The organism is Vibrio ruber DSM 16370 (genome assembly GCF_900163965.1).
GTDB classification, from domain to species: domain Bacteria; phylum Pseudomonadota; class Gammaproteobacteria; order Enterobacterales; family Vibrionaceae; genus Vibrio; species Vibrio ruber.
In genome coordinates this window covers 1-115,343 of record NZ_FULE01000009.1, presented here as the reverse complement: position 1 = coordinate 115,343, position 115,343 = coordinate 1, and the positions used below count along the sequence as shown (strand labels likewise).

The 115,343-nt window shown below is 45.5% G+C and carries 105 protein-coding genes and 2 tRNA genes (1 of these 107 running past the window's edge); 76 read left to right on the top strand and 31 right to left on the bottom strand.

Annotated features, from left to right (window positions below; translation table 11 throughout):
• Positions 1–392 carry the 3' end of an ammonium transporter AmtB gene (locus tag VR7878_RS03010; RefSeq protein ID WP_077333308.1) on the top strand. It extends 838 nt beyond the left edge of the window, so only the last 392 of its 1,230 coding nucleotides appear in the window; the start codon falls outside the window, past its left edge; it ends in the stop codon at positions 390–392.
• A gap of 103 nt (positions 393–495) precedes the next feature.
• Here the strand turns inward: VR7878_RS03010 and rsmC are convergent, their stop codons facing one another.
• The 3 genes from rsmC to hemL form a co-directional block, all read right to left on the bottom strand.
• The gene (rsmC, locus tag VR7878_RS03005; protein WP_077333306.1) at positions 496–1,536 is read right to left on the bottom strand and encodes a 16S rRNA (guanine(1207)-N(2))-methyltransferase RsmC; all 1,041 of its coding nucleotides are present in this window, start codon (positions 1,534–1,536) and stop codon (positions 496–498) included.
• 72 nt (positions 1,537–1,608) lie between these two features.
• Positions 1,609–2,682 (bottom strand): AI-2E family transporter, encoded by a 1,074-nt coding sequence (locus tag VR7878_RS03000; protein ID WP_077333304.1) that lies wholly within the window; start codon positions 2,680–2,682, stop codon positions 1,609–1,611.
• Between the two features lie 212 nt (positions 2,683–2,894).
• Positions 2,895–4,184: a glutamate-1-semialdehyde 2,1-aminomutase gene (gene hemL, locus VR7878_RS02995; protein ID WP_077333302.1), complete on the bottom strand. Its 1,290-nt coding sequence runs from the start codon at positions 4,182–4,184 to the stop codon at positions 2,895–2,897.
• Positions 4,185–4,596: 412 nt separating this feature from the next.
• Between hemL and erpA the strand changes: the two genes are divergently transcribed.
• Positions 4,597–4,938 (top strand): iron-sulfur cluster insertion protein ErpA, encoded by a 342-nt coding sequence (gene erpA, locus VR7878_RS02990; RefSeq protein WP_077333355.1) that lies wholly within the window; start codon positions 4,597–4,599, stop codon positions 4,936–4,938.
• A 122-nt stretch (positions 4,939–5,060) separates the two neighbouring features.
• Here erpA and shyC read toward each other — a convergent pair whose 3' ends face one another.
• A complete protein-coding gene (shyC, locus tag VR7878_RS02985; RefSeq protein ID WP_077333300.1) occupies positions 5,061–6,353 on the bottom strand; it encodes a peptidoglycan DD-endopeptidase ShyC in 1,293 nt (430 codons plus the stop codon).
• Positions 6,354–6,482: 129 nt separating this feature from the next.
• Here shyC and tyrS point away from each other — a divergent pair, with 129 nt between their 5' ends.
• A complete protein-coding gene (gene tyrS / locus VR7878_RS02980) occupies positions 6,483–7,670 on the top strand; it encodes a tyrosine--tRNA ligase (protein WP_077333298.1) in 1,188 nt (395 codons plus the stop codon).
• Positions 7,671–7,706: 36 nt separating this feature from the next.
• Here the strand turns inward: tyrS and dacB are convergent, their stop codons facing one another.
• Complete coding sequence (gene dacB, locus VR7878_RS02975) at positions 7,707–9,149, bottom strand: serine-type D-Ala-D-Ala carboxypeptidase (protein WP_077333296.1); 1,443 nt, start codon at positions 9,147–9,149, stop codon at positions 7,707–7,709.
• A gap of 99 nt (positions 9,150–9,248) precedes the next feature.
• Positions 9,249–10,253, bottom strand: coding sequence for a porin (locus VR7878_RS02970; RefSeq protein WP_077333294.1), 1,005 nt, complete (start codon positions 10,251–10,253; stop codon positions 9,249–9,251).
• Positions 10,254–10,823: 570 nt separating this feature from the next.
• Here VR7878_RS02970 and greA point away from each other — a divergent pair.
• Positions 10,824–11,297 (top strand): transcription elongation factor GreA, encoded by a 474-nt coding sequence (gene greA / locus VR7878_RS02965; RefSeq protein ID WP_077333292.1) that lies wholly within the window; start codon positions 10,824–10,826, stop codon positions 11,295–11,297.
• A gap of 69 nt (positions 11,298–11,366) precedes the next feature.
• Here the strand turns inward: greA and yhbY are convergent, their stop codons facing one another.
• Positions 11,367–11,663: a ribosome assembly RNA-binding protein YhbY gene (gene yhbY, locus VR7878_RS02960; RefSeq protein ID WP_021020609.1), complete on the bottom strand. Its 297-nt coding sequence runs from the start codon at positions 11,661–11,663 to the stop codon at positions 11,367–11,369.
• Between the two features lie 122 nt (positions 11,664–11,785).
• On the opposite strand from yhbY, the gene rlmE reads away from it, so the two are divergent.
• The 16 genes from rlmE (at position 11,786) to VR7878_RS02880 (ending at position 29,246) form a co-directional block, all read left to right on the top strand.
• Complete coding sequence (gene rlmE / locus VR7878_RS02955; protein ID WP_077333353.1) at positions 11,786–12,415, top strand: 23S rRNA (uridine(2552)-2'-O)-methyltransferase RlmE; 630 nt, start codon at positions 11,786–11,788, stop codon at positions 12,413–12,415.
• Between the two features lie 98 nt (positions 12,416–12,513).
• Positions 12,514–14,475, top strand: coding sequence for an ATP-dependent zinc metalloprotease FtsH (ftsH, locus tag VR7878_RS02950; protein ID WP_077333290.1), 1,962 nt, complete (start codon positions 12,514–12,516; stop codon positions 14,473–14,475).
• A gap of 61 nt (positions 14,476–14,536) precedes the next feature.
• The gene (folP, locus tag VR7878_RS02945; RefSeq protein ID WP_077333288.1) at positions 14,537–15,373 is read left to right on the top strand and encodes a dihydropteroate synthase; all 837 of its coding nucleotides are present in this window, start codon (positions 14,537–14,539) and stop codon (positions 15,371–15,373) included.
• Between the two features lie 17 nt (positions 15,374–15,390).
• Positions 15,391–16,731 carry a phosphoglucosamine mutase gene (gene glmM / locus VR7878_RS02940; RefSeq protein WP_077333286.1) on the top strand — a complete coding sequence of 447 codons (1,341 nt, stop codon included), beginning with the start codon at positions 15,391–15,393 and terminating at the stop codon, positions 16,729–16,731.
• 256 nt (positions 16,732–16,987) lie between these two features.
• Entirely contained in the window at positions 16,988–17,329 is a 342-nt protein-coding gene (gene secG, locus VR7878_RS02935) for a preprotein translocase subunit SecG (protein WP_077333284.1), read from the top strand.
• Positions 17,330–17,339: 10 nt separating this feature from the next.
• Positions 17,340–17,423, top strand: a tRNA-Leu gene (locus tag VR7878_RS02930).
• Between the two features lie 58 nt (positions 17,424–17,481).
• Positions 17,482–17,558 (top strand) — tRNA-Met (locus tag VR7878_RS02925).
• Between the two features lie 232 nt (positions 17,559–17,790).
• Complete coding sequence (gene rimP, locus VR7878_RS02920; protein WP_077333282.1) at positions 17,791–18,246, top strand: ribosome maturation factor RimP; 456 nt, start codon at positions 17,791–17,793, stop codon at positions 18,244–18,246.
• 21 nt (positions 18,247–18,267) lie between these two features.
• Positions 18,268–19,755 (top strand): transcription termination factor NusA, encoded by a 1,488-nt coding sequence (nusA, locus tag VR7878_RS02915; protein WP_077333280.1) that lies wholly within the window; start codon positions 18,268–18,270, stop codon positions 19,753–19,755.
• Positions 19,756–19,779: 24 nt separating this feature from the next.
• Positions 19,780–22,482, top strand: coding sequence for a translation initiation factor IF-2 (gene infB, locus VR7878_RS02910; protein WP_077333278.1), 2,703 nt, complete (start codon positions 19,780–19,782; stop codon positions 22,480–22,482).
• A gap of 120 nt (positions 22,483–22,602) precedes the next feature.
• Entirely contained in the window at positions 22,603–22,998 is a 396-nt protein-coding gene (gene rbfA / locus VR7878_RS02905) for a 30S ribosome-binding factor RbfA (RefSeq protein ID WP_077333276.1), read from the top strand.
• Entirely contained in the window at positions 22,998–23,936 is a 939-nt protein-coding gene (gene truB, locus VR7878_RS02900) for a tRNA pseudouridine(55) synthase TruB (protein WP_077333274.1), read from the top strand. The genes rbfA and truB overlap by 1 nt, the downstream gene beginning before the upstream one ends.
• A 132-nt stretch (positions 23,937–24,068) precedes the next feature.
• Positions 24,069–24,338: a 30S ribosomal protein S15 gene (gene rpsO, locus VR7878_RS02895; RefSeq protein WP_038178125.1), complete on the top strand. Its 270-nt coding sequence runs from the start codon at positions 24,069–24,071 to the stop codon at positions 24,336–24,338.
• Positions 24,339–24,613: 275 nt separating this feature from the next.
• Positions 24,614–26,749, top strand: coding sequence for a polyribonucleotide nucleotidyltransferase (gene pnp / locus VR7878_RS02890; protein ID WP_077333272.1), 2,136 nt, complete (start codon positions 24,614–24,616; stop codon positions 26,747–26,749).
• Positions 26,750–26,863: 114 nt separating this feature from the next.
• Positions 26,864–27,772, top strand: coding sequence for a lipoprotein NlpI (nlpI, locus tag VR7878_RS02885; RefSeq protein WP_235862837.1), 909 nt, complete (start codon positions 26,864–26,866; stop codon positions 27,770–27,772).
• Between the two features lie 115 nt (positions 27,773–27,887).
• The gene (locus VR7878_RS02880; protein ID WP_077333268.1) at positions 27,888–29,246 is read left to right on the top strand and encodes an MATE family efflux transporter; all 1,359 of its coding nucleotides are present in this window, start codon (positions 27,888–27,890) and stop codon (positions 29,244–29,246) included.
• A gap of 17 nt (positions 29,247–29,263) precedes the next feature.
• Here the strand turns inward: VR7878_RS02880 and VR7878_RS02875 are convergent, their stop codons facing one another.
• The 3 genes from VR7878_RS02875 to VR7878_RS02865 form a co-directional block, all read right to left on the bottom strand.
• Complete coding sequence (locus VR7878_RS02875) at positions 29,264–30,151, bottom strand: U32 family peptidase (RefSeq protein WP_077333266.1); 888 nt, start codon at positions 30,149–30,151, stop codon at positions 29,264–29,266.
• Between the two features lie 14 nt (positions 30,152–30,165).
• The gene (ubiU, locus tag VR7878_RS02870; RefSeq protein WP_077333264.1) at positions 30,166–31,179 is read right to left on the bottom strand and encodes a ubiquinone anaerobic biosynthesis protein UbiU; all 1,014 of its coding nucleotides are present in this window, start codon (positions 31,177–31,179) and stop codon (positions 30,166–30,168) included.
• Positions 31,180–31,282: 103 nt separating this feature from the next.
• Positions 31,283–33,322: a sensor domain-containing protein gene (locus VR7878_RS02865; RefSeq protein ID WP_077333262.1), complete on the bottom strand. Its 2,040-nt coding sequence runs from the start codon at positions 33,320–33,322 to the stop codon at positions 31,283–31,285.
• Positions 33,323–33,515: 193 nt separating this feature from the next.
• Between VR7878_RS02865 and ubiT the strand changes: the two genes are divergently transcribed.
• The 29 genes from ubiT to prfC all read left to right on the top strand — a co-directional run bounded on the left by ubiT (position 33,516) and on the right by prfC (position 61,189).
• Positions 33,516–34,046 (top strand): ubiquinone anaerobic biosynthesis accessory factor UbiT, encoded by a 531-nt coding sequence (gene ubiT / locus VR7878_RS02860; RefSeq protein WP_077333260.1) that lies wholly within the window; start codon positions 33,516–33,518, stop codon positions 34,044–34,046.
• The gene (locus VR7878_RS02855; protein WP_077333258.1) at positions 34,030–34,530 is read left to right on the top strand and encodes a GNAT family N-acetyltransferase; all 501 of its coding nucleotides are present in this window, start codon (positions 34,030–34,032) and stop codon (positions 34,528–34,530) included. Before ubiT ends, VR7878_RS02855 begins: the two co-directional genes overlap by 17 nt.
• Before the next feature lie 80 nt (positions 34,531–34,610).
• A complete protein-coding gene (locus tag VR7878_RS02850; protein WP_077333256.1) occupies positions 34,611–35,015 on the top strand; it encodes a DNA polymerase III subunit psi in 405 nt (134 codons plus the stop codon).
• Complete coding sequence (gene rimI, locus VR7878_RS02845) at positions 35,012–35,455, top strand: ribosomal protein S18-alanine N-acetyltransferase (protein WP_077333254.1); 444 nt, start codon at positions 35,012–35,014, stop codon at positions 35,453–35,455. The genes VR7878_RS02850 and rimI overlap by 4 nt, the downstream gene beginning before the upstream one ends.
• A 660-nt stretch (positions 35,456–36,115) precedes the next feature.
• Complete coding sequence (locus tag VR7878_RS02840; RefSeq protein WP_077333252.1) at positions 36,116–37,519, top strand: undecaprenyl-phosphate glucose phosphotransferase; 1,404 nt, start codon at positions 36,116–36,118, stop codon at positions 37,517–37,519.
• A 42-nt stretch (positions 37,520–37,561) separates the two neighbouring features.
• A complete protein-coding gene (locus VR7878_RS02835) occupies positions 37,562–38,125 on the top strand; it encodes a polysaccharide biosynthesis/export family protein (RefSeq protein ID WP_077333250.1) in 564 nt (187 codons plus the stop codon).
• A gap of 36 nt (positions 38,126–38,161) precedes the next feature.
• Entirely contained in the window at positions 38,162–40,354 is a 2,193-nt protein-coding gene (locus VR7878_RS02830; RefSeq protein WP_077333248.1) for a GumC family protein, read from the top strand.
• 31 nt (positions 40,355–40,385) lie between these two features.
• Complete coding sequence (locus tag VR7878_RS02825; RefSeq protein ID WP_139343991.1) at positions 40,386–41,096, top strand: hypothetical protein; 711 nt, start codon at positions 40,386–40,388, stop codon at positions 41,094–41,096.
• The gene (locus VR7878_RS02820; RefSeq protein ID WP_077333244.1) at positions 41,097–41,492 is read left to right on the top strand and encodes a VanZ family protein; all 396 of its coding nucleotides are present in this window, start codon (positions 41,097–41,099) and stop codon (positions 41,490–41,492) included.
• A 240-nt stretch (positions 41,493–41,732) separates the two neighbouring features.
• A complete protein-coding gene (locus tag VR7878_RS02815; protein ID WP_159440423.1) occupies positions 41,733–42,782 on the top strand; it encodes an O-antigen ligase family protein in 1,050 nt (349 codons plus the stop codon).
• Positions 42,779–44,110, top strand: coding sequence for a flippase (locus VR7878_RS02810; RefSeq protein ID WP_077333240.1), 1,332 nt, complete (start codon positions 42,779–42,781; stop codon positions 44,108–44,110). Before VR7878_RS02815 ends, VR7878_RS02810 begins: the two co-directional genes overlap by 4 nt.
• Positions 44,100–45,080 (top strand): glycosyltransferase family 2 protein, encoded by a 981-nt coding sequence (locus VR7878_RS02805; protein WP_159440422.1) that lies wholly within the window; start codon positions 44,100–44,102, stop codon positions 45,078–45,080. The genes VR7878_RS02810 and VR7878_RS02805 overlap by 11 nt, the downstream gene beginning before the upstream one ends.
• A complete protein-coding gene (locus VR7878_RS02800) occupies positions 45,077–46,246 on the top strand; it encodes a glycosyltransferase (protein ID WP_077333236.1) in 1,170 nt (389 codons plus the stop codon). Before VR7878_RS02805 ends, VR7878_RS02800 begins: the two co-directional genes overlap by 4 nt.
• A gap of 110 nt (positions 46,247–46,356) precedes the next feature.
• The gene (locus tag VR7878_RS02795) at positions 46,357–46,896 is read left to right on the top strand and encodes a serine O-acetyltransferase (RefSeq protein WP_077333234.1); all 540 of its coding nucleotides are present in this window, start codon (positions 46,357–46,359) and stop codon (positions 46,894–46,896) included.
• 2 nt (positions 46,897–46,898) lie between these two features.
• Positions 46,899–47,924, top strand: coding sequence for a glycosyltransferase family 4 protein (locus tag VR7878_RS02790; protein WP_077333232.1), 1,026 nt, complete (start codon positions 46,899–46,901; stop codon positions 47,922–47,924).
• Positions 47,925–47,939: 15 nt separating this feature from the next.
• Entirely contained in the window at positions 47,940–48,686 is a 747-nt protein-coding gene (locus tag VR7878_RS02785; RefSeq protein ID WP_159440421.1) for a heparin lyase I family protein, read from the top strand.
• Positions 48,676–49,125 (top strand): glycosyltransferase family protein, encoded by a 450-nt coding sequence (locus tag VR7878_RS02780; RefSeq protein WP_077333228.1) that lies wholly within the window; start codon positions 48,676–48,678, stop codon positions 49,123–49,125. Before VR7878_RS02785 ends, VR7878_RS02780 begins: the two co-directional genes overlap by 11 nt.
• Positions 49,122–49,595 (top strand): glycosyltransferase, encoded by a 474-nt coding sequence (locus VR7878_RS02775; protein ID WP_077333226.1) that lies wholly within the window; start codon positions 49,122–49,124, stop codon positions 49,593–49,595. Before VR7878_RS02780 ends, VR7878_RS02775 begins: the two co-directional genes overlap by 4 nt.
• A 28-nt stretch (positions 49,596–49,623) precedes the next feature.
• Positions 49,624–50,070 carry an acyltransferase gene (locus tag VR7878_RS21535; RefSeq protein WP_139343990.1) on the top strand — a complete coding sequence of 149 codons (447 nt, stop codon included), beginning with the start codon at positions 49,624–49,626 and terminating at the stop codon, positions 50,068–50,070.
• 14 nt (positions 50,071–50,084) lie between these two features.
• Positions 50,085–50,909 (top strand): polysaccharide deacetylase family protein, encoded by an 825-nt coding sequence (locus tag VR7878_RS02765; RefSeq protein WP_077333224.1) that lies wholly within the window; start codon positions 50,085–50,087, stop codon positions 50,907–50,909.
• Between the two features lie 310 nt (positions 50,910–51,219).
• Complete coding sequence (locus VR7878_RS02760; protein WP_077333222.1) at positions 51,220–51,699, top strand: hypothetical protein; 480 nt, start codon at positions 51,220–51,222, stop codon at positions 51,697–51,699.
• A 71-nt stretch (positions 51,700–51,770) separates the two neighbouring features.
• On the top strand, positions 51,771–53,171 hold the full coding sequence (locus VR7878_RS02755) for an O-antigen ligase family protein (RefSeq protein ID WP_077333220.1): 1,401 nt from the start codon (positions 51,771–51,773) through the stop codon (positions 53,169–53,171).
• Between the two features lie 266 nt (positions 53,172–53,437).
• Complete coding sequence (locus VR7878_RS02750; RefSeq protein ID WP_077333218.1) at positions 53,438–54,400, top strand: porin; 963 nt, start codon at positions 53,438–53,440, stop codon at positions 54,398–54,400.
• Positions 54,401–54,535: 135 nt separating this feature from the next.
• Positions 54,536–55,204 (top strand): YccT family protein, encoded by a 669-nt coding sequence (locus VR7878_RS02745; protein WP_077333216.1) that lies wholly within the window; start codon positions 54,536–54,538, stop codon positions 55,202–55,204.
• Positions 55,205–55,223: 19 nt separating this feature from the next.
• The gene (locus VR7878_RS02740) at positions 55,224–55,670 is read left to right on the top strand and encodes a low molecular weight protein-tyrosine-phosphatase (RefSeq protein ID WP_077333214.1); all 447 of its coding nucleotides are present in this window, start codon (positions 55,224–55,226) and stop codon (positions 55,668–55,670) included.
• Positions 55,671–56,012: 342 nt separating this feature from the next.
• Complete coding sequence (locus VR7878_RS02735; protein ID WP_077333212.1) at positions 56,013–57,581, top strand: polysaccharide deacetylase family protein; 1,569 nt, start codon at positions 56,013–56,015, stop codon at positions 57,579–57,581.
• Between the two features lie 235 nt (positions 57,582–57,816).
• A complete protein-coding gene (locus VR7878_RS02730) occupies positions 57,817–58,572 on the top strand; it encodes a response regulator (RefSeq protein ID WP_077333210.1) in 756 nt (251 codons plus the stop codon).
• 219 nt (positions 58,573–58,791) lie between these two features.
• On the top strand, positions 58,792–59,334 hold the full coding sequence (locus VR7878_RS02725) for a porin family protein (RefSeq protein ID WP_077333208.1): 543 nt from the start codon (positions 58,792–58,794) through the stop codon (positions 59,332–59,334).
• A 265-nt stretch (positions 59,335–59,599) separates the two neighbouring features.
• Entirely contained in the window at positions 59,600–61,189 is a 1,590-nt protein-coding gene (gene prfC, locus VR7878_RS02720; protein ID WP_077333206.1) for a peptide chain release factor 3, read from the top strand.
• 66 nt (positions 61,190–61,255) lie between these two features.
• On the opposite strand, the gene srmB is transcribed toward prfC, so the two are convergent.
• A complete protein-coding gene (srmB, locus tag VR7878_RS02715; RefSeq protein WP_077333349.1) occupies positions 61,256–62,500 on the bottom strand; it encodes an ATP-dependent RNA helicase SrmB in 1,245 nt (414 codons plus the stop codon).
• A 152-nt stretch (positions 62,501–62,652) separates the two neighbouring features.
• Positions 62,653–63,375 carry a tRNA1(Val) (adenine(37)-N6)-methyltransferase gene (locus tag VR7878_RS02710; protein WP_077333204.1) on the bottom strand — a complete coding sequence of 241 codons (723 nt, stop codon included), beginning with the start codon at positions 63,373–63,375 and terminating at the stop codon, positions 62,653–62,655.
• Positions 63,376–63,727: 352 nt separating this feature from the next.
• Between VR7878_RS02710 and brnQ the strand changes: the two genes are divergently transcribed.
• The 5 genes from brnQ to VR7878_RS02685 all read left to right on the top strand — a co-directional run bounded on the left by brnQ (position 63,728) and on the right by VR7878_RS02685 (position 70,432).
• A complete protein-coding gene (gene brnQ, locus VR7878_RS02705; protein WP_077333202.1) occupies positions 63,728–65,044 on the top strand; it encodes a branched-chain amino acid transport system II carrier protein in 1,317 nt (438 codons plus the stop codon).
• A 215-nt stretch (positions 65,045–65,259) separates the two neighbouring features.
• A protein-coding gene (gene prfB, locus VR7878_RS02700; RefSeq protein WP_139343989.1) for a peptide chain release factor 2 occupies positions 65,260–66,358 on the top strand; the annotation gives its coding sequence in 2 pieces (ribosomal slippage) (positions 65,260–65,334 and positions 65,336–66,358; 1,098 coding nt in all).
• Positions 66,359–66,388: 30 nt separating this feature from the next.
• Positions 66,389–67,921, top strand: a complete 1,533-nt coding sequence (lysS, locus tag VR7878_RS02695; protein WP_077333200.1) for a lysine--tRNA ligase — start codon at positions 66,389–66,391, stop codon at positions 67,919–67,921.
• A 356-nt stretch (positions 67,922–68,277) separates the two neighbouring features.
• The gene (gene vpsR, locus VR7878_RS02690) at positions 68,278–69,609 is read left to right on the top strand and encodes a cyclic-di-GMP-binding transcriptional regulator VpsR (protein WP_077333198.1); all 1,332 of its coding nucleotides are present in this window, start codon (positions 68,278–68,280) and stop codon (positions 69,607–69,609) included.
• A 571-nt stretch (positions 69,610–70,180) separates the two neighbouring features.
• A complete protein-coding gene (locus VR7878_RS02685; RefSeq protein WP_077333196.1) occupies positions 70,181–70,432 on the top strand; it encodes a DUF1127 domain-containing protein in 252 nt (83 codons plus the stop codon).
• Between the two features lie 94 nt (positions 70,433–70,526).
• Here the strand turns inward: VR7878_RS02685 and VR7878_RS02680 are convergent, their stop codons facing one another.
• On the bottom strand, positions 70,527–71,576 hold the full coding sequence (locus VR7878_RS02680; protein ID WP_077333347.1) for an NADP(H)-dependent aldo-keto reductase: 1,050 nt from the start codon (positions 71,574–71,576) through the stop codon (positions 70,527–70,529).
• Positions 71,577–71,839: 263 nt separating this feature from the next.
• On the bottom strand, positions 71,840–72,505 hold the full coding sequence (gene mutH, locus VR7878_RS02675; protein ID WP_077333345.1) for a DNA mismatch repair endonuclease MutH: 666 nt from the start codon (positions 72,503–72,505) through the stop codon (positions 71,840–71,842).
• Between the two features lie 626 nt (positions 72,506–73,131).
• Between mutH and rppH the strand changes: the two genes are divergently transcribed.
• From rppH to lgt, 4 genes are read left to right on the top strand one after another with little or no spacing between them, the layout of a single operon-like run.
• Positions 73,132–73,650, top strand: coding sequence for an RNA pyrophosphohydrolase (gene rppH, locus VR7878_RS02670; RefSeq protein ID WP_077333194.1), 519 nt, complete (start codon positions 73,132–73,134; stop codon positions 73,648–73,650).
• A gap of 2 nt (positions 73,651–73,652) precedes the next feature.
• A complete protein-coding gene (ptsP, locus tag VR7878_RS02665; RefSeq protein ID WP_077333192.1) occupies positions 73,653–75,899 on the top strand; it encodes a phosphoenolpyruvate--protein phosphotransferase in 2,247 nt (748 codons plus the stop codon).
• Between the two features lie 19 nt (positions 75,900–75,918).
• Entirely contained in the window at positions 75,919–76,713 is a 795-nt protein-coding gene (locus tag VR7878_RS02660) for a sulfite exporter TauE/SafE family protein (protein WP_077333344.1), read from the top strand.
• Positions 76,714–76,761: 48 nt separating this feature from the next.
• On the top strand, positions 76,762–77,565 hold the full coding sequence (gene lgt / locus VR7878_RS02655) for a prolipoprotein diacylglyceryl transferase (RefSeq protein ID WP_077333190.1): 804 nt from the start codon (positions 76,762–76,764) through the stop codon (positions 77,563–77,565).
• A 90-nt stretch (positions 77,566–77,655) separates the two neighbouring features.
• Here the strand turns inward: lgt and VR7878_RS02650 are convergent, their stop codons facing one another.
• A complete protein-coding gene (locus VR7878_RS02650) occupies positions 77,656–78,489 on the bottom strand; it encodes a thymidylate synthase (protein ID WP_077333188.1) in 834 nt (277 codons plus the stop codon).
• A gap of 188 nt (positions 78,490–78,677) precedes the next feature.
• On the opposite strand from VR7878_RS02650, the gene nhaR reads away from it, so the two are divergent.
• On the top strand, positions 78,678–79,574 hold the full coding sequence (gene nhaR, locus VR7878_RS02645) for a transcriptional activator NhaR (RefSeq protein WP_077333186.1): 897 nt from the start codon (positions 78,678–78,680) through the stop codon (positions 79,572–79,574).
• 196 nt (positions 79,575–79,770) lie between these two features.
• On the top strand, positions 79,771–80,064 hold the full coding sequence (locus tag VR7878_RS02640) for an ArsR/SmtB family transcription factor (protein ID WP_077333184.1): 294 nt from the start codon (positions 79,771–79,773) through the stop codon (positions 80,062–80,064).
• Positions 80,065–80,146: 82 nt separating this feature from the next.
• Here VR7878_RS02640 and rpsT read toward each other — a convergent pair whose 3' ends face one another.
• A complete protein-coding gene (rpsT, locus tag VR7878_RS02635) occupies positions 80,147–80,407 on the bottom strand; it encodes a 30S ribosomal protein S20 (RefSeq protein WP_077333182.1) in 261 nt (86 codons plus the stop codon).
• A gap of 494 nt (positions 80,408–80,901) precedes the next feature.
• On the opposite strand from rpsT, the gene murJ reads away from it, so the two are divergent.
• The 6 genes from murJ (at position 80,902) to ispH (ending at position 88,521) form a co-directional block, all read left to right on the top strand.
• Positions 80,902–82,419, top strand: a complete 1,518-nt coding sequence (murJ, locus tag VR7878_RS02630) for a murein biosynthesis integral membrane protein MurJ (RefSeq protein WP_370737066.1) — start codon at positions 80,902–80,904, stop codon at positions 82,417–82,419.
• Positions 82,420–82,598: 179 nt separating this feature from the next.
• On the top strand, positions 82,599–83,534 hold the full coding sequence (ribF, locus tag VR7878_RS02625; RefSeq protein ID WP_077333178.1) for a bifunctional riboflavin kinase/FAD synthetase: 936 nt from the start codon (positions 82,599–82,601) through the stop codon (positions 83,532–83,534).
• Between the two features lie 61 nt (positions 83,535–83,595).
• Positions 83,596–86,457, top strand: coding sequence for an isoleucine--tRNA ligase (gene ileS, locus VR7878_RS02620; RefSeq protein ID WP_077333176.1), 2,862 nt, complete (start codon positions 83,596–83,598; stop codon positions 86,455–86,457).
• Positions 86,458–86,479: 22 nt separating this feature from the next.
• Complete coding sequence (gene lspA / locus VR7878_RS02615; RefSeq protein WP_077333174.1) at positions 86,480–86,980, top strand: signal peptidase II; 501 nt, start codon at positions 86,480–86,482, stop codon at positions 86,978–86,980.
• Between the two features lie 90 nt (positions 86,981–87,070).
• A complete protein-coding gene (fkpB, locus tag VR7878_RS02610; RefSeq protein WP_077333172.1) occupies positions 87,071–87,529 on the top strand; it encodes an FKBP-type peptidyl-prolyl cis-trans isomerase in 459 nt (152 codons plus the stop codon).
• 29 nt (positions 87,530–87,558) lie between these two features.
• Positions 87,559–88,521, top strand: a complete 963-nt coding sequence (gene ispH / locus VR7878_RS02605; protein ID WP_077333170.1) for a 4-hydroxy-3-methylbut-2-enyl diphosphate reductase — start codon at positions 87,559–87,561, stop codon at positions 88,519–88,521.
• 84 nt (positions 88,522–88,605) lie between these two features.
• Here ispH and VR7878_RS02600 read toward each other — a convergent pair whose 3' ends face one another.
• Entirely contained in the window at positions 88,606–90,093 is a 1,488-nt protein-coding gene (locus VR7878_RS02600) for a carbon starvation CstA family protein (protein ID WP_077333167.1), read from the bottom strand.
• 374 nt (positions 90,094–90,467) lie between these two features.
• On the opposite strand from VR7878_RS02600, the gene VR7878_RS02595 reads away from it, so the two are divergent.
• Complete coding sequence (locus VR7878_RS02595; RefSeq protein WP_077333165.1) at positions 90,468–90,794, top strand: DUF2799 domain-containing protein; 327 nt, start codon at positions 90,468–90,470, stop codon at positions 90,792–90,794.
• Between the two features lie 108 nt (positions 90,795–90,902).
• Here the strand turns inward: VR7878_RS02595 and murQ are convergent, their stop codons facing one another.
• Both murQ and VR7878_RS02585 read right to left on the bottom strand, forming a co-directional pair.
• Positions 90,903–91,823 carry an N-acetylmuramic acid 6-phosphate etherase gene (gene murQ / locus VR7878_RS02590; RefSeq protein WP_077333163.1) on the bottom strand — a complete coding sequence of 307 codons (921 nt, stop codon included), beginning with the start codon at positions 91,821–91,823 and terminating at the stop codon, positions 90,903–90,905.
• A 20-nt stretch (positions 91,824–91,843) separates the two neighbouring features.
• Complete coding sequence (locus VR7878_RS02585) at positions 91,844–92,962, bottom strand: anhydro-N-acetylmuramic acid kinase (RefSeq protein WP_077333161.1); 1,119 nt, start codon at positions 92,960–92,962, stop codon at positions 91,844–91,846.
• Between the two features lie 217 nt (positions 92,963–93,179).
• Between VR7878_RS02585 and nagZ the strand changes: the two genes are divergently transcribed.
• The gene (gene nagZ / locus VR7878_RS02580) at positions 93,180–94,166 is read left to right on the top strand and encodes a beta-N-acetylhexosaminidase (protein WP_077333159.1); all 987 of its coding nucleotides are present in this window, start codon (positions 93,180–93,182) and stop codon (positions 94,164–94,166) included.
• Positions 94,167–94,179: 13 nt separating this feature from the next.
• Here nagZ and btsR read toward each other — a convergent pair whose 3' ends face one another.
• A complete protein-coding gene (gene btsR / locus VR7878_RS02575; RefSeq protein ID WP_077333157.1) occupies positions 94,180–94,890 on the bottom strand; it encodes a two-component system response regulator BtsR in 711 nt (236 codons plus the stop codon).
• Positions 94,891–94,913: 23 nt separating this feature from the next.
• Complete coding sequence (locus tag VR7878_RS02570; protein ID WP_077333155.1) at positions 94,914–96,584, bottom strand: sensor histidine kinase; 1,671 nt, start codon at positions 96,582–96,584, stop codon at positions 94,914–94,916.
• A 245-nt stretch (positions 96,585–96,829) separates the two neighbouring features.
• Between VR7878_RS02570 and VR7878_RS02565 the strand changes: the two genes are divergently transcribed.
• Together VR7878_RS02565 and tyrA are read left to right on the top strand one after the other, a co-directional pair.
• Positions 96,830–97,897, top strand: a complete 1,068-nt coding sequence (locus VR7878_RS02565) for a 3-deoxy-7-phosphoheptulonate synthase (protein WP_077333153.1) — start codon at positions 96,830–96,832, stop codon at positions 97,895–97,897.
• An 11-nt stretch (positions 97,898–97,908) separates the two neighbouring features.
• Complete coding sequence (gene tyrA / locus VR7878_RS02560) at positions 97,909–99,036, top strand: bifunctional chorismate mutase/prephenate dehydrogenase (RefSeq protein ID WP_077333151.1); 1,128 nt, start codon at positions 97,909–97,911, stop codon at positions 99,034–99,036.
• A gap of 120 nt (positions 99,037–99,156) precedes the next feature.
• Here tyrA and VR7878_RS02555 read toward each other — a convergent pair whose 3' ends face one another.
• Both VR7878_RS02555 and ettA read right to left on the bottom strand, forming a co-directional pair.
• The gene (locus VR7878_RS02555; protein WP_077333149.1) at positions 99,157–99,546 is read right to left on the bottom strand and encodes a PilZ domain-containing protein; all 390 of its coding nucleotides are present in this window, start codon (positions 99,544–99,546) and stop codon (positions 99,157–99,159) included.
• 114 nt (positions 99,547–99,660) lie between these two features.
• Entirely contained in the window at positions 99,661–101,328 is a 1,668-nt protein-coding gene (gene ettA / locus VR7878_RS02550; RefSeq protein WP_077333147.1) for an energy-dependent translational throttle protein EttA, read from the bottom strand.
• 194 nt (positions 101,329–101,522) lie between these two features.
• Here ettA and VR7878_RS02545 point away from each other — a divergent pair, with 194 nt between their 5' ends.
• The 3 genes from VR7878_RS02545 to VR7878_RS21035 are packed head-to-tail and all read left to right on the top strand — an operon-like array spanning position 101,523 to position 104,011.
• Positions 101,523–103,523 (top strand): transglycosylase SLT domain-containing protein, encoded by a 2,001-nt coding sequence (locus VR7878_RS02545; RefSeq protein ID WP_139343986.1) that lies wholly within the window; start codon positions 101,523–101,525, stop codon positions 103,521–103,523.
• Between the two features lie 58 nt (positions 103,524–103,581).
• Positions 103,582–103,881, top strand: coding sequence for a trp operon repressor (gene trpR / locus VR7878_RS02540; RefSeq protein WP_077333143.1), 300 nt, complete (start codon positions 103,582–103,584; stop codon positions 103,879–103,881).
• A complete protein-coding gene (locus VR7878_RS21035) occupies positions 103,868–104,011 on the top strand; it encodes a hypothetical protein (protein ID WP_159440420.1) in 144 nt (47 codons plus the stop codon). Before trpR ends, VR7878_RS21035 begins: the two co-directional genes overlap by 14 nt.
• Here VR7878_RS21035 and VR7878_RS02535 read toward each other — a convergent pair.
• The 8 genes from VR7878_RS02535 to bamD form a co-directional block, all read right to left on the bottom strand.
• Complete coding sequence (locus VR7878_RS02535; RefSeq protein ID WP_077333141.1) at positions 103,970–105,352, bottom strand: class II fumarate hydratase; 1,383 nt, start codon at positions 105,350–105,352, stop codon at positions 103,970–103,972. The genes VR7878_RS21035 and VR7878_RS02535 overlap by 42 nt on opposite strands.
• Before the next feature lie 20 nt (positions 105,353–105,372).
• Positions 105,373–105,753, bottom strand: a complete 381-nt coding sequence (locus tag VR7878_RS02530; RefSeq protein ID WP_077333139.1) for a hypothetical protein — start codon at positions 105,751–105,753, stop codon at positions 105,373–105,375.
• A 69-nt stretch (positions 105,754–105,822) separates the two neighbouring features.
• Complete coding sequence (yjjX, locus tag VR7878_RS02525) at positions 105,823–106,365, bottom strand: inosine/xanthosine triphosphatase (protein WP_077333137.1); 543 nt, start codon at positions 106,363–106,365, stop codon at positions 105,823–105,825.
• A complete protein-coding gene (locus VR7878_RS02520; RefSeq protein WP_077333135.1) occupies positions 106,365–108,689 on the bottom strand; it encodes a putative bifunctional diguanylate cyclase/phosphodiesterase in 2,325 nt (774 codons plus the stop codon). Before VR7878_RS02520 ends, yjjX begins: the two co-directional genes overlap by 1 nt.
• Positions 108,673–109,719 (bottom strand): polyamine ABC transporter substrate-binding protein, encoded by a 1,047-nt coding sequence (locus tag VR7878_RS02515; RefSeq protein WP_077333342.1) that lies wholly within the window; start codon positions 109,717–109,719, stop codon positions 108,673–108,675. Before VR7878_RS02515 ends, VR7878_RS02520 begins: the two co-directional genes overlap by 17 nt.
• A 192-nt stretch (positions 109,720–109,911) precedes the next feature.
• Entirely contained in the window at positions 109,912–111,087 is a 1,176-nt protein-coding gene (pheA, locus tag VR7878_RS02510; protein ID WP_077333133.1) for a prephenate dehydratase, read from the bottom strand.
• A 224-nt stretch (positions 111,088–111,311) separates the two neighbouring features.
• Positions 111,312–111,641 (bottom strand): ribosome hibernation-promoting factor, HPF/YfiA family, encoded by a 330-nt coding sequence (gene hpf / locus VR7878_RS02505; protein ID WP_077333131.1) that lies wholly within the window; start codon positions 111,639–111,641, stop codon positions 111,312–111,314.
• A gap of 366 nt (positions 111,642–112,007) precedes the next feature.
• Entirely contained in the window at positions 112,008–112,736 is a 729-nt protein-coding gene (gene bamD, locus VR7878_RS02500) for an outer membrane protein assembly factor BamD (protein ID WP_077333129.1), read from the bottom strand.
• 151 nt (positions 112,737–112,887) lie between these two features.
• Between bamD and rluD the strand changes: the two genes are divergently transcribed.
• The 3 genes from rluD to VR7878_RS02485 all read left to right on the top strand — a co-directional run.
• Complete coding sequence (rluD, locus tag VR7878_RS02495) at positions 112,888–113,868, top strand: 23S rRNA pseudouridine(1911/1915/1917) synthase RluD (protein ID WP_077333127.1); 981 nt, start codon at positions 112,888–112,890, stop codon at positions 113,866–113,868.
• Positions 113,865–114,584, top strand: coding sequence for a peptidoglycan editing factor PgeF (gene pgeF / locus VR7878_RS02490; protein WP_077333125.1), 720 nt, complete (start codon positions 113,865–113,867; stop codon positions 114,582–114,584). The genes rluD and pgeF overlap by 4 nt, the downstream gene beginning before the upstream one ends.
• A 108-nt stretch (positions 114,585–114,692) precedes the next feature.
• Positions 114,693–115,343, top strand: a 651-nt coding sequence (locus tag VR7878_RS02485) for a Clp protease N-terminal domain-containing protein (protein WP_306345792.1), incomplete at its 3' end; no start/stop codon positions are given.

Genomic DNA, 115,343 nt, shown 5'->3' with positions numbered 1-115,343 from the left:
CTGGCTTGGTTGCAATTACGGCGGATCCGCTTTCTCCGTCACCGATGTACTCGGTTGCGATCGGTGCGGTTGCCGGGGTGATTGTGGTCTTCGCGATTGTAGCGTTGGATAAAGTGAAAATCGATGATCCAGTCGGGGCTATCTCTGTGCACGGTGTGTGTGGTCTGTTTGGTGTGATGGTTGTGCCAATCAGCAATGCGGATGCATCATTTGGTTCTCAGTTGTTAGGCGCTGTGGTTATCTTTGGTTGGGTATTTGGAGCCAGCCTGATTGTCTGGGGTATCCTCAAAGCGACGATGGGAATTCGTGTCACGGAAGAAGAAGAGATGGAAGGGATGGATATGCACGATTGTGGTGTCGGTGCTTATCCTGAATTCGTAACTGCGAAATAAACGATTCACATATCAAGATAGTGAAAACCTGCCCGATTCGGGCAGGTTTTTTGTATTATTTATCAGAATTGACTGAATGACGGGGGATTAGCGCATTTATCAATTAATGTGCGGCTTGATAAATGGCAAACTTGTTGGTTTTTGCCAGTGTGTCACAGCGCCCCAGTGCTTGTTCAATCAGCGGCGGATATTTGAGGAAACTATTGGCAACAATGGTGAGCCGTCCCCGTGGTTTTAAATAGTGTGGGGACTGAGTCAGGAACGTCTCACTGACATGATAACTTGTCCCCAGCCCTGAATGAAACGGTGGGTTACTAATGAGATGATCGTAGCTGGCTGTCACATCTGAATAGATATCTGACGGGAAAACATGGCCATCCAGACCATTTGCCGCCAGCGTCGCTTTACTGGACTCAATCGCGAAGGCACTGACATCACACATCGAGATGGTGACTGCCGGATACTTCGCAGCAATAACGGTACCGATGACACCTGCGCCACAGCCGAAATCCAGGACGTCTCCCCGCACATCAGATAGGTTATCTAACAATAACTGACTGCCGAGATCGAATTCCCCGTGACTAAATACACCGGGCAGACTTTTGACGATGATTTCCTTTTGCTGGTAATTGACAGTGTAAGTTTTAAACCAGTCCTGCATATTGAACTGTTCCGGAGGATGGCTGCATTCTCCCCAGTAGAAAGAACAGCGTCGGGCAGCATCATACTTACGGATAATGCCGTAGGGTTCAAATAACTTTTCAATGCTTTTGATACCGGAGCGATTTTCACCGATAACAACAATTTCAGTCCCCGGACCGAGTTTGGTCATGAGCATGGCAAGCAGGTATTCAGCTTCCTGTTTTGCTTTTGGCCAGTAAAGCAAAACCATATCCGCATGGCAGGTATCGCTTAATGTTGCGCCAAAATAGGCTGTAATGTCGGGAGTGTTCGCGATCTGCCGATAGTAGCCATAGTGTGTAGTAAAGATGGAGACAGACTGACACGTCTGTCGCAGTTGCAGGGGAAACTGGTCTTCGATTTCACCGGCGACCAGCAAGTGTTTTCCCTGAAAATAGGCTAATTGGCGTTCAGCGATTTGGCTTGGCGCTGAATTCTGGACTGAGAAATATTCACTCGACATGATGGTGCTCTACATTCGGTATCACAAAAAGAAGCGCGATTTTCTCATAATCTGTAGATTGCTTGAAGTTATTTAACTTTTATCTTGTCGGTTGAGAAATGACTGAAACTCTTCTTCATAAATATTGAACAGCACAATCGTGATAGCAAAAATCAGCGGGCCATATATCAATCCCATCAGGCCAAACAGATGGATACCGCCCAATAATGAGAAAAAGATCATCAGTGTATTCATGCCTGAACTGCCCTGCATCAGGAAAGGGCGCAGTAAATTATCAATTGAGCCGACAACCACGACACTCCAGACGATAAGAAAAATCCCCCAGGATATATCGTTGGTCAGCAACAGATATGTACTGGCCGGTATCCATATCAATGCTGTGCCGACAATCGGAATAAAGGAAGCAAAGCCGATCATCGTTCCCCAGAACAGGCCGGGGAACCCCGCAAGCCACATGCCTATACCTCCGGCAACGCCCTGTGCCAGTGCTGTCAAAAAAGAGCCCATCACTGCTGATTTAGATACTTTTTCGATCTCTTCCAGCAACCGATCCTCCTGACTGCGAGACAGGGGAATCACATGGCGTAAAGTAGTGATGATTTTTTCGTAATCGCGCAGCAGGAAAAACAGTACGAACAGCATCAGGAAAAAGTCCATGATAAATGCTGTGGCATCACCGACGAGTTTGGCACTGAAACCGACGAGTTGTGTCCCGGCTTGGCTGGAGATTTTAGCGACTCTTTCAGCAATCTCGGACGGTTCGATAGTGCTAAAAGGCAGGTAGGTATTGGCAAAGTCCATTGCTTTGACAACCCAAGGATGATTGAAAATTTCCTGAACACCACCATGAGTCACCCACTGATAGAGCGTCTGAGAGAATCGGGCACCTTGTTGGGCGATCGCGCCAAACACCAATAATAATGGCAGCACAATAATAAAAGTGAGAATGACACAGGATAGAAATGAAGCAAAATTTCTGTAGGAACCGAGTTTCTGTTCCAGACGCTGGTGGAGCGGATAAACCAGTAAGGAAATAATAAAAGCCAGTATGATTGAATTGATGTAAGGCTCGATGAGCAAGTAACATGCGATGGCTGCAACGAGTAATGCAGTGACAATCACTCGGTGGCTGGAGATGGTATTCACGTTGTTTCTACCTTCGGTGACTCATATTCAGATATAGACTCGTATCATGACGGCTATTCAGATCGTGATCAATCATCACAATGTTATAAATGGTAAACCTCTGCCAGAAATTGTGTTTGTTCGGGGTTTTTACTCATCTCTGATACAAAGAAGGTGATACAGAAAAGGCGCTCTGGTGAGAGCGCCTTGAACTTTTGCCATCGTGCAATAACTTAGTCGTTGGCCATCATGGCGAAGCTGCGATCCACTGCTTCTAATGTTGCTTCAATTTCCTGAGAAGAGTGTGCCAGTGAGGTAAATCCGGCTTCAAAAGCGGATGGCGCCATGTAGACACCGTGATCAAGCATCAGGTGGAAGAAGCGTTTAAATTTCTCAACATCACAACGGGCAACATCTTCATAGCAGGTCACTTGTTGTTGATCAGTAAAGAAAAAGCCGAACATCCCGCCGACCTGATGCACCAGTAGCGGAATACCATGTTTGTCTGCGAAAAATTTAAAGCCATCGGCCAGCTGTTTAGTTTTTGAGGCGAGGCGTTTTTCGTTGCCTTCTTCTTTTAACAGACTGAGACAAGCATAACCTGCAGCCATCGCCACCGGATTGCCAGAGAGTGTCCCTGCCTGATAAACAGGCCCGGTCGGGGCAATATATTGCATCACTTCTTTGCGGCCGCCAAAAGCACCGACGGGCATTCCGCCCCCAATGACTTTACCAAGCGTGGTTAAGTCAGGTTTAATGTTGTAGTGTGCCTGAGCGCCACCCAAAGCGACCCTGAAACCCGTCATGACTTCATCAAAAATCAACAAGGCGCCGGCGTCATCACAAAGGGTTCTGAGCCCTTCCAAGAAGCCTTCGACCGGTGGAATACAGTTCATATTACCGGCAACCGGTTCGACAATAATGCAGGCGATTTCGTCTGGATTGGCATCGAACAGTGCTTTCACTGAATCAAGATCATTAAAGCGAGCCGTCAATGTATATTTGGCAAAGTCAGCCGGTACGCCGGGAGAGCTCGGTTGACCCAATGTGAGTGCTCCCGATCCGGCTTTGACCAGAAGACTATCCGCATGACCGTGGTAACAGCCTTCAAACTTGATGATTTTGTCGCGGCCGGTATATCCGCGTGCCAGACGGATAGCACTCATGGTTGCTTCTGTGCCGGAGTTGACCATCCGTAACTGTTCCATCGATGGCACAAGTTCTGAAACCAGTTCAGCAATCGCTATTTCTTGTTCAGTCGGTGCACCGAAACTCAATCCTTTTTGTACTGCTCCAATGACTGATTCTCGAATCACGGCATGATTATGGCCTAAAATCATCGGGCCCCATGAACCGACGTAGTCGATATAAGCTCTGCCATCAACATCAAAAACGAATGGACCGTCTGCTCTGTCGATAAAAATCGGCGTGCCACCGACACCGTTAAAGGCGCGCACCGGTGAATTGACACCACCGGGAATCGTAGTCTGTGCCTGTTGATATAGATCAGATGATTTGGTCATGGGAATTATCCTCTTTTGAGTGTTTGGACCAACTTGGCAAGCATTGTACTATTGATAATCTCAAGAGAAATATTTTTTTCGATTTTTTCCTGAAATGCCAACGGATGGACAGGTTTTGTGACAGAATTTGTGCCGGTTCAGCTGATTGGGCGCCTTACACTGAATGATGTCAAGATTTTGAGTAATATATGAGAGTATATCGATGGCTATATATGGAGCTGTTGAGGGAATGATTATTGCTATTTGAGACAGAAAGTTCGTCTGATGTATGCGGTGAATACTTGAACGGCTCAGTCAGGTATTAGATAATCAGGGTAAGATAATAAAGTATATCTGATGCAACAATGTTGACTGTGATGCCGTTGACTGAAACTATGTTAGCAAGATATATCGAAGCATGAGAGAGGTTGTTGTGAGTGATGTAAATATACCGCTGACATTTTCTGATGCGGCAGCAAAGCGAGTGAAAGCGCTGATTGCCGAAGAAGAAAATCAGTCATTAAAACTACGGGTTTATATTACCGGTGGCGGTTGTAGCGGTTTTCAGTACGGATTTACATTTGATGAAAATGTTAACGATGGGGATATGACCATCGAAAATTGTGGGGTCACATTGGTGGTCGATCCAATGAGTCTGCAATATCTGATTGGCGGAGAGGTTGATTATACCGAAGGGCTGGAAGGATCGCGCTTTTTCGTGAATAACCCCAATGCAACAACCACTTGTGGTTGTGGTGCCTCATTTAGTGTCTGATATCCTATCCTGAACAACCATGTCGGATCGCCGTATTCGAGCCGACATGGATGGGATTTATTCAAGTCCTGAACATCCCGTTTACTACAGTGTCATCGCACAGGCTCAGCACTTGTTGTGTCTTAACGTTTGGCGTACATCAGATGACTGAAGCGTTCGAGTTGTTGCAGTCTGATTTTTGCGTTGGCAATAAATGTTTGCTTCGCTTGTCCTCTGAGTGATTCCGACTGAGGGAGTGACACTGTTCTTGGATTTTTATGGACACCGTGGACTAAAAACTCGTAGTGCAAGTGTGGCCCCGTTACTCGTCCTGTGCCCCCCAAGGCTCCGATTTTTTGCCCTTGTTTCACCCGTTGCCCGGTTTTCACATAGCGGCGTTTCAGGTGGAGGTATTTGGTCATATAGGTATTACTATGTTTGATAAAGACATAATTACCATTGAAGCGGTTATAGCTTGATTTGACGACAACCCCATCTCCGGCAGCCCAAATCGGTGTTCCGACCGGTGCGACATAATCCGTACCCCGATGAGGCCTGACTCTTCCGGTCACCGGATGAAGCCTGCGTGGGTTGAAGTTTGATGAGACACGACGAAAATCGAGTGGCGAACGCAAGAATGCTTTTTTCATGGCTCGTCCGGTTTCATCATAATAGTCGCCATTATCATCGTTAATAATGGCTTTAAATGTTGTGCCCTGATTGGTAAACGTTGCAGCAATGATATTACCTTTGCCGACAATTTCGCCTTCGACCACGGCTTCCTGATAGAGCAGGCTGAATGTATCTCCTTTGCGAATATCTAATGCAAAGTCGATATCCCAACCAAAAATACCGGCCAGCGCCATAATTTGATTCGGGGTTAAACCGGCATTGATCGCAGCATTCCAGAAGTTAGATGTTATTTGAGCTTCAGCATAATTATATTGGTAGTGCACTTCCTTTTTATCTAACTTCGCGGTAAAGCCGTGCTCTGATTTGGTAATCATAAACGCTTCGTAGGTCGAGAGACTTCGCCGTAATTGCACCAGTTGATCATTTTCGTCAAAGCCGAAACTGAGTTCATCACCGGGACGGAGGCGGGTGAGTTGTTGTTTGATCTCTGGGTCACTGGCGGTTAATTCATACAAAAGACGTGATGACAGACCGATCCGCTGAAACAAAACGGCGGCACTTTCACCGGACTTAACCTGGTACTGTTCCCATCGGAGTGTAGCCGTCGGCGGAATCGCGACACCGGGAGAAAGGGCTTCTGCATTGATTGAGAGTGGATAATGTCGACCGATCTCGAGCTGTTTTTCTTTTCCCTGAAGCTCTTTGGGATTGGGCAGAAAAAAAATAGCGATCACGATTAAAGCAGAAAAACACCCAATTAGTGTTTGATGTAATCGCGGCAGACAAGCAAAAATAGACAACATATAGACAGCGTTTTACCGATGGTTCATAAAATCCTTAGAACAATAGTTTAACTGGTTTCAAAATGCATCGCTATTCAAGTAATATATCTAACTAATAAATTTCTGCCAAATTTGTGGGAGCGAACGAGAATGGCAACAATTGAAACCGCATTAGCTGAGATAAAGCGCGGTGTTGAAGAGTTGATTCCTGAAGAGGAACTGATAGCAAAACTGAAAGAAGGCCGTCCGTTAAGAATTAAGTTGGGTGCTGATCCAACCGCACCGGATATTCATTTAGGTCATACTGTGATTTTGAATAAACTGCGTGCTTTTCAGGAGCTGGGGCATGAAGTGACTTTCCTCATCGGTGATTTCACCGGTATGGTCGGCGATCCGACAGGAAAAAACACCACACGTCCGCCGTTGACCCGGGAAGATGTGATTCGTAATGCTGAGACTTACAAAGAGCAGGTTTTTAAAATTCTCGATCCTGAAAAAACAAAAATTCAGTTTAACTCCGAGTGGCTTTCTGAATTAGGTGCCGAGGGAATGCTTCGTTTGGCAGCCAATCAGACCGTTGCCCGTATGCTGGAACGGGATGATTTTAAAAAGCGTTATCATAGTGGTCAGCCGATTGCGATTCATGAATTTATGTATCCGCTACTGCAAGGTTATGATTCCGTAGCAATGGAAACCGATGTTGAGCTTGGTGGGACAGACCAAAAATTTAATCTGTTGATGGGGCGTGAATTACAAAAAGCACACGGTCAAAAGCAGCAGGTCGTGCTGATGATGCCATTGCTCGTTGGTCTGGATGGCGAGAAGAAAATGTCGAAGTCAGCGCATAACTATATCGGCATCAATGAAGCTCCCGAAGACATGTTTGGCAAAATTATGTCGATTTCTGACGAGTTGATGTGGAGCTATTATGACTTGCTATCGTTCCGGCCTCTGACCGAAATCCAGCAGTTTAAGGACGAGGTTGCTGCCGGTAAGAACCCTCGGGATATTAAGATTTTGCTGGCGAAAGAAATCATTGCGCGTTTCCACGATGAAGCTGCCGCTGATGGTGCTGAGCAAGAATTCATTGCGCGTTTCCAGAAAGGGGCGATCCCTGATGAAATGCCTGAATTCACGTTTTCATCCGGTATCGCTATCGGTAATATCTTAAAGGATGCCGGTCTGGTTGGATCGACATCGGATGCGATGCGGATGATTCGTCAGGGGGCTGCGAAAGCGGCAGGGGAGAAAATCCAGGACACCAAATGGATTCCTGACAATGGCACCTATGTGCTTCAGGTCGGTAAGCGGAAATTTGCCCGCGTGACGATTCAGTAAGATACCTATATAAAGCCTGATGTGATGATTCAGGCTTTATTTTATACTGGATAGATAAGATTGTTTTTGTTGGCTCATCTGGATGATATCCCGATACAGTTTTTCTTCAAACTGCTCAAGTTGTGATGGGGTCTGAACGGTTTGTTCCTGATCATCCGGGAAGTAGTCCGTAACAAACTGAACAAACAGAACCTGAGGCTGACCTGTTTTATCCAGCCCATATCCCGCCATGTTATAACTACCGTACAAAGAACCGCTTTTGGCAGTTAAATGACCTTTCACAACCGAAGAACGCATACTTTTGCGGTATTTCAGTGTGCCGCTTTGACCCGCCATAGGTAACAACGCGATTAAATTCAATGATGTATCATTCTGCCAGATATACCGTAATACGGCTGCCATCTGATTCGCTGTCATTCGATTATTCCGTGATAATCCGGAACCATCAACCAGTTGGGCGCTTTTGAGATCAATACCAGCTTTGGCATATAAGATCTGTTTGATTGCTTCTGTCCCATTGGCAAAACTCCCTGCTTGTACAAAAAACTGATGACCCAGCGTTTTGGTCACATTATTGGCGATCAGGTTATCAGACTCTTTCAGCATGGTATCAAGCAATTCAACCAGCGGTTTAGATTCATGATAAGCCAATACTTGTTGCAATGGTTTGGGAGGGTGTCCGACAATGACATCTCCCGAGAGTTTGATTCCCAGTTGATTGAGAATTCTGTAAACAATACGTGTCGCGTAAAGGCTGGGATTCTGGAGCGCAAATTTTAAGGGGAGCGGTGAACTGCGCTGAACCAGACACCCGGACAAACGGTAGCTGTTTTCATGATTGCTGCGTAGCTCAAGATCGCACAGTTGCTGCTTTTGTTGTTGTAATGAAACTGTTTTTGCCTGAGTTGAAACATAAATCGGGTATTGTTCAGGGATATAAACGCGAGTGTTACCATCCTTTTGCGTGTAAATTGATCCGGGAACACAGTTTTCATCTAATACAATGACACTCGACGGGGCGCTGTAGCAAACTCCCAGAATATCCCAAGGCCATCCTACGGCTCTTTCGTAGCCGCTGAACAGTGTATTATCGAGCCACAAATTCCCGTCAATTTGCTTAATACCCTGTTGCTTCAGCGCTACAAACATCTGTTTCAAATCATCCGTCGTGAGCTGAGGATCTCCGCTAAAGTGGAGAATCAAATCATGATCTGCACGACCTAATAAGGTTTTGAAGCGGAATTGATCGCCCAGTTCCAGTTTAGCCGCCAGTGCGGTAAGTAGCTTCATGGTGCTGGCAGGAGGATAGAATGACTGACTGCCGGTATCGATTTCTCGTTGGTGCGAGTCCAGTTGTTCAACGATCAGTGCTGTCCGGCTGGTCGGTGGCAGCAGACGGGTATAAGGCGTTGCCTGAGCTGCGCATAATTCAGCAGTCAGAACAAAACAGGCAATAGTCAACAGAAGCGTCCGAAGCACAAAGTAACCTAATATATAATGATGTCATGCGACTAGTATAACCAGATAAAAAAACGCCCGCTAGCGCGGGCGTTTTAAGGATCTTAAATCTGGTTCAGATTAGAAGTCGTAGCGTAGACCTACAACCATATCATCTTCAGTAGCATTATCACCAATTGGGCTACCGGCAAGGTCTACATCATCTTTATCAAGCATATTGATGTTGTAAGACACATAGCTGCGGAAGTTTGGCTGGAAGTAATAAGCAACTTCTAGAGCAAGATAATTAGCGACATCTTTATCTGTTTCACCATAGTTATATGTGGCAATCAGTTTAGTTTTATCGATGGTATAAGAAGCTGCAAGTTCATAACCGTCGTAGTCATCAGCACCGGCTGCATCGAAGTCGATGTGGCTGTACAATGCTGACAGGTATAGGTCATTCAGGGTATAAGCAACTGTGGCAACGATTTGATTGTCATCATTTTGTGCACCGTAACCTAGACCTAGATCAACGCCGATATCTGCCAATGCATAAGTTGCGGACAGGCCGTAACCATCTTGATCATTATTATCAATAGTGTTAGCTGTGTTGTCCTCAACACGGTCAGCAAAACGGTATTCAGCAAAAACATTCAGATTGTCAAATGAACCGGCATATTTTAATTGGTTATCTGCACGATCAAGTACAGTCAGTTTTTTAACTGCGTTGTCACCGTGATATGACATGATATCAGTAAAATCAGACAGCGGAGTCAATACACCGTCTTGCTTACCGTAAGTCACCAAACCGTAGGTACCACCCAGACCGGCGTATGTATAACGATTTTGAACTTCACTGTCTTTATCGTTTTTTACGTTGCCTGCACTATCACCATCATCAGATGTAAATTGGCCTTCGAAATAGCCTAGACCATACAGGTTATCGTTGATTTCTTGTTTGCCTAAGAAACCCAGACGAGTACGAGATTCGTCTGATGCATCACCGTCTTTCAGAGAAAGAATAGCTTCGACACGTCCTTTCATCGTTAGGGATGTGCCGTCTTGATTGTATAGTTCACCAGCGTTCACGCCAGTTGCCACTGCAGCACCTGCCACTGCAAGAGCGATCAGAGTTTTTTTCATCTTGTTAATCCTAAAATTTACTGTCCATAAACGTTGAAGAACATAATCGGTCTGACCTGTTAAGCGAGGCATCGCGACTATCGTCCATCATCTGTAATGCGATACACCCAATGCAACATAAAAACATACGAAACATTGAACTTTTCGCCTTCTTCGTAATCTAGTTGTACATGCAAGACTGAGACAAAGTTAGTAAAATGATATAAATCAACGTGCTGAATGATATTTTATTGAATATAAATAAATATCAAGTATTTGTTTTTAAATGATTTTTATATGGTTCGGCAAAGTTCCATTACTTGAAAAATTTAATCTATATTTATTTTTTTTTACGACTTTTGCTTCATATTTAGAATAATGTTCTGTGGCATGGATCAATTTTTCACAGAGGCGAGTCGGTGCTCTAAATTGGTCGTGTCAAAGATTTCTAAATTGGTGCCTTGAATTTAGATGATTTCACCACCAACTTTGTTTACACTGGCACCATCAATTTGAATGAAAAACTACCTAATCCTTGGGGATTGGGTAGTTTTGTTTTGTCCAAAGATAACTTTGGTTTCGAGGTATAAAATGGAAAAAGTTCCAATGACGGTTCGTGGCGAGCAACTCCTTCGTGAAGAGCTTGACCGACTCCTGAAATTACGGCCAAAGATTTCACAGGCGATTGCTGAAGCTCGTGAACTGGGAGATCTGAAGGAAAATGCAGAGTATCATGCTGCCCGGGAAGAACAGGGAATCTGTGAAGCCCAAATTCGCGATATCGAGTATAAACTGTCCATTGCTCAAGTCATTGATGTCACTAAGCTTGATAATTCCGGCAAAATTATTTTCGGTTCGACGGTGACAGTGATTGATGTGGAAACCGACGAGGAAAAAAGCTACCAGATTGTCGGTGATGATGAAGCTGATATTAAAACTGGACGTATTTCAGTCAGTTCTCCGATTGCGCGGGGGCTGATTGGTAAGATCGAAGGTGATGAAGTCACCATCGTCACCCCGGGCGGTGAAAAAACTTTCGATATCGATAAAGTCGAGTATAAATAAAAAATGGCAAAGGCTATTTATCGATGTTGTTGATAGTCGTAATAAAAAAAGCCGCTAACGCGGCTTTTTTTATTTTCTGGGAATTTCTATTCTTCGTTGTTCTGAAGGACGGTATAACACCAGCACCTTGCCGATGGTTTGGATTTTTTCAGCTCCGGTTTCGCGAATAATTGCGTCAATAATCAGCTGCTTGGTTTCCCGATCTTCTGACACAACTTTGACTTTGATTAATTCGTGATGATCGAGTGCAATTTCGATCTCTGCAAGCACGGCTTCTGTCAGGCCATTTGCGCCCATGAGTACGACGGGTTTCAAATGGTGGGCTAAGCCCTTTAAATGCTGTTTCTGTTTTGTGCTTAGGTTCATGATGCAGCCAATTTAATTTACTATATTAGGGTTGAAAACAACTATTTTAGCGCCATCTATGGAAGATGACCACATCTTCCGCCTTTTGTTTATCTGGTGAAGTGATTTGTATTGGAACAGAAATGAGTAAAAATAAGCATTCTGCGAGCTCAGGCCGATGGCTGAAAGAGCATTTTGATGATAAATATGTAAATGACGCGAAGAAGAAAGGTTATCGTTCTCGTGCTATCTTCAAATTAGAAGAAATCCAAGGGAAAGATAAACTGCTTAAGCCGGGAATGACTGTGGTTGATTTGGGGGCTGCCCCCGGAGGGTGGTCTCAGTATGCTGCAAATATTGTTGGTGATACCGGTCAGGTGATTGCCTGTGACATTTTGCCAATGGATTCGATTGCAGGGGTTGCCTTTCTTCAGGGGGACTTCCGGGAAGAAGGCATTTTAAATGCGTTACTCGATAGAATTTCTCCGAACCTTGTTGATGTTGTGATGTCTGATATGGCACCGAATATGGCCGGAAACTTATCGGTTGATCAACCCAGAGCAATGTATCTGGTCGAATTGGCCCTAGACATGTGTCGACAAGTGCTCGCTGAGAATGGTAGCTTTATTGTCAAAGTTTTTCAGGGAGAAGGCTTTGATCAATACGTGAAAGATGTCCGGTCACTGTTTAAAGTGGTTAAAATAAGAAAACCAGACTCATCGAGAGCACGCTCCCGGGAAGTCTATATTGTAGCAACTGGTTACAAAGGGTAACCATTTACGGGGCTCCGTCGCTGCTGATACGGTAGCGACATACTATAATCTGTAGTACCCTACCTTTAATTACAACTAGTTATCGCGAGGCTTACACCTTGAGTGACATGGCAAAAAATTTAATATTATGGCTGGTTATCGCCGTTGTCTTAATGTCAGTATTTCAGAGCTTTGGCCCTGGAGATAATAGTGGCAGGGCGGTTGACTATACCACTTTCGTGAAAGAAGTGGGGCAGGGTCAGATTCAGGAAGCACAATTCAAAGATAGTGAGATCACTTTTACCCGTCGGGGCAGCAGTACTCGTTATGTAACGTACATGCCAGTGTATGATCAGAAATTGCTCGATGATCTGATTAATCAGAATGTCAAAGTTCAGGGAACGCCTCCTGAAGAACAAAGCCTACTGGGTACGATTTTTATCTCTTGGTTCCCGATGATTCTTCTGATCGGTGTCTGGATCTTCTTTATGCGACAGATGCAGGGCGGTGGTGGTAAAGGTGCCATGTCGTTCGGTAAGAGCAAAGCCCGCATGATGACTGAAGAGCAGATTAAAACCACATTCGGAGATGTTGCCGGCTGTGATGAAGCCAAGGAAGACGTTAAAGAGCTTGTCGACTATCTGCGCGATCCGAGCCGTTTCCAGAAACTCGGCGGAAAAATTCCAACGGGTGTTTTAATGGTTGGTCCTCCGGGGACCGGGAAAACGTTGTTAGCGAAGGCCATTGCCGGAGAAGCAAAGGTCCCGTTTTTCACCATTTCAGGTTCTGATTTTGTGGAAATGTTCGTCGGGGTCGGTGCTTCCCGGGTCAGAGACATGTTTGAGCAGGCCAAAAAGGCTTCCCCTTGTATTATATTCATCGATGAAATCGATGCTGTCGGGCGTCAGCGCGGTGCCGGTGTCGGTGGTGGGCACGATGAACGTGAACAGACATTGAACCAAATGTTGGTTGAAATGGATGGTTTTGAAGGGCATGAAGGTATCATTGTTATTGCTGCGACTAACCGTCCGGATGTTTTAGACCCAGCGTTGTTACGTCCCGGTCGTTTTGACCGTCAGGTTGTGGTTGGATTACCGGATATTCGTGGCCGTGAACAGATCCTGAAAGTTCATATGCGCAAAGTTCCGACTTCCAACGATGTCAATGCCTCGTTGATTGCTCGTGGTACGCCGGGTTTCTCTGGTGCAGATTTGGCGAACTTGGTCAATGAAGCGGCACTGTTCGCAGCCCGGGGAAATAAACGTAATGTGTCGATGGTTGAATTTGAACTGGCAAAAGACAAAATCATGATGGGGGCTGAGCGGCGTTCCATGGTCATGTCAGAAGAAACCAAAGCATCAACGGCCTATCATGAAGCCGGACACGCGATTGTCGGACGCTTAGTACCTGAGCATGACCCGGTTTATAAAGTATCGATCATCCCGCGTGGTCGTGCTTTAGGTGTCACTATGTACTTGCCGGAGCAGGATCGCATCAGTATGTCTCGGCAACATCTGGAGTCGATGATTTCTAGCTTGTATGGTGGACGTCTTGCTGAAGAGTTGATTTATGGTGCAGATAAAGTATCAACCGGGGCGTCAAACGATATTGAGCGTGCGACTGATATTGCACGTAAGATGGTGACCCAATGGGGATTCTCCGAAAAATTGGGGCCATTGCTGTATACCGAAGAAGAGGGTGAAGTTTTTCTGGGACGTAGTGTGACGAAAACGAAGCATATGTCTGACGATACAGCAAAGTTGATCGATGACGAAATTCGGAAGATTATTGACCGAAACTATGAACGAGCGAAAAAAATTCTGCTGGAAAATATGGATATCATGCACTCGATGAAAGATGCATTGATGAAGTATGAAACCATTGATGCCGGTCAGATCGATGATTTGATGGATCGAAAAGCCGAAGTCAGGGAGCCTGCCGGATGGGTTGAACAGGAATTGAGGGCTCAAGAGAAAATGAAGCCAACGGAACAGACAACTGATTCGACACCTGATCAAACTCAAAGTGAAGAGCCGCAGGATAAATCAGATAATGATGATCAAAATGGACGAACAGAGTAACTCGTTTTGTCTGTGAAAAAAGCCCCGGTATAGTCGGGGCTTTTGCTATTATGGGAGTGTTATGGAAATTCGGTCATCCAATAAAACCTTAAATTTGAGTAGCCCTCAGGTGATGGGGATTTTGAATACGACGCCTGACTCTTTTTCTGATGGTGGGCAGTTCACTTCTCCGGAAAAAGCATTAGCCCATGCCGATTCAATGATTGAAGCTGGTGCGACGATTATTGATGTCGGGGGAGAATCTACTCGCCCGGGGGCTGCCGAAGTTACTGTAGCCGAAGAATTGGAACGGGTCGTTCCTGTGGTCGGCGCTATTCGGCAAAAATATCCGGATATATGGATTTCTGTCGATACAAGCAAAGCTGAAGTGATGCAACAGAGCATTGATGCCGGTGCAGATATGATTAATGACATTCGTTCACTTCAGGAGCCTGATGCATTAGCCGTCGTTGCGAAGGCGAATATTCCTGTCTGTTTAATGCACATGCAAGGACAACCCGGAACCATGCAAGAGCGTCCTGAATATCGTGACGTTGTTCAAGATGTTTACACTTTTTTAAATGACAGAATTACCATCTGTGAAGAAGCAGGGATCAGACGAGAAAATATTATTCTTGATCCCGGTTTTGGGTTTGGCAAAACCCTTGAGCATAATTACCATTTATTAGCCAATCTAAATACTTTTCATCAGTTTGGTTTGCCATTGTTGATTGGTCTGTCAAGAAAGACAATGCTGCATAAATTTCTTGGTAAACAGCCCGCTGACTGCATGGTTGCGAGTGTTGTCTGCGCTGCGGTGGCAGCCATGCAAGGCGCACAGATTTTCAGGGTTCATGATGTCGATGAAACCGTTGAAGCGATGAAAATAATCAGTATGATTCAAGCGAATCAATCATAATAAAAGTAGGAATATCGATGTCGAATCACAGACGCTATTTTGGTACCGACGGGGTTCGGGGAAAGGTTGGAGAATTTCCGATTACCCCTGATTTCGTGATGAAACTCGGTTGGGCTGCCGGTCGGGTTTTATCGAAGCAGGGAACCCGTAAGGTGATTATCGGTAAGGATACTCGCATTTCCGGTTATATGTTGGAATCCGCACTGGAAGCCGGGTTGGCAGCCGCCGGTCTCGAAGCCACATTGACTGGCCCTATGCCGACACCGGCAGTGGCTTATCTGACGCAAACCTTTCGTGCTGAAGCCGGGATCGTGATTTCAGCATCCCACAATCCGTATGATGATAACGGTATCAAGTTTTTTTCTTCTGAAGGGACAAAATTGCCTGATGAGGTGGAGCTCGAAATTGAGCAAGAACTGGATAAAGTGATTGAGTGTGTTCCCTCCGCCGAACTAGGCAAAGCCTCTCGCTTAACCGATGCTGCCGGCCGTTATATCGAGTTTTGCAAAAGCACTTTCCCATCCAGATTAAGTTTGTCTGGGTTAAGAATTGTCGTGGATTGCGCACATGGGGCAACATACCATATCGCACCAAGTGTTTTCAGAGAGCTGGGCGCTGATGTGATTGCTATTGGTGTGAATCCAAACGGTTTAAACATTAACGAACAGGTCGGTGCGACTGATATCAGAGCAATCCAGCAGAAAGTGCTGGAAGAAAAGGCAGATATAGGTTTGGCGTTTGATGGTGACGGAGATCGTATCATCATGGTAGACGCACTGGGTCGCAAAGTCGATGGTGATCAAATTGCTTATATTATTGCTCGATATTTGCTGCGCAAAGGGGAGTTGAAAGGCGGTGTTGTCGGTACATTGATGACCAACCTTGGTATGGAAGTTGCGCTGAAGCAGCTGGGAATCCCGTTTGCCCGGGCAGCAGTCGGTGACCGGTATGTTATGGAAAAATTGCTGGAAAAAAACTGGAAAATCGGTGCAGAGAATTCAGGGCATGTGATTTTGCTGGATAAAATGACAACCGGAGATGCCATTGTTGCTGCGCTACAGGTTTTGACTGCCGTTGTTGATAGCGAAATGTCACTGAGTGAATTATCCAGTGGCATGAAGCTCTTCCCACAGGTTCTGGAGAATGTTCGTTTCAGCGGTGACTCTAATCCACTCGATGCAGAAGCCGTAAAACAGTGTGTGGCTGCTGTTGAAGCTGAATTAGGAGATAAAGGACGTGTTCTGCTGAGAAAATCGGGCACCGAACCCTTATTGCGAGTCATGGTCGAAGGTGAAGATGAAGCGCTAGTCCGGGAATCGGCATTAAAAATTGCTGATGTTGTGAAGGCAAACTGTTAAATAATGAAAAAGGAACCCTTGTCTGACGGTTCCTTTTTTTGGGCATTTACATTGGATGAGTGCAGAAAGTACGGACACTGTCCCTTTTTTAACCGCTTAACCATGAATTTGAAAAAAAAGTAATTTATCCTCTTGCCAGTTTTAAATCCTTTCGTTAGTATTGCCCCCACTTCCGATACGGAGGGCGCTAGCCTAGTTCGAGTCGATTGATAAGAACGGCGCTGGCTCAACAATTTGGAACATAGGTGGATATGTTATGTTTACAGTTCTACTTGTGATTTACCTGTTGGCAGCGGTTGCTATCATCGGATTGGTGTTGATTCAACAAGGTAAAGGCGCAGATATGGGAGCCTCATTCGGGGCCGGTGCTTCAAATACAGTATTTGGTGCCGGTGGCTCTGGAAATTTTTTGACCCGAATGACTGCAATTTTTGCAACTGTATTCCTAATTGTTAGTCTGGTATTAGGGAATTTATCAACACATAAAGCGAAGTCGCAATGGGTTGATCCCGCTCAGAACCAAGCGGTTCAAGAGCAAACTCAGGCTGATGATGGTGTTCCTGCTGACGACTCAAACGGCAGTGAAATACCACAGTAAGAAGAATTTGGCCGAGATGGTGAAATTGGTAGACACACTAGCATGAGGTGCTAGCGCCTATGGTGTGAGGGTTCGAGTCCCTCTCTCGGCACCATTATTCTTTACAAACTTGTAAATGAAGATTGAGAGCGTATAATGCTCAGCAAGTCGGACGCGGGGTGGAGCAGTTTGGTAGCTCGTCGGGCTCATAACCCGAAGGTCGTCGGTTCAAATCCGGCCCCCGCAACCAATTATCGATTGGTTGCAAGTTTGGTAGTGAGAGATATATGTTCTCACTATATGTTAAGACATCGTCTTAACATTCAGGGTCCAGCATAGATAAAAACCCCGACTATCGGGGTTTTTTGTTATCTGATTCTTGTGTATGAGTAGTCATGACTATTCATACATCAGAGATTGGTCTGTTTGCTTGGAATTGAAATTGGGCTCATAGCCCTTTTTTTGTTTCTGGAGTCGTTTAAATGACAGGGTTAGAAAAACAACTTTCTGAATTACTTGAGGCACCTGTTGTTGCTGCAGGTTATGAATTAGTCGGATTAGAGTTTGTTCGTGCCGGAGCACACTCGACGCTACGAATTTATATTGATCACGACAATGGTATTACTGTAGATGACTGTGCTGAGGTGAGTCGTCAGGTCAGTGCTGTGCTTGATGTAGAAGATCCTATTTCTGTGGCATATAACCTTGAAGTTTCTTCTCCGGGCGTAGACAGACCTTTGTTTAAATCTGAACACTACGAGCAATTTATTGGTCACGAGGTCAATATTGTTTTGAAAATGGCTGTTGGAAACCGCCGCAAATGGAAAGGTACCATCCAATCGGTTGATGGTGAAACCATTGTGGTTACAGTTGATGGGCAAGAAGAACAATTCGCGCTTAGCAACATTTCAAAAGCTAATCTGATCCCTAAATTTTAAGTCTTAAAGAGGCTGGAAATAATGAGTAAAGAAATTTTAGCGGTAGTTGAGGCGGTTTCAAACGAGAAGGCTGTTCCTCGTGAACGTATTTTTGAAGCGCTTGAAACTGCGTTAGCAACTTCAACTAAGAAGAAATACGACATCGATATTGATGTCCGTGTTGCAATTGATAGAAAAACTGGCGAGTTTGAAACATTCCGCCGCTGGTTGGTGGTAGAAGAAGTTCAAAATCCGACTAAAGAGATTTCAGTTGAAGCTGCTCAATTTGACGATGACTCGATCGAGTTGGGTGACTTTATTGAAGATCAAATCGAATCAGTTAAGTTTGACCGGATCACCACACAGACTGCTAAACAAGTGATTGTCCAGAAAGTTCGGGAAGCGGAACGGGCACAAATTGTTGAGCAATTTATTGATAATGAAGGTGAATTGGTCACCGGTGCGGTGAAGAAAGTTAACCGGGATAGTATTATTCTTGATCTCGGAAATAACGCTGAAGCTGTGATTTTACGTGAAGACCAACTTCCTCGGGAGAATTTCCGTCCGGGCGATCGCGTTCGTGGTTTACTTTATGCAGTCAGACCTGAAGCGCGTGGTTTCCAGCTCTTCATTACTCGCTCTAAGCCTGAAATGCTGGCTGAATTATTCCGTGTTGAAGTTCCTGAAGTTGGTGAAGAGTTAATTGAGCTCAAAGGTGCATCCCGCGATCCGGGCTCCCGAGCTAAAATTGCGGTGAAAACCAATGATAAGCGCATTGACCCTGTCGGGGCATGTGTCGGGATGCGTGGTGCACGGGTTCAGGCCGTTTCCGGCGAATTGGGTGGCGAGCGTATTGATATTGTGCTGTGGGACGATAACCCGGCTCAATTTGTTATTAATGCGATGGCTCCTGCTGATGTCGCTTCTATCATCGTTGATGAAGATGCTCATTCGATGGATATCGCTGTTGAAGCCGACAATTTGGCTCAGGCAATTGGCCGTAGTGGGCAAAATGTTCGTTTGGCTTCTCAGTTAACCGGCTGGGAACTTAATGTGATGACGATTGAAGATCTTCAGAAGAAACATCAGGAAGAATCAACTGAATCAATTGAGTTGTTCATGAAGCATCTGGATATTGAGCAAGATTTTGCTGAATTGTTGGTTGAAGAAGGCTTCTCCACATTGGAAGAAGTTGCCTATGTACCAGTGAATGAGTTGCTTGAGGTTGACGGGTTGGATGAAGACCTTGTTGAGGAATTGCGGACTCGTGCAAAAGATGCACTGACAACTCTTGCTTTGGCTAGAGAAGAATCACTGGATGGAGGTGAGCCAGCTGAAGACTTGCTTAATCTATCCGGTCTTGAGCGTGATATGGCTTATAAACTGGCAGCCAAAGGAGTTACGACTCTCGAAGATTTGGCTGACCAGGGAATTGATGATCTTGAAGGTATCGAAGGACTGACAGAAGAACGCGCTGGAGAATTAATTATGGCTGCGCGTAATATTTGTTGGTTTGGCGAAGACGCGTAATTTTCAGCAAGGGGAGAAAGCGGCATGACAGAACTTACAGTTAAAGCACTGAGTGAAGAGATTGGTACACCAGTTGACCGCTTATTAGAGCAACTTGCTGATGCTGGAATGGCAAAAACGGGAGCGGATAGTGTTTCTGAAGATGAAAAACAGAGACTGTTAACTTTCCTGCGTAAAGAGCACGGTGGCAGCTCTTCAAAGGATGAACCGACTCGTTTAACATTACAGCGAAAAACTCGCAGCACACTGAGTGTGAATGCGGGAGGTGGTAAAAGTAAGAATGTTCAGGTTGAAGTGCGCAAAAAACGTACGTATGTTAAGCGTAGTACAATCGAAGATGAAGCTAAACGTGAGGCAGAAGAAGCCGCTCAACGTGAAGCTGAAGAGAAAGCAAAGTTAGAAGCTGAAAAAGCAAGATTGGAAGCTCAGGCGAAGCGTGAAGCTGAGGAAAAAGCGAAACGGGAAGCTGAAGAGCAGATGAAGCGTGAAGCTGAAGAAAAAGCGAAGCGTGACGAGAAAAACAGTCAGAAAGTTGAACTTTCTGATGAAGAGAAATCCAAGCAAGAGGCAGCGCGACAAGAAGCCGAAGCACTGAAGCGTCGTCAGGAAGAAGAATTGAGACGTAAAGCTGAAGAGGAAAGTCAGCGTCAGCTCGAAAAAGCGCGTGAATTGGCTGAAAAGAATCAAGAGCGTTGGTCTGCTGCAGAAGAGAAAAAAGGTGATATGGAAGACGAATACACAGATTACCATCTAACTACTTCCCGTTATGCCCAAGAGGCAGAAGACGAAGCAGACCGTCGAGATGAAGGTAGTCGTCGCGCAAAAGCGAAGAAAAGAGCTTCTGCTCGCGATGAACAACGCCAAGAACGTGATATGCGTCCTCGCGGTGGAAAAGGTGGACGTAACTCGAACCGAGGCCGAGGAAAGCCTTCATCAATGCAGCAAGGTTTTGATAAAAACGCGACTGTTGCAAAATCCGATGTGGTTATTGGTGAAACAATCATTGTTTCTGAACTGGCTCAGAAAATGTCAGTGAAAGGCACTGAAGTCATCAAAATCATGATGAAAATGGGTGCGATGGCGACAATCAACCAAGTGATTGATCAAGAAACTGCACAGCTTGTTGCCGAAGAAATGGGACATAAAGTGATTCTCCGCAAAGAGAATGAACTGGAAGAAGCGGTTCTTTCTGATCGGGACAGTACCTCTGAAGCCGTTCCTCGTGCACCGGTTGTTACCATTATGGGACACGTTGACCACGGGAAAACTTCAACACTGGATTACATTCGTCGTACACACGTTGCATCCGGGGAAGCGGGTGGTATTACCCAGCATATTGGTGCTTATCATGTTGAAACTGACAATGGCATGATTACTTTCCTCGATACTCCCGGACACGCGGCATTTACGGCAATGCGTGCTCGTGGTGCTCAGGCAACGGATATCGTTGTATTGGTTGTTGCGGCTGATGATGGTGTTATGCCTCAAACAATCGAAGCGATTCAGCACTCAAAGGCAGCGAAAGTACCGCTTATTGTTGCTGTGAACAAGATCGATAAAGAAGATGCCAACCCGGACAACGTCAAGAATGAGCTGGCTCAGTATGACATCATTCCTGAAGAGTGGGGTGGTGAGAATATGTTCGTTCATATCTCTGCCAAACAGGGAACCAACGTGGATGCCTTGTTAGAAGCGATTCTTCTTCAAGCTGAAGTGCTGGAACTGAATGCCGTTGCTGACGGCATGGGATCTGGTGTTGTGGTTGAGTCTCGTCTGGATAAAGGTCGTGGCCCTGTCGCAACAATTTTGGTTCAGTCCGGTACGCTGCGTAAAGGTGATATCCTGCTTTGTGGTCAGGAGTACGGCCGCGTCAGAGCAATGCGTAATGAAGTCGGTGATGAAGTGCAGGAAGCCGGCCCATCTATCCCGGTCGAAGTGCTCGGACTTTCTGGTGTTCCGGCTGCTGGTGATGAAGCGACTGTTGTACGTGATGAACGTAAAGCGCGTGAAGTTGCCAATTATCGTCAGGGTAAATTCCGTGAAGTGAAACTGGCTCGTCAGCAGAAAGCGAAACTAGAGAATATGTTCTCTAATATGACTGCCGGTGAAGTTGCTGAATTGAACATTGTCCTGAAAGCTGATGTTCAAGGTTCGGTTGAAGCGATTAGCGATGCATTGATTAAACTTTCAACTGATGAAGTGAAAGTGAATATTGTTGGCTCCGGTGTCGGTGGTATTACCGAAACTGATGCGACATTGGCGGCAGCATCGAATGCTATCGTCCTGGGCTTTAACGTCCGTGCCGATGCATCCGCTCGCCGCACTATCGAAGCAGAGAACCTTGATCTGCGTTACTACTCCATCATCTATCAATTGATTGATGAAGTGAAACAGGCGATGAGCGGTATGTTAGCGCCTGAATTTAAACAGGAAATTATCGGTCTGGCAGAAGTCCGTGATGTGTTCCGTTCTCCGAAACTGGGCGCTATCGCAGGCTGTATGGTGACTGAAGGACTGATCAAACGGAATAATCCGATTCGCGTGCTGCGTGATAACGTTGTTATTTATGAAGGTGAGCTGGAGTCACTCCGTCGCTTTAAAGATGACGTCGCAGAAGTGAAGAGTGGTTACGAGTGTGGTGTCGGTGTGAAAAACTATAACGACGTTCGTGTTGGTGACCAGATCGAAGTCTTTGAAACAATTGAAATTAAACGTTCAATCGACTAACCGGGGCTGATGGTAAAGTTATACCACACAATCGGTTGTTGAACGGAACGTTGGTTGTTGAATACACCATGGGGGGTTGGCTGGACCATCCCCCCATTCTTTCTATGAGAAAGTTGAAATATGGCAAAAGATTTTAGTCGTACGCAGCGCGTTTCTCAGCAGCTGCAAAAAGAGCTGGCAATGATATTGCAGCGTGAAGTCAGAGATTCCCGTCTTGGTATGGTGACCATTTCTGAGGTAAAAGTTTCCCGGGATTTGGCTTATGCCAAAGTGTATGTTTCCTTCTTATGCGTTGGGGAACAGACGCCGGAAACTTGCCTGAAAGCCTTGAAAGAGCATGAATCTCATATTCGTATGATGTTAGGCAAGCGGATCCGTCTGCGTCTGACTCCTGAAGTCCGTTTTGTTTATGATGATACTTTGGTTGAGGGGATGCGCATGTCGAATCTGGTCAACCAAGCGGTTGATGAAGACAAACGAAAAAGAGATGAATCAGGTTCGGATGAGGAGGCGTAATGGCTCGTCGTCGAAAAGGTCGTCCGGTTGACGGTATCATTTTATTGGATAAACCTACGGGAATTTCATCCAATGATGCACTCCAGAAAGTGAAGCGAATTTTCTTTGCGGAAAAAGCCGGTCATACAGGCGCATTAGATCCTTTAGCGACCGGTATGCTGCCGATTTGTCTGGGAGAAGCAACCAAGTTTTCTCAGTTTCTTCTCGACTCCGATAAAAAATATCGGGTGATTGCAAAGCTCGGTGTGCGTACCAATACATCGGATTCTGATGGCGAAATTGTTGAGACTCGCCCCGTTCAAATCTCCGAATCGTTGCTGATGCAATCGATCGAGAAATTTAAAGGCGAAACCGCTCAGATTCCTTCCATGTTTTCGGCATTAAAGTATCAAGGTCGCCCTTTATACGAATATGCACGAGAAGGTGTTGAAGTTCCGAGAGAGTCGCGGCAGATCACTGTTTATTCCATCGAATTGATCCGCTATGAAGCGGATGAGGTTGAGATGGAGATTCATTGTTCCAAAGGAACCTATATCCGTACTATTGTCGATGATCTCGGTGAAATGTTAGGTTGTGGTGCCCATGTGACGTATTTACGCCGTACGGCTGTTGCACAGTATCCGGCAGAGCGGATGGTGACTATCGACGAGCTTGAAAATATCCTCGAAGCAGCGTGTGAACAGGATGTCGCACCAAGAGTTTTACTCGATCCGCTCCTGTTACCGATGGATTCCGCGGTTCAGTCATTACCCGAAATAAATCTGATACCTGATTTGGCAGAAATGGTCCAGAAAGGTCAGGCTGTTCAGGTTTTCGGGATACCGACAAGCGGTACAGTGCGTTTGACTGCCGGTGAAGAACAACGCTTTATCGGTGTCGGTGAAATCGATGATGACGGCAAAATAGCGCCAAAACGATTAGTCGTTTTTCGTCAATGAAATATAGCCTGTTTTCCGGATGATTTGCTATTGCGGGACTAGGGAATATTCTCTATAATCCCCGCTCCTCGTGTCGGCTGAATCAGAGATTGGCTGACACAAACTAAAACTCAAACTCTTAGGAGAGAAATTATGTCTCTGAATGCAGAAACTAAAGCAGCAATCGTTGCTGATTACGCGCGTGGCGAAGGCGACACTGGTTCACCAGAAGTTCAAGTCGCTCTACTGACAGCTTCAATCAACCATCTTCAAGGTCACTTCAAAGAGCACAAAGGCGATCACCATAGCCGTCGTGGTCTTTTACGCATGGTTTCTCGTCGTCGTAAGCTTCTGGACTACCTGAAAGGTAAAGATCTGGATCGTTACCACGACCTTATCCAACGTCTTGGCCTACGTCGCTAAGATTGGATTTGTACAAAAAAGGGGCGAAAGCCCCTTTTTTAATGGCTAAATTTAGCCAAAGACCGCTTGAGTAGTTTATACTAGCGACCGTTGAAATCAGTTAATTGATTTCAATGTACAGGCTCAAAGCATGACAGTCACCGAAGTCGGCCAAAAGGTCGCGACTATTCAAAGGAGATTGGATTGTTCAGTATCCTTTTACTAGTCGCGATTTGTGATGCCTTGAGTATTGATAACCCATTTCTAGGATAACCTAGACAAAGGAATAATGAATAATGTTTGAAAAACCAGTCGTAAAAACGTTTCAATACGGCAATCACACCGTCACGATTGAAACTGGCGTAATTGCACGTCAGGCAACATCAGCAGTTATGGTCACCATGGACGATACATCAGTATTTGTTTCTGTGGTTGGCAAAAAAGAAGCGGTAGAAGGCCAAGATTTTTTCCCGCTTACTGTGAACTATCAAGAACGTACTTATGCTGCCGGTAAGATTCCTGGCGGATTCTTTAAACGTGAAGGTCGTCCTTCTGAAGGGGAAACGCTGACGGCGCGCCTGATTGACCGCCCGATCCGCCCGCTGTTCCCTGATGGCTTTACCAATGAAGTTCAGATTATTGCCACGGTGATGGCAGTAAACCCTGATGTTCAACCTGATATCCCTAGCCTGATCGGAACCTCTGCCGCACTGGCGATTTCCGGTATTCCATTTAATGGTCCGATTGGCGCGGCTCGTGTGGGCCACATCGATGGTCAGCTTGTTTTGAACCCAAGTGCGAAAGAACTTGGAGAGTCTCGTCTGGATCTGGTTGTTGCGGGTACAGAAAATGCTGTACTGATGGTTGAATCTGAAGCTGATATCCTCTCTGAAGAAGAAATGCTTTCTGCGGTCGTATTCGGTCATGAACAGCAACAGGCTGTGATTCAGGCGATTAACGAATTTGCCGCTGAAGTTGCCACACCTGCATGGTCATGGAGTGCACCTGAAGTGAACTCTAGCCTCAAAGCATTGGTTGCTGAACATGCCGAAGCCCGCTTTGCTGAAGCGTATCAGATCACTGAAAAAATGGCGCGTTATGAGCAAGTCGGTCAAATCAAATCTGAAGTGATTGCTAACTTACTTGCACAAGATGATTCGCTGGACGAAAATGAACTACGCAACATGCTGAGTTCATTAGAGAAACAAGTGGTTCGTGGCCGTATTCTGTCTGGTGCACCACGTATCGATGGCCGTGAAAAAGATATGGTGCGGGCGCTGGATGTACGTACGGGTGTCCTGCCTCGCGTTCATGGTTCATCACTCTTTACCCGTGGTGAAACACAAGCGATCGTTACTGCGACACTGGGAACACAGCGTGATGCTCAGATTATTGATGAGTTAACCGGTGAGAGAAAAGAGCACTTCCTGTTCCACTATAACTTCCCTCCTTACTGTGTCGGTGAAACTGGTTTTGTCGGATCACCGAAGCGTCGTGAAATCGGCCATGGCCGTTTGGCGAAACGCGGGATTCAGGCAGTGATGCCATCGATTGATGAATTCCCTTATACGGTTCGCGTCGTCTCTGAAATTACAGAATCGAATGGTTCTTCTTCAATGGCCTCAGTCTGTGGTTCATCGCTGGCATTAATGGATGCAGGTGTGCCGATTAAAGCTTCCGTTGCCGGGATTGCAATGGGACTGGTCAAAGAGAACGATGATTTTGTGGTTTTATCTGACATTTTGGGTGATGAAGATCATCTCGGTGATATGGACTTTAAAGTTGCCGGTACATCGAATGGTGTAACCGCACTGCAAATGGACATCAAGATCGAAGGTATTACCAAAGAAATCATGCAGATTGCTTTGAATCAGGCAAAAGGCGCTCGTTTGCACATTCTGTCTGTAATGGATAAAGCAATTCACAGTGCGCGTGATGATATTTCTCAGTTTGCGCCACGTATCCATACGATGAAAATCAGTGCCGATAAGATCAAAGATGTGATCGGTAAAGGTGGTGCGGTAATTCGTGCATTGACCGAAGAAACCGGAACTACGATTGAAATCGAAGATGATGGTACGATCAAGATTGCTGCGACAGAAGGCGAAGCGGCTAAACATGCGATTCGTCGTATCGAAGAGTTGACGGCTGAAGTTGAAGTTGGTCGGATCTACACTGGTAAAGTCACTCGTATTGTTGACTTTGGCGCTTTTGTCGCTGTTCTTGGTGGTAAAGAAGGGCTGGTTCATATCTCACAAATCGCAGAGCAGCGCGTCGAGAAAGTGACTGATTACCTGAAAGAAGGCCAAGAAGTTCAGGTAAAAGTGTTGGAGATCGATCGTCAGAACCGTATTCGTCTGAGTATGAAAGAAGCAGTTGCAAAACCTGCTGCTGAAGACGCGCCACAACAAGAACAATCTGACGCAGAATAGAAACGCATCTCAGGATTAGATAATCCGCCGGGTTGCTTTTTTATTGGCAAGCATGATGTTATAAAGGGAGCTGTTTTGCTCCCTTTTTTTATGAGAGCGTTAAGGAGAATAATTTTGGCGAAGTGGTTTCTCACGGTATTGACAGGGCTCGGCTTGCTTTTGAGCGTAGGGTGCTCATCGATTCGGCATCAGCAGGAGTCTGAATGGCTTTATGCCCCGATGGCGCGGCCATTACAACCGACGATTCAACAAGAAGTAAAAATCTTGCGTTTGAGCCAACTGCTACAGCAAAAAGAACTCACCGATGAGATTCGAGCCAAAGTCTTTTTTGAACGTGGTAATAGCTACGACATGCTGGGTTTAAAAAATCTGGCTCGTCTGGACTTCGAACAATCTTTACGTTTTTATCCGTCTCAGCCGGAAGTGTTCAACATGCTTGGCGTCTATTACACGGAAATCAATGATTTCGATTCCGCTTATGAGTCGTTTGATTCAGCATTAGAGCTGGCACCGGAGAGTGTGTATGCCGGCAGGAATCTGGCGATTGCGCTGTATTACGGTGGGCGCCACCGTTTAGCCCGGGATGAAATCGAACAAGCCATGCAACAAGACTCAGCCGATCCTTTTAGTGCTTTATGGCGTTATTTGATCGTGAGTGAAATGGACGCTGAAGCGGCGCGGAAACAATTGATGCAAAGTTATCACGCCCATCAGTCTCAGCCAAAGGAGACTTGGGGATGGTCTCTGGTTGCTATGATGTTGGGTGAAACCGATGATTCAACCGTTTTCAAACAGATCATGCAAGAAACAAGTGATAATACAGTGCTCGCCCACCGCTTAACGGAAGCTTATTTTTATCTCGGCAAGCGTTATCAGATGCAAGCACATTACGCTGAGGCAGTCGCATTATATAAACTTGCAATCTCAATGAACGTTTATGAGTATATTGAACATCGCTATGCTTTTTTAGAACTGGAACGGATATACAATACGATTAAAGACGAGCACTCATCGTCCCATTGATATGTCTTGATTGTAACTGCTTCTCCGGCTGAATTGGCTGTCTGAAGTTGGTTTATGGTGAACAGCCTGCATTGATTTTTGCAGGCTGTTTGTATTTCAGGTTTAGGTTGAATCTATGCAGCGGTCTATTTATTTACAGTATTTTCGCTATGCCGTTCCAACTGTAGCGGCAATGTTAGTTAATGGTTTATATCAGCTCGTTGATGGCATTTTTATCGGTCAGTATCTTGGTGTTGATGGTTTAGCCGGCATTAATATCGCCTGGTCTATGATTGCGGTATTGGTTGGTATCGGCCTGATGGTTGGGGTCGGAACCGGCGCGATTACCTCCATTTATAAAGGGCAAAAGAATTTATCCGCTGCCCGTCAGACGATTAGTACCAGCCTGATCTTATTGATCTTGTTAGCGTGCTTGCTCTCTTTGGGACTGCGATTCTTTATGGCGGATATTCTGATGTGGCAAACGCAGGATCCCGATGTCTTTCAACTGGCGATGGCATACATGCAAGTGGTGGTGTTTACTTCTTGCTTTACCCTCTCTGCGACAGCATTACCGTTTCTGATCAGAAACGATGACAGCCCGGCACTAGCAACGTATCTGATGATCATCGGCGGGGGGCTGAATATTGTTTTTGATTATCTGTTTATCGTGGTCTGGGAGCTGGGGTTGCAGGGGGCGGCAATTGCTACCGCAATATCACAGGGTGTGGTGACCATTGTCGGGCTCAGTTACTTCTTTTCTCCTGCAGCATCTTTACGTTTAAGACGCTCTGATTTGCTGTTTTTCCGTTGGCAGGATATTCGTCAGATTGTTTTGGTCGGTCTTTCAAGCTTTTTCATGTATCTCTATTGGAGCGTCATGGTTGCTTTACATAACAGCCAATTTGCGATCTATGGTGGCACGACTGCTTTGGGAGCGTACACCATTCTGGGCTATGTGGTCACGTTCTATTATTTGACGGTTGAAGGGTTTGCGAACGGGATGCAACCGTTAGTGAGTTTTAACTACGGTGCGAATCAGTTAGCCAATATCAAGAAACTACTGGGCCTGGCAATGGGATTGTCTGTGGCATTCGGTCTGATTGTGACGACGGTTATGAACCTTTATCCGAATGATATTATTGCCATCTTCAACCGAGATAACCCGGAACTGAGCGATTACGCCACCACGGGGATACGCTTACACTTAATTGCTCTGTGCCTGGATGGATTCATCGTGGTTGCATCTTCGTTTTACCAATCGATTCATCGGGGTAAAAAAGCGGTGACTATTTCACTGGGGAATATTCTGATTCAGCCACCATTCTTGTTTTTATTGCCACTTTTACTGCCTCTCGGATGGGGATTAACCGGTGTCTGGCTGGCATTTCCGATCTCGAATATTGTTTTGTCGTTAGTGGTGTCAGTGATTTTATATAAAGACATCAGGCGGTTATTTCATCAACCACCTGATGGGATGAGTTCTGAATCATGACGATGAAGTAACGCCGGTTACTGAGATTCAGCAGTTACGATTTCTAATCCCGCGACGCGGTGCCAATAACCATTACACTGATGGTTATCCAGTGGGTGAGGTCGTGGTGCCGTTTCGTTATCACGAAATGTCTGAATTGTTGTCAGGGTTTGTGCTCCTGTTGGGCTGAGACGAACGACATCGACACTATCAGTCATGCTGGGTAATTCGTTAATCAGGTTATAGCAGTAACCGGACTGCGTCTGAATTCCGTTTAGGTTGAAGACTTCCTGACCTTCCTGACTGTGAACGCGGATACCATTGGGGTAATTGATACAACATGTCTTACATTCATCTTTCGGACGATTTTCAGCACGGGCGGTGAAACAACGGGCGGAGTAGGCAAGCGGGAGATAGCCGTAGCCGAATATTTCAACTTCAAATGTGTTACGAATCCCCAATGTTTCACATTGCTGCAGCACTTGTTGCAGCCACGAATGGGAAAGCTCTACTGGCATACACCACCGGATCATTCCTTGGCGGAGAAAATATTGCAGAGTATGCGCGTTGTAACAGTTGATCGCAGGCCCGACGACAAATGGCACCCGTTGTTCGCTGGCGAGATGAATGGCTGAAACATCGTTAGCCTCAATGATAAAATCACCGTTATCAATGTATTTTTTCATCACGGTTAGCTCACTACGAGACTCAAGCAGTGCCATGGTTGACAACACGATCTGTTTACCTGTCCGGGCAAGCTCCTGTGCGATTGCCAGCCAGTCCTGTGTTTTTAACTCCCGACGTTTAGAGCAAACCGTTTCTCCCAGATAAATAATGTCAGCGCTGGATGTCTGCGCCTGCTGATAGAATTGCTCAACATCAGTTTTGGGCCAGAAATAGAGTAACGGGCCTAATGCATATTTCATCTTGAACTCCGTTGTTATTGCCACTTTCTATGATAGGCGCCGAGTGTTGTCTGCGTGCCCTCGGAAACGTTGGCAAGGGTTCGGTTCCATGTTTCATCAACCTGATAACTTTGCGGGGCCGATAAATAACGGTCAATCGCTGCCCGCCAGGTTTTGGTTACCTGTTCGACATACGCCGGACTGCGTTGTCTGCCTTCAATTTTGACTGAAGCGACATTCGCGACAAAAAGCTCCGGTAAGAGCGACAGTGTATTGAGACTCGTCGGTTCTTCCAGCGTGTGATAACACTGCTGCTGGCCGTTCAACGCCGTCATAAACCGGCCCTTGCATAATGTCGGATAGCCCGCATTCTCTCCGGGTTTGTATTGATCAATGAGAATGTTATTCAGCCGGGTTTCCATCCCATGTGGTGTGTCTTGCCAACGAACAAATTTCGCAGGTGAACACGCGCCGACGGTGTTAGGAGACTCCCCCGTCATATATGAAGACAGATAGCAGCGCCCTTCAGACATGATACAGAGGCTACCAAAAGCAAATACCTCCAAGTCAATCTCATCGCTAATCGACTGAGACAGTTGTTTAACTTGATGAATCGAGAGTACCCGCGGGAGTACAACTCGTTTGATGTGAAAATTTCGATGGTAGAATTCAATCGCAGCACTGTTGGTGGCAGATGCCTGAACGGAAAGGTGGATCTCCTGATGCGGATAGCGCTCAGAGATGTAGTCCAGTAGTGCAATATCGGCCACAATCAACGCATCAACGCCCAGATCAACCGCTTTATCCGCTGCCGCTGTCCAGTGGCTAAAGCGATCCGGATGGGCAAATGTGTTGAGAGCAACATGAATTTTTTTGTGATGTTCATGAACGAAGCGAACAGCACTTTCCAGTTTTTTTCCTGAGAAATTGAGACCGGCAAAATGGCGGGCATTGGTGTCGTCTTTAAAACCGATATACACCGCATCGGCACCATTGGTGATTGCCGTCTTCAGGGCGGGAAGATTTCCCGCAGGACAAAGCAGTTCCATAGTAACTTAGTTTCATTGGTGGCTTTTGAAGTGGCTGTATTGTATGGAAAATTGCCACAGAATGAATTGATGTGAGGCAGGTTTGACCTGAATTTACTGTGATTTATGAGCTGCTGTGGCGGCGGTTTTGGGCAAATAATGCTTCGATTTCTTGCTTGGGTTGGGGACGATGGAAGTGGAATCCTTGGATTGAATGGCAGTGAAGGTTTGCGAGTAAAGTCGCTTGTTGTTGTGTTTCTACACCTTCTGCCACGACTTTTAGCCGTAAGGATTGACCGAGATTGATGATGTTTTCGATCACAGTCAACTGTTTGGGTAACTGATCGATGTCTGTAATAAACGCGCGGTCGATTTTGAGCTCATCAATCGGGAAGCGAGCAAGATAAGAGAGCGATGAGTATCCGGTGCCAAAATCATCAATCGATAAGGTAAAGCCAAGCTTTTTGATGGCATTTAACATTTGTACGGTATGTTCACTGTCACTCATGACCGCACTTTCGGTTAGCTCGAAGGTAATACAGCTAGGATCAAGCTGTGTCGATCGTAATAATTTTTCCATGAAATCGATCAGTTTCGGGTTACCAAATTGTTCCGGTGAGAGGTTAATTGCAACAGGACCGGGGAGAAGGCCTTGTTGTTTCCAACGCTTGACGGTCGTAAATACATCCCGCATGACTGCCCGGCCCAGATGTTCAATTAACCCGGCCTTTTCTGCGACAGGAATAAAGGAGCCGGGGCTGATGTAGCCTTCGACCGGATGTTTCCACCGCACCAATGCTTCAGCACCGTTGATGCTAAAGTCTCTCGCACTGACTTTCGGTTGATACCAGACTTCGAGGCCACTATTTTGCAGCGCTTTTTGCAGCTCGATCTCCAGCCATAACCGGGTTCTTGCTTCTTTATTCATTTGGGAACTGAAGCGAATCATCCGGTTGCGTCCTCTCGCTTTGGCTTCATACATCGCGGTGTCGGCATTTTGCAGCAGGATACGGGCATCACTGCCATCACCGGGGTAAGTTACACTGCCAATGGAGCAGGCCAGCCTTTTAGTAAAATAGTTCAAGTCGAAAGGTTGATTGACCAATGCAATAATGCGTTCGGAAAGCATTTCTGCTGAACGGGGTTTCTCCGGTTCCGGCAGGAGTAAGCCAAATTCATCTGCACCCAAATGACCTAAAATGGCATTTTGAGGGAGAAGGCGCTTGAGACGAGCTGCGACCTCCCGGATCACTTTATCACCGATGTGGTGCCCCAGAGAGTCATTGATGTTCTTGAAATTATCAATATCGAGATAGAGCATCACCAACGGCGTGTTATCTGCAATAAACATATCAAGCCGTTTGGTAAAACCGGTACGGTTATACAAGCCGGTTAACGGATCGATATGGACATCAATCGAAGGATGATGCAATCGCTCAGGCATCTTTTTTTCTTGTGATTGAATGAGAACGAAGAACGCCTGACTCCCCAAAATTTTGGTGGTTTCAATTCGCAATGTGACCTGTCGTTCTTCACCGTAGGCTGGTGTTGTATGACAAGAAACAGGGTGTTGGATGACCGCAGAATCATTGAGAACAAACGGCTTCTGATTTGAGGTTTGGATAAAAATTTCCGAGAGCTGCTCTCCGTATAGTTCATCGGCAGTATTTAGCCCCAGCGAATGCGCGGCCGCAGGATTACAGGAAATAATCGTATTCTCTTCAACAATCAGGATCGACTCTTTCAACATATAAACTAATGTTGAGAATTTCTTTTCTGACTCTTCAACGGTATCGACTAACATCTGTTTTTCTGAGATATCGGCAGCCTGAACAATGATAGCTGGGGGCTGGCCTTCGGTTTGTAGTCGTGAGAGTGATATCAGCAATGTTGTTGCGAGATGCTTGTCGTTGAGCGTCAGCTCAGTTTCAACGATTTCACCGTTTAACGCGCGCTCATAATAGGGATGAATTGCCTGATAGAATGATTCACCAAATACTTTCCGATCATTTGAACCAATGAGTTGATCGCGCGTGAGACCCGATATATCACAATAGCGTTCATTCACCATCATATAATTGTGCTGGGCATCGAGAATGGCAAAAAAGAAAGGACTATGTGCCGTTAGTTGTGTAAACCAGCGTTGAAATTCTTGTGAAATCATGCCAACTATTCAGTGCTCCGAAACCAGACAGGGACTCAGCATTTATAAATCGATACGGAGTACGCCACTATAACCGTCTTTATAACATTAGTGAAGCGCATGGCGGTCTTGGATTTTTTGATTCACAACAGAAATTCAGATTTAATCTTTCAGTATGATAACGCCATTGATATCAACCGAGTGGATAACGAGTGTGTTTAACAAGATTCACAGCTACATGGTGCAAAATGCTGCTTCCTTTTTGAGAACACCAGCCCGATTTTTGCCAGACTTTGTGCAAAATAAAATCCTTTTAGAGGCATTGAATACGATTTTTAAAGAAGCGCTGGCAGAAGGGGAGTTTGAATTTCTTGAAAGTAAGTGTTTGAAAGTTGAAGTGAAAGATCTTGGACTATCCTGGCATATCACCTGTCGTCAGGCGCAATTGGTTATCGCCGGAGCGGTGGCCGAACCCGATGCGTGTTTTAGCGGTTCACTGAATGATTTTGTCTTGATTGCCGGGCGGAAAGAAGATCCGGATACGCTCTTTTTTCAGCGGAGGCTCTCGATTGAAGGTGATACTGAACTGGGGCTTGAAATCAAGAATATGATGGATAGTGTGGATCTGGAGACATTTCCTGTACTCATCAAATATTCTTTGAATCAGCTCTCTGATTTTGTGTATAAAGGCATACAGTCAGAACGCTCAAATCATAAAGGAACCGTGAATGCTTATTCGCACTGAAGCACCCGCAGATATTTTACCCATTGATCGGTTACTGCGCTCATCGCTGAACGCCGGAGCGGAAGCAGATCTGGTCATGGATTACCGGGAAAGTAGTCGTATCACATTGTCTTTGGTTGCCTGTGATGATGAAGGACAAATTCAAGGCTATATTCTGTTTACGCCAGTTGCGCCCGATGGGGTGTTTCACAGCTGGCAGCATTTACGTTTACTGATGGCTGAACCTCGTGAGCAGGGCGATATCTCGCAACAGTTGGTGACTGAAGGCCTGAATTCGCTTTATGAATTCGGTTACCCGGTGTGTACGGTATTTGGAGAGTATGAACATTACCGCTCACTTGGCTTTAAGCAAGGAGAAGATGTTGGTTTAAGCGCTGTTCATTCATTGCCACAACCCCGTCAGCTATTAATTTGCGAGATGGTTCAGGGAGCTGTCGAGGAAATGGGTGAGCATCGGATTGAGTTTGACTCCTCGCTGTTTTGAATATTTCCCGGCTTCTGATTTAAAGGGAAATTTGTTAATATCTTCTCCTCATCTTTCATCGGTTCACTGGGCTGACATTCATGCAAGAGCGTCAACAATATTATCTACAGGAAATGGGAATTCAGCACTGGCAGTTGGTTCATCCTGAGCGAATGCTGGGGGGTGAATATGCGCAGTATGCTTTGCCGGCATCCTGTAAATTGTTATTCGTCAGTCCGGTTTTGCCCGAAGGTGCTCAGGCAGTGATGTTTGAAAAAGTTCTCAAGAGTTTTCATGTCTCTCTTGAAGAAGCGCGCCATGTCTACCCGCATTCGCTTGATTGGATCTCTCAAAGTGATATTGAATGGATTTGGTTTGCTGGTTGTCCGGCACCAGAAGTGACGACGGCAAAACGATTAACATCACCTTTGTTGAGTGAGATTGACGGTCATCCTCAACACCGTCGGGATCTTTGGCGTCAAATTTGTTCTTATCAGGCCTCATGAATATTTCGATTGTTCCGATGTCTTCTGATCATTTGGATCAGATCTATCAGATTGAGTGCCGGGCTCATTTGTTTCCCTGGAAGGCGTCCATTATTCGTGATCTGGACAGCCGCGGTGCCTGCCATCATACCCTATTGATTGACGGGCGTGTCGCGGGCTATTTTTATGCGCAGAACATTGTCGGAGAAGTGACGTTACTTAACATTGCTATTGATCCGGCTCATCAGGGCAAGGGGCTTGGCCGACAACTGCTCGACTTTTTACTCGCTTTTTGTGAACAGCATGATGCAGAAAGCGTATGGTTAGAGGTGAGAGCAAGTAACCTTCCTGCATATCATCTCTACCTCAATGCCGGTTTTAATGACGTCGATCGACGCTTTGGCTATTACCCGGCTGAAAACGGACGTGAAGATGCGATCATCATGAGTTATTTTCTATAATCATGCGCTGATAACATCTTCGCCTTCATCTTCTCTGACCCGCCGTTCATCACCCTCATATCCCGCTTCGTGGTCAGCCGTCAATACTGTCTTCAAAAAATTACTGCCTTCAAAAAATTCAAATCAATCGTTACTATCGATTAAATTAAAATAATTGAATTATCTATCGTTTTAAATAAATAATTTTGAGCAGAGCGTCTCATTATTAGTCTTTTGACAACAAAATTACATTTCTATGTATCTCTCCTGATGCCGAACTGTTGTTGTATCGATATAAACTGACTGTACAGTCAATAAAAATAATGACATGCGTGATATTTTCTAACGTATTTTATCATTATTAATTATTGTGTGAATCTTGTGTCTCATTTTTAAGAATGGCGGAATTATAAGTGTGATTTGCTTTTATTAAGATTGAAATAATAGTGACTGATGTCGCATACTTTGATTATAGTCAACTTCACATTTTGACAAATAAAGTGAGGTGGCTCGTTTGATTTTGGTAAGTGGATGCTAATTCGTTCCTTTAAAAAATGTATATAAACAACGAGTTAGATTGTCTTCGGCCGTTATGCCACAGCGTCATTTATTCAGTTTGTGGGGTGCTTCACCCAAGGGCGGTAGCATACTTAAATTTATATTGGTTAGGTGGGATGTCAAATGGGATATGGTAGTCGAATTAAATATTATGGAGAAGAGTCATCAGTCGGATTTAAGATTGTTGATATTTTTGTTATTTCAATAATTTTATTTTTAGTATCACAATCATACTTGGATGATTTTACAACCATTTATCAATTAATATTGAGTCTCTTTGCTGTTGTTTATTTCGTTGTCTCTGATATTGCCGGGGTGTATCGACCCTACAAATACCTTTCATTTAAACAAAATTTCCTTGCGATACTGATGACTTGGAGTATTTGTGTCGCATTTTCTCTTATTATCGGTTTCTTCCTGAAAGTGAGTGAAGATTACTCTCGTCTGGTGATCGGTATCTGGTTCGGTCTGACGCCGTTGTGTCTGGTGGGGTGGCGCTGGTTGGTTCACGGGATGTTCCGTATCATTTTCCCCGGAGATAAACATCGCAGCAAAGCGATTATTATCGGTGCAACGGGAAGCGGTCTTCAGCTGGCTCAGGAACTCAAACAACACCGCTCAAGTCAGGAAGTTCTGGTCGGTTTTTATGATGACCGCAGCCTCGATCGAATCGGTTTACATCGCCTCTCTTGCCCGCTACGCGGAAAAATTGATGATGCACTGATGCTGGCTAAAAGCCGCAGTGTGCAGAAAGTTTATATCGCGTTGCCAATGGAAGCAGCCAAACGAATTAAGCAGATCTTGAATGCTTTCGCTGACTCCAATGCCCACGTCTACGTTGTCCCGGATTTCTTCACCTTTGATTTGATGCAATCGCGTCTGAAAAATATCGGTAAAGTCGTCACTCTGAGTGTGTATGACACGCCTTTTTATGGTTTTACCTCATTGATCAAACGTATTGAAGACATCATCCTTGCCTCAATGATCATCATGCTAATCAGCCCCGTTCTGTTGTTTGTCGCCATTGGTGTGAAATTGTCATCTCCCGGCCCGATTATTTTCAAACAAGAGCGCTATGGTCTGGATGGGAAGCCAATCAAAGTCTGGAAATTCAGATCAATGCGGGTGATGGATAATGGTTCGGTGGTCAAACAGGCCACTAAAAATGATCCTCGTGTGACCCGGTTCGGGGCTTTTATTCGCCGCACCTCTTTGGATGAGTTGCCGCAGTTTATCAATGTGATTACCGGGCAGATGTCGATTGTCGGGCCTCGTCCCCATGCTGTTGCTCACAATGAGGAGTATCGCGGGCTGATCGATAAATACATGCTTCGGCATCATGTAAAACCCGGCATTACCGGGTGGGCTCAAATCAATGGTTACCGAGGAGAAACAGATACACTCGACAAAATGGAAAAACGGGTTGAGTTTGATTTGAGCTATATCCAGACATGGTCTCTGTGGCTTGATTTAAAAATCATATTCTTAACTGTATTTAAAGGATTTGTCGGAAAAACAGCGTATTGACCCGTTTCCGAGAATAGATTCTAGAGTCCTGATAGGTAAGTAATGTTGAAAATAATATTAAAAAGCATTGTTGTATGCTGCGTATTCTTTTCTGTTTTTTCCAATGCAGCTGAATATCGGTTAGGTGCTGGAGATACAATCAGAATTTCTGTATATGGGGAGCCCGATTTATCGTATGAGCAGTACCTCATCGATAGCGGAGGAACGATGGATTACCCTTATTTAGGTAATCTGACACTGAAAAATAAAACCCTGAGTGAACTGCGCAATATGATTGTCACCGGCTTAAGAGGCGATTACTTGGTCGATCCGAAAGTGACGATCAATATTGTGAAGTATCGGAATATCTATGTGAATGGCGTGGTGAACTCTCCGGGAGGATATGAGTATCAACCGGGCTTGACTGTTCAAAAAGCGATTGCTCTGGCGGGCGGATTTCTCGCGAAATATCGCAAAACAAGAGGCATCTATTTAACCAAAGAGGAAGAAACCGAAGGGTTATCCCAATCTCAGATTGAGGAATTACTGAAAGGTAAACATGAAGTCGAACTGAATGAAACCGTACATCCCGGTGATACGATTTATGTGGTGAGTTCTTTTTGGTAAGTCTGAAAAGATAAAAAGATTAAGGCAAGGTAAAAAATGCAAGAGCACTTTGAAGATAATGCCAATCATCAGAATGATATGATTGATCTGACTCATTATCTGAATTTAATTAAGAGAAACTGGATCTCGATATTTATATTCTCGGTATTGGTAACCGGGCTGTCCGTATTCATTGCTCTGTCTTTAAAGTCGAAATATACCGCTACAGCAACCTTACTGATTGAAGCAAAAGAAAAAAAAGCAATTTCAATTGAAGATGTTGTCGGTATTGAACCGAACCAAAAAGAATACTACGAGACGCAATTCGAAATATTAAGATCCAATCAGATTGCTGAGAAAGTGATTCATAAACTGGCATTGGATCAGAATGAAGAATTTAATCCTATGTTAGGGCAAGAGAGCAGTATTGTTGAGACGATAAAATCTTATCCTGTCATTGCCGGATTGCTTGGTTCGGCAAACGAAGAGGAAGCTCCGGATCCTGAATATGTTCGTCAGAAAGTATTAGCTGCATTTAAGAAAAATCTTGAGATTACCCCAATCTTAAAGACCCAGTTAGTCAATATTAGTTTTACATCGTCAGATCCCGAACTTGCAGCGAAGATCGCCAATGAAGTGGGGTACGCTTATATCGAAAATAATCTTGAATCGAAGATTTCTGCCACTCGATATGCGTCAAGTTGGATCACGTCGCGTCTGTCCGAACTCAGGGAACAGTTAGCGGATTCTGAAAAAGCACTTTCTGACTTTTTGATCAGAGAGAAACTGATCGATGACAGCGGTATTGAGTCGCTCGCCAGCAAACAATTGGCAAGTTTGAGCGAGCGGTTGGCACAAGTCCGTGATGAACGGATTGAAATTGAGTCGGCTTACAGAGCATTAACTTCGGGAAGTGTGAAAGATATCGCTTCTTTGTCTGCGATCCCCGCGATCTCTCAGCATCCTCAGGTGATAGATATTCGCAATGCTGAACTGGAAGCCCAAAACGAAGTCAATGAACTGAGCAAACGCTACGGGCCGAAGCATGACAAAATGATTGCGGCTCAGGCTAAATTACAGTCGATTGAAGAGCAGGCTCAGCGGGTGACTCAAAAATTGATCCGAGGTATCGGTAAAGAGCTACAGGCCACAAAAGAACAAGAGTCACTGTTGGTTCAGGAAGTGACGCGCGAGAAGCAGGATTTTCAGGAATTAACAGTCAAGAAAAGCAAATATGATTCATTGCAGCGTGAAGTTGAAACCAATCGCGAGATCCTCAATCTCTTCTTAACCCGACAGAAAGAAACCACAGCGACGAGTGATTTCGATGCGACCAATGCCCGGTTTACCGATAAAGCGTTGGTGCCACAATTGCCGAGTGCTCCAAAACGAAAATTGATCGTGATTGCTGCATTTATTCTCAGTATCGGCATGGCCATCGGCTTTATCATCATGCTCGACCTGCTGAAGAATACCATCGAATCTGCCAGCGACTTTGAAGATAAATTCGGGCTGATTCCGATGGGCGGCATTCCGGTGGTGAAGTCCAAACGGTTCCGCAAGAAGCCTATCGACAGCAGTATTTTTACTGATGAACATGAAGTTGGTTTCAGTGAGTCGATTCGCTCGATCAGAACTTCACTGCTGGTCAATCATATCGATAGACAGCACCGGAAAATTGCCGTGACGTCATCATTGCCTGAAGAAGGGAAAACAACGGTCTCTCTGAATTTAGCGATTTCATTTGCCAAAGTTGAACAGGTTTTATTTATCGATCTCGATTTACGTAAACCAGCGGTTGCCGAACGTTTCGGCTACAAGAAATATCATCAGGGGATCACCAATTATTTGTTGATGAATACGCCGTTAAGTGAGTGCATTTTCAAAGATGAAGTGTCGGGTTTATCTATTTTACCGGCTGGTATGTTAGCCGCAAACCCTCAGGAATTGTTGAGTTCTCATCAGTTGAAATCGTTACTGACGGAGCTGGAAGGCAGCTATGATCGAATCATTATCGATACACCACCGACACTACCGATTAGCGATTCTTTAATTATCGGGCAGTGTGTTGATTCCGTTGTACTGGTGGTGAAAGCCAATACGACGAAACAGGCGCTGGTGAAAAAAGCGATGACCAAACTCATCAGTCACCAAATTACGCTTGCCGGTGTGGTTGTGAATCAGATCAGTCAGAAAGCGGGTACGGCAGAGTATGAGTATGGTCAGTATTATGGCTATGCGGAAAACTGAGATCTGGCCGTTTCAATCAGGGATGATGCGAATGAATCGTGCGAAAATTTCGCAGTGTGCGCTGGTTGCCGTTTCGGTATGGATGATCGTCTTCTCAGTACAGGCACTGATGGGAAGTTTGTACAGCAATGTCGTGCATCAGGAGATTGAAGGTATCGATTACTCGGAGCACCTGACGGCCGATGCGCTGATGCAGTTAAATCAATTCAAAGATGAGATGTTGTCATGGGATGACGACAATCCGGAAAACCTGTCGATGGCTGCTTATACGGCATTACTCAATAGCTTCTCTGCCGAGGGGTTCGAAAGAGAGCAGTACTTGCAGCAAAGTAATGATTATAACTGGCAATCAATCCGGCTCAGACCTTTGTTTCCTGACGGTTATGCTCAGGAAACCGAACTCCTTGCCTTATGGGAGAAGCCATTTGAGCAAGTGATTGGGGTGTTGAATATGGCTGAGACATTCGGCCCCTATGAAAAATATACTGCCGAAACGGCGATGAATGTGCTGTTTAAGTATTGGGCGCAACTGTCTCAGCAGCAGCGCTTGAATGCCGTTCGCTATATGACCGAGCATGAAAAGTATGGTCTGAAACGGTGGCGCTTGAATGAAATATTCAAAGTTTCCCCTTACAAACAACAGTTTTGCAGTCTGGCTATTTTTATTCGTTTGCCATTGTGGACGTGTGGCAACTTATCGGATGCTGCACTGAATCATCCTGATGAGCAGGAGGGTGTTTGAATGAATCGATACTGGGTACTGGTTTTGGCTGTCGTCGTCGTCGGCACTCTTTCACTGAGTAAAAGTGCGGGAGTCGGTGCGGAGCATGTGATTGCTCTGGAACATTTTTTAGGCGGAGATAAGCACCTCCATTTTTTATGTGCTTTCGTTCTGACTTGCCTGTCAGTCTGGACAACTCGGTCACGGGGCAAGAATACAACGGTTCGTTTGGTGGGGTGGCCGACCTTGGTTATTGTCTTGCTGATGCTGCTGGATGAGTCCTCTCAGTTTTGGCTGACAAGACGAGAATTTTCAGTCGATGACATGATGACGAATCTGTTTGGTGTCGCGATTGCCTTGTGTATTGCAACGGGTGTGAATTACATATTGTCCAGCAAAGCGCATTTTGATGATTAAGCCCTGAGAAATGAGCCTTCAGGCAAATCACGATCGAACACAGAAGTGAGTTCAATGAGATTCCACAAAAATACGTTATATAGTCTTTTAATTTCGTCTAATTTGCTCTTTTTGACTTTATCTAATGGGTTGTTCAAACGTCCGATCCTGACTTTATACCTGCTTATTTTTCTGTTGTTGTCACTGCGCCCGTCGGTTATCAAACAGATTGTTTCACTATGTCGGCAGTGCTATCCATTAATGATTGTCTTTGTATGGTGTGCGGTGACGGCACAATGGTCGCCATGGCCGAAAGTGACCTACTATGAACTGTTCTGGCAATTGATCTTATTTGTCTATGTGACGCTGTTTGTCATCCATTTTGGTGTAATCCATACCCGACGAGTCGTTTACTACACCTTTTGCATCTGGCTGTTTTTAACTTGTCTTTTAGTGTTCAAGAATGATTTGTTGGCCGGGCGGGTGTTGGAAATATCAGGAGCGTTTGCGAATAAAAATAACTTAGGGCCGATTATCAGTGTATTTTTGTTTTTTTATCTCTACTCGGTTCAGCGCTGGAACTTATGGCGAGTAGGGATGCTGCTGGTGACTTTTTTACTGTTGCTGGCAACCTTATCCAAGACGTCAATTGTCCTGTTTGTGTTAGTTACTTTCCTTGCTCAGGTTATTTTTTACTGGGATAAGCTTTTGGTTTCTCGGTTTCGGCGACTCTATTACGGCAGTGGCCGCATGGTCGCGTTTGGGGTGTCGATCGCCTGCGTGCTTATGCTGTTGCTCTACTACCGGGATATGGTGGATTGGTTGTTGATGCATGTCCGTGATGAGTGGTTGACCGGCCGCGGTAAACTTTGGCTGGTGATGTTGAATCAATCTTATGAAAAGTTGTTCTTCGGTGTTGGTTACTCTGCGGTTTGGGGGTTAGGGGACAACAATCTGATTCAAGACACTGAACTCGCCAAATATGCGCCGGAATGGGTTGAAAAACTAGCTGCATCGGATGGTGGTTATATCGATATGCTGATCTCTATCGGCGCCATCGGGACTGCGCTCTTTATCTATACCATTTGTGATTTTTTCATGACTTTTTATCGCTCGCTACAAACTCAGAAAAACGTCGCAATAACAAAGTTATGTTTCTGTGTCGGTACGTTTGTTGTTTTGAATAATGTCACTGAGACGAAGTTTTTATTGGGTTCTGGCTTTAGCTGGTTTTGTTTTCTCTTCTGTTATGTGCTGTTGAAATACATCACCGGCAAAGAGAATATTTTAAAAAATAAAGTGTCGTCATGAGTAATATTCGAAAATTAATTTGGTTCAGTCTGGACAACCTTGGTGGTGTGTTATTTGGTTTGTTCAGTATCGTCTTCATCGCCAGGATATATGGGCCGACGAATATGGGATACCTTTCTTATATTCAAGCGTTGGCGAGTATTCTTTCTTGTGTGTTTATTCTCGGGATGGACAACGTCGTGATGAAAGAATATGTCCGGTATCATGAGAAAAAACGGGTTTTTTATGCGGTTTCTCTGGTGCGGCTGGTCGGTGGGATCGTGTTCTTTGTTGCGGTTTTTTGTTGGGCCTATTTTTTCAGTAATACACCGGATGAGCTGGTGTTGGCACTGTCACTGACCGCTTGTGTCACCACTTATTTCGGTAAATCTTCTGCATTCCGGCTCTACTTTCAAGCCACCGAGCAACCAAGAATTCTGTCAATTTCTACGGTAGCCTCTCGTGTAGCAGCTATCGTTTATATTCTCGGGGTGATTTACTTTCAGTTGAGTTTTGTCTGGGCCATTTTCTATCTGGTGGTTTACTCGGTGGTCGCGCAGGTGATTTTGTTGTGTGAGTTTTACCGTGAGACGAAAGATGAGTTGTTCCCGGCAATTGCCGATAGTCTGCGCTACGGTAAACAGCTTCTGAGCGAGTCAAAATTTGTGTTTTTCTCTTCTATCCTGTTTCCGATCTTTATGTATTTTGATGTGGTTATCATCGAGAAGTTCCTCTCCCCTGAAGAGGTCGGGCTATACGGGGTCGCTACAAAGCTGGTCATGCAGTTACTGTTCGTCGGTCATATTTTTGTGTTTGCATTTTTTACCCGTCTCAATCAAGAACTCAATGAACAGAAACTGGATGGATATATTTTCAGAAATATCGTCCGGCTCATGATCTATTGTTCTGTCGGTGGCGGTATTTTTGTCAGCTTAACCGGAGATTACATCGTTCATCTGCTCTACGGAGAGCAGTATCAGGGGGCGGGGATTATCCTTAAGATTCTGATCTGGAAGTTGGTGTTTTCTTACTTCGGAGCGCTGTTTTCCCGGGTGTTGATTATCAGGCAGTGGACCAATATTGAATTGATTAAAACGATTGTCGCATCCAGTGTTTCTCTCTGTGCGTCGATCATTGCCGTGCAGATCTGGGGAGCGACGGGTGTGGCAACGGTGTCCGTGGTTTCTTATGCCATCGCTGATTTGTTCGCTTATCTGCTGTTTGCCCGGACACGTATCTTTTTCGTCGTCGTTGTTCAAGAGTTGGGACGCATTTTTATCCGGCCGATCGAGGCGTTCAGACAGAGTTTTGCATTTCTGGCAGAGGGGCGTCAGCGTTATGGAAATTAGTATTATTATCCCTGCATATAATGCAGCAGAAACCTTGCCCGAGACACTGCAGTCTATTTTTGCCAGTAGCCCGGGAGATGATGGTCATTTTGAAGTGATTGTGATTGATGATGGCTCAAGTGATACAACACAAGCCCAGTTAGAAGCGCGGTTTGCACCGCAATTGCGTACCGGCAGTCTGTGTTACCACTATCAGCAAAATGCCGGGGTCAGTGTGGCGCGAAATACCGGACTGAATCTGGCACAGGGGCGTTATATCACTTTTGTCGATGCAGATGATGCGGTGCAGCATGATTATCTCATCCGCCTCTGTGAACTGATTCAGCAGTATCCGGATGTCGATATTTTTGAGTTTGGCTATCAGACTTTCCGCCATCAGGTTGAAACCGTGCTCGGCACCGGACATGTTACCCACTGCCGGGGATTGAATTCCCAACCGCAAGCATTTGAAGGCGCTGTTTCATCATTTGTCTGGCTGGTCATGTGCCGTCTGATTAAAGCTGATGTGGCCAGGCGTGCTGCTTTTCCGGCCGGCGTGAAATACTGTGAGGATTTAATGTACTTGTGTGCGGTGTATGCACAGGCTCAGTCATGTTATGCCAGTGAACTGGCGTTATATCGTTATCGGATTGGTGAAACCAGTGCGATTTCAAGGGTGACGATGGCGCAGTGTCAGCAGGTTCGTGATTTTCTCGATGCGCATGTGTTTTCGGTCAGTCTGAAGGAAAACGGTACTGACAACACTGATACCGCACATCTCAAAAAGATTGTTGACGCGAACTTGTACTATATGTGCCACTCGGCGGGCAAACGGACGATGTCATTTTTTGACTTCTGCCGTCAGGTCAAGCGTCAGTCGGTACTGACGATTTGCCGACTCTATAAGCAAGGTCTGCTATCCCGTCGTAAAACGATGATCTGTCTCTTTCCCTCGATTTATTTTTTCGGCCATAGGATGAAACGGCGATGAGGATTATTTTTCGTATTTCTTATATGGGATTCGGCGGGGCAGAACAGGTATTTCTGTCTGTCGCCAGAACGCTGATGCACGAGCATGAGGTGTTATTTGTTACGGATCGGAGTGACGGTTCGAGTTACACCACGCTGTTGCACGAAAATATTCCGGTGCGCAGTCTGGATGTGAAGCGAACATTTATGAGTCTGGTGCGTTTTAAGCGCGTGATCGATGACTTTAAACCTGATGTGATACTTTCGGCTTATCCAGATACCAATGCGGCTTGTTTGTTGTCTGCCTCTATGGCACGGCATCCGGCCAAAGTCGTGGTCAGCGAACACGCCTCAATCATTGAACATTTTCAGCATAAACCGGCATTGACCCGTTTGAAAGTTCGCCTGATTGTGCAGTGGCTTTATCGTCTGGCCGATCAGGTCGTGGCTGTATCTGAAGGGGTGATGAACGATATTGTGCCATTGGTTAAGCGAGCCGATAAATGCTGTTTTATTCATAACCCGGTCCGTTTCAATCAGGCGGCTCCGGCATTCGATTCGCAGCAAGTGCAGCAGCCTGATGATGGTTTGCAACGCGAAACTGACGAGGGGACTTTAGCTGCGACAGGTTGTGTTACGAATTGTGTTACGAAAACGATTTTGGCTGTCGGGCGGGTCACTCCACAAAAAGATTACATGACTTTACTTCGGGCTGTCCGTGACCTGATAGAGACCCAACATCAACATGATATACAGGTCATGATTGTCGGTGGTACCCATGATAAGGCAGAAATGAGCCGGCTCACTGAGTATATCGATCAGCATCAATTGCAGTCTTACATCACTTTTGTCGGGTTTTCGGAGCAGGTTGAACGCTATTACGCTCAGGCGGATCTGTTTGTTCTGTCTTCTGCATGGGAAGGATTTGGCAACGTGATTGTCGAGGCGCTTGCGTTTGGCGTGCCGGTCGTGTCAACCGATTGTCGCAGTGGTCCTGCTGAAATTTTACAGGGTGGCCAGTTCGGCCGGTTAGTCTCCGTGGGGGATAGTTCTGCGCTGGCGAAGGCGATGAGCGATGAGCTGGCAACGCCTTCTTGCTCTCGTGCCGCACGGTTAGCGCGCGCTGCTCAGTTTTCTGAACGTGAGGTTAGTGAACGTTACAAAACACTGTTTGAAGCCTTAGTTTAAGGGCAATTTGTGCAGCATGAATCGCTTGGACGATAGCATGTTTCAAAGTGGCGCGATTTAAAATTCAGCGGGCTGTTTAAAATAATGAGTAAGCTTAAAGGTTAGGGTAGATGTTGAATAATATCAGGGCGGATGTATTTCGCTGGTATGGAGAATACAGTTGGCTGCTGTTGGTGAAGGCTTTTTTGAGCCAGAAAGGATTCCGTTTTGTTTTGCTGATGCGACTGGCGAAGCATAGCCGCCGCATCCCGGGACTCAATTTATTGTGTATCTTCCTCTATAAGGTAGCCAAGATCATTTATACCAGTGATGTCAATTATCGTGCTTCGATAGGCCCGGGACTGAGAGTGCATCATGTGTTCGGTACCACCTGGGGGGAACATGTCACGATCGGCCGTAATGCGACGATTGTACATAATGTCACGATTGCCGGTAAAGACGGGGCATGGCCGGTGATTGGTGACAATGTTTATCTCGGAACCGGCTGCTGTATCCTCGGTGGTATTCGTATTGGCAACAATGTTGTGGTCGGTGCCAATGCGGTCGTGACCAAAGATGTGCCTGACAATGCCATTGTTGCCGGTATTCCCGCCAAGGTGGTGTCAGAAAAAGGTTCTGCTGACTTTATCGTTAACCCATGGAGTGACTGAGTATGGATATTATCGTATTAGGCACTGGTCAGAATGGCGGAATTGATGCTGTGATCAACAATCTGAAGCTCAATTTGAATCAGCAGTTTCGCTATCGCCGGTTTGTCAGCCATAAAGGGGGCAACAAGTTTTTCGACCTGATGCTTGCATTGTGGGGATTGTGGGTTGTTTTCTGGTTATCCCTGCTCCCCGGAGAGCGTATCTTCCACCTGCATATGTCTTATCGTGGCAGTTTCTGGCGGAAAAGAATCTACATGAAGGTCGCCCAATTTTTCGGCCGTAAGGTGCTGATCCATTTACACGGCTCCGAATTTAAAAAGTTCTATCAGGCCAGTGATGGCAAGGTGCAGCAGCAAATTCGCCAGCTGATCTACAACGCGGATGCTTTTATCGTCCTTTCGCAGTCATGGCGCGAGTATATTGAGTCGATTCTTGAATCGCCACAGCAAGCCAATCTGGTGGTCTTACCCAACTTTGCTGTTGTTGCACCATCTCCGCAATCTGAAGGGCAGCAAAACCATGTGTTGTTTTTGGGTGCACTGATTGAGCGCAAAGGTATTTTTGATCTGTTGCAGGCGTTACGCGAGCTACCGGATGTGGTTTTACATGTCGGTGGCGGTGGTGATGTCGCGCGTTTTCAGCAGGCTGTTGCCGAGTATGGGGTTGAAAAACAGTTGGTATTTCATGGCTGGATTGACCATGAGAAAAAAGCTCAGTTGATGGCGGAAACACAGCTCTTGGTTCTGCCATCTTATAACGAAGGATTACCGGTGGTGATTCTTGAAGCGATGGCTGCGGGGCTCGCCGTTTTATCAACACCGGTGGGCGGAATTCCTGAGGTAATTATTCCCGGACAAACCGGTTATCTGGTGGAACCGGGTAAGGTTGAACAGTTAACCGATGCGATCCGTCAGGCGCTCCATGACGACTCCCGGTCAGCCATGGCCGACAATGCAAGAGCGCTCTATCAACAAAATTACGATGTGTCGGTTGTCATGCCGCGCTTAGAAAAACTATACGTAAGTTAAGGTTAGGTTATGATCATGAGGAAAATTCTATATTTGTGTCTCTTTTGGGTTTTGGGAAGTTATTCAGCAATGGCAGCGACTTGTTGCAGTGATGATGAGAAGGCTGCCGAGCTGAAACGAGTGATTGGGTATAATCAACCCGCCGAACAGTTCTTCTTTGAAGCCAGTGAAAAAGCCATCGCAATGAAAGATGATGGCGTGCAGTTTATTCTGACGGGAAATAATTCCTATATTTTTAACGGAGAACGTTCTGAAGTGAGTGTCCAGAGCCCGTATGAGGTAGGTGACACGATTCGTTATCAGTTCTCTTTCAAGTTGCTCGACTCTCCGGTCTTTTCCGAAGGATGGGATGGAGTTTGGACGATTGTGGCTCAGTGGCATGATCAACCGGATCCGAGAAAAGGGGAGACTTGGTCAAACTATAAGAGTAGCTCGCCACCGCTTTCCTATCAGCTCGAATATGATGATCAACTGTATCTGGTACTGCATACCAAGAATCATGATGAAAGAATTCCCGTCCGGCCTAATCAGCAAATTACCTGTCGAACTCAAGTGCACTGGCTCTATCAGGCTGATGGCCGTGTATCGGGCTGGTGTGATGTCGATGGGACGCGTCACCCATTTGATTTTAAAGATAAAATTATGATTAATAATTATTATCACTATTTTAAATTTGGTTTATACCGCGACAAAAATATCGATGAATTAATGGGCATCGAATATAGCGCGCTGACGATCAATGAGGTAAACGATGAAGAATAAGATATTGTTGGTTGCTTCTCCCGGCGGGCACTTTGTCCAATTGAGTCTGCTTTCTGAAAAACTCGATAGCTGTGAAAGAGTGATCGCGGGGGCTTATGATAAGCAGCCCGGTTTTATGGAAGGAGAGCGATATTATCAAATCTCTGATTTCAGCCGGGATACCGCTTATCTGGCGATTAAAGTCGTCTTCCAGTGTCTGAAGATCCTCAGCAAAGAGCGTCCGTCTCTGGTGGTGACCACGGGCGCAGCCCCCGGACTGGTGATGGCTCTGATCAGTAAGATGCGTGGCATCAAAACAGTCTGGGTTGACAGTATCGCCAATTCAAAAAAGCTATCGTTATCAGGACGATTAGCAGCAAAATGTCGTATTCACGTTGTCTCGCAATGGCGGGAAGTCGCTGAATCCCATCAGGTGACTTATCAAGGAAGAGTCATATGATTTTTTTAACTGTAGGTACACAGCTCCCGTTTGACCGGCTGGTTAAAACGGTCGATCAATTGGCTCAAAAGTATCATTTGGATGTTTGTAGCCAGATCGGTGATTCTGACTATCAGGCCAACGCAATGCAGAGTGCGAAGTTTTTTGCACCGGATGAACTTGATGAACAGTTTCGCCAGTCAGAACTGATCATCTCCCACGCCGGGATGGGGACAATTATTAATTGTTTGCGGATCCGCAAACCGTTAATTATTTTCCCCCGGCTGGCTCAGTATCAGGAACATCGCAATGATCATCAGTTGGATACATTGAATTCATTTTCAAATGTGAAAGGTATTTATACCGCCCGGGATGAACAAGCGCTTGAAGCATTGCTGAGTAATTATCAGACATTACAGGCACCGGACGGACTGGATACGCCAGAACGTGATCAATTGACACAATATATTCTGTCGCTGGCAACTGCATGATTTTTATAATCTATAGTTGATATTAACCATGATGAAAAAAATTAAAGACTTTATACAAATTCAGCTCCGACAACGTCTGCTTTCTTTCAATGTGTGGTATCTCAACCGATTTTTCGGAACGCATATTGATTCAACGGCAAGAATTTCTTTAAAAGCCAAAATCGATAAACGTAATGGTGACGGAATCTATATCGGTGAAGGGACATACGTTGCTTTTGGCGTGGCAATTCTGGCTCATGATATGTGTCGTCATCTCAAAGCGGATGTCCGTATCGGTAAAAATTGTCATATCGGTTGTAATTCACTGATTTTACCCGGTGTGACGATTGGTGATTCATGTATTGTGGCCGCCGGTGCAGTGGTGACCAAAGATGTCCCGCCGAACACGTTAGTGGCGGGGAATCCGGCTGTCGTCAAAAAAGAAGGTATTCAATTGAATCGGCTGGGAATTTTTCCGAAAGATTCGCTCCAATAATGGAAAGATAATCAATGATAGGTATCAACAATCAACGTAAACATTGGCTAAAGTTAAACCGAGGTCGTTGTTATATCGGGATGCTCATGGTGTTGGTGACTCCTTTTCAGGCAAGTCAGGCAAGCGATGACACAATAACGTATCCGAACGGGGCACATGTTGCGGTTCATTTGTCGTATGATGATGCATTACCGTCTCAGTTGGAACATGCTGTTCCGACACTTGATCAATACAATATCAAAGGTACTTTCTATCTGTTGCCGGGGTCAGAAACTCTCAATAATGAGCAACAGGTTGAGGCTTGGAAAAAAGCGGCGCAGAACGGGCATGAACTGGGTAATCATACCGTCTTTCATCCCTGTTCCTCGAAAGGCTCGGATCGGAATTGGGTTAAACCGTACGCTTCTCTGGAACAGCGGTCGCCGGAGTGGATGGCCGCGGAAGTGAAAATGGCGAATACGTTCCTGTTTTTACTCGATGGGCAAAAAAGTCGCACGTTCACGCCACCATGTTTTGAAACCATGACAGGGAGCGGTGATTATCTGGCAGCTGTCCGGCCTCTGGTCGCCGGGGTCTATGGACAAACGCTACCCAAGCCGGAAGAAGTTTTCTGGTCTGCTCATAATGTTTCAGGTAAAAAATTGATCAACTACATTAAACATTCCGCAGCGAATCCGCAGACTAAAGTTATCGGGATTAAATTTCACGGGGTTGGCGGTGATTATTTATCTACCAGTGATAAAGCGCATCTCGAATTAGTAAAATATTTAGCGAAGCATCGCGATAAATATTGGGTGACAACCTATAAAAATATTGTTGATTATATCCATCAGCAATAATTATCCCTGACGATCAATCATTTCTCGCCTGTTATCGGGACTCATTGAGCCGGTTATTGCACCATTGATGAGTCTCACTTATGTTTATTTTAAAATACATTTGTCTCATTATTGATATTAGGGGGCGTTCCTAATTCAGTGATCTTGTTTTACCCAGCCTCCTCGCTCTATAGTTTGAATCATCTGATGAATGTAATCACCATTAAAAATGGAATTGTTATATTCATCATCTGGGGGAATGGATAGCCATGATTGACTTGGCGCAACGACGGGTAGGCGGGTAATAGTTATGAAACGCAAAGGATTTGTAGTGAATATTTTATGGAGTGCCGGACTGGCATTCTCCGTAATGGCTGCACCGGAGAACGGAACTCAGACGGACAACGTTTCGGCAGTGGCTTCTAATACAGCGACCAGTACAGCACAGGCGCGGGTCGGGCAACAGGTTGATCAACTGTTCACTGCCAACTCACCACTCGACGTCGTTCGTATCATGAGTGAGGAAAGCCCACTTGATGCCCCGCTAGTGCTTCAGGCTGTGTACCGTAAAGCACCAAATGTTTCTCTTGAAGAACTGGTATTAGCCGCGTTTAACGCAGCACCTGAGTCTGCGCTGGCAATTGCATCAATGGCGCTCGATTTAGGTTTGGATGCGACATTGTTACCGGGGTTGGCAATTACTGCCAATATTGACCCGACAACCGTTGCGCAAGCAACTGCAGCCGGTCCGGCAACGCAAACACCGATTATCAGACGTCACCCTCGGGGAAGTGGTATTTCTCCGAGTTAATGATGTACAACGAGGACTTCCTTACTGTCAGAACGCAACATAATAACGTGAATCTTGGCCGGCATAAGGACATGCGTCGTAGCGAAGGTTGGTGCTGGTATTCCCTGTTGCTCATGCTGCTGTGGCTGCCGATTCCGCTCGGCAGCCACAGAATGTGGTCATGGTCGATATTTGAAATCTGGATAGCCTGCCAGACGCTGTTGTTGATTGGGTCTTTATGGCATCAGTTCCCCTGGCAGAAAATCCGTAAATTTGTCTGGTTGCTGGTACCACTGAGTCTCTTTCAATGTTGGATTGCGGTTCAGACCATACCATTACCAGTTGATATGCTGCGTGTGATTGCACCGGATATTGCTCAGGTTTATATGCAGGCCGGGGCGGATGTCGGTAGCCTTTCCTATGACCGTTATGCGACCATGATCGGGCTGATGAAAGGAATCGCCTATACGTTGTTTGCGCTGAATGCCATTATTTTGATCGATTCTGTTCCGCGTGTGAAAGCCGTACTGTATGCGCTCGTGATCAGTGGAACTTTTCAATCATTCTATGGCGTTCTGACCGTTTTATCAGACACTCACCGAAGCTGGTTCTTCGGCTTGCCGCAAGGCAACCGGGCTACGGGCACTTTTGTTTATTTTAATCATTTAGCCAATTATCTGGTGATGTGTTTGTGTCTGGGAATCGGGTTGATTGTCTCGCAATTGCATCAGACCGAATCCGGGTCTTGGCATGTACGTATCAGACGGTGGTTCAATGCACTGATGTCCGCCAAAATGATGATCCGTTTATGTCTGATTGTGATGGTGATTGCTCTGATTATGACGCGCTCCCGAATGGGCAATACGGTTTTCTTCTCAGTGATCGCATGTGGTGGGGTCGTTGCGCTATGTTTTTATAAGCGCAGACCGAGGGCGTTGACGGCATTGATTGTATCTATGATGCTGATTGATACATTGCTGGTCGGTACATTGTTTGGTATTGATAAGGTTCAGCAGCGTATCGCATCCACTTCTGTTGCAACTGAGACGCGTGATCAGGCGGTGCAGTGGAGTCTGGATATCATCCGCGACTATCCGTTGACCGGTACGGGATTAGGCAGCTTCTATTCTACTTTCCCCCACTACACGCACTACAATATCGGCTATTACAACTATGCCCATAACGAGTATATTCAATTCGCTGCCGAGACGGGAATCCCGGCGGTTGTCCTTTTAGGTATACCGATACTGGTCGCATTGTGGTTTTGTTTTCATGTGATCAGAACCCGGCATAGTAAAACGTTGAAAGGAACCGCATTAGGATGCCTGATGGGGATTCTGGCGATGATGGCGCAAATTAGTGTCGATTTCCATCTACAGGCCCCCGCGAATGCTGTGACATTTATTCTGATTTTAGTGTTGTCTGGCTGTGTGAGGCAAATTCAAATCCGTCCGGAAAAACATTCTGTTTACGTTGAAAAAATTACCGTATGAAAGCCATCGTTTTATTTGGTCACGGAGATATTATCAGACGAGAACTTGTTTTATTAATAAGAATGACACAATAAATATTGTTATTTATTTTGCGCTGAACAAGAACTTTCATGAAATTGACGTCTGTGCTCTTAATCTATGGATTAATTCTGCAAGTCGTTCAGAACACGATAAATATTACGCCAATCGGTATCGTGAATCGTTTTTACGAAGATTGTTTGTAGAGATGAACGGAACGTCAGTACGATAAAATATCGGGGAATACAATGAAAAAGACATTAATTGCTTTAGCAGTGGCAAGCAGCGCTTCGGTGGCTCATGCCGCAGAAATATACTCACTCGATGGTGTAACCGTTGATTTATCCGGGGAAGTTGATGTGCAGTATTATAAATCTCAGGATCAAAGTCAGCATTCTGAATGGAATGTCAACGAAGCGAAGTTTGGCTTTGATATGACTTATGAGATGACTGAGGATCTGGTCGTTGGCTCACATATGGATATTGATGCCAATGATGAAGAAGACAACGGGTCGATCCGACGAGGTGATGTATACGGTAAGATCATCTATCTTCAGTCCCATACGATTAGTTTTGGCGCACAACCGACCATTCTGGATGACTCCGGTATCGGGGACGACTATGAATTCGGTTTTACCTCTTTCGTGGAAAGTGCCAAGAATGAAGGGGATCAGGTCATTAAATATAAATATGACGGCGGTGAGATGTTCTATGGCGGGCTGGCTTATTTAGAGAATAAGAATAATACCAATACTTCGGGTAGTGATGATGACTATCAGCTTGATGGGAATTTAGGTGCAAGAGTAGAAGATTTTGACTTTACCGTTTTTCTTGCCCATGCCCAGAAAAATAGTATTGATATTAGTACCTACGATCTGGAAATCCGGTATTTGTATGGTGACTGGCAGTTTGCCACAACGTATGGTGTCTCTGCGACAGAGCAGGAAAATGCCTCGGATCGGGATAAATCAACCTATGGTCTGACGGTCAGCTATAGTGATGGCGGCCGATTGGAATATGCTGCCGGATGGGCGGTGGTTGAGACGAAGCATAGTATCAGCAATGCTGTACCGGACGGGGATGTCAATGATTTCTATGTTAATGTGACTTACTCATTGTCAAATGATGTTGCGCTTTATGCCGAAGTCGGTTTAACGGATGAGGATAACCAAGATACCGGTTATGTCATTGGTATGGACACAACGTTCTGATATCGCGGTGCTACGGCTTGTTGATTGCGTTGCTCCTGTCTCAGTCGGTGTTGATTGATTTGCAGACGCCGGAGCACCGTTCGGGACAAGCCGATGCAGATTGATCAATGATAATCATACTTAAGGGAGTCATTTTTGAAACATATTCAATCTATTTTTGTAGGGGTTCTTGTCGCGAGCTTTGCCGGCACGACTTTCGCAGCAGAATTAACCTTGCCGGGGAGTGTTGAATTATTGGCTCTCGACGGGCAGAAAGTTGATCATACCAACACACTGAAGCTGTCTGAAGGGCAGCATCAGTTGGTGTTCCGGTATGAAGAATCGCTGCGTTTCGGGACTCGTAAAAAGAAGTATCAGTCGACGCCTTTGATTGTTTCCATCCCGTTTGCTGAATCGGCACAAATGACGCTTAGTCATTCTCGTTTTCGGGATTATTCGGCAGCGGAATCCGCATTTGAGAATGGAACCGTGTCCTGGCAATTAGCTGATCAACAGGCGCGGTTGACTGACCTTGAGCCCGTTGAACTGCCCGGCAATCCCGGCTTTCTGCCTTATCAAAATATTGAAGCTGCCATTCAGCGTTATAACCGACAGCATGAGATGCCGTCAGTGAAGGCGAGTCCTGCATTCGACATCAGACCGCAAGAACAAGAACCGCTGAACAACAGCCGTCAAGCGGTTGCTCATCCGCCGTCAGATGCTCGAAATTCCAAAAATTTTGTGCCCCGGATTCAGGCTTGGTATTTACAAGCGACTGATGCAGAAAGGAAAGCCTTACTCAAATGGATGATTGAGCAGCAATAACGCGGCGAAGAGATATCTTATGTTTGACAACATTCTTGTGATTTGTGCGGGGAATATTTGCCGCTCTCCTTATGCTGCCGGGCGGCTGCAGCGTCTCATGCCATCTCATACAGTGTGTTCAGCCGGTTTGATCACCGAAAAAAGCGGACTTGCCGGTGCTGCGGCAGCTACGGTGGCACAAGATATTGCCAGTACTCTGGGGATCGATCTGAGTGCTCACCGGGCACAGCAGATTACCCCCACCATGGTTGATTCCAGTGATTTAATTTTAGTGATGAACCAAAATCAGATTGAGATGCTGAGCCGAATGTTTCCTAAAGCACGCCATAAAACCATGCTTTTCGGACATTGGCTTGGCATCAGTCAGATCGACGATCCTTATCAGAAATCCTCAGAAGTTTTTCAACAGGTTTATGCTGTTCTTGATCGGGCTGCGAAAGCGTGGGCCGAGAAGATCAATCCGTAATACCTTCTCCACAGATTGATTATTTTTTAACGTATAAGCTCAGTCTGTGCCATATTTATATATATGTATCATAATAAAATCCCCCTATCTTTTGTCATGCTTCCCAAAATAAGAAGACTATACATATACATACAACAATCTTACTTTTCTCTGTTATTTCAGATTATTTTGCCATGCATGATTGCGCCTGATGAATGAACGAAGTTGCTTGTTTGAATTAAATGGATTCGTATTGGTGTTTTTATTCAGCTATTTTTGCTGAAACAACACCTGAGGTAACTCGGGGATTTCCCCGGTTCATGATAAATGAAATCGTCTGTTGAATGATGAGGGAGAGAAAATATGAAGTTAGCTAGGTGGTTTTTATCGACGCGTCATCGATTGTTTGGTGCGTTGATAATGATGTGTTTATGCGTGGGTACTGTTACGGTTGAGGCCAGCGAAACCGACTCAACGAGTCTGCCCACGCCTCAATTACTGGAAAGTTTCGATACTATGGACGGGTGGGCCGTCAATAGCGGAGGCATTTTCCGGCAAGTCTGTCCAGTCACTGAAGGGCAGGGGGCAATGGCAGTTTTGGGTAAGGGGGAAGAACTGTCTCATGTCATTGCCCAGAAGACATTAACGGAGTCGATCAATTCAAGTGATATGGGTGTGATCGCTTTTGCTGTACATAAAACGTTACCTCGCGTGACGAGTAATCTGAATGTCAGGCTGGGAACGGCTGGTGGCTCGTACACTGGCGTGAATTATAATCTTAATGTAGCCAATCTGACTTCGAATGCACCATTGAAAACATATTGGATTGTATTTCACCAGTCAGAAGATCCATTGTTGTCACAATCGGTTGATATTACAAAAGTTCGGGTCAGTTCACCGGCACGCAATCCCCCTTATATGATTAACAATACCATTGATTCACTGTATGCAAATGCAAAGGGGCAACCCACGGTTGTGATCGGTTTTGATGACGGGGAAGATACAATAGAAAGTATTGCCTACCCTTATATGACGCAGTACGGTTTGGTCGGGACGATTTATCTGCCGACTCAGCAGGTTGGTTGGGTTGACCGGTTGAGCTGGGAGCAAGTTGCGATGTTGTCGGAGGCCGGTTGGGCGATTAGTGTGGATGGTTCTCCGGACGATACACCGATGACTGACACTGCCGATGTTGCTACTGCGGTAGCCAATGCAACTTCTGCGTGGGATGACTTGAAGCAGCATGGTCTGGACTCCGATGCGATGTATCACCTGTGCTACCCCGGCGGAAAATTTTTCGATACTTCTGTCCGACCGGTTCAGGTAACCGCCATGACTTCGGATGGTTCAAATGTGGTGACCCTCGATGACAGCTATCCGATCCATGTCGGGATGCGAGTCTACGGTTCGAATATTCCCAAGAACACCTATGTGATTAACGGTGGTGGAGAGGCTGTATCTTCGGTGACTTTGTCACGAAAGATTCCGCCGCAAAATTTACCCGCCATGTTTAATGATGAGTCAGGGGAGTTTTATTTAGATAAACTGCCGGCAGCACTGAATAAAGCCGGATTTAAATCAGGACGGATTACTGTTGGCGGTGATATGTATACCCGCTTCGGCTTCGGGGGCAGAGAGATGACCACGATTGGTCAGGGAGCCTCTTACATGACGTTCAACCAGTTTTTACCGTTATTAGAGCAGGTGGTTTTACGTGGCACCACGATGGAAACTTATTTCCATCGGATTGTGCCGGATCCTGAAGAAGGCTGGACGCCTGACACACCGAATCCGGGGATCAATGTTTATGAGTCATTTTTCAAAGCTTATATTGATGCGGTGGCTGAAAAGGTTCAGTCCGGAGAGCTGGTTGTGCTGACCAAACCACAGTGGTATGAGCGGGATATTGATAAGACGGTTCCGGAATCATAATTGAGGGAGCGCTCACGGCTTCTCAAATAATCGCTGTTTAACATCGGCCCGAAAGGGCGGCCGGCTTCTCTCCCGTTGAGTTGACCAAATTGTGGTGACTCCTATCGGTGGGGGAAGTCGGCTTTTGTGCGTTGCGTACAGAATGTGCAGCTCTGCTACAAAGTGCTACATTATTTTGGGTTGAATTTCGCTACACTGAGGCAAACGTCGTTTTATGTTGAGGAGTCGGAGATAAATGACTGACTTTGCGAATTACAATAAACGGATTCTTCTGGTTGAAGATGACATTGAACTTGCGAGCCTGATCGAGGATTTTTTGTCTCGCTATGGTTTTGAAGTGAATACCGTGAACAACGGTACAGATGCTGTCCGGCAAGTGGCTGAACTTCATCCGGATCTGGTGATTTTGGATGTGATGCTACCGGGGATGAACGGCATGGAAGTGTGTAAAACGATACGTGCTTTCTATTCCGGTTATATCTTGATGCAAACGGCTTTAGATGATGATGTTGATCAGATGAAGGGATTGGAAATCGGTGCTGATGATTACGTGATTAAGCAGGTAAAACCCCACCTGTTACTGTCCCGGATTTATGCTTTATTACGGCGCTCTGAACGAAAACTCTCCCATGCAAATGCAACAGAGGGGACCGGCGCTCCAGCTGCAAATACATCATTTTTTTCAAACACATTGGTTTGTGGGCCGCTCACTGTTGATGTCAGTAATCGAAGTGTCGTGTTAAATCAGGTTCCCGTTGAGACGACGACGGCGGAGTTTGAACTATTGGTGTTACTGGCGAGCACCGTGGGTCAAGTGGTCAGTCGCGATGAGATTTTGCAAAAAATCCGTGGTTTTGAATATGATGGTTTGGATCGTTCGATTGATCGCAGAATATCCCGTTTGCGGCAAAAATTGGTACTGGAAGATGGCAAAGAGTTGATTAAAACGGTCAGAGGGATCGGTTACCAGCTGTGTGTTTATACCGACTGAACTACAACCTGAACCGCATCGGAATGTCACGAGTCTGTCTCCCGACAGGCTATTTGTTTTGCCGGTGAAACCGTGTTCGGCCAATCCCTGAGCTTTCTTTTTACTACTACAGACTGTCACACAGCGTCACCATAAGTATCTCAAATTTCAGCCTCTGTTCAATGATAATGACAGCATGATTCATGTTGTCCGTTTTCATTGTTGTCAGAGGAAAAAGTAATGAAAAAATTCATCAGTATTTTAGGTTCCGCCAGTGTATTGCTCGCATCGACGGGCGAGGCTGCGACTTGGGTTGGTATTGAGACGGGGATTGGTTCTTCTGATTATAAGTCGGCATCGGATAGTATTGATGTTTCATGGACCGGTGCGATTCAGGCCGGAGTTGATTTGAACCAGAACTGGAGCGTTTTAGCGGGCGTACATATGGGATCCGGGAGTAGTGTGCCACGCAAAGAAATCGGTGTGATCACTGAGTCAGAAGAGGAACTTGATTATCGTGCCGTCTCCCTGAGCCTGAACCGCAACTTCTATCTTACGGATCGCCAGTTTCTTTATGCGTCTGTCGGGGTGAACTATAACCAGACCGAAGTTGAATTACGTTCAGTCAAAACCATTGACGAAGACGGGATTGGTTATAATTTACGGGCGGGGTGGCTATTTCGCTTAGATCAGCGTTTTTCGGTCAATGTCGGCCTGCAACGTTTAGGGATGAGTGATGTGGATGTCAACTCAGCGAATATCGGACTGATGTATCGATTTTAGTCAAAGCGATGGTGAGGCCAGAGAGTACGGGCTTTTTATCATCGTGGCGCGAGTGAATCTGCGATTCATCTCGGTGAACATCGTGATGACCAGCTTGCTGACCTGTAAATCTTGGCTGATTTAAGCAACCGTGATTGTTTAAACAGTCAAGATCAGCGAGAATAGCAGCCTATTTCGATTCACATGACGGATTTGAGCTGCGGCGAGCCCGAAAGGCGGCTTGATACATATGTACAAATCCGTGTACAGATAAAAGATTTTATTCATGGCTGACCAGAATTTTCTCGACGAAGTTAATAAACGAAGAACCTTTGCTATCATTTCTCACCCGGATGCGGGTAAAACCACCATTACTGAAAAAGTGCTGTTGTTCGGACGTGCGATTCAGCAAGCCGGTACTGTTAAAGGACGTGGCTCGAATCAACATGCGAAATCAGACTGGATGGATATGGAAAAAGAGCGGGGCATCTCGATTACCACGTCAGTCATGCAGTTTCCTTACAATGATTGTCTGGTCAATCTGCTTGATACTCCCGGACACGAAGACTTTTCTGAAGATACATACCGGACACTGACTGCTGTCGATTCTTGTCTGATGGTCATCGATGCGGCCAAAGGGGTTGAGGATCGGACCCGTAAGCTGATGGAAGTGACCCGTCTGCGGGATACGCCGATTGTCACCTTCATGAATAAATTAGACCGGGATATCCGCGATCCGATGGAATTGCTGGATGAAGTTGAGAACGAGCTGAATATTCTCTGTGCGCCAGTGACCTGGCCGATTGGCTGCGGTAAAAACTTCAAAGGTATCTATCACTTGCAGCGTGATGAAACCATTTTATATTCAACCGGTCAGGGGCATACCATTCAGGAGTTGCGGGTTGTCAAAGGGCTCGATAATCCGGCGCTTGATCAGGCAGTAGGTAGTGAGCTGGCAGCGCAACTAAGAGAAGAGCTGGAACTGGTTGTCGGCGCCTCGAATGAATTTGATCAGGAACTCTTTCTTCAGGGCGAGCTGACACCGGTATTCTTCGGCACTGCGTTGGGGAACTTCGGCGTCGATCATATGCTGGACGGTCTGACTGAATGGGCACCGTCACCTATGCCGCGTGAAACGGCTGAACGTTTAGTCCATGCCACGGAAGAAAAGTTCTCCGGGTTTGTGTTTAAAATTCAGGCCAATATGGATCCGAAACACCGTGACCGGATCGCTTTTATGCGGATCGTGTCTGGCTCTTACCAGCAAGGGATGAAGATCAATCACGTCCGGATCGGGAAACAGATCAGCATTTCTGATGCGGTGACGTTCATGGCCGGTGACCGGGCGCGGGCGGAAGAGGCATTTGCCGGGGATATTATCGGGTTACACAATCACGGTACGATTCAGATTGGTGATACCTTTACCCAGGGAGAAACCATAAAATTCTCCGGGATTCCTAATTTTGCCCCCGAGCTGTTCCGCCGCATTCGGCTGAAAGATCCATTGAAACAGAAACAACTGTTGAAAGGACTGGTACAGCTATCTGAAGAAGGTGCCGTACAGGTTTTCCGTCCGATGCAAAATAACGATCTGATCGTTGGTGCGGTCGGGGTGCTACAGTTTGATGTGGTGGTTGCCCGTCTGAAATCTGAATATAACGTTGAAGCGATTTACGAGAGTGTTAACGTTGCAACCGCCCGTTGGGTTGAGTGTGATGATGTCAAAAAGTTAGATGAATTCCAGCGTAAGAATCAGGCTAATCTGGCTTTAGACGGTGGGGATAATCTGGCTTATATTGCGCCGACGATGGTCAATCTTAACCTCGCAAAAGAACGTTTCCCGGATATTGATTTCCGAGCGACTCGCGAGCATTAATCGCGTTACCGCAGAGACAAAAAAGCTCCCTTGGGGAGCTTTTTTGATCACGGCGTCAAAGCAACGTTACTTTTTCTTTTTGGCGGTTTTCTTCTTCACGACTTTTTTATCTTTGGTCGCTGCTTTTTTCTTGGCCGGTGACTTTTTCTTTTTGAAGACCGGCTTTTTATGTTTCGGCCGCAGTCCGTCAATAAACCGTTCTTTGATCTCTTCGCTCATGTAACGCTGAATTCGTTCGATCATCGGTTGGTCATGCGCTTCAACCAGAGAAATTGCAATCCCTTTTTTACCGGCTCGGGCGGTACGGCCGATTCGGTGCAGGAATACATCTGCAGTTCGTGGGAGATCATAGTTGATCACATGGCTGATATCTGAAATGTCTAAACCACGGGCGGCAACATCGGTGGCCAGCAAAATGTTGATCTCACCTTCCCGAAACCGGTTAATTGCATTGTTACGCCGTTCTTGCGGCATTTCGCCTTGAATCCAGGCACAGGGGATCTGGCTGCGCTCTAGTTCTGAACGTAACTCTGCCAGTCGATCACGGGTTTTGACGAAGACGATGGCTCGCTGAGACTGCGTGGTCAGGATCTCTTTAAGCAGCTCATTTTTATGAGCTAAGCTATCTGCCCGGTGATACCACTGGGTGATTTTCTTTCTTTCCCGGCGTGGGGGATCCGCACGGACTTCCGCCGGGTCGCTTAACAGATCTTCCGCAAACCCATCAACGCCTTTCCCTTCGAGGGTGGCAGAGAACAGCAAGGTTTGTTTACGCCAGCGACATTCAGAGGAAAGACGATTCACGGTTGGTGCAAAGCCCATATCCAGCATCCGATCCGCTTCATCCAGAATCAACCATTCGATGGCGCGACAATCAAAACGCTCGGCTTCAATATATTCCATTAACCGACCGGGAGTCGCGACCACAATATCTTGGGTCGCATTGAGCAGGTCGGCATGTTGCTGATATTGAACACCACCGGTTATCGTCACAATTTTCAGGTGGGTCAGCTGAGCCAGCGTCTGGATCTGTTCCGCGACCTGAATCGCGAGTTCACGGGTTGGGGTGAGGATCAGCACTCGCGCCGGCCCCGGTTTCTTGCGCGGGAAGTCGATTAAATACTGAATTGCGGGCAGACCAAACGCTGCGGTTTTTCCTGTCCCTGTCGGGGCACAAGCCATGACATCCCGACCGTCTAAAGCGTAGGGAATGGACTCGGCCTGAACTTGTGTCGGGCGAGTAAATCCTGCTTTTTCTATGGCTTCAAGAAGACAGGGATCTAATTCTAAGTCTGAAAAATTTTTAATCACGGCTATTTCTCTGCTTGTCGAACGCTCTGCATCAAAACGCTCATTCATCAAACTATCTGTTAAGCTATCCGTTATCAGTGATCTGTGCAACGGAGACGGCAAAACCAAAGCTCGGCATTATAGAGACTTCCATCACGATCTTACATCCTTTTTTACATCTTCAGGTAAAACGCTTGGGTGAGTTCGGTAAACGCGGGCGTATAGCTGTTTTGGATACGGATAGTAAGCCGGGTCTCTTCACAAGCCGGTGGTTTTGTTTTGCTGAGTGAAAACAGGATACGAGCCGGCGGTTTGGTGTCAGTGGGAGAAACCAGGCAATAGCGGGTTAAAAACCATCCTTGTTGCTTGGCGATGTTAATCAGTGCATCTCCTTCCTGACAAGGCAGAATCAGGTTGAGTTGACCTGTCGGAGAGAGCAGGTGTTGACAGTGGTGTAAGAGCTGTTGGTGAGAAAAACCGGAAACATGCCGGGCAAGGGCTCGTGTCGGGGCGGTTGCAACTTGTCCGGAGGTAAAATAAGGCGGATTACAGATGATCGCATCATAATCTGAGTGGGGCGTGAAGGTTAAAATATCTTGATGCTTTACCTCGATCCGGGAAGCCCAGGGAGAATTGTCCCGGTTATTGAGAGCGGTCTGAATTGCTTGTTGATCAATATCGAGTGCAGTGATCTGCGCCTTTGGGAAGCGTTGAGCACAAAATAAAGCGAGTAAGCCTGTGCCCGTTCCGATATCGAGAATCGATCGCAGGTTGTGACCATTCATCCAAGCACCCAATAACACGCCGTCTGTGCTGACGGGCATACCACATTCCCCGGCGGATACTGAAAATTGCTTGAAATGGAACATCTTGGGATGCTGTGATTTTTTCTTCATGAATATTGTTCCATCAGTAACGAACTTCATCTCATTGAAGCAGTTCTTTATGCTTTCAGAGCATGAGATGTACATTTTAGCGGGAGACTGGCAACAATCACATGATCTTTCAAGAGGTTGAGTGTTGCTGCTTTTTGTGAATTATTTGTACTAAATGTTTTTAATTTTTGTATCATAATTTTGCTTTTTTATTAGATTATTGTTCTAGTAAATGTGATTTTACATGGATCGATTGACTAATTCTTATTGTGTTATTGATTATTTCATTCTGTTTGTACATGATCGCGCAAAAAACGAAAGACAGTTAACTGTCACTGTTACAAACACAACATAGACAATAAGAAGGTGCTCTGTGAAACAGACATTGAAATTAACCGATATTATGGCGGTCGGCTTTATGCTGTTCGCTTTTTTTCTTGGGGCCGGCAATATTATCTTCCCTCCGCTGGCCGGCCAAATGGCCGGCGAAAACCTTTCATCTGCAATGGGCGGTTTTTTACTGACTGCCGTCGGGCTTCCTCTGATCGCAATCATTGCTGTTGCCGTCGCCGGTGGTAGCTGGCAGCACTTAACTAAAGATTTACCGGTTAAAGTCTCGACGATCATGGCGGTGCTGATTTTCATCATTATTGGCCCTGCTTTTGCTGCACCCCGTACCGGGCTCGTTGCTTTTGAGATGGCATTTAAACCATTAGTCAGTGAAGGGAGCTTTACGAATCTTACTTTTTTCTCTGTTGCATTTTTTGTGATTGCTGCTTTTTTCTCTTGGTCTCAAGGCAAACTGATTGATTTGATTGGTAAGGTTTTAACTCCCACATTGTTTGTCGGGCTGATTATTGTGGCTGTCGGGGTGTTTATTCATCCGCAAGGTACAATCGCAGCGGCTCAGGGGGCGTATCTTGAAAAGCCGCTGACTACCGGTTTTCTGGAAGGTTATAACACCATGGATACCTTCGCTTCACTGATGTTCGGGATGTTGATGGTAGATGTGCTGCGGGGCAAAGGGATTACTGAATCCCGGGCTACGACCAAATATCTGATTGCTGCTGCCTTTATTGCGGCTTTCGGGCTCGCTTTTGTCTATATTTCGTTGTTCTATCTGGGAGCGACCAGTTCAATGGTTGCGATCGGGGCTGATAACGGGGGTGTGATACTCAGCCTTTATGTTCAGGCAATGTTTGGCTACTTTGGTCAGGTTGTCTTATCGGTCATTGTATTGTTGGCTTGTCTGACAACGGCAATTGGCCTGATTTCTGCCTGTTCTGATTACTTCAGTTCACTGACTCGTTTTAGTTACCACCAGTGGGTGGTTGTGAACAGTGTTGTCTGTGCCGTAGTTGCGAATGTGGGGTTGAGTCAGTTAATTTCACTGTCGATTCCGGTTTTATTTGCATTGTATCCGGTGGCGATCACTTTGGTTGCGCTGACATTTGTCCGGAATAAGCTCCCGAATCCTAAAGTTGCCTATCGAATTGCTTTGCTGGTGTCTTTTCTGTTTGCGTTGATCGATGCCTTTAAGTTTGTTGGCGTCGATGTTTCCTCTTTTAGTTTCTTGCCTCTGTTTAATATTGGGATGGGCTGGTTATTACCGACCGCGATTATATTCGTGGCGATGTTTTGCTTGTCTCGCCCGGAGCAAGCGATGGAAATGAACGAAGCAACCCATTGATATGTCGTCGTGAGTGAGAGTTTGCTTGCGACCAATCAATGTCATTCTTTTCCCCAAATCCCCGAACGCTGCATGATTATTGATAACATGGGCGTTCGGTTCAGTTTCTGCATGCTGGAAAGTCATGTGGAACCAGCAATTTTTCCTGTATCTTCATCACATTTTTCAGTAGAATTCTTCGGTTAAATTCTACTCTAATAAACGATTGAGCAATCATGTTTGAAATCAACCCGATAAAAAACCGCCTGCAGGACGTGTCTGACCGCACAAATGTCCTGAGGGGGTATCTTTGACTATGATGTAAAAAAAGAACGTCTCGAAGAAGTCAACGCAGAACTTGAACAACCCGAAGTCTGGAATGAACCCGAGCGGGCTCAGGCGCTGGGAAAAGAGCGAGCCGCATTGGAGGCGATCGTTGAAACCATTGATCTTTTGGATCGTGGTGTTGATGATGTCGAAGGCTTACTTGAACTGGCGATTGAAGCTGAAGATCAGGAAACGTTCGATGAGATCGGTCCTGAACTGGATGAGCTGGAAGCGAATCTGGAGAAGCTCGAGTTTCGCCGGATGTTCTCGGGAGAGCACGATCCTTCCGATTGTTATATTGACCTTCAGGCTGGTTCCGGCGGAACCGAAGCACAAGACTGGACTTCGATGTTATTGCGGATGTATCTGCGCTGGGCTGAAGCCAAAGGCTTCAAAACCGAAGTAATTGAAGTCTCTGAGGGCGAAGTCGCCGGGCTGAAATCGGTAACCGTGCGGATCATTGGCGAATATGCTTATGGATGGTTGCGAACCGAGACCGGTGTTCACCGTCTGGTGCGTAAGTCTCCGTTCGATTCCGGTGGTCGTCGTCATACTTCTTTTGCATCAGCGTTCGTCTATCCGGAAGTTGATGAGAACATTGATATTGATATAAATCCTGCTGATTTGCGGATCGATGTTTACCGGGCATCCGGGGCCGGCGGGCAGCACGTCAATACAACTGAATCTGCGGTTCGGATTACGCATTTACCGACCAATACAGTGGTGCAGTGTCAGACTGACCGCTCCCAGCACAAAAACAAAGATCAGGCGATGAAGCAACTTCGTGCGAAGCTGTTTGAGCTTGAACTTCATAAACAGAATGCCGAGAAGCAAGCGAATGAAGATGCCAAATCTGATATCGGATGGGGCAGCCAGATTCGTTCTTATGTGCTTGATGACTCGCGGATCAAAGATCTGAGAACGGGGATCGAAAACCGCAATACTCAGGCGGTTCTGGATGGAGATTTAGATAAATTCATTGAAGCAAGCCTGAAATCAGGTCTTTAAGCTTTTCACCGATATGACAGGTACATCGAAATGACTGATGCGATTCAAAACGAAACGACTCAAGAAAGTAACAGACAAGAAGAAAACAAACTCATCGCGGAGCGACGCGGTAAGTTAGATTATATCCGTCAGGATTGTAAGGCAAACGGTCACCCTAATGACTTTCGCCGCGATAGTCTGGCCAGTGATTTGCAACAAACCTTCGGTGAAAAGACAAAAGAAGAATTGGAAGCATTGAATCATGTTGTGGCAATTGCCGGACGAATTATGGCCAAGCGTGGGCCTTTTCTGGTGATTCAGGAAACTTCCGGCCGGATTCAAGCGTATGCCAGTAAAGATGTACAAAAAGACTTGAAAGCGAAATATCAGGGGCTGGATATCGGTGACATTATCGGTGTGAAAGGGGCGCTGCATAAATCTGGTAAAGGTGATCTGTATGTCAATATGGAATCTTACCAACTGCTGACCAAAGCGTTGCGTCCGTTACCGGAGAAATTTCATGGGCTGACGGATCAGGAAATGCGTTATCGTCAGCGCTACGTGGATCTTATTATGAATGAAGATTCGCGTCAGGCATTTATCATCCGTTCTAAACTGATCAGTGCCATTCGTCACTTTATGATCAGCAAAGGATACATTGAAGTTGAAACTCCGATGATGCAGAGCATCCCTGGTGGTGCTACAGCTCGCCCGTTTATTACTCATCATAATGCGTTAGATATGGAAATGTATCTGCGGATTGCTCCGGAGCTTTATCTGAAGCGTTTGGTTGTGGGGGGGTTTGACCGTGTGTTTGAAATCAACCGTAACTTCAGAAATGAAGGGCTGTCACCGCGACATAATCCTGAATTCACCATGATGGAGTTCTATCAGGCTTATGCGGACTATAATGATTTAATGGACTTGACTGAAGAGATGTTGAGTTCGGTAGCTCAGTCGGTTCTGGGTGCGACTTCAATGCCTTACGGGGACGAAACCGTTGAGTTCGGTGGCCGTTATGCCCGGATGAGTATGTTAGAGGCGGTGAAACACTATAACCCTGATCATGCTGAGATTCAGGGGCTTGATAATGACAAGATTCAGGATCGTGAGCTGATGGTCGCGATTGCTAAATCGTTGCATATCGAAGTTGAACCATTCTGGACATGTGGTCAGCTGTTAGAGGAAATCTTTGGTGAAACGGCTGAGCCAAAACTGATTCAACCGACTTTCATTACCGGTTATCCGGCTGACATTTCTCCGTTAGCTCGTCGTAGTGATGACAACCCGTTTATTACGGATCGCTTTGAGTTCTTTATCGGTGGCCGGGAAGTCGCCAATGGTTTCTCTGAGTTGAATGATGCCGAAGATCAGGATGCACGCTTTAAAGCTCAAGTCGATGCTAAAGACGCCGGTGATGATGAAGCGATGTTCTATGATGCTGATTATATCACTGCACTGGAGCATGGTTTACCACCGACGGCCGGACAAGGGATCGGCATCGATCGTTTGGCGATGTTGTTTACAAACACACATACGATTCGGGATGTAATTCTATTCCCGGCGATGCGTCCTCAGGGATAATTCACTAAATTTATCACTGGTGATGGATTAAAGTGCTAAAAAACACGGAAAGCCTTTCCTTCGGGAAAGGCTTTGTTTTATCAGAAAGAGCAGGTAGGATGATTAGACCAGTGATGATTTCATATATTAGAGGAGTTAAAAGGGGGGAAATATATTTAAGTAGTTATCATCGTATAAGGAAAACGGGTCGTAGTATTTTATCGCTTCTGTTCTTTTTATGTAATTTCTTATGTTAGTCTCATAATTAAGAATATGCGTTTTTTAATTCGTGCCTACGGTAGCGTAATTATTAATAATTAATACTATATAAGCCCCCAAATAACATAACAATATGAATAAATGATAAGGAATAGTTCATGGGTAATCAGTTCCGTATGGACTCTGTGCCAGGTTCTCTTATCGTGGTTGGTGGCACTTATGAACCATGGCTTTCGGTATTAGAACAAGTTGGTTGGCGATGTTCTCAAGTCGGCGATTTAAGAAAAGCAGATGTCTTGTTTGATGAAGTCGGTCCATGTATCGGTATTGTCGATTTAAGTCACGATGAGTTCAGTTTAAATGGGGTTGCGAACTTAGTCAGTAGTCATAGACAAGTTCGGTGGCTTGCATTCATTCGCGAGTCACAGTTAAGTTCAGATACAATATGTCAATTTATTGTAAACTTTTGTATTGATTTCTTTACGGCACCTATACCTGATGCGCAGTTGCTTAGCACGATCGGGCATCAGCTTGGGATGTTGAAGCTTGAGAAAAAAGTATGGCCTCACTATGGGTTAAACGATAATTTTGGCTTGATTGGTGAGTCTGTTGCAATGAAACGGCTGCGTGATCAAATCAAACGAATTGGGCCAACCGATGTGAGTATTTTGATTCATGGTGAAAGTGGTTCAGGGAAAGAGATGGTTGCCAAGGCTGTCCATAATTCCTCCTCCCGTTCCAAAAAGCCTTTTATCTCTGTCAATTGTCGGGCGATGTCCGAAAAACGTTTTGCGATGGAATTGTTCGGGATTGGCGCTGATGATGATTTTGTTTCCATTTTGGAAAAAGCAGATGGTGGCACCGTTCTTCTGAATGATATTTTGTCGATTACGAAAGATCAGCAGTTGAATTTACTCCGTTTTTTCCAAGAAGGTACAATAGAAACATCAAGAGGGTTTCAGACGGTTGATATCCGAATACTGGCTGCAAATGCGACGGATATAGAGAAAGCGTTAATTGATGGTAATTTCAATGACGAGTTATATCACTATATTAACGTGTTACGAATTAACGTGCCTAGTCTAAAAGAACGTGTTTCCGATATCCCTTTAATTGCCCGTCATTATCTTCAGCAATTTTCAAAAGAGTACAATGCTCAGGCCCGCGGTTTTACCGAAGATGCACTCAAAATGCTTTCTCGTTATCATTGGCCGGGGAACATTCGTGAACTCATCAATCAGGTAAAACGAATGGTTCTGATGTCTGATACCGTCATGCTCAGTGAAAGTAATCTGGACTTGCCAAAATTTGGTGATGGAAAATTAAGTCTGAAAAGTATCCGTGAACGCTCCGAAAGAGAAGCGTTGATGCTGGTGCTTGAATCTAATTCCGGGCAAATTACTCAGGCTGCAAAAGAGTTAGGAATATCAAGAGCGACAATGTATCGATTGTTGAATAAGCATAATTTAATTTCGGAAGATATGAATTAATTATTTATGATTTATTTATTTTAACAAAGTTGTACGATACTGTTTTGAAAAGCCTTATGATTTTAATAAGGCTTTTTTATACGATAGAGATATTCTCACTATTAAAAGTAGTGTTAGTGAATTGTTTCAATAAAATAATCCATTTTGGTTGAATAGCATTGTGATTACATGAATGATTATTATTTATTGAACTAATCTATTTTTTTGAAGATGTCAGTGATGTATTGATTGATTTATGGACGTATTGCCACTAAATTAAAGCTGTGGTTTCGGCCATGAATTTAATTGGATTGTTATGACTAAAAGGAGACGCGCTATGAAATCTGTATTCCGTATTATTTCTGTTTGTGCGTTTCAGTCTCGAACTATTTCTCATTTACGAACAAATGCCATTCTTGGTATGTCACGTCAAATGAAACGAGATATTTTTAGTTAATCAATCCGTACCTTTTTTATTAGGCTGCGGAAATGTAGCAGCTTAATAAGTCAAAGAATTCAATTCTCTCATTCTGCATTCTATTAAGTGTCGCTAGGTTTCCTCCAGCCGATGATTCTCAAGGAGAATTCTGCTATGCGTCACTCATTTTATCTATCACTTGCTGCGCTGCTCATTCGAGCCGATTTACGTCGTGAAGAACGATCATGGAGAAGAAAAGTACGTCAGAGTGCTTATGCGATTCCGTGGGATAATCCTCATTTGCTGCGTGATATCGGCCTGCAAGCCGATGGCCGCCCTGTTGGTCGTTCGATCAATGAAGAGCAGTATGTGACTCGTCGTATGCATCTGCTCAGGCAGTTTATAGCATTGCGAATACCGACATAACGAAAGCAGGCCAAAGGGACGTTTGCATCCTTTTGGCCTGCGATTCAGCCCATATATGCTGCGAAGCTGTCCGGGCGCTTAATCTCTGCAAAAATTACGGACAAGGGTTGGAGTAGGTCGTGGCGATCTCATCAATTTTGCCAATGAGCTCATCAGACAATGTGATATCAATACTATCGATATTCGTTTTTAATTGAGCCAGCGTCGTCGCACCGATGATGTTGGAGCCAACGAAAGAGCGCTGGTTGACAAAGGCCAGCGCCATTTGCGCCGGATCGAGCTGATAATCCCGGGCAAGCTGAATATAAGCTTCGGTCGCTTTGATTCCCTGAGGCGTGAAGTAGCGTTTGAAACGTTCGAAGCGTGTACAGCGTGCGCCTTCCGGTTTTGCTCCATCGAGATATTTCCCACTGAGAATGCCAAATGCGAGTGGGGAGTAAGCCAGTAATTTCACGCCTTCAAAATGACTGATTTCTGAAAGACCGATCTCAAAGCTACGATTGAGCAGATTATATGGATTCTGAATGGTGACAATACGAGGTAAATCATGCTTTTCAGCTAACCGGAGATAGGTCATGACTCCCCATGGCGTCTCATTGGAAACACCGATGTAGCGAATTTTCCCCGCCCGGACAAGATCGGTCATTGCTTCGAGTGTTTCAATCAGCGTCACTTCTTCTTTTTCAGGCAGTTCGGGATAGTTGAGTGTTCCGAAACAGTTTGTCTGGCGTTGTGGCCAATGAATTTGATACAAATCGATATAGTCGGTTTTTAACCGGGCGAGACTATCGTCAATGGCTTGATGGATATTACGGTGATCCAGTGCCATATTCTCACGGATCTGAAGGGGATTTCTTGGCCCTGCGTTGACGGGGCCGGCGACTTTGGTTGCCAGAACGATTTTTTCTCGCTTGCCAGACTTTTCAAGCCAGTGACCGATAAATTCTTCTGTTTTTCCCTGAGTCTCCGGAGAAGGCGGTATTGGGTAGACTTCTGCCGTATCGATGAAATTCACGCCACGTTCGAGGGCGTAGTCAAGTTGGCTGCAAGCATCATCACATGTATTTTGTTGACCGAAGGTCATGGTACCAAGACAGATTTTACTGACTTCTAATGTTGAGTGAGGCAGCTTTGTATAATGCATATGACTTCCTTTCTTGTTAGAGAACCAATTTTCCAGCAGATCCGACTGCATATCTTCATTAGATTTGAGCTTAGGTATATATGCTTCGCCTTTCACTATAAGCGAAATTCCTACCGGAAAGGAAATAGAAATTGATAGCCAAAGCGTGATGACGAATGGGCATGGTATTGAATATATCAAGACCAAAATGACGTTTGTTGCGATATGCTTGTGAATAGTGGCATTGCTGCGGATGAAGACGTGTTTATATGAAGAAGATGTGTTTATATGAAATGGTGAGCGAGGATCTGCGCCGTAAATTGAGTCCGCAGATAGAATCCCCGGGGGCGGGTGCGGATGATTTTTCCGTTATAGCCATAAGCTTCCGTTTTGACACGGCCATTGGCGGCTTTAGGACGTAATTGCAGGATCTCACCATGTCGTGCAGTCACTTGTTCTATCTGACCTAACACGATGAATTCCATGAGCTCTTCCCAGTCATTTTTGAGTTGTGTCTCTTGTTCTGGTGAAGGGCTCCATAACAGTGGTGCTCCGACTTTTCTGTCTGCGACGGGGATATCTCGTTCTCCTTCCACGGGGATCCAGAGAACGCGCGACAGTTTGTTTCTGACATGACTGTTTTCCCAGGTTAAACCATGGACACCGGTTAGTGGTGCTACGGAAACAAATGTGGTTTCGAGTGGCTTCCCTGTGTAGCTAATCGGAATGCTTTTCAGCTCAATTCCCAGTTTTTCAAAATCCTGTTGTGGTTTGCTTCCTGCCGTTGCCCCCAAATGCCATTCGAGCAGTTGCCCGACCCAGCCTTTATCTTTTTTCAGATCCAAAGGGGTTTTCATCCGGGCAATATCTGCAAGCTCAGCAAAGCTGAGTCCGGCGATCTCTCTGGCTCTTTCAAGTAATTCACTTTCTGTTTTTGGTTCAGGTTTCATAACATCTTTTGGGTATTCGTGATAGAAGCGCAACATTTAGGATGTAACGCAAGGTAGTTTAACAGATCAAATGAGAGACCGTTATGGTTTGTCTGAATTGACAGTATTCTGATTATGTCCTCAGCTTATCCACAGGATGCTGATCTGTGACAGGTTACAATCTGATGTTATGGATGGATATACAGGCTTTGTTGCGGGTTTTCTGTGATTTTTTCAGCGAAATCGCAGTTGTTATGTGGATAAAAATGATGATGGTTGATCTTTGCGCAATGTGACGGGGCGGTTGATCCTTGTGGATCAGAGGACGATCGTAAGTATCATGATTGTTGTTTTAATTTATTGATAAATATTGATTATTTTTTTTTGTGAACTGGCTGTTGAAAGGTTTATGGTAAGAGAAGAATCAGAGAATTGTGAGTAATCTATCACTTTTTCACATAGTTACTCACAGAAAAGGTGAATAAGATCGGCTAAATTGGTCATCTTGTGTTAATAAGTGACTGAGATGAAGTGAAATATCAAATTTAGTCCACGGGTTATTTTGTTTTTATTGTCAATGGATATTTGCTACATCTGGGGATCTATGAAAAAATCAGGAGAAGTTAAATTTTATTAGAGGTTTGCCAGTGATAGATGGCGATGGTTACCGGCTGAATGTCGGTATTGTAATCTGCAACAACCATGGTCAGGTATTCTGGGCGAAACGATACGGACAACACTCTTGGCAATTCCCTCAGGGCGGAATTGATCATGGTGAAACTCCAGAACAGGCAATGTTCAGGGAGTTATATGAAGAGGTTGGTTTAACAAAAACGGATGTGAAGGTCATTGCTTCCAGTCGTCATTGGTTGAAGTATAAACTTCCCAAACGATTGGTACGCTGGGATTCTCAACCTGTCTGTATTGGACAAAAACAGAAATGGTTTCTGCTACGTTTAGAGTGTCATGAGTCAAAAATTAACATGCAACGTGGCGTAACCCCTGAGTTTGATGGTTGGCGTTGGGTGAGTTATTGGTATCCGGTTAGGCAGGTTGTTTCGTTTAAACGTGACGTTTATCGACGAGCAATGAAAGAGTTTGCCTCTATTGCGATGCCATTTAAAGCACGGAAAATAAAGGGTAAACGGAAAGGGAAAAGAGGATAAACATGCTCTCTCAGCTTCGGGACATTGTAGAACAGGTTTCAAAAGTTGAAGATGTTCATCAGGCTTTTGATATTCTGGTGAAAAAAACCTGTGAGGCAATGAATACTGAATGCTGCACGATTTACCTCGCCAATGAAGAAAAATTACGCCTTGAACTGATTGCAACGCAAGGGTTGAAGTTTAAAGGCAATAAGATTCATATTGGTTTTGATCAAGGATTGGTCGGCTTGGTTAAACGTTCTGCCGAACCGATCAATCTGGCTGAAGCCTCAAAACATCCTCATTTTAAATATTTCAAGCAACTTGGTGAAGAGGTGTACCAGAGCTTTTTAGGTGCTCCGATTATTTACCGCAAGCAAGTATTGGGCGTGTTGGTTGTCCAGCAACGTTCTCCCCGCCAGTTTAGTGAAATTGAAGAATCGTTTATTGTGACGCTTTCGGCTCAGTTAGCCGTTTTGGTTGCTCATGCACAATCTCAGGGATTATGGTCACTTGTCAAACAACAACCGGTGGTTCGCGGTATTGGCGTCTCTCCGGGTGTTGCGATTGGTGAATTCTGGTGGGATAACTCTCAACCGGAGCTGGAAAATGTGTTGCCGGCTTCGACACTCGACGTTAAGAAAGAACAAGAATGGTTATCCAGAGCGGTTGAAAATGCACTGAGCGATTTTCGACGAATGCGTAAGAAACTGGATGGCGATATTCACAAAGAGACGTTGGCTATTTTTGATCTGTTTACCCATTTACTCAATGATCCGATGCTTCGCAAAGACTTGAGAGAACAGATACAACAAGGTGATCGCGCTGATTGGGCGCTGCGTCAGGTTGTTGAAGCATATGTCGAACGTTTTTCCCGAATGTCCGATAGTTACATGCGAGAGAGAGCCCATGATATCCGGGAACTCGGCCAGCGAATGCTGTACTTTTTGTACAACAGCGAGCAGGAAGAATTGACGCTGGAAAAGCCGATTATTCTGGTTGTCAGAGAGTTAACCGCTTCAATTCTGGCGAGTATTCCGAAAGATAAACTTTTAGCTGTTGTCTCGCTCGAAGGGGCCGCTAACTCCCATGCTGCAATCCTCTCCCGGGCTTTGGGAATTCCGGCTATCATGGGGGTTAGCTTAAACTTCAAAGAAATCAATAATCAATTAGCGATTGTTGATGGTTACAGTGGCTTCATTCATATCTCACCGGATTCTGAAGTTCTGGCTGAATACCAAGAGTTGATGGAAGAAGAAAGTGAACTCTCGGAGATGGTGAACCAAAGTCTTGCAGAGAAAGCGATCACGCGTGATGGGTATCCGGTCAATATTTTGTTGAACGCGGGGCTGAATACCGAGAATAACCCGGCGGTTAATCAAGGGGTCGATGGAATCGGTCTGTACCGGACTGAAATTTCGTTCTTATTACAAAATCGCTTTCCTTCTGAAGAAGAGCAGATACAGCTTTATCGTCAGGTACTGTGTTCTCATCCGGACAAAACGGTTGTGATGCGCACATTAGATGTCGGTGGCGATAAACCGTTGCCTTATCTTCCTATCGAAGAAGATAATCCATTTTTAGGCTGGCGGGGTATCCGTTTCACGCTGGATCATCCTGATATTTTTTTGATTCAACTCCGGGCCATGATGAAAGCCAGTATCGAGACGGGGAATCTGGGGATTCTCTTTCCGATGATCTCCGGAATGAAAGAACTTGATGATGCCCTTGCTTTTATTGATCAGGCATATACAGAAGTCTCTTCAGTGGATGAGCGCGTGAAAATGCCTGCAATTGGCGTCATGCTTGAAGTGCCTTCGATGCTTTATCTTTTACCCCGGATTGCTGAGCGCGTTGATTTTATTTCGGTCGGTACCAACGATTTGACGCAATATTTATTAGCCGTTGATCGGAACAATGCCCGGGTTGCTGATGTCTATGAATCCATGCATCCGTCAGTTCTGATGGCGTTAAAGCATATTTCCGATGTCTGCCGCCAGCATCAGATTAATGTCTGTGTATGTGGTGAGCTTGCCGGAGATCCGATTGGGGCGTTACTTCTGATCGGAATGGGATATCAGACATTGAGTATGAACACGTCGAACGTTGCCAGAGTGAAATACCTGATTCGTCATTCAGACGTCAAAACACTGAAAAAACTTGCGTCGCAAGCACTGATGCAACCTTATGGTCATGATATTTATAGTATGATGCGGACTTATTTTGAAGAGTTCGGCTTTGCTGGCTTTATTCGTGCCGGTAAACATTAAGTTAATCTGAGGAATGGGCGTGACCATCACTTTTGTCTTGTTGTTGATCGTGTTAGGTGCTTTTGTCGGTGTTATGGCCGGATTATTAGGTATTGGCGGTGGCTTAATTATTGTACCTGCGCTGTTATTTTTGTTTCCTCATATCGGTATCGGTTCTGATATCGCGATGCAAGTGGCTTTAGCCACCTCTCTTTCCTGCATTATTCTGACCTCTGGTTCCTCGGCATTGAATCATTTACGTTATGGCAACATTGATTTACTTGCGGTGAAATGGCTGACGCCCGGAATTGTCGCCGGTGGTTTGATGGGGGCGACGCTGGCTGATTGGATGCCGAGTGAATATTTGCCCAAAGTGTTCGGGGTGATTGTTCTTTTTCTGGCGATGCAAATGTTTCTTTCGATACGCCAGCAGACAATGAAGCCGATGCCGGGACAAGGGAGCATGATCCTGAGTGGGAGCTTAATCGGTATGATTTCCAGTTTGGCTGGTATCGGTGGCGGAGCGCTGTCAGTACCTTATCTGAACAGGCATGGTGTAGAAATGCGTAAGGCGGTTGGGACATCATCGCTCTGCGGTTGTGTGATTGCTTTATCCGGTATGGTGGGATTTATCTGGCATGGTTTTACAATTCAAAACCTGCCGCCGTTTAGTTTGGGGTACGTTTATCTGCCCGCTTTGCTGTTTGTCTCTTGTTCGTCGATGTTTACGACCAGAATAGGAGCCAAGTTAGCGACTGAACTGCCGACATCAGTTTTGAAAAAGGTGTTTGCTGTCTTTTTGATGTTTGTATCTGTTCATATGTTGCTGCGCTGAGCGCGGTATGTCATAAACCGTTTTATATTAAATAAAGAGTAAAGATTTATGTCTCAGGAATTCCTGCAGTTTCCGAATATTGATCCTGTTCTAGTCTCCATCGGGCCACTTTCCATTCGTTGGTATGGTGTGATGTATCTGCTTGGGTTTCTTTTTGCGACTTGGCTGGCGAACCGAAGAGCAGATAAGGAAGGCAGCGGATGGACCAGAGAACAAGTCTCTGATCTGTTATTTGCCGGATTTGTCGGTGTGGTGATTGGCGGACGAGTGGGATATGTCCTGTTTTATGGATTTGAATATTTCCTGGCCGACCCGTTATATCTGTTTAAAGTCTGGACTGGCGGAATGTCCTTTCATGGCGGTTTACTCGGTGTGATAACAGCAATGTACTGGTATGCAAAACGTAATCAGCGCCAGTTTTTTGCTGTTGCCGACTTCGTTGCACCACTGGTTCCTTTTGGACTTGCGTTGGGACGTTTAGGGAATTTTATGAACGGTGAATTATGGGGACGAGTGACCAATGTACCTTGGGCCATGGTATTTCCGGGAGCAGGGCCTCTGCCGCGTCATCCTTCTCAGCTATATGAATTCTTTTTGGAAGGGGTACTCCTATTTATCATTCTCAATCTCTTTATTCGTCAGCCTCGTCCTGCCGGTTCAGTTGCCGGACTCTTTCTTATCGGTTATGGCGCCTGTCGTACCTTTGTTGAGTATTTCAGAGAGCCGGATGCACAGCTAGGATTGTTTGCCGGATTCATTTCGATGGGGCAGATTCTCTCTTTGCCGATGATTCTGGCTGGGGCACTGTTGATGGTTTGGGCTTATCGTCGTCGTTCCGATTCACCAGAGTAATCGAGTTAGATTGCTGCGGATAAGGAAGAATTCTGCACGTGGTGTCTAAAGCTCCCCCGACCAATTACCGTTGAGCGGGGGAATCGAGAGTTATATCGCGACCGGCGCTTTAATCGATGGATGTGGATCATAACCAACGATTTCGAAGTCCTCAAAACGGTAGTCATAAATCGATTCGGGATGGCGCAAAATACGCAGTTCCGGTAATTGACGTGGTTCGCGGGTGAGCTGGGTTTGAATTTGCTCCATATGATTTGAGTATGCGTGTAAATCCCCAAAGCTGACCACAATTTCATGCGGTGTCAGTTGGCATTGTTGTGCAAGCATATGGGTGAGCAACGCCAGTGAGGCAATGTTATAAGGTAACCCGAGGAAGCTATCTGAACTACGAATGTATAATTGCGCGGAGAGCTTACCGTTTGAAACATAAAACTGATATAGCAAATGGCAGGGCGGCAGCGCCATTTTCCCGTTCCGGGCATTCTCATGAGGTGCCATTGACTCGTCAGGTAAATACTCAACATTCCAACCGTGGAATAGAATACGGCGACTGTTGGGATTATTTTTTAAAGCATCCACGACATAATCGATCTGATTGATACTTTCACCTGATTGCGTTGGCCATGCGGTCCACTGCTTACCATAAATCGGGCCTAAGTCACCATCTTCCGTCGCCCATTCATCCCAGATTGAGACGCCATTCTCTTTGAGCCAAGTGGTATTGGTATCCCCACTGAGGAACCAAATCAGTTCGTTCGCGATACTTTTGAAATGGAGTTTCTTGGTTGTAATGAGAGGAAAGCCTTCTTGGAGGTTGTGACGAATTTGACGGCCAAACACAGAAAGTGTCCCAGTGCCGGTGCGATCACCTTTGACATCACCGTTTTCCAGAATATCTTCTAATAATGCAATGTACTGCTTCATAACTTGCCTATTCATGAATTTTTTATCAGTTTAATGAATTTCCCGAGGAGTTGTAAGGGGCAGTATTGAAGATATTTTTATGTTCGAATATACCGATAATATATTTTGAAAACCTCGGCTATTTCGAGTGGCTGATGATAGAATACGCTGTACTGATATGAATTGAATCTGACTGATGGTCTGAGTATATGTCTCATTTAAATTACAATCACTTATATTATTTTTGGATGGTTTGTAAACAGGGTTCGGTGACGAAAGCCGCCCAAGCTTTATTTCTGACTCCGCAAACGGTGACCGGACAAATTAAAGCGCTGGAGGAGCGTATGGACGGTCAGTTGATGAAACGTGCCGGCCGGGGTGTCGAACCAACCGAGTTAGGGCAGTTGGTTTATAAATATGCGGATCGTATGTATGGCTTGAGTTATGAGATGCTCGATATTGTCAACTATAGCCAGCGGGCAAATTTATTGCTGGATGTCGGAGTCGCAGATGCGATTTCTAAACAGATCGTCAGTAAGATTTTGTCGTGTGCTGTTCCTGAGCCTGAAGATGAACATATTCATTTACGTTGTTTTGAATCGACGCATGAGCTGCTACTTGAGCAGCTTTCTCAGCATAAACTGGATATGATTCTGTCTGATTGTCCGGTTGACTCTGCTCGTAGTCCCGGACTGTTTAGTAAAAAGCTGGGAGAAAATCAAATGTGCTTTTTCTCATATACTGTTCCTCAAGAGCGTTCACTGATTGAATGTTTATCCAATAGCAAAATACTGATACCGGGGAGCCGGACTGCCATGGGAAGAAGTGTGATGCAATGGTTTGATAGTCAGGGCATTCAACCTAACATTATGGGAGAGTTTGATGATGTTGCGCTGATGAAAGCTTTTGCCAGAGAGCATCGAGAGGCTATTTTTTTAGCACCATCTCTCTATACTGAAGTAGTAAATGGCGATTTGGCGCTGCATTTGATTGATAGAATCGATGACTTAAAGGAAGAATACTACGTTATCTTTGCCGAGCGGATGATTCAACATCCGGCTGTGAAGCGTATATGCAGTGAAGATTTTGGTTATTTGTCAGTATAATTGGTTCTTTTTCATGGGTAATTGCTTTAATATCTAGCACTTACTTATTATCAGGTAAAAGTTTTGTGATGCCGTCGAGAAAATAATAATGATGAATCGCGGTAGAGAATAGTCAGTTAAGCCAAGTGATTTTGTAAGGCTGCAAGGTTGTAGTCGTTATCGTATGAAGTGAACCTGTCCATAAAGGGAGCCTTTCGTGAATCTTCAGGAAATGGAACAAAAATCAGCCAAAGCCGTTGTCTTACTCAAAGCAATGGCGAATGAGAGACGTCTTCAGATATTGTGTTTATTGCTAACGCAGGAATTTTCTGTGGGAGAGTTGTGTGCCAAACTTGAGTTAAGTCAGTCTGCATTATCTCAGCATCTGGCATTACTGCGTCGGGAGAAACTGGTTACGACGCGAAAAGAAGCACAGACAGTTTATTATTCGATTAGTAGTCATGAAGTGAAAGAAATGATTGAATTGCTGTATCGTCTTTATTGTGCGTAAAGCGAGTTGAAAAATTGCCATCGGAAAATAAAAAAACCGACATAATGTCGGTTTTTTATTTTTGTATGAAGCAATTAGTGCATTACAGCGCTTTGATTGCCGCAACAAAACGAGCTTTATGACGAGCTGCTTTATTCTTGTGGATCAGGCCTTTTGTTGCCATACGGTCAAGAATAGGTGTTGCTTCAGCTAGTGCGGCAGTTGCAGCTTCTTTGTCGCCTGCTTTGATAGCAGCGACAGTTTTCTTCATATAAGTGCGCATCATTGAGCGGCGGCTCGCGTTGTGTTGACGATTTTTTTCCGCCTGAATAGCGCGCTTCTTAGCAGATTTACTATTTGCCAAGGGTCTACTCCCAAAAACTTTAGTTCAGTGACATTTTAAGGGCGGGAACTATCCCTTATTTGCCTAAAAATGTCAATTCATTTGTGCAAAAACACAACGAACCAAAACATTTTTGGTATCGTTGGGCATTCGCGGTTAAGATGGCGGGGATTCTAACAGCATTCTTTTTTGAATGCTAATACTTAATCTGCACTTTCAACGGTATCTTTTTTTGTGTTTATCCGTCTTGCAACGAGCATGATGCCGGATGGTCCAGTTTGAATAGCCAGACCAATTATTGACACAACTATGATTTGAAAAGCAACGTATTCTACGTTAAAAAACTGCACACAGGCAGAAAGTATTCTCAGCACGCCGATACAGTCCGCGCGATGCTTATGATCCTGCTATATCAATCAATAAAGTCGCCGGGATTCTCTCGGATGTGATTTGACATATTAATAGAGGTTACGGTGAGTCAACGTCTTCTCAGGTCTGGTCTGATTGTCAGTACCATGACACTGCTATCGCGCGTTTTAGGATTATTCCGGGATATAGTGGTTGCGAATCTTATGGGAGCCGGTGCGAGTGCCGATGTGTTTTTCTTTGCCAATAAGATCCCTAACTTTTTACGTCGTTTATTTGCGGAGGGCGCTTTTTCTCAGGCTTTTGTTCCGGTTCTGACCGAATACCACGCTCAGGGCGATATGGACAAAACGAGACTGCTCATTGCCCGGGCTTCGGGGACGCTCGGTGTGCTTGTTTCGATCGTCACATTGTTTGGGATTTTGGGCTCCAGTGTCGTGACGGCAGTTTTCGGTGCCGGCTGGTTCCTTGATTGGTTGCATGGCGGGCCGTCGGCCGCAAAGTTTGAGTTGGCCAGCTTACTGCTTAAAATCACGTTCCCTTATTTATGGTTTATTACTTTTGTTGCGTTGTCTGGCGCAATTTTAAATACACTGGGTAAATTTGCGGTTTCTTCATTTACTCCGGTATTTCTGAACGTGATGATTATCGGTTCCGCACTACTGATTGCACCTCGTCTGACGCAGCCAGAGATTGGTTTAGCTTTTGGTGTATTTCTCGGCGGATTGGTTCAGTTTCTGTTTCAGTTACCTTTCTTGATTAAGGCCGGTGTATTTGTCTGGCCGAAATGGGGATGGAATGATCCCGGGGTTAAAAAAATCAGGACGTTGATGATTCCGGCTCTGTTCGGTGTTTCTGTCAGTCAAATCAACTTACTGTTCGATACCTTTATTGCCAGCTTTTTGCAAACCGGGTCGATTAGTTGGCTGTATTATTCGGATCGTCTGTTAGAGTTTCCGCTCGGGTTATTCGGTATCGCAATCGCCACCGTGATTTTGCCGGCTCTATCAAGAAAACATGTTGATGCTGAACCGATCGGGTTTGCTAATACGATGGATTGGGGGGTGCGGATGGTGTGCCTGCTGGGAATCCCTGCCACGCTCGGCTTAATCGTATTGGCTCAACCGATGATTATGGTCTTATTTATGCGCGGTGAATTTACTTTAGCCGACGTGCAGCAAGCGGCTCTTTCGTTACAGGCTTATGCTTCCGGTCTGCTTTGTTTTATGCTGATCAAAGTATTAGCACCGGGGTATTACTCTCGCCAAGATACTAAAACACCTGTCAAATATGGGATTGTGGCGATGGTCACTAATATGTTTTTTAATGCGGTGTTTGCTTGGTTTTTCGGTTATGTTGGTTTGGCAATGGCGACGGCATTGTCGGCATTTATTAATATGGCTTTGTTATACCGGGGGCTGCATTTAGCCTCTGTTTATCAGATGCAGCGTTCGACCATGATATTTATTGGCCGTATTTTTATCGCTAGTTTCATCATGAGCCTATGTCTTGCTTTTGGGTCAGATCACCTTGCGGCTTGGGCTGAGTGGGGAACGCTAAAACGATCCCTCATGTTGGTAGGATTGATCGTGTCCGGTGCCTGTGTTTATGGGGGAGCCAGCTTAATCAGTGGGATTCGGTTGAAAGATATCCGAGTGATCCAATAGGCTGTAGCATCCCGTTTTTATATTGAGGAAAGTCGCTCTTCTAACAGGGCTATCACATCACTAAAGCAGGATGTGGAACGTATTTGTTGGCTTGATTGACTTTCTTCTCCTGAGCTGAGGTTATATAATCCGTCGGTTTCATCACCAGAGAATTGAATCATAGGTTTTAAACGTCCGATATGGAATTAATCCGGGGTATTCATAATATACGCACTCAACATCATGGTTGTGCACTGACGATCGGGAATTTTGATGGTGTCCACCTCGGGCATCAGCAAGTGCTGCGGTTAGTGTCGGAGCGGGCCCGAGTGTTGGGGGTTCCATCAATGGTGATGACGTTTGAACCACAGCCGCTGGAGCTGTTTAACCCGAATCATGCACCAGCTCGGCTGACACGCCTTCGGGATAAATTTGTTCAGTTGAGCCGACTCGACATTGATCGCCTGCTTTGTGTTAATTTTGACCATCAATTTGCCCAGTTAGATGCAGAAACCTTTATTCATGACTTGTTGGTCAAGCACTTGGGTGTTAAGTTTCTTGTCATTGGTGATGATTTCTGTTTTGGCCGGCAACGTCGTGGTAATTTTACGATGTTACAACAAGCCGGTAAGACCTTCGGGTTTGATGTGGTCAGCACGCAAAGTTTTTGTGTCGATCGCCAGCGGGTCAGCAGCACTGCAATCCGTGAAGCACTCGCGCGAGATGATCTGGTTGCTGCGAAAGAGATGCTTGGGCGTCATTACAGTATCAGTGGCCGGGTATCTCATGGCAGAAAGTTAGGGCGAACCATTGGTTTCCCAACCGCAAACATTCCGCTGAAACGGTGTGTTTCCCCGGTTTCCGGGGTGTACGCAGTCCGGGTTTCTGGCCTGGGTAATTCGCCAATCGACGGTGTCGCAAATATTGGCAACCGGCCGACGGTCAATGGCGTTCGTCAGCAACTGGAAGTTCATTTATTTGACTTTCAGGGCAATATTTACGGTAAACAGCTAGAAGTCGCACTTTTACATAAACTTCGGGGGGAGCATAAATTTGAATCCTTCGAAGCGTTGAAACAACAAATAGAATTGGATGCTGAAGCGGCAAGGGTGTGGTTGCTTCAGTATGAGGGTTAGCCGGGACAGACTCGGCTGACATAATGTCTAACTTCGCCCAGTATAACGGAATTAAGAATCGATGAGTGAATATAAAGATACCCTGAATTTACCTGAAACAGGGTTTCCAATGCGTGGCAATCTGGCGCAACGCGAGCCGGATATGCTGAAACGTTGGTATCAAGAGGACCTTTACGGCGCGATCCGTAAAGCTAAAAAAGGCAAAAAATCTTTCGTATTACATGATGGCCCTCCTTACGCCAACGGTGATATTCATATTGGTCACGCTCTGAATAAGATTCTTAAAGACATTATTGTTAAATCCAAAACACTTTCAGGTTTTGACTCACCTTACATTCCGGGGTGGGACTGTCACGGATTGCCGATTGAGTTGATGGTTGAAAAGAAATTCGGTAAACCGGGACAGAAATTAACGGCTGCTGAGTTTCGTGAAAAATGTCGTGAGTATGCTGCCGGTCAAGTTGAAGGACAGAAAGAAAGCTTTAAACGTTTGGGCATTCTTGGTGAATGGGATAAACCTTATCTCACGATGGATTTTGCCACTGAAGCGAACATTATCCGGGCGTTGGGGAAAATTGCTGATAATGGTCACCTGCTTAAAGGCTTTAAGCCGGTTCACTGGTGTACCGATTGTGGCAGTGCCCTTGCTGAAGCAGAAGTTGAATATAAAGACAAAGTCTCACCGTCGATTTATGTTCGCTTCAAAGCGGCTGATGTCCCCGCGTTATTATCTAAATTTATGTTAAATCAAGGTCATGAAGGTCACGGTGATGTCTCTATCGTGATCTGGACGACCACTCCATGGACCTTCCCGGCAAACCGAGCGGTCTGTTTACGTGATGATCTGGAATATGTGTTAATTCAGCTTGAAGCTGATGAAGCAACAGGGCGTCAGGCGGAGCGGATTATTGTAGCTTCCGAGCTGGCAAAAGATGTGATGGATCGCGCTGGGGTTGAGCATTTCCATAATCTTGGATTTGCCACAGGTGCTGATTTAGAGCTAACCCGTTATCATCATCCTTTCTATGATTTCACGATCCCGGCGGTGCTGGGGGATCACGTCACAACTGATTCAGGAACCGGGATTGTCCATACCGCTCCGGGGCATGGTCAGGAAGACTTTGTGGTCGGTCAGAAATATCAACTGGAAGTTGCCAATCCGGTCGGTTCAAACGGTGTTTATCTGCCGGATACAGAATTGTTTGCCGGTCAGCATGTCTTTAAAGCCAACGATTCAGTGATTGAAGTGCTGAAAGAGAAGGGCGCTTTATTACATCATCATGCTTATGAACATAGCTATCCGCATTGCTGGCGTCATAAGACCCCGATTATTTTCCGTGCAACACCGCAGTGGTTTGTGTCGATGGATCAGGCGGGTCTGCGTCACAAGGCGCTGGAAGCAATCAAAGGTATCAAGTGGATGCCGGATTGGGGCGAAGGTCGTATTCAAAGCATGGTTGAAGGTCGTCCGGAATGGTGTATTTCCCGCCAGAGAACCTGGGGCGTACCGATTGCACTGTTTGTGCATAAAGAGACCTCTGAATTACATCCGAATTCTGCTGCGTTGATTGAGCAGGTTGCCCAACGGGTTGAGCAGAAAGGGATTCAGGCATGGTGGGATCTCGATATCGCCGAACTGCTGGGTGATGAAGCCGAGCAGTACGAAAAAGTATTGGATACGCTGGATGTCTGGTTTGATTCCGGTGTGACTCACTATTCAGTGGTCGATTCCCGTGAAGAGTTCCACGGTGCAGAAGCTGATATGTACTTGGAAGGTTCCGATCAACACCGTGGCTGGTTCCAGTCTTCTCTGATTTCATCGATTGCGATGAAAGATAAAGCGCCATACCGAGAAGTGCTGACACATGGTTTCACGGTGGATGGACAAGGTCGTAAGATGTCCAAATCGATCGGCAATACCATCGCTCCGAAAGATGTTGTCAATAAATTGGGTGCGGATATTTTACGCTTGTGGGTTGCTTCCACGGACTATACCGGTGAAGTGGCTGTTTCTGATGAGATTCTGAAGCGCTCTGCAGATGCGTATCGTCGGATTCGTAATACTTCCCGTTTCTTCTTGGCCAACCTGAACGGTTTTAATCCGGCAACAGATATTGTGCCGATGGAAGAGATGGTCGCATTGGATCGTTGGGCTGTCGCTCGCGCGCTCGCGACCCAAAAAGAAATTATCAAGGCTTATGACGGTTATAACACACATGCGGTTGTCCAGCGTTTGATGCATTTCTGCTCGATTGAAATGGGGTCGTTCTATCTCGATGTGATTAAAGACCGCCAGTACACTGCGAAATGTGGCGGACATGCGCAAAGAAGTTGTCAAACGGCACTGTTCTATATTGTGGAAGCCTTGGTTCGTTGGATGGCTCCGATTATGTCATTCACCGCTGATGAAATCTGGCGTGAAATGCCAGCACTGCAAGCGAACGGCGCAGCGCGTAATCCTTTTGTCTTTGCTGAAGAGTGGTATGAAGGGTTGTTCGATTTACAAGATGGCGAGCCTTTAGACAATGCATTCTGGGATAGTATTCAAGAAGTGCGTGGTGTTGTGAATAAGCTGTTGGAAACCGCCCGTAGTGAGAAAATCATCGGTGGTTCGCTGCAAGCTGAGGTGACACTGTATGTTGATGGTGAATTGGCAGATAAACTGAATCGGCTTGAAGATGAACTTCGTTTTGTGCTGTTGACTTCGAAAGCGGTTGTTCAACCGACTTCGCAGAAGACGGAACAAGCGCAGAGTACCGAGATTGATGGCCTGTTTGTTAGGGTTGTAGCGACTGATGCTGAGAAGTGTGAACGTTGCTGGCACCACACCGATGATGTCGGTACGATTGCCGGACATGAACATATTTGTGGTCGCTGTGTATCGAATGTCGAAGGTGCCGGCGAAATCCGCAAATTTGCATAATCAGTAGGCTGACGGAATCAATATGACAGAATTGACACTTAAGCGTTCAGGAATCCGCTGGTTATGGCTGGCGGTTGTGGTTTTCGCTCTTGATATTGTTATCAAGCTGGTTGTCATGAATCATATGGATTATGGATGGCAACACCGCATTGAGGTGCTGCCGTTTTTTAATCTGTTGTACGTTCATAATTATGGTGCTGCATTTAGTTTTCTCAGTGATCAAACCGGGTGGCAGCGTTGGTTATTCACCGGTATTGCATTGCTTGTGGTACTGTTACTGATGTACTGGATGCGTCGCCAACCTGCATCTGAACGATGGACAAACAGTGCTTATGCAATGATTATTGGTGGCGCTGTTGGTAATGTCTTTGATCGTATCGCGCACGGATTCGTGGTCGATTACCTCGATTTTTACTGGGGAGGACATCACTGGCCAGCCTTCAATCTGGCTGACAGTGCCATCTGTATTGGGGCGGTGATGCTGATTTTGGATGGGTTCCGTCGTAAAGATGAACCAAAATAGTTGATCCGGATTCATTGAATGAATCTCCCTAAGCGCTGTCTGCTCAACCGGATAGCGCTTTTTGCATCAAGGCTGGAGAAAGTAAGTCACATGACAAATACAAGCGAAAAACAATTGATCCAAGCAGGGACTGCCGTCACTTTCCATTTTACCATTCAACTGAAAGATGGCTCTGTTGCTGATAGTACGCATCAGATGGGAAAACCCGCGAAGCTGATCATCGGAGATGGCAGTTTAAGTGACAATTTTGAGCAATGTCTGCTCGGGCTACAGGCTGGTGATCAACGTACGATTGAGCTCAAAGCAGCAGATGCATTCGGTTTACCTAATCCGGATAACATTCACCATATGGATCGAACCAAGTTTGCCGGAGAAACTGAGCTTGAGGTCGGTGTGATCATGGCATTTAGTGGCCCGGACGGGATGGAGATTCCCGGCATCGTGACTGCAATTGAAGGGGAATCGGTGACAGTTGATTTTAATCACCCGTTGGCCGGTCAGGATGTGACTTTTGATGTTGAAATTTTAGCCGTTGAATCGGGTGAATAACGACGGACGTCGTGAATTGAGTAAAAACCATGAGCAATGACATGAAAATATTACTAGCAAATCCACGTGGCTTTTGTGCCGGTGTTGATCGAGCCATCAGTATTGTCGAGCGGGCTTTGGAAATGTATCAGCCACCGATCTATGTTCGTCATGAAGTCGTCCATAATCGATTTGTGGTTGAAGACTTGAAACAGCGTGGCGCTATTTTCGTTGAAGAGTTGAACGAAGTTCCGGACAATCATATTGTGATATTTTCTGCGCATGGTGTCTCTCAGGCCGTCAGAAATGAAGCTAAATCCAGATCATTGACGGTGTTTGACGCGACTTGCCCGTTGGTGACGAAAGTTCATATGGAAGTTGCCAGAGCCAGCAGAAAACATATGGAAGTCGTGTTAATTGGCCATGCCGGACACCCGGAAGTTGAAGGGACGATGGGGCAATATGCCAGCCAGAGCGGTGGTATGTATTTGGTTGAAAAACCGGAAGATGTGGTCAAGCTGAAAGCTCTCGTCAAACATCCGGAGCATCTTCATTATGTCAGTCAGACGACGCTTTCAGTGGATGAAACGGCGGATGTGATTGATGAACTCCGGCGCGTTTTTCCTGAAATTCAAGGGCCTCGCAAAGATGACATCTGCTATGCCACGCAGAATCGGCAGGATGCGGTGCGGATCCTTGCTCAGCAAGTGGATGTGATGATTGTAGTCGGCTCTAAAAATTCGTCGAATTCAACCCGGCTGAAAGAGTTAGCCGAAAAACTGGGCACGGCTGCATTTCTTACCGATACGCCGGAAGATATTAATCCACAGTGGTTATCCGGTGTACAGGTTGTCGGGGTGACAGCAGGGGCTTCGGCACCGGAAGCTCTGGTCAATCAGATTCTTGAGCGGATTAAAGAACTAGGCGCTGTGTCAGTGGAAGAAGTGCTGGGACGAGAAGAAAATATGTTTTTTGAAGTGCCGAAAGAGTTGCAAATGAAGATGGTAGACTGACCATTAGTTTGTTTCCGATGATGATATCAGGGCTCCCGAAGGGAGCCCTTTTTTTACATGAAAAATGATGAAGACTATATGTGACTAAGCTGTTTTAGTCTGCTCGTCCGATGCTTTGTTCACTTTGGAAAGTGCCTCATTGTCATGGCCTTTGGTCACTTTGAGCACATAGGCAAGCATCGCAATCGCAGCCAAGAAACCAAGAATAGTTGATATTTGCATCGGTAGTCCAAATCCAAGCGTACTGCTGTTGAGAATAAAGCTGACACAAACCGTTGTCATGAACAGTGCAGGAACGGTGGTGATCCAGTGGAATTTCTGGTGGCGCAGAAGGTATGCGGAAGCAGTCCAAAGCATGACGACTGCGGTGGTCTGGTTGGCAAAACCAAAGTAACGCCAGATAATCCCGAAATCAACCTGAGTCAGAATACCACCGACAACAAAGAGTGGCATCGCCATTAATAAGCGACTACGCAGGGTTTTCTGTTCAATATTAAAATACTCCGCTAAGATCAGACGACTGGAACGGAAAGCTGTATCTCCGGAAGTAATTGGGAGAATGACCACACCAAGAAACGCCAGAATCCCCCCGAATACACCTAGTAATCCGAATGAAGAGCTGTAGACCACGTTACCCGGTCCACCTTGATTAATCGCTTCAGAAAGCCCGTCCAGTGAGCCGAAATAAGACAAGGCAATCGTACACCAGATTAAAGCAATCACACCTTCACCAATCATGGCGCCGAAGAAGACAAAACGGCCATTTTTTTCATTTTCCATACAGCGTGCCATTAAAGGAGACTGCGTGGCATGAAAGCCGGATATCGCACCACAAGCAATGGTAATGAAGAGTGCCGGCCACAGTGGCATATCGCGTGGGTTGAGGTTACTGAACAGATCCTCGATAGCAAATCCACCCATAATGGTATGTTTGTCAGAGAGCATAATTGCGGTGATTAACCCAACAGACATGAAAATGAGCAGCGCTCCGAATAACGGATATAAACGTCCGATAATTTTATCGACGGGAACGATCGTGGCCAAAATGTAGTAAGCAAAAATGATGATGACCATCAGACCCGTGCCGACATGTAGTGAAAATTGTTCATTCACCAAGTTGGTGATCATACCGGCAGGTGCAGAAACAAACACAACCCCAACCAGCAGTAACAAAATAATCGCAAAGGCATTCATAAAATGTTTCGCGCCGTTACCAAGGTATTTGCCGCTGATGTTCGGTACTGAGGCTCCCCCATTTCTGACGGAGAGCATCCCGGAGAAATAATCATGTACGGCACCGGCAAAAATACAGCCAACCACAATCCATAATAATGCCGCCGGGCCATATAGCGCGCCCATAATTGGCCCGAATATAGGGCCGACACCGGCAATGTTCAATAGCTGAACAAGGTAGACCTTTGGCGTTGATATCGGGACATAATCTACCCCGTCCTGCTGAGTGTAGGCAGGGGTTCGGCGTTTCTCATTAATACCAAATATTTTTTCGACAATGGTACCGTAAATAAAGTAGCCGCCGATTAAAGCGATCAGGGAGACGAAGAACCATAACATATTATTTTCCTTCTGTTTGCGGGCAGAGATGTTCTATCAATAGACTAGTCTGACCAGAACTGTAATGCATGTTAAAGTCAGCTGAGTGGTTGTATGGAGAATTAAGTGGTCTTCTGTCCGCAAGAAGTGGTTTGTTATTTAGGGGATGGCTAAGCGACTGCCCCGCGCCGCGATTAATCCCCGCTCAGATTGAACGAAATTCAACCACGAAAGGTCAACTGCCCCTAGTGGATTACGGTCAATCATGATGTGCTGTAAAGCAAACCGGGCAGCGTAGTTTGGTGTTTTGTGCCGAAAGCGTATATGGTTGAAGTTACATAAGTTTAAAACAAGGTATTGATGTCGTGATAAATTTTCCTAATTGGCTCGCTGGCATGGCCATTTCTTTACTGTTGTTAGGGTGTTCTGCGTCGGAGCAATCACTTGCCACACAAGGAGATTGGTATCAAATCGGTTATCGTGATGGGATTGCAGGACATCAACAGCGTTCCTATCAAGCGCTTCACAAGCTGGGGGCTGTTCAACTAGCCGATTATGATGAGGGATATGATGACGGGGTTACCCAGTATTGTAATCCAGATTTTGCCTATCAAATCGGGTTATCCGGTCAATATTATGATGGGGTTTGTGCCGGAACTCCGGCAGGAAACCGGTTTCGCATGGAGTGGCAACGTGGTTGGGATCAATATACCAGTCACTGAGCGACGAGCTATTGCATCTCTCAGCGACATGATTTAGCGACATGGTTCAGCGACATAGGTCAGCGAGTATTGAAACGACCAACAGATAACAGACCGTAACTGAATATTTTAAGACGACGGTCGGATTGCTTTACGTAAGAACCCTTCCGATTGTGAGAGCTTCTCAAGTGCTTCTTGATAATTCATATCGGTCAGCGCCATCAAAATTGCAACTTTGGCATTATTGTGGCTTTGTGCCAGTAATTGTTCGGCTCGTGTTTTTTCACAGTCCGTGGCTTGCATGACGATTCTGACAGCCCGGGCTTCCAGTTTTTTATTGGTGGCCTGAACATCAACCATCAGATTCTGATAGCTTTTACCTAAGCGGATCATGCTCGCGGTTGTCAGCATATTCAGGATCAGTTTTTGTGCTGTACCGGATTTCAATCGGGTTGAGCCGGTTAATGCTTCCGGCCCCACCAGCGGTGAGATGGCAATCTGTGCAATGGCTGCGATTTTGGAGTCCGGATTACAGGAGACGGCTACAGTTGTAGCGCCAATTTGGTTGGCATATTCCAGCCCGCCAATCACATAGGGGGTTCGGCCACTGGCTGCAATACCGACCACAACATCCTGCGGGGTAAGCGCAATGTTTTGGAGATCATCACTCGCTGCACTCGGGGAATCTTCACTGCCTTCCTGGGCTTTAAACATCGCTTCTTTGCCCCCGGCGATCAAACCGATCACCATCTGATCCGACACGCCGAAAGTGGGGGGACATTCCGATGCATCCAACACCCCCAGACGACCGCTGGTACCGGCACCGATATAAATTAATCGCCCTTTATTTTTAAATGCTGTGGTAATGGCATCGACTGCGGTCGCAATTTGAGGAATGACTTTTTCTACTGCAAAAGGCACGGTTTTGTCCTGCTGATTCAGTCGCTCCAGAATGGCTTCTGTAGACAGCAAATCGATATCCATGGTTTCCGGGTTTCGTCCTTCAGAAACCAGTTGAGACAGTGCGGACAGCAAAGCATCATTAGTCATAAGTTTCTACTCTTGTAATTTTATCGGGTGGTATAAATGACGCCCAGTGATACCGCTTGGGTAGCACCGGTGACTTCAGGAACGTTGCTCGGGAGTTCATGTATGCGTTGATAGGCCAGCCAGGCAAAAGCCATCGCTTCCATATAATCGTTGTCAACGCCTTGCTCCGATGTACCACTGACCAGCCAGTCTTTTAACAGGGTTTGTAGCTCCTGCATCAGTAAGGGATTGTTAGCTCCGCCACCACAGACAAATAGCCGGGGCTGAACACCGCTGGCATATAAACAGCTTTGATCGGCAATGGTTTCTGCGGTCAGCCGACACAGTGTTCTTTGTACGTCCTCGGGAGCAATGGGACGGTTCAGCAATTTGACTTTTGACCATACCCAATCGAGATTGAAGTATTCTCTGCCGGTGCTTTTCGGGGGGCGTTGTGAAAAATAGCGATCCTGTTTCATCAGTTCCAGTAACGCGGTATCAATGTGCCCGCTGCGGGCCATCTGTGCATCCTGATCGTATTTTTCTTGTGTATGATATTGGCACCAGGCATCCATCAGGATATTTCCCGGGCCGGTATCATATCCCAAAAGTGGCTGTTCCGGCCTGATTACTGAAATATTGGCAATACCACCGATGTTAAGTACAACCAGCGTCGCATTCTTATGCGGAAAAACGACCCGGTGAAAAGCAGGTACGAGTGGGGCACCTTGTCCCCCCAACGCCATATCTTTACGACGAAAATCCGCCACGGTATCAATACCTGTTTTGGTTGCGACAATATGGGCATCTCCGAGCTGCATTGTAAAAGGAGTGTCTCCGTCCGGATGATGATAGACCGTCTGTCCGTGACACCCGATTGCCCGGATATCTTCAGCCTGATAGCCGCTTTGTTCCAGCAGTGCATTGACTGCATCCGCAAACAAATGTCCCAGACGATGGTCGAGCCTGCCAATTGCTGGCAGATGTGTCGGCTGGCCGGTACAGATATCCAGAATGTTTTGTTTGATTGATTCGGGCATCGGATAGATTGCCGATGAGAGCAACTGAATATTCTGGCCATCGATTTCAATCAGAGCCACATCAACACCGTCCAGACTCGTGCCGGACATCACACCAATATACAATTCTTTCTCAGCCATGATCGTTTCCTTTGGGTGGCGCATCATTGCATTGTAATTGATTTTTGTCACAGCACCACTGTGCTGGCAAATCTTTGCTGATTGTTCTTTTTTATCTGTCCTTCAAAGCGTTAACTACCTGCAGAGCCGCGATACTGCTCTTGCGAATAGAACTGCATCCGGGCGCTGTTGTGTATATAATCGGCTCAAATCAATCATTCGAGTTCGGGAGACAGGTATGGGGCCGCTGTGGCTAGATGTTGAAGGATGTGAGTTGAGTGCGGAAGAAAAAGAGATGTTGGCGCATCCGACTGTCGGCGGGGTGATTTTATTCGCCAGAAACTATTTCGATTCAAGACAGTTGCAGGCTTTAACTCAGTCGATTCGACAATATGCAAGAACACCGGTACTGATTGGGGTCGATCAAGAGGGGGGCCGTGTTCAACGCTTTCAGGATGGATTTACCCGCTTACCGGCAGCCGCAAGTTATGCCCGTTCCCCTGAGAGTGAACGCTTAGCACGACTGGGTGGCTGGTTAATGGCCAGTGAGCTGATAGCGCATGATATTGATTTAAGCTTTGCCCCGGTTCTTGATACGGGATTTTCCTGTCGGGCAATTGGCAACCGAGCTTTTGGTGAAGATGATGAGACGGTCATATCAATGAGTCGGGCCTATATTCAGGGGATGAAATCTGCCGGGATGGCGACAACGGGCAAACACTTTCCGGGACATGGTGGGGTGGTCGAAGATTCACATAAAGAAACACCGTACGATCATCGTGAAGATATTTTCGACACGGATATGCAGGTGTTCCGGCAGCATATTCAGGCTGATTTACTGGATGCGATTATGCCGGCTCATGTGATTTATTCTCATTACGATCAACAGCCTGCGAGCGGTTCGGCATTCTGGCTGAAGCAGGTTTTACGGCACAAACTCGGTTTTAATGGCATTATTTTTTCGGATGATTTGGCGATGGAAGGTGCCTCGATCATGGGCGATGCGGTTGCCCGTTCCCATCAGGCCTTGGCGGCAGGATGCGATATGTTATTACTGTGTAATGATCGGGATGCATCAGTCCGCGTGTTGGATCATTTACCGATCATGGCTGTATCCGGTGCTGAATCTCTGCAAAAACAGCGCGCGTTTAATCCGGCAGAACTGAAAGCAACCCCTCAGTGGAAACAGGCTGTGGCAGCGCTCAGACCACTGACGGAGGAGTAACCCGGTATGTTGTCTAACTGATTCCGAGCGTTTCTTTTAAGTTTTTCAGATAGCGCCTGCTAACCGGCACCGTATATCCCGAAATGGTCAGTACCTCAGCCAGACCATGCTCGAGTAGCTTGATCTCCTGAATGTTTTTCGGATGAATCAAATACTGACGGTGGCAGCGCAGCAGCGGGGTTTTTTCTTCCAGATGTTTCAATGTAAGCTGGCTGGTGGCTTTTTTGTCACTGGTTTGGACATGCACGCCAGCCAGATCACTACTGACAAACTCAACGGCCTGTATTGGGATAATCACAATCCGGTTGAGTCCGGTGCACGGGATCTGTTCCAGTGACTTCGGGATAATAGAAGAGATATCCTGTCGTTGTATATCTCGTTTTAACCGTTGCAGGGTTTTGCGTAACCGCTGCTCATCAATGGGTTTGAGCAGGTAATCAAATGCGTTATCTTCGAAGGCTTGGACAGCATATTGATCATAGGCTGTGACAAAAACAATTCTCGGCATGGTTTCTTGATCTAACATCGCCAGTAGGTCGATACCGGTGATCTGCGGCATTTGGATATCAAGAAAAACGACGTCCGGTTTGAGCTGGTTGATCTGTTTCAGCCCGTCAATGGCGTTGCCGGCCTGACCGATGATCTTCAACGTGTCATCTTCTTCAAGCAGTTGAATCAGTTCTTCTCTGGCATGTATTTCATCATCAATAATCAGTACTTGCATTCAGATAGTCTCTCAAAGATATTTCAAGTTAGGTTTGGGAGTAAAAACTGCATTTTTGTCGAGACATCCGGCTGGATGTCAGTTTGCAGTTGTGATGAATGACCAAAGTAATTGATCAGACGTTTTTCGACGATTTGCATACCAAGCCCCTGGATCGGATGGGGTGAAGCGCGGTAGAGCCCGGCATTATCTTCAACAACAATCAGGTGTCCGTGTGCTGTGGGTTGGTTATAAATACGTATTTTTCCTTGCCCGAGTAAATTAGAGGTGCCATGTTTAATCGCATTTTCCACTAAAGGCTGGAGTGTAAAGGTGGGTAGATGCCGCTCCATGAGTGACGGATCGATCTGAATCTCAATTTCAAGGCGATCACAAAAGCGGGCTTGTTCAATCCTCAAATAGGCATTTACGTGCGCCAGCTCTTCTGCAAGGGTGATGGTTTCAATATTCTGTTTTAAGTTACTGCGAAAGAAATGAGCCAGATGTTGAATCAGTTCGCGAGCCTGCCGGGGGTCGGTGCGAATGATCGCACTAATGGTATTCAATGCATTAAAGAGAAAATGAGGATTCACTTGCGCATGAAGGAGCTTGATCTCTGACTGAGACAACAATGTTTTCTTCTGTTGATATTCACCATGCAGGATCTGACTCGATAATAACTGTGCAATCCCTCCGGCCATTGACATATTGATCGATGAAAACAGTTTACGCTTCTGTTCATACAGTTTGATCGTGCCGATAACGCGATCATCAACGCGTAACGGAATGATCAGCGCAGACCCTAATTTACAGTCCGGCGACAGTGAGCATTGATAAGGACGCTCATATCCATCGAGATAGATAATTTCATTTTTCTCAATCGATTCCAGTGTTTTGGGCGATGAAATGGGAGTGTTGGGATGATGGTGATCATCACCGATGCCAATGAACGCAAGAATTTTTTCTCGATCGGTAATGGATACGGCGCCGACATTGGTTTCTTCATAGACGATTCGGGCGACCGGCCCGGCGGTTTTAGCCGTAAATTCATCGGACAGCAGCCCGACGGAACGTTCAGCAATGCGTAATGCCTTGCGGGAAAAGGTTGCAGAGTATTCTTCATAAATCGATTTTTTGTCTTTGAGAATACTCATAAACAGCGCGGCGCCGACAGAGTTGGCGATAATCATTGGCGCTGCAATGGTACTGACCAGTGAAAACGCTTGGTCATATGGTTTGGCAACCGATAAGATAATCAACATCTGAATCACTTCCGCGAATAGCGTGATCCCGAACACCACTCCCGGTTGAAACAGACGTTCCCGTTGGTATCTTCTCATCAGGTAGGTATGCAGTAACCCGCCGATGAGACCTTCAGTTGTGGTTGAAATCGCACAGGCTAAATCAGTAAAGCCGCCCAAGCTGTAACGATGAAGTCCACCAGTCAGGCCCACCGCAAAACCGACGACCGGCCCACCGAATAACCCGCCCATCACTGCACCGATAGCCCGGGTATTGGCGATAGCATCATCGATTTGTAAGCCAAAGTAAGTGCCCAGAATGCAAAACAGCGAAAAAAGCACATAAATGGACAACCTATGTTCCAGGCGGGAAGAAATATTCAGGAGTGGCAGAAACAGGGGCGTTTTACTGAGCATATAAGCAAGCACAAGATAAACGCACATTTGTTGCAGCAGGGAAAGAATCACATCCATGGTCAGACAAAATATCTTGTAAACTGTTTGCTTATTTTAGGGGAAGGCGTAGCAATAAAATACTAACCTGTCAGTGAATTGTGATGACGTGATGGCGTTGTTAGAATGTAAATAATTATTTACACTTAATGTTTTTATTTATTTACATTCACAAGTGGCGTTTTTGCTGGTAATTTAAGTTTTAAATGTGATTTAATTCTCTGAATAGAAAATGAAGTGTAAAATTATTTGTACAGGTGGCGACAATGAATGAACTCAATGATATTAATATAATTGACCAACAGGTTTTGATTACGCCGGAAGCACTGAAAGCGAAGCTGCCTCTGAGTGAAAATGCACAGCAATTCATTCATCAGTCCCGTCAGACGATTGCTGACATTATTCATAAACGGGATCACCGTTTACTGGTTGTTTGTGGCCCTTGTTCGATTCATGATCTGAGCGCAGCCAAAGAATATGCGCAACGTTTTAAAGCGTTAGCTGAAGCGGTGAGTGATCAACTGTATTTAGTCATGCGGGTTTATTTTGAAAAGCCACGGACAACCGTGGGCTGGAAAGGATTAATCAATGATCCGCATCTCGATGGTACATTCGATATTGAACACGGGCTGCATGTCGGCCGGCAATTATTGGTCGAGTTGGCAGAAATGGAAATCCCGCTTGCAACGGAAGCGCTTGATCCGATCAGTCCTCAATATCTTTCCGATACATTTAGCTGGGCAGCTATCGGAGCGAGAACGACGGAATCTCAGACTCACCGGGAAATGGCCAGCGGTCTATCGATGCCTATCGGGTTTAAAAATGGCACAGATGGTAGCTTATCTACGGCAATTAATGCGATGCAGGCTGCTTCATCGAGCCACCGTTTCATGGGGATTAACGCTGAAGGACAGGTCGCGTTATTGACGACTCAGGGGAATGCGAATGGGCATGTGATCCTGCGTGGTGGTAAGCAAACCAATTATGATTCAGTTTCTGTTGCTGAATGCGAAGCAGAAATGCACAATGCACAACTTGACCCGGCATTGATGGTAGACTGTAGTCACGCGAACTCTCGTAAGGACTTCAGACGTCAGCCACTAGTCGCTGAAGATGTGATCCATCAGATCCGTGAGGGAAATCGCTCGATTATCGGATTGATGATCGAAAGCCATATTCATGAAGGAAACCAATCCGCAGATTTGCCTCGTGAGGAAATGCAATACGGTGTCTCCATTACGGATGCATGTATCAGCTGGGAAGCGACTGAAACCTTGCTGTGTCGTGCACATCAGGATCTGGTTCCATTTTTAGAGAAACGTTTGCAAGATTAAAGAGGTTGTTCATGTCAGTTGAGCTCAACGCGTTACGAGATCAGATAGATGAAGTCGATCAGCAGATGATTAAACTGCTTGCCCGTCGTCTGGCGTTGGTTGAAAAAGTCGGTGAAGTGAAGAGTCAGCACGGTTTACCGATTTATGCCCCGGAACGTGAAGCCGCAATGCTGGCGGCACGCCGTGAAGAAGCTGAGAAGCAAGGTGTTCCGGCTCAACTGATTGAAGACATTCTACGCCGGACGATGCGTGAATCTTATGCTAGTGAGAAAGATGCCGGGTTTAAGTGTCTGAACCCAGAATTGCGTCCGATAGTGATTGTCGGTGGGCAAGGGCAGCTAGGCCGCTTGTTTGCCCGGATGTTCCGTTTGTCCGGTTATACGGTAAAAATATTGGGGCGTCAGGACTGGGAACATGCTGATGAGCTGTTGCAGGATGCGGGTATGGTTGTTGTGACTGTGCCGATTCATCTGACACTGGATGTCATCTCGAAACTCAACAATTTGCCTGAAGATTGTATTTTATGCGATCTGACCTCAATAAAATCTAAGCCGTTACAAGCGATGCTTGATGTTCATTCGGGGCCGGTTGTCGGATTGCACCCGATGTTTGGTCCGGATGTCCCCAGCCTTGCGAAGCAGGTTGTTGTTTATTGTGACGGGCGCGGAGCCGAGCATTATCAGTGGCTACTCCAGCAACTATCGATGTGGGGAGCCAGTCTATGTCAGCTCCGGGCTGAAGATCATGATCACGGGATGACGTTGATTCAGGCGTTGAGGCACTTTACATCTTATGTGTATGGCCTGCATTTATCGAAAGAAAACCCCGATTTGGCAAAACTGCTTCAGCTCAGTTCACCGATTTATCGTCTGGAGCTTGTGATGGTCGGGCGCTTGTTCGGCCAAGACCCGAATCTGTATGGTGATATCATCTTCTCCTCGGAAGAAAATACCGCTATGATTCGCCGCTTTTATCAGTGTTTTACCGAAGCGATGACGATCATCGATGAACAGGATAAGGCGCGATTTATCGAAAGCTTTGCTAAAACCAGTCAATGGTTTGGTGACTACTCGCAAAAATTTATGTCAGAGAGTCAGAGTTTACTCAAACATGCCAATGATGCGATTCATCGCGGGTAAATATTCAGTTGTATTATCGACGGAAAGTATAAAAAAGAGCGGGTTACCCGCTCTTTTTTACATTGTCAGCACGAATAAACCACTGCTTTTCGTTGTGGTTATTGTTAAGCCAGCTTATGTTTATATTGAATCAGGTGTGTCACTTTCATCACCCAAATCAGTCAGGTGTTCGAGTTCCCGGTGGAGCAGGGCGTCATCGCCAACATTTAGCTCAATCAGCCGTTTCAGGTGGGAAATACTTTCGACATCGATATAAGCAATACTTGCGTGCAAGATACTGTTTTCCAAACTGACAATATTTGCAGTCATTTGAATCGAGATATCACTTTCAGGGAGTGGGAATTCAATGTAAACCGGTTGGTGGGGATCGAGTCTCGGTTCACCAATGACGGAAAGCAGTATCCCGTGCAGTGATAAATCCTGAACCGTTGTTGCAATGTGGACTGACCCTTGAGTCAGTAAAGCCGGAGCCCGGTAGATAATCCGTGAAAATCGACGTTTTTCTGCCATATCTCTGCCTCTGTGTGGTAGAGGGGTGCCCGGTGTACGAAGGATACACCGCCATTTGTCTTTCCCGATAATAAAAAGGCCGCAAGTGGCGGCCTTTTACATCAACAGAAAACACTATTTCGCAATACGTTTGTATTTAATGCGATGTGGTTCTGCCGCTTGAGCACCCAGTGTCTGTTTTAGCCATTCTGAGTATTCAGTATAGTTACCTTCGTAGAAGTTGACTTGCCCTTCATCACGGTAATCAAGAATATGTGTCGCAATTCTGTCAAGGAACCAACGGTCATGCGAAATCACCATGGCACATCCCGGAAATTCGAGCAACGCTTCTTCCAGCGCCCGCAGTGTTTCCACATCGAGATCGTTGGTCGGTTCGTCAAGCAGTAAGACGTTACCGCCAGCTTTGAGCAGTTTTGCCAGATGGACGCGGTTCCGTTCACCTCCGGAGAGTTCTCCGATGACTTTTTGCTGATCGACACCTTTGAAATTGAAGCGCGAGCAGTAGGCACGAGCCGGAACCTCAAAGTTATTGATGCGGATAATGTCGGCGCCTTCGGAAATTTCCTGAAAAACAGTATTTTTATCGTTCATACTGTCACGGAACTGATCAACCGAAGCGAGCTTCACCGTATCACCGATGTCAATGGTGCCGGAGTCAGGCTGTTCTATACCGCTGAGCATCTTGAACAGGGTAGATTTACCTGCACCATTTGGACCAATGATACCCACAATCGCCCCTTTCGGCATGGTGAACGACAGATCATCAATTAACACTCTGCCATCGAATGACTTGGTGAGATTTTTCACTTCAATGACTTTTTCACCTAAACGTTCACCGGGCGGGATGAACAGTTCATTGGTTTCATTACGTTTTTGATGATCGCTGCTTTGCAACTCTTCAAAGCGAGCCATCCGGGCTTTTGATTTTGCCTGACGACCTTTTGGATTCTGACGAACCCATTCGAGTTCTTTCTCGATGGTTTTCTGACGGGCTTTTTCCTGAGCCGCTTCTTGCTTCAGACGGGCATCTTTCTGCTCCAGCCAAGAGGTATAATTCCCTTGCCATGGAATACCTTCACCACGGTCAAGCTCCAGAATCCAGCCCGCAGCATTATCCAAGAAGTAGCGGTCGTGGGTAATGGCTACCACGGTGCCACTGTAATCAACCAGAAAATGCTCCAGCCAAGCAACGGATTCGGCATCCAAGTGGTTGGTTGGTTCGTCTAATAGCAGCATGTCTGGTTTTTCCAGTAGCAAGCGGCAAATCGCGACCCGACGCCGTTCACCACCGGAAAGGTGACTAATTTTCGCATCCCATTCAGGCAGGCGAAGTGCATCTGCAGCACGCTCTAGCATGTTGTCAAGGTTGTGGCCATCTTTGGCCTGAATTAAGGCTTCCAGTTCTCCTTGCTCTTTGGCAAGTGCATCAAAATCTGCATCCGGTTCAGCGTAAGCTGCATAAACTGCGTCGAGACGCTCAAGGGCATTTTTTACATCAGAAACTGCTTCTTCAACAATTTCGCGGACGGTTTTGCTTTCATCCAGTACCGGTTCTTGTGGCAGATAACCGACATTTAGTCCGGGTTGAGGACGTGCTTCGCCATCAATGTCGGTATCAATACCAGCCATGATACGGAGCAGCGTTGATTTACCTGCGCCATTGAGACCCAGAACACCAATCTTGGCACCCGGGAAAAAGCTTAGAGAGATATCTTTCAGGATTTGTCTTTTCGGGGGCACGATTTTGCTCACCCGAGACATTGTATACACGTATTCAGCCATTGCCGATCGTTCCTAACTGTTACTCATAGACCAAAACCGTCATTTTATACTAATCAGATGACATTTGTTACTTGCAGACATTTTTTTCATCCAGACTTTGGGGGCGTCAGATGATTTGTGAAAAAATATGCAAATTGATGTTGTTTGAGATTTTTTGTTAATTTAGCCTCTCTCATGTAATAAATGAGGAAATTATGGCTAAAATGTTAAGAAATCGTTCTAGGGGAATCAGGCCGATTATATCGTTTATGAACGGGTTATGGCAGAAAGGTATATTGCCCATTGTATTTGGGGTTGTGCTCGGCTGTTTCTATATACCGAATAGTTTGGCGCAAAGCGACTTAACACTGGAACAACAGCGTCAGCTTTACGAGCAGGCTCAACTTTGGCTGGATCATCAAGATGTCGATAAATACCACCGTATCCGTGACCAGCTGCTTGATTACCCTTTAACACCTTATCTTGATTATCGCTCTATTTTAGTCAACATCGGTGATAAGCCGCCATTGGTTATCAAAAATTTCATCGACAGCCACCGCAACTTCCCATTTTCCGGACGAATCAGTGCGCCTTATATAGAGGCGTTGGCTCAGAAGAAGAAGTGGTCCGTTTTATTGACCTATCAACGTTCGCTTCCCAGACAAGAAAAATATCGTTGCTATTACTATACAGCGATGTGGCACACCGGCAGAAAAAGTGAAGCCTATCAGGGCGCTGAATCGCTATGGCTGAGCGGGGAAAGTGTCTCCGATGCGTGCGATTTTTTATTTTCTCAGTGGCGTCAGACGCGGTTTTTTACGGATCGACAGATTATTGAGCGAATGTTTCTTGCATTTGAACAACGCAGTTTCTCTCTGATGCAGTATCTCACTCGACAGTTAAAAACGGATCAATCACATGGACAGGCGCAACGATTGCTGGATGTCTATCGTGACCCGAAGCGGGTACTGGCACTGATCAATACCAATACATTAAGTGCTGATGATGCTAAAACGGTCGTGCTTGGTTTAAAAAAATGGGCCGCTGAGAAGCCGATTGCCGTGTATTCGCTGATCGCACAACATCAACTGACAGTGCTGAATACTGAAGCACTGAATCAGCTTTCTCTCTATGTCGCCAGACAATTACTGGATGAAGAACAAGCATCGGGGATTACTGAATGGCGGGATCAAGTCATTACAGAAAGCGGTGATGTCCAGTTAATCGAACAACGTATTCGTCAGGAAATCAGACAAGGGGACTGGCGTCATATTCATCGCTGGATTGGCTATTTACCCGAATCATTACAACAGTTGCCCAAATGGCAGTTCTGGCTTGGCCGCAGTGAGATCGAATCGGGTAATGAAGCCGAAGGTATCAATAAACTCGCTGCGCTCACCGAATTACGAAGTTTTTATGGGGTGGCGGCATCGGAGATTCTGCAACAGCCGTTTGTCTATCGCACGACGACACTGAACTACAACCCTGATTTGATTGAACCTTATCAGAAAGCGCTGATTCGGATTGAGGAGTTGATTGAGCGAGGGAAAATTGCGGCTTCTAAAAGCGAGTGGCGTTGGCTGCTGCAGCGTGTTTCAGTAGAAGAGCGTGCAATGCTGGCACGTTATGCCGCAACAGCGCACTGGTATCATCTGGCTGTCGTCGCTTCGATTCAGGCCAAGCTGTGGGCCAATCTGGATCTGCGTTTTCCCAGAGCTTATCTGAAATGGTTTGAATTTTTTGGCAATAAAAACAATGTTGATCCGATCTCATTGATGTCTTTAGCAAGACAGGAAAGTGCGATGGATATTGAAGCGCACTCTCCGGTGGGAGCCAAGGGATTGATGCAAATTATGCCATCTACCGCCCGGCATGTTGCCAAAAAATACCGACTGCAGTACCACAATGCCAATGATCTGTTTAATGTGGAAAAAAATATTGAGCTGGGTAGTCAGTATCTTCATGAATTGCTGACCCGATATGACGGGAACCGGATTCTGGCTTTTGCTGCATACAATGCAGGGCCATACCGGGTTGATCAATGGTTAGAAGATTCGGATGGTGGGCTGGATGTGTATCGGTTCATCGAGTCGATCCCTTTCCATGAAACCAGAGGCTATGTGCAAAATGTCTTGATGTTCGAAAACTACTACCGGTATTTGATGGGAGTGGAAGGTAATTTTTTACAGCATACCGAAGTGGAGACAAAATATTGATTCCATTGGGCGATAAAACGACTACAATGGATGAGTGTATCAATCAACGAGTACAGTCATGTTACAGCAACCGAAATTTACTGACTGGCAGTCTTTATTGGAGCTGCTGAGAGAAGCATCGGAACAAGATCGTCTGGCAATGGTGTTGACGATGATGATGACTTCAGATGAGCGGGAAGCGTTGGTTTCCAGAATCAATATATTTTATGAGCTACTCAAAGGTGATATGTCTCAGCGGCAGATTAGTCAAATGCTGGGAGTGGGCGTTGCAACGATCACCAGAGGTTCGAATGAACTGAAATCATGTTCTGAAGACAATAAAGCAGCCTTGACGGAACTGCTGCTTGGAAAAAATTAATTCCCCTTTCGATCAGCCGGTTGAGTTTGACGGTGAACATACGGTCAACCTCAGCCGGCTTGATTTTTGGCTTCCCGATATTGCGTTGTTAACCGATACCTCCCTGAGTCAGTTTCTGCGGGGCGAGTAGTTTTTCCAATTCTTCTCTACTCAGATCGGTTTCTTCAACTGCGACATCAATAATTGCTCGCTGTTGTTGATAAGCTTGTTTGGCGATTTTGGCCGCTTTTGAATATCCGATAACGGGATTGAGCGCAGTGACTAAAATCGGATTCTTCGCCAAGGCAACATCCAGATTGTCCTGACGCACTGTAAATGTTGCAATGGCTTTATCGGCTAATGCTGTAGCGCTGTTGGCCAGCAGTTCGATACTTTCCAGAATATTATGAGCAATGACAGGTAACATCACGTTGAGCTGAAAGTTGCCGGACTGTCCGGCAATGGTAATGGTTGCATCATTACCAATCACTTGAGCTGCGGCCATTGCCGTTGCTTCCGGAATGACAGGATTAACCTTGCCGGGCATGATCGATGAGCCGGGTTGTAGTCCTTGGAGCTCTATTTCCCCTAATCCGGCAAGCGGACCTGAATTCATCCAGCGCAGATCATTTGAAATTTTCATCAGAGCGACGGCTGTGGTTTTTAATTGGCCTGATAGGGCGACAATGGCATCCTGACTACTGAGATTGAAAAAGAAGTTGTCACTGCTGGTGAACTGGATCCCGGTTTTTTGAGACAAGTGTTCAACAAAGGCTGCGGCAAACCGAGGGTCTGCATTGATGCCAGTCCCGACGGCTGTCCCACCTTGTCCTAAAGCTTTGACTGACGTCAGACTATGCTCAATTCCCTGCATCGCATGTTGAATTTGATGAGCCCAGCCGCTGAGTTCCTGAGCAAATGTAATCGGCATTGCATCCATCAAGTGGGTACGTCCTGTTTTGACGCAATGGCCCACTTCGCTACTTTTCTGCTTGAGAGTTTCAACCAGGTGACGCAACGCAGGCAGTAGTTGTTGCTCGATAGACAAGGTACTGCTGACTTGAATGGCTGTCGGAACCACATCGTTGCTGCTTTGCCCCATATTGACATGATCATTCGGATGTATCTGGTCATCGAGAATCCGGGATGCGAGTGTCGCAATGACCTCATTGGCATTCATATTTGAACTTGTTCCGGAGCCGGTTTGAAAAATATCAATAGGAAATTGTTCTAGGTGCTGTCCGTCAATAATTTGTTGGGATGCGAGTTGAATTGCTTTGGCAATATCATCTTCCAGTAAGCCCAATTGAACATTGGTTTGTGCTGCTGCTTGTTTGATATAGGCTAAAGCCTGAATAAACCCGTCTGGCATTGGTCTTTTACTGATGGAAAAATTATTCACAGCGCGTTGTGTTTGTGCCTGATAGAGGGCATCCGCAGGAACCTGCACTTCTCCCATACTGTCGGCTTCAGTTCTGAATGTTTGTTTCATGAGTGCGCTCCTATGATTTATTAATCGAGTATGGTCTGAATCATTCTTAACTGTTGTTGTAGTTCCATAAGTTTAACATCGCCATTATCGAGCTGGTGGTAATAGCGTTTGAGCGTAAGCAGTGGGATATGGATTGAATCGAGACAGATGCGGCGGAAAATTCGACTGTTGGCGGGATTTTGAATGGCGTCCAGAAGATGAAAAAAAATCTGACGGAGAAACAATTCATGGAGTAACGAGTTTTCATGATGTGTCTCGGGACGATAAAGTGACGCGAGCAGCAGACCACTCTGAATATATTCCTGAATAATCTCAGGCTCGCTTCCCAGAGGCTGGTTATCGTGAATGAACCGATCCTGAGCTTTGAAAAAAGCGTTATATAAAATCTCTTCTCGATGCATAGTCTCACCTCTCAGTATAATGATAATTATTATCATTATACCGGTTCGAATGCAAGTTGGTGCGGTTGGTTAATTTGAAGTGAGAGTCAGGTTATCAGGATAAAGTGTTGGATTGATGAACGGAACCAGCGCCAGAATCAAAGCCTGATGATAAACCGAACCACGAGTAAGAAGGTGGTTGGTCAGTAAGCCGATCGCACCGCCCTGCTGTTTGATATTGGTTGTCTGAAACAGGTGATCCATAACGCTACCGAGTTCAGTTTCACGATTTAACTGCGTGACGACTTTCGGAGGAAGCGGCAGGCTGGAAGAGCGGGATTCGCCTCTTTTCTGTCCAGATTCGATAACCATCCATGCATAAGTAAATTGTCCTTCTACACCTGCTTCCAAACCCACATAGAAATCCGCATCCGGTATTTTCTTGCGGGCGTTGGAAACACGGTTTAATGCGCCTAAACGTGTTTCTGAGTCACTCATCGGTTGTTCCGGGACATGACTGGGAACAGAAATACCGCTTACATCTGCCTGGAGTGTCGGGAATACTTCTTGGAAGGCATTCTTTACCGCATTAATTTTAACTGGATTGAGTGATGCGACAATAATTCGGGCCATCATTGTGTTCCTTTTGATTGTTCTGCGAGTGTTTTCAGTTCAGTGATCGACAGTGGTTTACCGAAATAATAGCCCTGTAAATAATCACATTGGTATGCCTGCAGCCATTGATACATGCTTTCCGTTTCGATCCCTTCAGCCGTGACTGCCATATTCTGAGAATGGCACAGGTCAATCAATGGTTTCACGACCTGATGTTTTTCCGTGGCAATTAGGGTATCAAGAAACTGACGATCTAATTTGATTTTTTGGACTGGGTATTGAACTAACTGTGAAAGCGATGTGTATCCGGAACCAAAGTCATCAATCGTCAGGCCAAATCCAAGCTTCGATAATTCGTGTAATAGTGGAAAACTCTGAGATTCGGCGGCAAATGTTTCAGTAATTTCAAACTCTACCAAATGAACAGGGATCTGATAAGTGGTCGCAAGTGCTTCAATATATTCTGCCAGTTTTAAGGAGTTCAGTTCTGCGGATGACAGGTTGATTGCAATTTTTTTCGGTTCATCCTGAAGGTTTTGTAGTGTTGCGAATTCTTCAAAGGCCTTGCGGATGACCCAACGATCGATATCACCGAATAATCCGGTTTGCTCTGCTATTGGAATGAACTCATCGGGAGAGATCTCGCCCAACTTAACGGATTCCCAGCGCAGTAACACTTCAAATCCCATGATGGTTGTTCCGGAGCCGGTAAAATAGGGTTGATAAACCAAACTAAACTCATGATCGAAAGAACCGTTTCGGAGTGCCCGCTCAATGTTCACCCGACGTCTGACAACTTTATCGAGTGCTTTTGAGTAATGTGCTATCTGGTTTTTGCCTGCATTTTTTGCCTGATACATCGCGGTATCAGCGTTGGAGAGGAGTTTCTCAATATGTTGACCATCTTCCGGGAAGGTCGCAATGCCGATACTGGCTGTAATCGGGAAGTGCCCTATGGGTGACTGTGCCCGATTTTGTATTGGTTCTAATAGTTTCCGGGCAAATTCATCAGCGACTTTAAGTTGCTGAGTGGATGAATGAAGCAGAATGGCAAATTCATCTCCGGAAAGCCGGGCGGCCAGACACTGTACGTCATAGGTCTGATTAAAATCTTGGCATAATGTTTCGATGTGATTTGCAAAGTTAATCAGTAGTGAGTCCCCGATTTGATGTCCATATTTATCATTGACGTATTTAAAGTTATCTAAATCAATATAGAGAGCCCAGATATCTGTTCGTGCCTGAGAAAGAATCGCTTTGGCATGACGTTGAAACTGGTGACGGTTCGCCAGATTAGTGAGGTGATCGTTTTCGGCCAATAACTTGGTTTGCTGGTAGGTTTTCTCCAGTTCGGTATACATGACATAAAATCTTGATGATAAACGTCCGATCTCATCATTGCTCGACAGCACTTCAATATTTTTACGCTGATTGTTTTCAACTTCCTGTAATTGATGATCCAGTCGGGTGATTGGATTAATCACATGTCGATATAGCAGGAGCAATAGCAGGATAACTGTAAAAAGTGCTGAGACATTAAACGCTAAAATTAACGCTTTCTGGATAGCATTGAGCTGTTGATTCAGAATCAATGGTGCCGGATCCAGTGTTGCGAACCAGCCGGGCTGAAGTTCAACTGTTTGGACAAGTTCTTGTTTTTCAGAGGTTGTATTCTTCGCAGAGTGGTCGGTGAAAAAAATGGTGGTTTGGTTATCGTATTCCAGATTTTTTTTCAGATGATTGAAACGATCAAGCGTTGCATAAACCAGAACGAAAAAGATCTCATTCTGGTTATAACTCAGCGGTGTTTGCAGCGTTTTCGTATCTAAAACATCATAACGAACTAAGACACCTTCTCCGGATGAATTTTCAGTGTAGCCAACATACTTTAGTTTTTTGGTTTGTCGGTATACTTGCTCGGTGTAGTTTAGAATTTTGGGATCTATCTGGGCAAATGGGTCATGACTTCTGTCAGCATAGTAAAGAACCTTGTGTTGGCTATTCAGAATCGATAACGCGACAAACTGTTGTTGCTTGGGTTGAAGTGCATAAATGGTGTCATTCAGGTTATCAACCAGCTCAAGTTCTCGGAACGGATTCTGTTCATGGTGAATATAATGGCGAATAATATCGCTTTTAGCCAATGTGTAGGCATAACTACTAACCAGTGTATTCGTTTGACGATAATAACCTGCTAGTTTTTCCATGTTGAGTTGTAGGTAACTATCAGTCCGTTTAATGAGTGCATCTTTTTGCATCACATAAATAATGTAAGTCGATGCAGCAGCACCCATTAAAATAACAGGTGCGATGAGTAATAATATTCTATGGCTGAGCTTCATGCTGATTAATTAGGCTATTAATGATTTTAGATCGTATATTTAAATTCAAGGGTGAAAGTTCCGTATCAATAATGACATTCTTCATATTTCCGATTGGTGGAAAAACACTCTTATCATGAATAAAACTTGCCGGAAGTTGTTTGAGTGCTGCCATATTTGGTGTTGCCGCTCCGATATCCAGGGCATTTTTAGCTGCGACATCCGGTTGCATCAGGTAATTCAAGAAATCTTTTGCTGCCTTTTTATTGACTGAATTACTATTGATTGCCATACAGTCAACCCAAATAAATATCGGTCCGTCAGGGGTGATAAAATGCCAATTGTCATTGTGAAAATACCGATTGAGTGAATATTGATCGCCACTATATCCCAATGCCATGTACAGGTTATTATTATCTTTGTGGCTTCGTACGTAGCTTAGTGCATATTCATAAGTAATAATATTGGCGTTAAAACGTTCCATTGCATGATAAGCGGCTCTCAACTCAGGTAAGGCATCCGTTATCGGGGATAGGTGTTGTGCATACAGGAAAGGTAACAATGTTTCGACGCTGTCTTGTATCATACCGATATGCCCTTTGACCGCTGGGGGGGGATTCATGAATTCAGACCATGTGCGCGGAGGGGAAACGATTTTATTTTTTCTGTAGACAATCCCAACACTTCCCCAAAAATAGGGAATGGCGTGTGTCCCGCAAACTTGATTCCAACGGGGGTCGATATATTGACGGTTTTCTAGTGATGAGAGATCCTCAAAAGCATCCTGACGGGCAAAAATTTGAGCAGAAACATTATCTAAAACAATAATATCAAAAGGAAGCTGAAAACTTTTCAGCATGAGCAGACTTCGCTCATCATCATTATCGAAATGAAATTGATGTAAAGGGATATTAAAATATTTATTCCACTCTGATATGACATGTTTTGACAGCGTGTCTTCCCACAGATAAATATTAAGTTCTGAAGCTCTGGCTGTTAAGGGGATAGCAGCAAAGATAATGATCAGTATTCTAACCAGTTTTTTAAACATCATATATGTGTTTGAACCTGACGTATGCCGAACCTGAAAATAGGGTAGATGCTATTTGCTACTTTATCCTATATTTCAGATAACAATACGACGAAAGACTAAGTTTGGGTGAGAGCATTCATTGGTACCCACGGATTCTATGTTGCCGATGCCGTATTGTCAGCTGTATCAAATGTTGAAATCACCAGTTTCTCAATATTGTTCCACTTGCGTCGGTTTTACATTTTCAATCGGATAACACCCCAGCACTTTGAGGAATTTCGTTAACCGGGTTAATTCTTCTAAGGCTTTTTGCATTTCGGCCGACGCTAAATGAGCCGCTAAGTCAACATAGAACATCTCTTCCCAAGGGTTTCCCATCACCGGTCTTGATTCAAGTTTAGTCATATTAATTCCCAGTTTTTGCAACACATGCAGTGTTGAAACCAGAGCACCGGCTTCCTGGGATGTTGCCATAATCAGTGTTGTTTTGGCGGGAATTTGTAAGGAAACTTCGACGGGTTTCCGAGCCACAATAATAAAGCGAGTATAGTTCTCGGTTTGATTAGCGATATTGGTTTTGATGGGTTGTAAGCCGTAAAGTTTTCCGCTTGAAGCATTACCGATCGCGACGATATCATGGCGGTTCATCTCTTTGACTTTCTGCATCGCATCCGCGGTACTGATGCAGGATTCCAGAGTGACATGACGCATATACCCTAAAAATTCACTGCACTGTTGTAGGGGTTGTGGGTGAGAGTAAAGCACCCGAATATCTTCCAGAGAAATATCTTGTGTTGCCAGCAGGCAGTGTTCTATCGGTAGTGTTAATTCTCCGACAATATGTAATGTTGTGCGTTGCAGCAGATCATACACTTCGTTAATTGAGCCTGAGCTGGTATTTTCAATCGGTAATACGCCGTAATCTGCGTGTCCTGATTCAACCGATTTGGTGACATCTTTGAACTGCTCGCTATTCATTTCAATCAGTTCGACATTTTTCCGGCTAAAATATTCACGAGTTGCCAAATGTGAGTAGGAGCCTTTCGCTCCCAGAAAAGCAACGCGGGAAGTCGGTTTTCTGTGCACCGGGTTGGCTAAATTCTGTAAATAGTTTTGTTGCAGTAAGACGGAATCTTCAATAATGGTGTAAAACACTTTAGTAATATAGGGAGCATCTAACTGGTATTTTTCTTTACCATTATTAATCAGTTTAACCAGTAATTGTTGTTCTCTGTCGGCATCGCGCACAGGTTTGGCGGTTTCCACCTTGCTTTTTGCCACTTCAATACTTAATTTACGGCGTTCTGAGAGTAACTGAAGTAACTGATCGTCTAACTCGTTCAGTCTTAAGCGAATATCCTGCAAAGAGTACTTCTGAGACGTCATAATATTTCCTCATAAGAAAAGACCTCCGCACAGAAAGGAGGCCTCCATTTGTTATTTTATATGCGCAATGATTGTCATTTTGATTCGGAGTTTCGGCGCTGATTCATAGGATGAATCTAAAATCGAAAATGGTCATGAGTCACACAATAAGCAAGGTCTTATAAGGCGTCAAGCAAAAAAACAGCGCTGAATCAGCGCTGTCAGAGATGATGAATATTTCCTGTTTACAAGGTCGTAGATGGGTCAATTTTATCTTTATCGGTGCGTCTGGCCTCAGGTTTGTGTCTCAGCTTATTGAGCTGACGTTCCAGCTTTTGCTCAACTTCATTCACCGCGATATAAAGATCCTCGTGTGTGGCCGAGGCAACCAGTTGCCCTTTAGGAATAGAAATGACAGCCTCAAATTTTTTCTTTTTATCCGGCTCTTCTTGGAAAGTGGTTTGACAGCCAATGATATCTACTTGCCATTTTTCCAGTTTTTTGATTTTCCCTTCGATATGCTCGCGGATTGCAGAGGTGACTTCAATATTCTTACCGATAATGTTTACATTCATAGGTGATTCCTCTGTTGCTATCCCATCTGGATTACTTTCAGGTTACCTGTTTGATATGGAAAAAATGTGACGAATGTCACTTAAATGAATGGCAAATTCTGACGTCGAACCAAACGTGATCTGTCGCAAAGAGTCATCGCGAGAAAGTGAAAAAAGAGTTGAGAATATTTTACGGCACGGTAGATTAGAAGAAGGTTGAACTGAAAAATATTTGTTTTTTAGTGGCTTATCTCAGCCTGTTAAAAAGCACCAGATTAAAAAGTATCCAGAGATACAACTCAGATAACTTATCTTATGCCTTCCGCCCTAAATCGTCTTGCTCCTCTCAAGATGAGAAGAGCAATCCGTCAGTATATTAAGTCGTAATTATTCGATAGGGTTTAATTGGATGAGTGTTTTCGTCCGATTTACAGCCTCGGTTAACCCTAACTGTTGGTAAGCTTTTAATTGTATTTGTAGCGATTGTCTCGCAGCTTCAGTATCCGGGAAGGTTTTCTGCAATTCCTGACAACGTTTGATTGCTGCGATCCATGCTTCTCTTCTCAAATAAAAATCTGCTGTTGCTAAGTCGTAATTGGCCAGTCTGTTTTTGAGGGCCAGAAGCCGTTGATGGGCATCTTTGGCATAAGGGCTGTTTGGATAGCGCTCAAGTAATTTCTTAAAATCGGCAAAAGCTTCTTTTGCAGGCTCAGGATCGCGATCCGAACGATCAATATTAAACAGATCCTGCATAAAGTTTGTATCTTGGGCGATGTTAGTTAAGCCCCGCATATACAGCACCCAGTCGATTTTATCGTGAGTCGGATTTAAACGCATAAACCGATCGATCGTTGCCAGACTCATGGCGAGCTGATCACTTTTATAATAAGCGTAGATCAGATCAAGCTGAACCTGTTTGGAATACGCACCGAACGGGTAACGTGAGTCCATGGCTTCCAATTTTTCAATTGCATTGGTCCAGTTACCACTTTGCAAAGAGACTTTGGCTTCTGAATAGAGCTGTGAAGGGGGAATATCGGGAACAACATGTTCACTGCTGGAGCATCCCGCGAGAAGTGTCAGCGCAAGTAGACCTGATAAAGCTTGGTATTTCATGTCAGAAGTGGCTTCCTTTAATTCAAAATAGTTCAGTGAAAGTTCTCTTTGTAAAAGGTTACGTTACTTTCTCTGTGGTAACAGATACAATAGTGCATCATTTTATCCATACTAGGGACTATTAGTCTCCTTGTTTTTTAAAAAGTTCGATATGGCTCAGCAGATTGAATTAAAGAGTACCGTAAGAGATAGTCAGTTAGGACAACGCCTTGATCAGGCGATTGCTGAACTGTTTTCTGATTTTTCCCGTTCTCGTCTTAAAGAATGGTTACTTGCCGGCAAAGTGGTGGTCGATGGCGAGGTTGTGATTAAACCGCGTCAGAAAGTCATGGGAGGGGAAGAAATTATCCTTCACGCTGAACTGGAAGACGAAGAACGCTGGTTGCCTCAGGATATTGCCTTGGATATTGTCTATGAAGATGATGATATTCTGGTGATCAACAAACCTCGTGATTTTGTGGTTCATCCCGGTGCCGGGACGCCTGATGGTACGGTATTGAATGCATTACTGCATCACTATCCACAAATTGCGGAAGTGCCGCGAGCGGGGATTGTCCACCGTTTGGACAAAGATACCACCGGTTTGATGGTGGTGGCGAAGACGGTTCCGGCGCAAACGCGTTTAGTCCGAGCGCTTCAGAAACGCAAAATTACCCGGGAATATGAAGCGATTGCAATTGGCACGATGACCGCTGGTGGTCTGGTTGATCAACCGATTGGACGACATCCGACCAAACGGACATTAATGGCAGTGTCACCAATGGGAAAACCGGCAGTAACACATTACCGGGTTGCAGAACATTTCCGTGAACATACGCGGATTAGATTACGTCTGGAAACCGGCCGAACTCACCAAATCCGGGTGCATATGGCATCGATTCAGCATCCGTTGTTGGGTGATATTGCTTATGGCGGACGGGTCAAAATTCCCAAAGGCGCGGATGACGATGTGGTGGCGTTGATCAGAAACTTTGATCGTCAGGCGCTACACGCGGTGATGCTGCGGTTTGAACATCCGATCACAGGAGAAGAGCTGGAATTTCATGCTCCGGTTCCTGAAGACATGGTAATTCTGACCGAAGCATTACGTGATGATATCAACAAATATGGCAAAGATGAGTATTCATCATGATTATCCCCGACTGGCAACATCCTCAAAATATTCAGGCGGTGTTTTCGACGCGCCAACGCGGTATTTCTACAGGGAAATATCAAAGTTTGAATTTGGGGATGCATGTCGGAGACTTACCGGAGCATGTTGCTGAAAATCGTCAACGGATCATTGCGTCTGCACAAATGCCTTCGGCACCGGTATGGATGAATCAAACCCATTCAACGCGAGTGCTAGAGATTGATTATCCTACGCCCGATGTTGTGGAGGCCGATGGGATTTTTACCCGGACGCCCGGGGTTGTTTGTGCCGTGATGACCGCAGATTGTCTGCCGATTTTGATGACCAATGCATCAGGGACTGAAGTGGCAGCGGTTCATGCTGGCTGGCGAGGGTTGGCGAACGGTATTCTTGAAGAAGCCGTTGCCTGCTTCTCCGGGGAAATTATGGTATGGCTGGGACCCGCGATAGGGAAAACCGCTTTTGAAGTCGGTGATGATGTCGTTAGTGCATTTACCCGAGTTGATCCAATGGCAGAGCAAGCATTTGAGCCCCGTCAGCAAGCAGGGAAATGGTTCGCAGATTTGGTGCAATTGGCACATCAACGTCTGAACCGAGCTGGTGTGAAACAGGTGTTCTCCAGTGGTTTATGTACATACAGTGATGCACACAACTTCTTTTCTTTCCGACGTGATGGTGTCACCGGAAGACAAGCTTCATTTATTTGGATCAAATAACCATCCTTTTGTGGTGGTAATTTGACCATGTCCCCTTGAAAAAACGATCCGGCGTATCCATTTTTCTATCAGTGAATTTTATTGCTCCGTAGAAAGCAGGAGATAGATATGCGCCTTGATCGGTTTACCAGCAAATTTCAAATTGCTATTTCTGATGCCCAGTCACTTGCACTCGGGCGTGATCATCAATATATAGAACCCGTCCATTTGATGGTGGCTTTGCTCGATCAAAATGGCAGCCCGATTCGCCCCCTGTTGACCATGCTAGATGTGGATGTCATGCATTTACGCTCCAAACTGGGAGAAATGCTTGACCGACTGCCTAAAGTGAGTGGTATTGGTGGCGAAGTTCAATTGTCGAATACGATGGGCACACTCTTGAACATGTGTGACAAGATTGCCCAGAAACGGCAAGATGCTTATATCTCTTCCGAAATTTTTCTTCTTGCTGCTTTAGAAGACAAAGGGCCGCTCGGGCAATTACTCAAAGAAATTGGTTTAACGGACAAAAAAGTCTCAGACGCAATCGAAAAAATTCGTGGCGGGCAGAAAATTAATGACCCGAATGCGGAAGAGCTACGTCAGGCACTTGAGAAATATACTATTGATCTCACCGAGCGTGCGGAACAGGGCAAACTGGATCCCGTCATTGGCCGCGATGATGAGATCAGACGGACGATTCAGGTTCTTCAACGTCGGACCAAGAATAACCCGGTGATTATTGGTGAACCCGGTGTGGGTAAAACCGCGATTGTTGAA

What these genes read in the sequence shown, in the direction of transcription:
- rsmC (WP_077333306.1), bottom strand. Translation starts at nt 1,536, where the DNA reads ATGTCGAGTGAATATTTCTCAGTCCAGAATTCAGCGCCAAGCCAAATC.
- hemL (WP_077333302.1), bottom strand. Translation starts at nt 4,184, where the DNA reads ATGACCAAATCATCTGATCTATATCAACAGGCACAGACTACGATTCCC.
- shyC (WP_077333300.1), bottom strand. Translation starts at nt 6,353, where the DNA reads ATGTTGTCTATTTTTGCTTGTCTGCCGCGATTACATCAAACACTAATT.
- tyrS (WP_077333298.1), top strand. Translation starts at nt 6,483, where the DNA reads ATGGCAACAATTGAAACCGCATTAGCTGAGATAAAGCGCGGTGTTGAA.
- VR7878_RS02970 (WP_077333294.1), bottom strand. Translation starts at nt 10,253, where the DNA reads ATGAAAAAAACTCTGATCGCTCTTGCAGTGGCAGGTGCTGCAGTGGCA.
- greA (WP_077333292.1), top strand. Translation starts at nt 10,824, where the DNA reads ATGGAAAAAGTTCCAATGACGGTTCGTGGCGAGCAACTCCTTCGTGAA.
- yhbY (WP_021020609.1), bottom strand. Translation starts at nt 11,663, where the DNA reads ATGAACCTAAGCACAAAACAGAAACAGCATTTAAAGGGCTTAGCCCAC.
- rlmE (WP_077333353.1), top strand. Translation starts at nt 11,786, where the DNA reads ATGAGTAAAAATAAGCATTCTGCGAGCTCAGGCCGATGGCTGAAAGAG.
- folP (WP_077333288.1), top strand. Translation starts at nt 14,537, where the DNA reads ATGGAAATTCGGTCATCCAATAAAACCTTAAATTTGAGTAGCCCTCAG.
- glmM (WP_077333286.1), top strand. Translation starts at nt 15,391, where the DNA reads ATGTCGAATCACAGACGCTATTTTGGTACCGACGGGGTTCGGGGAAAG.
- secG (WP_077333284.1), top strand. Translation starts at nt 16,988, where the DNA reads ATGTTTACAGTTCTACTTGTGATTTACCTGTTGGCAGCGGTTGCTATC.
- rimP (WP_077333282.1), top strand. Translation starts at nt 17,791, where the DNA reads ATGACAGGGTTAGAAAAACAACTTTCTGAATTACTTGAGGCACCTGTT.
- nusA (WP_077333280.1), top strand. Translation starts at nt 18,268, where the DNA reads ATGAGTAAAGAAATTTTAGCGGTAGTTGAGGCGGTTTCAAACGAGAAG.
- infB (WP_077333278.1), top strand. Translation starts at nt 19,780, where the DNA reads ATGACAGAACTTACAGTTAAAGCACTGAGTGAAGAGATTGGTACACCA.
- rbfA (WP_077333276.1), top strand. Translation starts at nt 22,603, where the DNA reads ATGGCAAAAGATTTTAGTCGTACGCAGCGCGTTTCTCAGCAGCTGCAA.
- truB (WP_077333274.1), top strand. Translation starts at nt 22,998, where the DNA reads ATGGCTCGTCGTCGAAAAGGTCGTCCGGTTGACGGTATCATTTTATTG.
- rpsO (WP_038178125.1), top strand. Translation starts at nt 24,069, where the DNA reads ATGTCTCTGAATGCAGAAACTAAAGCAGCAATCGTTGCTGATTACGCG.
- pnp (WP_077333272.1), top strand. Translation starts at nt 24,614, where the DNA reads ATGTTTGAAAAACCAGTCGTAAAAACGTTTCAATACGGCAATCACACC.
- VR7878_RS02880 (WP_077333268.1), top strand. Translation starts at nt 27,888, where the DNA reads ATGCAGCGGTCTATTTATTTACAGTATTTTCGCTATGCCGTTCCAACT.
- VR7878_RS02875 (WP_077333266.1), bottom strand. Translation starts at nt 30,151, where the DNA reads ATGAAATATGCATTAGGCCCGTTACTCTATTTCTGGCCCAAAACTGAT.
- ubiU (WP_077333264.1), bottom strand. Translation starts at nt 31,179, where the DNA reads ATGGAACTGCTTTGTCCTGCGGGAAATCTTCCCGCCCTGAAGACGGCA.
- VR7878_RS02865 (WP_077333262.1), bottom strand. Translation starts at nt 33,322, where the DNA reads ATGATTTCACAAGAATTTCAACGCTGGTTTACACAACTAACGGCACAT.
- VR7878_RS02855 (WP_077333258.1), top strand. Translation starts at nt 34,030, where the DNA reads ATGCTTATTCGCACTGAAGCACCCGCAGATATTTTACCCATTGATCGG.
- VR7878_RS02850 (WP_077333256.1), top strand. Translation starts at nt 34,611, where the DNA reads ATGCAAGAGCGTCAACAATATTATCTACAGGAAATGGGAATTCAGCAC.
- rimI (WP_077333254.1), top strand. Translation starts at nt 35,012, where the DNA reads ATGAATATTTCGATTGTTCCGATGTCTTCTGATCATTTGGATCAGATC.
- VR7878_RS02840 (WP_077333252.1), top strand. Translation starts at nt 36,116, where the DNA reads ATGGGATATGGTAGTCGAATTAAATATTATGGAGAAGAGTCATCAGTC.
- VR7878_RS02835 (WP_077333250.1), top strand. Translation starts at nt 37,562, where the DNA reads ATGTTGAAAATAATATTAAAAAGCATTGTTGTATGCTGCGTATTCTTT.
- VR7878_RS02830 (WP_077333248.1), top strand. Translation starts at nt 38,162, where the DNA reads ATGCAAGAGCACTTTGAAGATAATGCCAATCATCAGAATGATATGATT.
- VR7878_RS02825 (WP_139343991.1), top strand. Translation starts at nt 40,386, where the DNA reads ATGAATCGTGCGAAAATTTCGCAGTGTGCGCTGGTTGCCGTTTCGGTA.
- VR7878_RS02820 (WP_077333244.1), top strand. Translation starts at nt 41,097, where the DNA reads ATGAATCGATACTGGGTACTGGTTTTGGCTGTCGTCGTCGTCGGCACT.
- VR7878_RS02815 (WP_159440423.1), top strand. Translation starts at nt 41,733, where the DNA reads ATGATTGTCTTTGTATGGTGTGCGGTGACGGCACAATGGTCGCCATGG.
- VR7878_RS02810 (WP_077333240.1), top strand. Translation starts at nt 42,779, where the DNA reads ATGAGTAATATTCGAAAATTAATTTGGTTCAGTCTGGACAACCTTGGT.
- VR7878_RS02805 (WP_159440422.1), top strand. Translation starts at nt 44,100, where the DNA reads ATGGAAATTAGTATTATTATCCCTGCATATAATGCAGCAGAAACCTTG.
- VR7878_RS02800 (WP_077333236.1), top strand. Translation starts at nt 45,077, where the DNA reads ATGAGGATTATTTTTCGTATTTCTTATATGGGATTCGGCGGGGCAGAA.
- VR7878_RS02795 (WP_077333234.1), top strand. Translation starts at nt 46,357, where the DNA reads ATGTTGAATAATATCAGGGCGGATGTATTTCGCTGGTATGGAGAATAC.
- VR7878_RS02790 (WP_077333232.1), top strand. Translation starts at nt 46,899, where the DNA reads ATGGATATTATCGTATTAGGCACTGGTCAGAATGGCGGAATTGATGCT.
- VR7878_RS02785 (WP_159440421.1), top strand. Translation starts at nt 47,940, where the DNA reads ATGAGGAAAATTCTATATTTGTGTCTCTTTTGGGTTTTGGGAAGTTAT.
- VR7878_RS02780 (WP_077333228.1), top strand. Translation starts at nt 48,676, where the DNA reads ATGAAGAATAAGATATTGTTGGTTGCTTCTCCCGGCGGGCACTTTGTC.
- VR7878_RS02775 (WP_077333226.1), top strand. Translation starts at nt 49,122, where the DNA reads ATGATTTTTTTAACTGTAGGTACACAGCTCCCGTTTGACCGGCTGGTT.
- VR7878_RS21535 (WP_139343990.1), top strand. Translation starts at nt 49,624, where the DNA reads ATGATGAAAAAAATTAAAGACTTTATACAAATTCAGCTCCGACAACGT.
- VR7878_RS02765 (WP_077333224.1), top strand. Translation starts at nt 50,085, where the DNA reads ATGATAGGTATCAACAATCAACGTAAACATTGGCTAAAGTTAAACCGA.
- VR7878_RS02755 (WP_077333220.1), top strand. Translation starts at nt 51,771, where the DNA reads ATGCGTCGTAGCGAAGGTTGGTGCTGGTATTCCCTGTTGCTCATGCTG.
- VR7878_RS02750 (WP_077333218.1), top strand. Translation starts at nt 53,438, where the DNA reads ATGAAAAAGACATTAATTGCTTTAGCAGTGGCAAGCAGCGCTTCGGTG.
- VR7878_RS02740 (WP_077333214.1), top strand. Translation starts at nt 55,224, where the DNA reads ATGTTTGACAACATTCTTGTGATTTGTGCGGGGAATATTTGCCGCTCT.
- VR7878_RS02735 (WP_077333212.1), top strand. Translation starts at nt 56,013, where the DNA reads ATGAAGTTAGCTAGGTGGTTTTTATCGACGCGTCATCGATTGTTTGGT.
- VR7878_RS02730 (WP_077333210.1), top strand. Translation starts at nt 57,817, where the DNA reads ATGACTGACTTTGCGAATTACAATAAACGGATTCTTCTGGTTGAAGAT.
- VR7878_RS02725 (WP_077333208.1), top strand. Translation starts at nt 58,792, where the DNA reads ATGAAAAAATTCATCAGTATTTTAGGTTCCGCCAGTGTATTGCTCGCA.
- prfC (WP_077333206.1), top strand. Translation starts at nt 59,600, where the DNA reads ATGGCTGACCAGAATTTTCTCGACGAAGTTAATAAACGAAGAACCTTT.
- VR7878_RS02710 (WP_077333204.1), bottom strand. Translation starts at nt 63,375, where the DNA reads ATGAAGAAAAAATCACAGCATCCCAAGATGTTCCATTTCAAGCAATTT.
- lysS (WP_077333200.1), top strand. Translation starts at nt 66,389, where the DNA reads ATGACTGATGCGATTCAAAACGAAACGACTCAAGAAAGTAACAGACAA.
- vpsR (WP_077333198.1), top strand. Translation starts at nt 68,278, where the DNA reads ATGGGTAATCAGTTCCGTATGGACTCTGTGCCAGGTTCTCTTATCGTG.
- VR7878_RS02685 (WP_077333196.1), top strand. Translation starts at nt 70,181, where the DNA reads ATGCGTCACTCATTTTATCTATCACTTGCTGCGCTGCTCATTCGAGCC.
- VR7878_RS02680 (WP_077333347.1), bottom strand. Translation starts at nt 71,576, where the DNA reads ATGCATTATACAAAGCTGCCTCACTCAACATTAGAAGTCAGTAAAATC.
- mutH (WP_077333345.1), bottom strand. Translation starts at nt 72,505, where the DNA reads ATGAAACCTGAACCAAAAACAGAAAGTGAATTACTTGAAAGAGCCAGA.
- ptsP (WP_077333192.1), top strand. Translation starts at nt 73,653, where the DNA reads ATGCTCTCTCAGCTTCGGGACATTGTAGAACAGGTTTCAAAAGTTGAA.
- lgt (WP_077333190.1), top strand. Translation starts at nt 76,762, where the DNA reads ATGTCTCAGGAATTCCTGCAGTTTCCGAATATTGATCCTGTTCTAGTC.
- VR7878_RS02650 (WP_077333188.1), bottom strand. Translation starts at nt 78,489, where the DNA reads ATGAAGCAGTACATTGCATTATTAGAAGATATTCTGGAAAACGGTGAT.
- nhaR (WP_077333186.1), top strand. Translation starts at nt 78,678, where the DNA reads ATGTCTCATTTAAATTACAATCACTTATATTATTTTTGGATGGTTTGT.
- murJ (WP_370737066.1), top strand. Translation starts at nt 80,902, where the DNA reads ATGACACTGCTATCGCGCGTTTTAGGATTATTCCGGGATATAGTGGTT.
- ribF (WP_077333178.1), top strand. Translation starts at nt 82,599, where the DNA reads ATGGAATTAATCCGGGGTATTCATAATATACGCACTCAACATCATGGT.
- ileS (WP_077333176.1), top strand. Translation starts at nt 83,596, where the DNA reads ATGAGTGAATATAAAGATACCCTGAATTTACCTGAAACAGGGTTTCCA.
- lspA (WP_077333174.1), top strand. Translation starts at nt 86,480, where the DNA reads ATGACAGAATTGACACTTAAGCGTTCAGGAATCCGCTGGTTATGGCTG.
- fkpB (WP_077333172.1), top strand. Translation starts at nt 87,071, where the DNA reads ATGACAAATACAAGCGAAAAACAATTGATCCAAGCAGGGACTGCCGTC.
- ispH (WP_077333170.1), top strand. Translation starts at nt 87,559, where the DNA reads ATGAGCAATGACATGAAAATATTACTAGCAAATCCACGTGGCTTTTGT.
- VR7878_RS02600 (WP_077333167.1), bottom strand. Translation starts at nt 90,093, where the DNA reads ATGTTATGGTTCTTCGTCTCCCTGATCGCTTTAATCGGCGGCTACTTT.
- VR7878_RS02595 (WP_077333165.1), top strand. Translation starts at nt 90,468, where the DNA reads ATGGCCATTTCTTTACTGTTGTTAGGGTGTTCTGCGTCGGAGCAATCA.
- murQ (WP_077333163.1), bottom strand. Translation starts at nt 91,823, where the DNA reads ATGACTAATGATGCTTTGCTGTCCGCACTGTCTCAACTGGTTTCTGAA.
- VR7878_RS02585 (WP_077333161.1), bottom strand. Translation starts at nt 92,962, where the DNA reads ATGGCTGAGAAAGAATTGTATATTGGTGTGATGTCCGGCACGAGTCTG.
- nagZ (WP_077333159.1), top strand. Translation starts at nt 93,180, where the DNA reads ATGGGGCCGCTGTGGCTAGATGTTGAAGGATGTGAGTTGAGTGCGGAA.
- btsR (WP_077333157.1), bottom strand. Translation starts at nt 94,890, where the DNA reads ATGCAAGTACTGATTATTGATGATGAAATACATGCCAGAGAAGAACTG.
- VR7878_RS02570 (WP_077333155.1), bottom strand. Translation starts at nt 96,584, where the DNA reads ATGGATGTGATTCTTTCCCTGCTGCAACAAATGTGCGTTTATCTTGTG.
- VR7878_RS02565 (WP_077333153.1), top strand. Translation starts at nt 96,830, where the DNA reads ATGAATGAACTCAATGATATTAATATAATTGACCAACAGGTTTTGATT.
- tyrA (WP_077333151.1), top strand. Translation starts at nt 97,909, where the DNA reads ATGTCAGTTGAGCTCAACGCGTTACGAGATCAGATAGATGAAGTCGAT.
- VR7878_RS02555 (WP_077333149.1), bottom strand. Translation starts at nt 99,546, where the DNA reads ATGGCAGAAAAACGTCGATTTTCACGGATTATCTACCGGGCTCCGGCT.
- ettA (WP_077333147.1), bottom strand. Translation starts at nt 101,328, where the DNA reads ATGGCTGAATACGTGTATACAATGTCTCGGGTGAGCAAAATCGTGCCC.
- VR7878_RS02545 (WP_139343986.1), top strand. Translation starts at nt 101,523, where the DNA reads ATGGCTAAAATGTTAAGAAATCGTTCTAGGGGAATCAGGCCGATTATA.
- trpR (WP_077333143.1), top strand. Translation starts at nt 103,582, where the DNA reads ATGTTACAGCAACCGAAATTTACTGACTGGCAGTCTTTATTGGAGCTG.
- VR7878_RS02535 (WP_077333141.1), bottom strand. Translation starts at nt 105,352, where the DNA reads ATGAAACAAACATTCAGAACTGAAGCCGACAGTATGGGAGAAGTGCAG.
- VR7878_RS02530 (WP_077333139.1), bottom strand. Translation starts at nt 105,753, where the DNA reads ATGCATCGAGAAGAGATTTTATATAACGCTTTTTTCAAAGCTCAGGAT.
- yjjX (WP_077333137.1), bottom strand. Translation starts at nt 106,365, where the DNA reads ATGGCCCGAATTATTGTCGCATCACTCAATCCAGTTAAAATTAATGCG.
- VR7878_RS02520 (WP_077333135.1), bottom strand. Translation starts at nt 108,689, where the DNA reads ATGAAGCTCAGCCATAGAATATTATTACTCATCGCACCTGTTATTTTA.
- VR7878_RS02515 (WP_077333342.1), bottom strand. Translation starts at nt 109,719, where the DNA reads ATGTTTAAAAAACTGGTTAGAATACTGATCATTATCTTTGCTGCTATC.
- pheA (WP_077333133.1), bottom strand. Translation starts at nt 111,087, where the DNA reads ATGACGTCTCAGAAGTACTCTTTGCAGGATATTCGCTTAAGACTGAAC.
- hpf (WP_077333131.1), bottom strand. Translation starts at nt 111,641, where the DNA reads ATGAATGTAAACATTATCGGTAAGAATATTGAAGTCACCTCTGCAATC.
- bamD (WP_077333129.1), bottom strand. Translation starts at nt 112,736, where the DNA reads ATGAAATACCAAGCTTTATCAGGTCTACTTGCGCTGACACTTCTCGCG.
- rluD (WP_077333127.1), top strand. Translation starts at nt 112,888, where the DNA reads ATGGCTCAGCAGATTGAATTAAAGAGTACCGTAAGAGATAGTCAGTTA.
- pgeF (WP_077333125.1), top strand. Translation starts at nt 113,865, where the DNA reads ATGATTATCCCCGACTGGCAACATCCTCAAAATATTCAGGCGGTGTTT.